The 115,343-nt window shown below is 46.1% G+C and carries 113 protein-coding genes, 2 tRNA genes and 1 pseudogene (1 of these 116 running past the window's edge); 67 read left to right on the plus strand and 49 right to left on the minus strand.

Going from position 1 to position 115,343, the window contains the following annotated elements; translation table 11 throughout:
* Nucleotides 1–66 precede the first annotated feature (66 nt).
* From AC1YY3_RS02790 to AC1YY3_RS02845, 12 genes are all read right to left on the minus strand, one after another.
* Nucleotides 67–143, minus strand: a tRNA-Met gene (locus AC1YY3_RS02790).
* 54 nt (nucleotides 144–197) lie between these two features.
* Nucleotides 198–1,289 (minus strand): redox-regulated ATPase YchF, encoded by a 1,092-nt coding sequence (ychF, locus tag AC1YY3_RS02795; RefSeq protein WP_481825007.1) that lies wholly within the window; start codon nucleotides 1,287–1,289, stop codon nucleotides 198–200.
* 188 nt (nucleotides 1,290–1,477) lie between these two features.
* Complete coding sequence (locus AC1YY3_RS02800) at nucleotides 1,478–1,888, minus strand: protein YgfX (RefSeq protein ID WP_481825008.1); 411 nt, start codon at nucleotides 1,886–1,888, stop codon at nucleotides 1,478–1,480.
* Nucleotides 1,889–1,951: 63 nt separating this feature from the next.
* Nucleotides 1,952–3,337: an ATP-dependent RNA helicase DbpA gene (gene dbpA, locus AC1YY3_RS02805; RefSeq protein WP_481825009.1), complete on the minus strand. Its 1,386-nt coding sequence runs from the start codon at nucleotides 3,335–3,337 to the stop codon at nucleotides 1,952–1,954.
* The gene (locus tag AC1YY3_RS02810) at nucleotides 3,288–3,509 is read right to left on the minus strand and encodes a hypothetical protein (protein WP_481825010.1); all 222 of its coding nucleotides are present in this window, start codon (nucleotides 3,507–3,509) and stop codon (nucleotides 3,288–3,290) included. The genes dbpA and AC1YY3_RS02810 overlap by 50 nt, the downstream gene beginning before the upstream one ends.
* A 31-nt stretch (nucleotides 3,510–3,540) precedes the next feature.
* Entirely contained in the window at nucleotides 3,541–3,663 is a 123-nt protein-coding gene (locus AC1YY3_RS02815; RefSeq protein ID WP_481825011.1) for a hypothetical protein, read from the minus strand.
* Between the two features lie 226 nt (nucleotides 3,664–3,889).
* Complete coding sequence (locus AC1YY3_RS02820) at nucleotides 3,890–4,165, minus strand: hypothetical protein (RefSeq protein WP_481825012.1); 276 nt, start codon at nucleotides 4,163–4,165, stop codon at nucleotides 3,890–3,892.
* Between the two features lie 83 nt (nucleotides 4,166–4,248).
* Nucleotides 4,249–4,455 carry a hypothetical protein gene (locus AC1YY3_RS02825; RefSeq protein WP_481825013.1) on the minus strand — a complete coding sequence of 69 codons (207 nt, stop codon included), beginning with the start codon at nucleotides 4,453–4,455 and terminating at the stop codon, nucleotides 4,249–4,251.
* Entirely contained in the window at nucleotides 4,452–4,694 is a 243-nt protein-coding gene (locus AC1YY3_RS02830; RefSeq protein ID WP_481825014.1) for a DUF2442 domain-containing protein, read from the minus strand. Before AC1YY3_RS02830 ends, AC1YY3_RS02825 begins: the two co-directional genes overlap by 4 nt.
* A gap of 5 nt (nucleotides 4,695–4,699) precedes the next feature.
* Nucleotides 4,700–4,954 (minus strand): DUF4160 domain-containing protein, encoded by a 255-nt coding sequence (locus AC1YY3_RS02835; RefSeq protein ID WP_481825015.1) that lies wholly within the window; start codon nucleotides 4,952–4,954, stop codon nucleotides 4,700–4,702.
* An 83-nt stretch (nucleotides 4,955–5,037) separates the two neighbouring features.
* A complete protein-coding gene (locus AC1YY3_RS02840) occupies nucleotides 5,038–6,444 on the minus strand; it encodes a restriction endonuclease subunit S (protein WP_482194298.1) in 1,407 nt (468 codons plus the stop codon).
* Nucleotides 6,431–8,608: a type I restriction-modification system subunit M gene (locus AC1YY3_RS02845; protein ID WP_481822949.1), complete on the minus strand. Its 2,178-nt coding sequence runs from the start codon at nucleotides 8,606–8,608 to the stop codon at nucleotides 6,431–6,433. Before AC1YY3_RS02845 ends, AC1YY3_RS02840 begins: the two co-directional genes overlap by 14 nt.
* A 422-nt stretch (nucleotides 8,609–9,030) precedes the next feature.
* Between AC1YY3_RS02845 and AC1YY3_RS02850 the strand changes: the two genes are divergently transcribed.
* The gene (locus tag AC1YY3_RS02850) at nucleotides 9,031–9,387 is read left to right on the plus strand and encodes a hypothetical protein (protein ID WP_481822950.1); all 357 of its coding nucleotides are present in this window, start codon (nucleotides 9,031–9,033) and stop codon (nucleotides 9,385–9,387) included.
* A 100-nt stretch (nucleotides 9,388–9,487) separates the two neighbouring features.
* On the opposite strand, the gene fae is transcribed toward AC1YY3_RS02850, so the two are convergent.
* The 4 genes from fae to AC1YY3_RS02870 all read right to left on the minus strand — a co-directional run bounded on the left by fae (nucleotide 9,488) and on the right by AC1YY3_RS02870 (nucleotide 12,813).
* Nucleotides 9,488–10,036: a formaldehyde-activating enzyme gene (fae, locus tag AC1YY3_RS02855; protein WP_481822951.1), complete on the minus strand. Its 549-nt coding sequence runs from the start codon at nucleotides 10,034–10,036 to the stop codon at nucleotides 9,488–9,490.
* 145 nt (nucleotides 10,037–10,181) lie between these two features.
* A complete protein-coding gene (locus tag AC1YY3_RS02860) occupies nucleotides 10,182–11,048 on the minus strand; it encodes a class I SAM-dependent methyltransferase (protein WP_482194299.1) in 867 nt (288 codons plus the stop codon).
* A 93-nt stretch (nucleotides 11,049–11,141) separates the two neighbouring features.
* Nucleotides 11,142–12,482: a TolC family outer membrane protein gene (locus AC1YY3_RS02865; protein WP_481822953.1), complete on the minus strand. Its 1,341-nt coding sequence runs from the start codon at nucleotides 12,480–12,482 to the stop codon at nucleotides 11,142–11,144.
* A gap of 91 nt (nucleotides 12,483–12,573) precedes the next feature.
* The gene (locus AC1YY3_RS02870) at nucleotides 12,574–12,813 is read right to left on the minus strand and encodes a hypothetical protein (protein WP_481823051.1); all 240 of its coding nucleotides are present in this window, start codon (nucleotides 12,811–12,813) and stop codon (nucleotides 12,574–12,576) included.
* Here AC1YY3_RS02870 and AC1YY3_RS02875 point away from each other — a divergent pair.
* A complete protein-coding gene (locus AC1YY3_RS02875) occupies nucleotides 12,734–13,975 on the plus strand; it encodes a hypothetical protein (protein ID WP_481822954.1) in 1,242 nt (413 codons plus the stop codon). The genes AC1YY3_RS02870 and AC1YY3_RS02875 overlap by 80 nt on opposite strands.
* Nucleotides 13,976–14,011: 36 nt before the next feature.
* Here AC1YY3_RS02875 and AC1YY3_RS02880 read toward each other — a convergent pair whose 3' ends face one another.
* Nucleotides 14,012–15,064, minus strand: a complete 1,053-nt coding sequence (locus AC1YY3_RS02880; protein WP_481822955.1) for an NAD(P)-dependent alcohol dehydrogenase — start codon at nucleotides 15,062–15,064, stop codon at nucleotides 14,012–14,014.
* A 175-nt stretch (nucleotides 15,065–15,239) separates the two neighbouring features.
* On the opposite strand from AC1YY3_RS02880, the gene AC1YY3_RS02885 reads away from it, so the two are divergent.
* The 7 genes from AC1YY3_RS02885 to dapE are packed head-to-tail and all read left to right on the plus strand — an operon-like array spanning nucleotide 15,240 to nucleotide 21,418.
* A complete protein-coding gene (locus AC1YY3_RS02885; protein WP_481822956.1) occupies nucleotides 15,240–16,022 on the plus strand; it encodes a M48 family metallopeptidase in 783 nt (260 codons plus the stop codon).
* 2 nt (nucleotides 16,023–16,024) lie between these two features.
* Entirely contained in the window at nucleotides 16,025–17,275 is a 1,251-nt protein-coding gene (dapC, locus tag AC1YY3_RS02890) for a succinyldiaminopimelate transaminase (protein WP_481822957.1), read from the plus strand.
* A gap of 11 nt (nucleotides 17,276–17,286) precedes the next feature.
* A complete protein-coding gene (dapD, locus tag AC1YY3_RS02895; protein ID WP_481822958.1) occupies nucleotides 17,287–18,105 on the plus strand; it encodes a 2,3,4,5-tetrahydropyridine-2,6-dicarboxylate N-succinyltransferase in 819 nt (272 codons plus the stop codon).
* A 57-nt stretch (nucleotides 18,106–18,162) separates the two neighbouring features.
* Entirely contained in the window at nucleotides 18,163–19,644 is a 1,482-nt protein-coding gene (locus AC1YY3_RS02900; RefSeq protein WP_481822959.1) for a Fic family protein, read from the plus strand.
* 57 nt (nucleotides 19,645–19,701) lie between these two features.
* Nucleotides 19,702–19,944, plus strand: coding sequence for a hypothetical protein (locus tag AC1YY3_RS02905; protein ID WP_481822960.1), 243 nt, complete (start codon nucleotides 19,702–19,704; stop codon nucleotides 19,942–19,944).
* 2 nt (nucleotides 19,945–19,946) lie between these two features.
* The gene (locus tag AC1YY3_RS02910) at nucleotides 19,947–20,291 is read left to right on the plus strand and encodes an ArsC family reductase (RefSeq protein ID WP_481822961.1); all 345 of its coding nucleotides are present in this window, start codon (nucleotides 19,947–19,949) and stop codon (nucleotides 20,289–20,291) included.
* On the plus strand, nucleotides 20,288–21,418 hold the full coding sequence (dapE, locus tag AC1YY3_RS02915; protein WP_481822962.1) for a succinyl-diaminopimelate desuccinylase: 1,131 nt from the start codon (nucleotides 20,288–20,290) through the stop codon (nucleotides 21,416–21,418). Before AC1YY3_RS02910 ends, dapE begins: the two co-directional genes overlap by 4 nt.
* A gap of 28 nt (nucleotides 21,419–21,446) precedes the next feature.
* Here dapE and AC1YY3_RS02920 read toward each other — a convergent pair whose 3' ends face one another.
* Nucleotides 21,447–22,097, minus strand: a complete 651-nt coding sequence (locus AC1YY3_RS02920) for a TetR/AcrR family transcriptional regulator (protein ID WP_481822963.1) — start codon at nucleotides 22,095–22,097, stop codon at nucleotides 21,447–21,449.
* A 230-nt stretch (nucleotides 22,098–22,327) separates the two neighbouring features.
* Here AC1YY3_RS02920 and AC1YY3_RS02925 point away from each other — a divergent pair, with 230 nt between their 5' ends.
* The 7 genes from AC1YY3_RS02925 (at nucleotide 22,328) to AC1YY3_RS02955 (ending at nucleotide 27,976) form a co-directional block, all read left to right on the plus strand.
* Nucleotides 22,328–23,998 carry an ATP-binding cassette domain-containing protein gene (locus AC1YY3_RS02925; RefSeq protein WP_481822964.1) on the plus strand — a complete coding sequence of 557 codons (1,671 nt, stop codon included), beginning with the start codon at nucleotides 22,328–22,330 and terminating at the stop codon, nucleotides 23,996–23,998.
* Nucleotides 23,995–25,371 (plus strand): HlyD family secretion protein, encoded by a 1,377-nt coding sequence (locus tag AC1YY3_RS02930; RefSeq protein WP_481822965.1) that lies wholly within the window; start codon nucleotides 23,995–23,997, stop codon nucleotides 25,369–25,371. Before AC1YY3_RS02925 ends, AC1YY3_RS02930 begins: the two co-directional genes overlap by 4 nt.
* Complete coding sequence (locus AC1YY3_RS02935; protein WP_481822966.1) at nucleotides 25,368–26,786, plus strand: TolC family protein; 1,419 nt, start codon at nucleotides 25,368–25,370, stop codon at nucleotides 26,784–26,786. The genes AC1YY3_RS02930 and AC1YY3_RS02935 overlap by 4 nt, the downstream gene beginning before the upstream one ends.
* Before the next feature lie 27 nt (nucleotides 26,787–26,813).
* Nucleotides 26,814–27,254, plus strand: coding sequence for a hypothetical protein (locus tag AC1YY3_RS02940; RefSeq protein WP_481822967.1), 441 nt, complete (start codon nucleotides 26,814–26,816; stop codon nucleotides 27,252–27,254).
* 72 nt (nucleotides 27,255–27,326) lie between these two features.
* Nucleotides 27,327–27,458, plus strand: a complete 132-nt coding sequence (locus AC1YY3_RS02945; protein WP_481822968.1) for a hypothetical protein — start codon at nucleotides 27,327–27,329, stop codon at nucleotides 27,456–27,458.
* Nucleotides 27,459–27,524: 66 nt separating this feature from the next.
* On the plus strand, nucleotides 27,525–27,866 hold the full coding sequence (locus tag AC1YY3_RS02950) for a carbonic anhydrase (RefSeq protein WP_481822969.1): 342 nt from the start codon (nucleotides 27,525–27,527) through the stop codon (nucleotides 27,864–27,866).
* Nucleotides 27,851–27,976, plus strand: a complete 126-nt coding sequence (locus AC1YY3_RS02955; RefSeq protein WP_481822970.1) for a hypothetical protein — start codon at nucleotides 27,851–27,853, stop codon at nucleotides 27,974–27,976. Before AC1YY3_RS02950 ends, AC1YY3_RS02955 begins: the two co-directional genes overlap by 16 nt.
* A gap of 273 nt (nucleotides 27,977–28,249) precedes the next feature.
* Here AC1YY3_RS02955 and AC1YY3_RS02960 read toward each other — a convergent pair.
* Nucleotides 28,250–28,325, minus strand: a tRNA-Lys gene (locus tag AC1YY3_RS02960).
* Nucleotides 28,326–28,863: 538 nt separating this feature from the next.
* Between AC1YY3_RS02960 and AC1YY3_RS02965 the strand changes: the two genes are divergently transcribed.
* A complete protein-coding gene (locus AC1YY3_RS02965; protein WP_481822971.1) occupies nucleotides 28,864–29,343 on the plus strand; it encodes an FKBP-type peptidyl-prolyl cis-trans isomerase in 480 nt (159 codons plus the stop codon).
* 41 nt (nucleotides 29,344–29,384) lie between these two features.
* Here AC1YY3_RS02965 and AC1YY3_RS02970 read toward each other — a convergent pair whose 3' ends face one another.
* Nucleotides 29,385–30,332, minus strand: a complete 948-nt coding sequence (locus AC1YY3_RS02970) for a hypothetical protein (protein ID WP_481822972.1) — start codon at nucleotides 30,330–30,332, stop codon at nucleotides 29,385–29,387.
* A gap of 336 nt (nucleotides 30,333–30,668) precedes the next feature.
* Between AC1YY3_RS02970 and AC1YY3_RS02975 the strand changes: the two genes are divergently transcribed.
* The 21 genes and pseudogenes from AC1YY3_RS02975 to AC1YY3_RS03075 all read left to right on the plus strand — a co-directional run bounded on the left by AC1YY3_RS02975 (nucleotide 30,669) and on the right by AC1YY3_RS03075 (nucleotide 52,539).
* Nucleotides 30,669–31,943: a formylmethanofuran dehydrogenase subunit B gene (locus tag AC1YY3_RS02975; protein WP_481822973.1), complete on the plus strand. Its 1,275-nt coding sequence runs from the start codon at nucleotides 30,669–30,671 to the stop codon at nucleotides 31,941–31,943.
* Nucleotides 31,940–33,616, plus strand: a complete 1,677-nt coding sequence (locus tag AC1YY3_RS02980) for a formylmethanofuran dehydrogenase subunit A (protein WP_481822974.1) — start codon at nucleotides 31,940–31,942, stop codon at nucleotides 33,614–33,616. The genes AC1YY3_RS02975 and AC1YY3_RS02980 overlap by 4 nt, the downstream gene beginning before the upstream one ends.
* A gap of 28 nt (nucleotides 33,617–33,644) precedes the next feature.
* Entirely contained in the window at nucleotides 33,645–33,935 is a 291-nt protein-coding gene (locus AC1YY3_RS02985) for a nucleotidyltransferase family protein (protein WP_481822975.1), read from the plus strand.
* A complete protein-coding gene (locus AC1YY3_RS02990; RefSeq protein ID WP_481822976.1) occupies nucleotides 33,928–34,287 on the plus strand; it encodes a HepT-like ribonuclease domain-containing protein in 360 nt (119 codons plus the stop codon). The genes AC1YY3_RS02985 and AC1YY3_RS02990 overlap by 8 nt, the downstream gene beginning before the upstream one ends.
* A gap of 32 nt (nucleotides 34,288–34,319) precedes the next feature.
* A pseudogene (gene fhcD / locus AC1YY3_RS02995) lies at nucleotides 34,320–35,198 on the plus strand (formylmethanofuran--tetrahydromethanopterin N-formyltransferase); the annotation flags it as partial.
* A gap of 93 nt (nucleotides 35,199–35,291) precedes the next feature.
* On the plus strand, nucleotides 35,292–36,095 hold the full coding sequence (locus tag AC1YY3_RS03000) for a formylmethanofuran dehydrogenase subunit C (protein WP_481823048.1): 804 nt from the start codon (nucleotides 35,292–35,294) through the stop codon (nucleotides 36,093–36,095).
* A gap of 129 nt (nucleotides 36,096–36,224) precedes the next feature.
* Nucleotides 36,225–37,580, plus strand: a complete 1,356-nt coding sequence (gene miaB / locus AC1YY3_RS03005; RefSeq protein WP_481822977.1) for a tRNA (N6-isopentenyl adenosine(37)-C2)-methylthiotransferase MiaB — start codon at nucleotides 36,225–36,227, stop codon at nucleotides 37,578–37,580.
* A gap of 3 nt (nucleotides 37,581–37,583) precedes the next feature.
* Nucleotides 37,584–38,558 carry a PhoH family protein gene (locus tag AC1YY3_RS03010; RefSeq protein WP_481822978.1) on the plus strand — a complete coding sequence of 325 codons (975 nt, stop codon included), beginning with the start codon at nucleotides 37,584–37,586 and terminating at the stop codon, nucleotides 38,556–38,558.
* Between the two features lie 10 nt (nucleotides 38,559–38,568).
* On the plus strand, nucleotides 38,569–39,030 hold the full coding sequence (gene ybeY / locus AC1YY3_RS03015) for an rRNA maturation RNase YbeY (protein ID WP_481822979.1): 462 nt from the start codon (nucleotides 38,569–38,571) through the stop codon (nucleotides 39,028–39,030).
* Nucleotides 39,027–39,869, plus strand: a complete 843-nt coding sequence (locus AC1YY3_RS03020; RefSeq protein WP_481822980.1) for an HlyC/CorC family transporter — start codon at nucleotides 39,027–39,029, stop codon at nucleotides 39,867–39,869. The genes ybeY and AC1YY3_RS03020 overlap by 4 nt, the downstream gene beginning before the upstream one ends.
* Before the next feature lie 6 nt (nucleotides 39,870–39,875).
* A complete protein-coding gene (gene galE, locus AC1YY3_RS03025; RefSeq protein WP_481822981.1) occupies nucleotides 39,876–40,928 on the plus strand; it encodes a UDP-glucose 4-epimerase GalE in 1,053 nt (350 codons plus the stop codon).
* A 327-nt stretch (nucleotides 40,929–41,255) separates the two neighbouring features.
* Complete coding sequence (dapA, locus tag AC1YY3_RS03030) at nucleotides 41,256–42,134, plus strand: 4-hydroxy-tetrahydrodipicolinate synthase (protein WP_481822982.1); 879 nt, start codon at nucleotides 41,256–41,258, stop codon at nucleotides 42,132–42,134.
* 4 nt (nucleotides 42,135–42,138) lie between these two features.
* Entirely contained in the window at nucleotides 42,139–42,900 is a 762-nt protein-coding gene (gene bamC / locus AC1YY3_RS03035) for an outer membrane protein assembly factor BamC (protein ID WP_481822983.1), read from the plus strand.
* Nucleotides 42,901–43,015: 115 nt separating this feature from the next.
* A complete protein-coding gene (gene purL / locus AC1YY3_RS03040) occupies nucleotides 43,016–46,909 on the plus strand; it encodes a phosphoribosylformylglycinamidine synthase (RefSeq protein WP_481822984.1) in 3,894 nt (1,297 codons plus the stop codon).
* 46 nt (nucleotides 46,910–46,955) lie between these two features.
* A complete protein-coding gene (locus AC1YY3_RS03045; RefSeq protein ID WP_481822985.1) occupies nucleotides 46,956–47,378 on the plus strand; it encodes a hypothetical protein in 423 nt (140 codons plus the stop codon).
* A 40-nt stretch (nucleotides 47,379–47,418) separates the two neighbouring features.
* Nucleotides 47,419–47,901, plus strand: coding sequence for a low molecular weight protein-tyrosine-phosphatase (locus AC1YY3_RS03050; RefSeq protein WP_481822986.1), 483 nt, complete (start codon nucleotides 47,419–47,421; stop codon nucleotides 47,899–47,901).
* Nucleotides 47,902–48,013: 112 nt separating this feature from the next.
* Nucleotides 48,014–48,484: a cupin domain-containing protein gene (locus AC1YY3_RS03055; protein WP_481822987.1), complete on the plus strand. Its 471-nt coding sequence runs from the start codon at nucleotides 48,014–48,016 to the stop codon at nucleotides 48,482–48,484.
* A 67-nt stretch (nucleotides 48,485–48,551) separates the two neighbouring features.
* Nucleotides 48,552–49,271 (plus strand): dienelactone hydrolase family protein, encoded by a 720-nt coding sequence (locus AC1YY3_RS03060; protein ID WP_481822988.1) that lies wholly within the window; start codon nucleotides 48,552–48,554, stop codon nucleotides 49,269–49,271.
* A gap of 41 nt (nucleotides 49,272–49,312) precedes the next feature.
* On the plus strand, nucleotides 49,313–50,662 hold the full coding sequence (locus AC1YY3_RS03065; RefSeq protein ID WP_481822989.1) for an ABC transporter permease: 1,350 nt from the start codon (nucleotides 49,313–49,315) through the stop codon (nucleotides 50,660–50,662).
* Entirely contained in the window at nucleotides 50,646–50,885 is a 240-nt protein-coding gene (locus AC1YY3_RS03070) for a TIGR02450 family Trp-rich protein (RefSeq protein WP_481822990.1), read from the plus strand. Before AC1YY3_RS03065 ends, AC1YY3_RS03070 begins: the two co-directional genes overlap by 17 nt.
* 16 nt (nucleotides 50,886–50,901) lie before the next feature.
* On the plus strand, nucleotides 50,902–52,539 hold the full coding sequence (locus AC1YY3_RS03075; RefSeq protein WP_481822991.1) for an ABC transporter ATP-binding protein: 1,638 nt from the start codon (nucleotides 50,902–50,904) through the stop codon (nucleotides 52,537–52,539).
* 89 nt (nucleotides 52,540–52,628) lie between these two features.
* Here AC1YY3_RS03075 and AC1YY3_RS03080 read toward each other — a convergent pair whose 3' ends face one another.
* From AC1YY3_RS03080 to amoA, 7 genes are all read right to left on the minus strand, one after another.
* Nucleotides 52,629–53,555: an ExeA family protein gene (locus AC1YY3_RS03080; protein ID WP_481822992.1), complete on the minus strand. Its 927-nt coding sequence runs from the start codon at nucleotides 53,553–53,555 to the stop codon at nucleotides 52,629–52,631.
* Nucleotides 53,556–53,970: 415 nt separating this feature from the next.
* The gene (locus AC1YY3_RS03085) at nucleotides 53,971–56,802 is read right to left on the minus strand and encodes an Hsp70 family protein (protein WP_481822993.1); all 2,832 of its coding nucleotides are present in this window, start codon (nucleotides 56,800–56,802) and stop codon (nucleotides 53,971–53,973) included.
* Between the two features lie 353 nt (nucleotides 56,803–57,155).
* Nucleotides 57,156–57,329, minus strand: a complete 174-nt coding sequence (locus tag AC1YY3_RS03090; protein ID WP_481822994.1) for a hypothetical protein — start codon at nucleotides 57,327–57,329, stop codon at nucleotides 57,156–57,158.
* Nucleotides 57,330–57,337: 8 nt separating this feature from the next.
* On the minus strand, nucleotides 57,338–57,568 hold the full coding sequence (locus AC1YY3_RS03095) for a hypothetical protein (protein WP_481822995.1): 231 nt from the start codon (nucleotides 57,566–57,568) through the stop codon (nucleotides 57,338–57,340).
* 241 nt (nucleotides 57,569–57,809) lie between these two features.
* Complete coding sequence (gene amoC / locus AC1YY3_RS03100) at nucleotides 57,810–58,583, minus strand: bacterial ammonia monooxygenase, subunit AmoC (protein ID WP_481822996.1); 774 nt, start codon at nucleotides 58,581–58,583, stop codon at nucleotides 57,810–57,812.
* A 25-nt stretch (nucleotides 58,584–58,608) separates the two neighbouring features.
* Nucleotides 58,609–59,877 carry a bacterial ammonia monooxygenase, subunit AmoB gene (amoB, locus tag AC1YY3_RS03105; protein WP_482194316.1) on the minus strand — a complete coding sequence of 423 codons (1,269 nt, stop codon included), beginning with the start codon at nucleotides 59,875–59,877 and terminating at the stop codon, nucleotides 58,609–58,611.
* Between the two features lie 158 nt (nucleotides 59,878–60,035).
* Nucleotides 60,036–60,788, minus strand: coding sequence for a bacterial ammonia monooxygenase, subunit AmoA (gene amoA, locus AC1YY3_RS03110; protein ID WP_481822997.1), 753 nt, complete (start codon nucleotides 60,786–60,788; stop codon nucleotides 60,036–60,038).
* Between the two features lie 192 nt (nucleotides 60,789–60,980).
* Here amoA and AC1YY3_RS03115 point away from each other — a divergent pair, with 192 nt between their 5' ends.
* Nucleotides 60,981–61,463: an SF0329 family protein gene (locus AC1YY3_RS03115; protein WP_481822998.1), complete on the plus strand. Its 483-nt coding sequence runs from the start codon at nucleotides 60,981–60,983 to the stop codon at nucleotides 61,461–61,463.
* Between the two features lie 94 nt (nucleotides 61,464–61,557).
* The gene (locus AC1YY3_RS03120) at nucleotides 61,558–62,484 is read left to right on the plus strand and encodes a LysR family transcriptional regulator (RefSeq protein ID WP_481822999.1); all 927 of its coding nucleotides are present in this window, start codon (nucleotides 61,558–61,560) and stop codon (nucleotides 62,482–62,484) included.
* Between the two features lie 133 nt (nucleotides 62,485–62,617).
* Here AC1YY3_RS03120 and AC1YY3_RS03125 read toward each other — a convergent pair whose 3' ends face one another.
* Nucleotides 62,618–63,736, minus strand: coding sequence for an L-dopachrome tautomerase-related protein (locus AC1YY3_RS03125; protein ID WP_482194300.1), 1,119 nt, complete (start codon nucleotides 63,734–63,736; stop codon nucleotides 62,618–62,620).
* A 230-nt stretch (nucleotides 63,737–63,966) separates the two neighbouring features.
* Between AC1YY3_RS03125 and AC1YY3_RS03130 the strand changes: the two genes are divergently transcribed.
* The 4 genes from AC1YY3_RS03130 to AC1YY3_RS03145 are packed head-to-tail and all read left to right on the plus strand — an operon-like array spanning nucleotide 63,967 to nucleotide 69,389.
* Nucleotides 63,967–65,895 (plus strand): LTA synthase family protein, encoded by a 1,929-nt coding sequence (locus AC1YY3_RS03130; RefSeq protein ID WP_481823001.1) that lies wholly within the window; start codon nucleotides 63,967–63,969, stop codon nucleotides 65,893–65,895.
* Nucleotides 65,896–65,922: 27 nt separating this feature from the next.
* Complete coding sequence (locus AC1YY3_RS03135) at nucleotides 65,923–67,023, plus strand: hypothetical protein (protein ID WP_481823002.1); 1,101 nt, start codon at nucleotides 65,923–65,925, stop codon at nucleotides 67,021–67,023.
* Nucleotides 67,024–67,073: 50 nt separating this feature from the next.
* Complete coding sequence (locus tag AC1YY3_RS03140; RefSeq protein ID WP_481823003.1) at nucleotides 67,074–67,664, plus strand: DUF4124 domain-containing protein; 591 nt, start codon at nucleotides 67,074–67,076, stop codon at nucleotides 67,662–67,664.
* A gap of 57 nt (nucleotides 67,665–67,721) precedes the next feature.
* Nucleotides 67,722–69,389, plus strand: coding sequence for an OFA family MFS transporter (locus AC1YY3_RS03145; RefSeq protein ID WP_482194301.1), 1,668 nt, complete (start codon nucleotides 67,722–67,724; stop codon nucleotides 69,387–69,389).
* A 35-nt stretch (nucleotides 69,390–69,424) separates the two neighbouring features.
* Here AC1YY3_RS03145 and AC1YY3_RS03150 read toward each other — a convergent pair whose 3' ends face one another.
* Nucleotides 69,425–70,198, minus strand: a complete 774-nt coding sequence (locus AC1YY3_RS03150) for a pentapeptide repeat-containing protein (RefSeq protein WP_481823005.1) — start codon at nucleotides 70,196–70,198, stop codon at nucleotides 69,425–69,427.
* A 284-nt stretch (nucleotides 70,199–70,482) separates the two neighbouring features.
* On the opposite strand from AC1YY3_RS03150, the gene AC1YY3_RS03155 reads away from it, so the two are divergent.
* Complete coding sequence (locus tag AC1YY3_RS03155; protein WP_481823006.1) at nucleotides 70,483–73,425, plus strand: EAL domain-containing protein; 2,943 nt, start codon at nucleotides 70,483–70,485, stop codon at nucleotides 73,423–73,425.
* Nucleotides 73,426–73,573: 148 nt separating this feature from the next.
* Complete coding sequence (locus tag AC1YY3_RS03160) at nucleotides 73,574–74,506, plus strand: alpha/beta hydrolase (RefSeq protein ID WP_481823007.1); 933 nt, start codon at nucleotides 73,574–73,576, stop codon at nucleotides 74,504–74,506.
* A 31-nt stretch (nucleotides 74,507–74,537) separates the two neighbouring features.
* Here the strand turns inward: AC1YY3_RS03160 and mtgA are convergent, their stop codons facing one another.
* The gene (mtgA, locus tag AC1YY3_RS03165) at nucleotides 74,538–75,269 is read right to left on the minus strand and encodes a monofunctional biosynthetic peptidoglycan transglycosylase (protein ID WP_481823008.1); all 732 of its coding nucleotides are present in this window, start codon (nucleotides 75,267–75,269) and stop codon (nucleotides 74,538–74,540) included.
* 201 nt (nucleotides 75,270–75,470) lie between these two features.
* The gene (locus tag AC1YY3_RS03170) at nucleotides 75,471–75,929 is read right to left on the minus strand and encodes a hypothetical protein (RefSeq protein WP_481823009.1); all 459 of its coding nucleotides are present in this window, start codon (nucleotides 75,927–75,929) and stop codon (nucleotides 75,471–75,473) included.
* Between the two features lie 337 nt (nucleotides 75,930–76,266).
* Between AC1YY3_RS03170 and AC1YY3_RS03175 the strand changes: the two genes are divergently transcribed.
* The 5 genes from AC1YY3_RS03175 (at nucleotide 76,267) to AC1YY3_RS03195 (ending at nucleotide 80,428) form a co-directional block, all read left to right on the plus strand.
* Nucleotides 76,267–76,563 carry a GIY-YIG nuclease family protein gene (locus AC1YY3_RS03175; protein ID WP_481823010.1) on the plus strand — a complete coding sequence of 99 codons (297 nt, stop codon included), beginning with the start codon at nucleotides 76,267–76,269 and terminating at the stop codon, nucleotides 76,561–76,563.
* 147 nt (nucleotides 76,564–76,710) lie between these two features.
* Nucleotides 76,711–76,944, plus strand: coding sequence for an exodeoxyribonuclease VII small subunit (xseB, locus tag AC1YY3_RS03180; protein WP_481823011.1), 234 nt, complete (start codon nucleotides 76,711–76,713; stop codon nucleotides 76,942–76,944).
* Complete coding sequence (gene ispA / locus AC1YY3_RS03185; protein ID WP_481823012.1) at nucleotides 76,937–77,833, plus strand: (2E,6E)-farnesyl diphosphate synthase; 897 nt, start codon at nucleotides 76,937–76,939, stop codon at nucleotides 77,831–77,833. Before xseB ends, ispA begins: the two co-directional genes overlap by 8 nt.
* A gap of 169 nt (nucleotides 77,834–78,002) precedes the next feature.
* On the plus strand, nucleotides 78,003–79,871 hold the full coding sequence (gene dxs / locus AC1YY3_RS03190; RefSeq protein WP_481823049.1) for a 1-deoxy-D-xylulose-5-phosphate synthase: 1,869 nt from the start codon (nucleotides 78,003–78,005) through the stop codon (nucleotides 79,869–79,871).
* Nucleotides 79,872–79,912: 41 nt separating this feature from the next.
* Entirely contained in the window at nucleotides 79,913–80,428 is a 516-nt protein-coding gene (locus AC1YY3_RS03195) for an adenine phosphoribosyltransferase (RefSeq protein ID WP_481823013.1), read from the plus strand.
* A gap of 15 nt (nucleotides 80,429–80,443) precedes the next feature.
* Here the strand turns inward: AC1YY3_RS03195 and AC1YY3_RS03200 are convergent, their stop codons facing one another.
* The 3 genes from AC1YY3_RS03200 to hpnH form a co-directional block, all read right to left on the minus strand.
* On the minus strand, nucleotides 80,444–81,448 hold the full coding sequence (locus tag AC1YY3_RS03200) for an MlaA family lipoprotein (RefSeq protein WP_482194302.1): 1,005 nt from the start codon (nucleotides 81,446–81,448) through the stop codon (nucleotides 80,444–80,446).
* Between the two features lie 28 nt (nucleotides 81,449–81,476).
* On the minus strand, nucleotides 81,477–82,049 hold the full coding sequence (locus AC1YY3_RS03205; RefSeq protein ID WP_481823050.1) for an ABC transporter substrate-binding protein: 573 nt from the start codon (nucleotides 82,047–82,049) through the stop codon (nucleotides 81,477–81,479).
* 94 nt (nucleotides 82,050–82,143) lie between these two features.
* On the minus strand, nucleotides 82,144–83,244 hold the full coding sequence (hpnH, locus tag AC1YY3_RS03210) for an adenosyl-hopene transferase HpnH (RefSeq protein WP_481823015.1): 1,101 nt from the start codon (nucleotides 83,242–83,244) through the stop codon (nucleotides 82,144–82,146).
* A gap of 469 nt (nucleotides 83,245–83,713) precedes the next feature.
* Here hpnH and AC1YY3_RS03215 point away from each other — a divergent pair, with 469 nt between their 5' ends.
* From AC1YY3_RS03215 to AC1YY3_RS03275, 13 genes are all read left to right on the plus strand, one after another.
* The gene (locus AC1YY3_RS03215; protein ID WP_481823016.1) at nucleotides 83,714–84,814 is read left to right on the plus strand and encodes a phytoene/squalene synthase family protein; all 1,101 of its coding nucleotides are present in this window, start codon (nucleotides 83,714–83,716) and stop codon (nucleotides 84,812–84,814) included.
* A 10-nt stretch (nucleotides 84,815–84,824) separates the two neighbouring features.
* Nucleotides 84,825–86,777, plus strand: a complete 1,953-nt coding sequence (gene shc / locus AC1YY3_RS03220) for a squalene--hopene cyclase (protein ID WP_481823017.1) — start codon at nucleotides 84,825–84,827, stop codon at nucleotides 86,775–86,777.
* Nucleotides 86,774–87,490, plus strand: a complete 717-nt coding sequence (locus AC1YY3_RS03225) for a phosphorylase family protein (protein WP_481823018.1) — start codon at nucleotides 86,774–86,776, stop codon at nucleotides 87,488–87,490. The genes shc and AC1YY3_RS03225 overlap by 4 nt, the downstream gene beginning before the upstream one ends.
* A 34-nt stretch (nucleotides 87,491–87,524) precedes the next feature.
* Entirely contained in the window at nucleotides 87,525–90,143 is a 2,619-nt protein-coding gene (locus tag AC1YY3_RS03230; RefSeq protein ID WP_481823019.1) for an MMPL family transporter, read from the plus strand.
* A gap of 45 nt (nucleotides 90,144–90,188) precedes the next feature.
* Complete coding sequence (locus tag AC1YY3_RS03235; protein ID WP_481823020.1) at nucleotides 90,189–91,577, plus strand: aspartate aminotransferase family protein; 1,389 nt, start codon at nucleotides 90,189–90,191, stop codon at nucleotides 91,575–91,577.
* Nucleotide 91,578: 1 nt separating this feature from the next.
* Entirely contained in the window at nucleotides 91,579–91,935 is a 357-nt protein-coding gene (locus AC1YY3_RS03240) for a copper resistance CopC family protein (protein ID WP_481823021.1), read from the plus strand.
* Nucleotides 91,936–91,951: 16 nt separating this feature from the next.
* A complete protein-coding gene (locus tag AC1YY3_RS03245; protein WP_481823022.1) occupies nucleotides 91,952–93,613 on the plus strand; it encodes a copper resistance D family protein in 1,662 nt (553 codons plus the stop codon).
* Nucleotide 93,614: 1 nt separating this feature from the next.
* Entirely contained in the window at nucleotides 93,615–95,474 is a 1,860-nt protein-coding gene (gene dxs, locus AC1YY3_RS03250) for a 1-deoxy-D-xylulose-5-phosphate synthase (RefSeq protein WP_481823023.1), read from the plus strand.
* Between the two features lie 32 nt (nucleotides 95,475–95,506).
* On the plus strand, nucleotides 95,507–95,890 hold the full coding sequence (locus AC1YY3_RS03255) for a cupin domain-containing protein (protein WP_481823024.1): 384 nt from the start codon (nucleotides 95,507–95,509) through the stop codon (nucleotides 95,888–95,890).
* A gap of 238 nt (nucleotides 95,891–96,128) precedes the next feature.
* Nucleotides 96,129–96,896, plus strand: coding sequence for a hydroxyacylglutathione hydrolase (gene gloB, locus AC1YY3_RS03260; protein ID WP_481823025.1), 768 nt, complete (start codon nucleotides 96,129–96,131; stop codon nucleotides 96,894–96,896).
* Nucleotides 96,897–97,694: 798 nt separating this feature from the next.
* A complete protein-coding gene (locus AC1YY3_RS03265; RefSeq protein ID WP_482194303.1) occupies nucleotides 97,695–97,949 on the plus strand; it encodes a type II toxin-antitoxin system Phd/YefM family antitoxin in 255 nt (84 codons plus the stop codon).
* A 159-nt stretch (nucleotides 97,950–98,108) separates the two neighbouring features.
* The gene (locus AC1YY3_RS03270; protein ID WP_482194304.1) at nucleotides 98,109–98,408 is read left to right on the plus strand and encodes an amidohydrolase family protein; all 300 of its coding nucleotides are present in this window, start codon (nucleotides 98,109–98,111) and stop codon (nucleotides 98,406–98,408) included.
* Nucleotides 98,409–98,564: 156 nt separating this feature from the next.
* Nucleotides 98,565–99,299: a MarC family protein gene (locus AC1YY3_RS03275; RefSeq protein ID WP_481823026.1), complete on the plus strand. Its 735-nt coding sequence runs from the start codon at nucleotides 98,565–98,567 to the stop codon at nucleotides 99,297–99,299.
* Nucleotides 99,300–99,477: 178 nt separating this feature from the next.
* On the opposite strand, the gene ureG is transcribed toward AC1YY3_RS03275, so the two are convergent.
* The 6 genes from ureG to ureA are packed head-to-tail and all read right to left on the minus strand — an operon-like array spanning nucleotide 99,478 to nucleotide 103,603.
* Nucleotides 99,478–100,089: an urease accessory protein UreG gene (gene ureG, locus AC1YY3_RS03280; RefSeq protein ID WP_481823027.1), complete on the minus strand. Its 612-nt coding sequence runs from the start codon at nucleotides 100,087–100,089 to the stop codon at nucleotides 99,478–99,480.
* A 7-nt stretch (nucleotides 100,090–100,096) separates the two neighbouring features.
* On the minus strand, nucleotides 100,097–100,771 hold the full coding sequence (locus tag AC1YY3_RS03285) for an urease accessory protein UreF (protein WP_481823028.1): 675 nt from the start codon (nucleotides 100,769–100,771) through the stop codon (nucleotides 100,097–100,099).
* Nucleotides 100,761–101,192 (minus strand): urease accessory protein UreE, encoded by a 432-nt coding sequence (ureE, locus tag AC1YY3_RS03290; protein ID WP_481823029.1) that lies wholly within the window; start codon nucleotides 101,190–101,192, stop codon nucleotides 100,761–100,763. The genes AC1YY3_RS03285 and ureE overlap by 11 nt, the downstream gene beginning before the upstream one ends.
* A gap of 2 nt (nucleotides 101,193–101,194) precedes the next feature.
* A complete protein-coding gene (gene ureC / locus AC1YY3_RS03295; protein ID WP_481823030.1) occupies nucleotides 101,195–102,976 on the minus strand; it encodes an urease subunit alpha in 1,782 nt (593 codons plus the stop codon).
* On the minus strand, nucleotides 102,973–103,290 hold the full coding sequence (locus tag AC1YY3_RS03300; protein ID WP_481823031.1) for an urease subunit beta: 318 nt from the start codon (nucleotides 103,288–103,290) through the stop codon (nucleotides 102,973–102,975). The genes ureC and AC1YY3_RS03300 overlap by 4 nt, the downstream gene beginning before the upstream one ends.
* A gap of 10 nt (nucleotides 103,291–103,300) precedes the next feature.
* A complete protein-coding gene (gene ureA / locus AC1YY3_RS03305) occupies nucleotides 103,301–103,603 on the minus strand; it encodes an urease subunit gamma (RefSeq protein WP_481823032.1) in 303 nt (100 codons plus the stop codon).
* A 55-nt stretch (nucleotides 103,604–103,658) separates the two neighbouring features.
* Here ureA and AC1YY3_RS03310 point away from each other — a divergent pair, with 55 nt between their 5' ends.
* Complete coding sequence (locus AC1YY3_RS03310) at nucleotides 103,659–103,880, plus strand: hypothetical protein (RefSeq protein WP_482194305.1); 222 nt, start codon at nucleotides 103,659–103,661, stop codon at nucleotides 103,878–103,880.
* Nucleotides 103,881–103,948: 68 nt separating this feature from the next.
* On the opposite strand, the gene AC1YY3_RS03315 is transcribed toward AC1YY3_RS03310, so the two are convergent.
* From AC1YY3_RS03315 to AC1YY3_RS03355, 9 genes are all read right to left on the minus strand, one after another.
* Entirely contained in the window at nucleotides 103,949–104,788 is an 840-nt protein-coding gene (locus tag AC1YY3_RS03315) for an urease accessory protein UreD (RefSeq protein WP_482194306.1), read from the minus strand.
* A complete protein-coding gene (locus AC1YY3_RS03320; protein ID WP_481823034.1) occupies nucleotides 104,788–105,372 on the minus strand; it encodes a HupE/UreJ family protein in 585 nt (194 codons plus the stop codon). The genes AC1YY3_RS03315 and AC1YY3_RS03320 overlap by 1 nt, the downstream gene beginning before the upstream one ends.
* A 10-nt stretch (nucleotides 105,373–105,382) precedes the next feature.
* Nucleotides 105,383–106,165: an ATP-binding cassette domain-containing protein gene (locus AC1YY3_RS03325; RefSeq protein ID WP_481823035.1), complete on the minus strand. Its 783-nt coding sequence runs from the start codon at nucleotides 106,163–106,165 to the stop codon at nucleotides 105,383–105,385.
* Nucleotides 106,165–106,953, minus strand: coding sequence for an urea ABC transporter ATP-binding protein UrtD (gene urtD, locus AC1YY3_RS03330; protein WP_481823036.1), 789 nt, complete (start codon nucleotides 106,951–106,953; stop codon nucleotides 106,165–106,167). Before urtD ends, AC1YY3_RS03325 begins: the two co-directional genes overlap by 1 nt.
* Entirely contained in the window at nucleotides 106,950–108,041 is a 1,092-nt protein-coding gene (gene urtC, locus AC1YY3_RS03335; protein WP_481823037.1) for an urea ABC transporter permease subunit UrtC, read from the minus strand. The genes urtD and urtC overlap by 4 nt, the downstream gene beginning before the upstream one ends.
* A gap of 3 nt (nucleotides 108,042–108,044) precedes the next feature.
* Nucleotides 108,045–109,691, minus strand: coding sequence for an urea ABC transporter permease subunit UrtB (gene urtB / locus AC1YY3_RS03340; protein WP_481823038.1), 1,647 nt, complete (start codon nucleotides 109,689–109,691; stop codon nucleotides 108,045–108,047).
* 166 nt (nucleotides 109,692–109,857) lie between these two features.
* Nucleotides 109,858–110,214 carry a cupin domain-containing protein gene (locus tag AC1YY3_RS03345; protein ID WP_481823039.1) on the minus strand — a complete coding sequence of 119 codons (357 nt, stop codon included), beginning with the start codon at nucleotides 110,212–110,214 and terminating at the stop codon, nucleotides 109,858–109,860.
* 51 nt (nucleotides 110,215–110,265) lie between these two features.
* Nucleotides 110,266–111,567 carry an urea ABC transporter substrate-binding protein gene (gene urtA, locus AC1YY3_RS03350; RefSeq protein WP_481823040.1) on the minus strand — a complete coding sequence of 434 codons (1,302 nt, stop codon included), beginning with the start codon at nucleotides 111,565–111,567 and terminating at the stop codon, nucleotides 110,266–110,268.
* A gap of 28 nt (nucleotides 111,568–111,595) precedes the next feature.
* Nucleotides 111,596–112,831 carry a hypothetical protein gene (locus AC1YY3_RS03355; protein ID WP_481823041.1) on the minus strand — a complete coding sequence of 412 codons (1,236 nt, stop codon included), beginning with the start codon at nucleotides 112,829–112,831 and terminating at the stop codon, nucleotides 111,596–111,598.
* Between the two features lie 201 nt (nucleotides 112,832–113,032).
* On the opposite strand from AC1YY3_RS03355, the gene AC1YY3_RS03360 reads away from it, so the two are divergent.
* Both AC1YY3_RS03360 and AC1YY3_RS03365 read left to right on the plus strand, forming a co-directional pair.
* Nucleotides 113,033–113,809, plus strand: a complete 777-nt coding sequence (locus AC1YY3_RS03360; protein WP_481823042.1) for a hypothetical protein — start codon at nucleotides 113,033–113,035, stop codon at nucleotides 113,807–113,809.
* 380 nt (nucleotides 113,810–114,189) lie between these two features.
* Nucleotides 114,190–115,343, plus strand: partial view of a circularly permuted type 2 ATP-grasp protein gene (locus AC1YY3_RS03365; RefSeq protein ID WP_482194307.1) — the 5' portion only. It continues 295 nt past the right edge of the window; 1,154 of the gene's 1,449 nt are visible here — the first part of the coding sequence; it begins with the start codon at nucleotides 114,190–114,192; its stop codon lies off the right edge, out of view.

Raw genomic sequence — 115,343 nt, forward strand, 5'->3', positions numbered from 1 at the left:
ACTATGTAACACTGACCGATAGGCAATAAAAAAGCCCTGCGATTTCTCGTAAGAGCTTGATTTTCTTGGTGGCGATAGGTGGATTTGAACCACCGACCCCGGGGTTATGAATCCCGTGCTCTAACCAACTGAGCTATATCGCCGAATGCAGGGGTTTGACAAAGAGCCGCGAATTATAGGTTTCACCCTCTATTTTGTCAAACGTTGAATCTGAAATGTACAACATCGCCGTCCTTAACGACATATTCCTTGCCTTCTAAGCGCCACTTACCGGCATCTTTTGCACCTTGTTCGCCCTTATAAGCAATAAAGTCTTGGTAGGAAATAACTTCGGCGCGGATAAAGCCTTTTTCAAAATCGGTGTGGATTACCCCTGCTGATTGAGGAGCAGTAGCACCGACAGGAATAGTCCATGCCCTGACTTCTTTAACCCCAGCGGTGAAGTAAGTGGCTAAGTTTAACAAGCTGTAACCCGCCCTTACGACGCGATTAAGACCAGGTTCTTCCAAGCCTAGATCATCAAGAAATTCCTTTTTTTCATCGTCTTCAAGCTGCGCTATTTCTGACTCTATAGCAGCACAGATTGCTACCACCGTTGCCCCTTCATTATCGGCAAATGCCTGTACCTTATCTAATAAGGGATTGTCGGTAAAGCCGTCATCCTGAACATTGGCTATGTACATGGTGGGTTTTAAGGTTAGCAAGCACAAATCTTTGATGAGGGCTATTTCCTCATCTTCTAAAGCTAATCCTCGTGCGGGCAGTCCGGCATCCAATTGCTGAAAGATGCGGTCTAAGACTTGTTTTTTCGCCAGATCATCTTTGTTGCCGGATTTGGACGCTTTACTTACACGTAGCAACGCTCGTTCCACGGAAGCCATATCGGCCAGCGCCAATTCGGTATTGATGACTTCAATATCTGAAAGCGGGTCGATTTTTCCGGCGACGTGGACGACATTGTCATCCTGGAAGCAGCGGACGACGTGGGCAATAGCATCAGTTTCACGGATATTTGCCAGGAATTGGTTGCCTAAGCCTTCGCCTTTGGATGCGCCAGCGACGAGTCCTGCAATATCGACAAACTCGATGGTAGTAGGAATAATGCGTTCTGGCTTGACAATTTCTGCCAGTTTATCCATCCTGGGGTCAGGTACGGGTACGACACCTACGTTGGGGTCTATAGTGCAAAACGGGTAATTCTCTGCCGCAATTTTTGCTTTGGTGAGTGCGTTAAACAAGGTTGATTTGCCCACATTGGGTAAACCAACAATTCCACAGTAAAGTGCCATAAGTTCTCTTGGAAATGGATAAGGTGTAAAGGTAAAGAATTGCGGATTCTGGTTGAGTCCTTAGCCAGGACTCTCCTGAGATCGTCGATGGACTCAGGATGAACGGTAACGTGTTCAGAGATTCCAGATAATAAGCGGCATTATACAAGTTTCAACAGTAATCTGGGCGATTAATGCAGTAGCTAAGACTAATGCACAGTCATTTTCAGCTTTACGATAAGCTGCCTGTAATCGTCTTCGCTTAGTGCATCATTGGCAATGAAGATGGTGGGTTTATTCTGCATTTGTAGAAATATAAAAGCCGTTGTGACGACAGTTGATTTTAATATTTCTACCGCTTCAAAATCACCGCCCTCGGAAATTTCCCAACTCAGCTTTTCGGTATACCGTATTTTACGTTGTTCAATCTTAAGCTGGGGGAAGTTGATCTTGAAATTTAAGCCGATGAGAGCAGCAAATCCAAGTTTCAGTATAAGTGGCAAGGCATTGGATACACTCGCACCCAACGCGATAAGATGAATAACGATGACTAATCTTTTTAACTTTATTGAAGGCTTGAGTTCGGCGACAAATGCTGCACCGTGTTTTTTTGCGATCAATTGGATGCCCTAAATCTTACGTTTTAAACAGTTCAGATGAATGTTGTCACAGTTTTATAAACATCACCATTGCGACTTGCGAACATTAAAACTACGCCCCTTTAGTTTGCCGTTTCTTAAGCAGGTGAGGCCAGCATTGACACTTTCCCGTTTTATCGCCACGTAAGCATGGTTATCAAAGATGTCGATTTTGCCGACTTCAGTGCCGGAAATCCCTGCATCGCCAGTTAAAGCGCCCAATATATCACCTGGACGTACCTTATCTTTGCGGCCGCCATCTATCCATAAGGTGACCATTGGTGGTTCAAACCTGTCTTCGTGGCTCATTTTAAAAGGCACTACTTCATCCCACTTAGCCGTGGTGTTTTGATACTCTTCAATGGCTTTAACCCTGGGTAGTTCTTGTTGCGTACATAAACTCAGTGCCAAGCCTTTATTTCCGGCGCGGCCTGTGCGCCCAATCCTATGGACGTAGATTTCAGGATCCCACGGCAGTTCATAGTTAACCACTGCCTGCAATTCTTTAATATCCAGGCCACGGGCGGCAACATCGGTCGCCACCAGAATCGAACAACTTTTATTGGAAAAACGCACCAACACCTGATCGCGGTCTTTTTGCTCCAGATCGCCATGCAAAGCTTGGACGGAAAAACCGCTATTTGCCAACTCATTGGCGACATCGTGACAATCTTTTTTGGTATTGCAGAATATGACCGTCGATTCTGGGCGATGATACGATAGCAGATAGCCTAGAGCATCAGTTCTCCGGTTTTTTTCTACTTCATAAAAAAGTTGCTCGATAACATCAGCGTGATGAGCTTCCTCAATGCTGACAGTAACCGGTTTATATTGAAACTTCTGGCTCAGTTCACGAATAGGGTCTGCAAACGTGGCGGAAAACAGCAGGGTTTGCCGATGCGTCGGCGCGTAGGAAATAACCTCGGTAACGGCTTCTTCAAAGCCCATATCCAGCATTCGGTCAGCCTCATCCAGCACCAGCATGTTCAGGTTGCTCAAGCGTAAACTGCGTTTACGCAGATGTTCCTGCAAACGTCCCGGCGTACCGACGACAATGTGAACGCCGTGGCGCAAGGAATCAACTTGTGGTCCGAAAGGCACGCCGCCGCATAAGGCTAAGATCTTGATGTTCTGTGTAAAACGCGCCAGCCTGCGGATTTCTTTGCAGACCTGATCGGCCAGTTCACGGGTAGGACACACCACCATCGCTTGAACCTTAAAACTGCTCAAATCCAAGCGTGATAACATCCCGATACCAAAACAGGCCGTTTTACCGCTGCCAGTTTTGGCTTGTGCAATCACGTCTTTGCCCTCAAGAATGTGCGGCAAACTTTCCGCCTGAATGGAGGTAAGTTGGGTATACCCCAAGGATTCTATATTTTCAAGCAGGGCGGGTTTTAACGGTAGCGACGAAAAGGCGGCAGACTTCACAATGGACTCTATGTATTAACGCGAATACCGACGAACTGTCTGCATTCAATGGCTTATGATACCAGATACTGATATTTTGAGGCGGATAAGGAAAAGCTGACCCAAATATCAGGGCTTCTTTAGGTTCAATAACTGTCAGATTGATGCGGCGCACGTAAATCTTCCGGAGCATCATCTCCAACGGCGCAAGGGGCATTCCCTAGCTATTGCACTGAATACTGTCCAAGGCGGCGTTTACGTTCCAGAGTTTTGTTGACGGCTTGCCGCAAGCAATCCAGCGTGGCTTGTGTGTCTGCGTTTGGTGTAGGGGTTGGCTTGGCATTCATGATTGAGCCTCCTGCTGTAATAGCGCAAAAAATTCGGGATGGAAAATAGTACGTGCAGTGCCTTCCTGCTGAAATACCAGTTCTGGGGCTGTATCGCTATTCATGTAACACTCTATTTGATTAACCTTTGAGGAAAAGACATGCAATAAATTATGTAGGTTGCGGGGAAAACGGCGTATTAACTCAGCTTCAGGGATATTATGTCCACCGTGGGCAACGCGCTCCGCTACCCGTAACCGCGCATTTCGGCACTGGGCAAGGCCAGATAAATTAACTCGACTCGCCAACCTGTAGTTTGTAATCGCTCTATCAGCGTAATATAACTTCGTCCGGCAAGCGTGGTTTCAAAAGCAAAATCCTGGCGAGTGTTAATGCAATCTTCAATCTCATGCAGGAACAAACGGCTGGCGGCCAGTAAATGCTGTTCTGGTGCTAAGGGCGACAAACCAGCAGCGATCAAATCGGCGTTAATAAAGCGACGGCAACCCGCTACTGTCGGCATATACTCCATTGCAAAGGTGGTTTCCTGCGCCGTTAGGGACTACAACTATCAAACAAGCGGGCATCTTACAACAACTCGACTACTCACAAAGCCACTCGTTTAGCGATTTCAATATCTTTGCGTAACAGATCGTTGACTAAAGACTGTAAGCTTTCCTGTTGTGCCAGACCTTTTTCATTTAAGCATTGAATTACATCCTTATCCAAATATATCGGTAATTGAATGTCTTCAGCAGGGATATAAAATTTACCTTGTCCAGCATTGGAAAAATCGTATTCGTCCCTTATCATGCCGCTTTTTCAAAGCTATTCGAAGTAGCAAACCTATATAAAGTTTTCGGTTCGATATCAGCATTGCCGTTTTTGAATTGAAGACATCCCCACTCAGGGTCGATGCAAGCGGAGGGTAAATCTTCAACGCCGACGTGTTTAGCAATCAAGTCAGTTAAATCAACGGCTTTGATTTCGCCGTTTACAAACTCTAATTTAAAGCGATAACCTTCAAGGTATTCAAATTTTTTAAGTTTCATGGTATTTACTCCAACGGGGCAATGGGATGGAAATTTTGGCTATCCCACATTTCCAGCAGTTCATCCTGGTGTAACTCCGCCCATTCCCGAACCAACTGGCGACATTTTTTAGGTACTACACCTTCGATAATATTGAGTTTTTCCAGTTCCATGACAGCTTCAAATTCGCCGTATTTTATATGAATATGGCGGGGTGGATGCTCCCAGTCAATCAAGTACATCCTAATAATAATGCCATAAAAACGGCAGATTTCGGGCATCAGTAATACTCCTTAATACATAGTTTTCATTATTGCCTGCTTTTTTGCAGGGGCGGTGGTGATAGTGGCATCTGTTCGTCTCCTCATTCACCCAAAATCATACGTTCCACTTCGGCCTTGGTATCGGCCAGGGTTTGCGCGGCTTCGGTTTGGAGTTGTTTAGCTTGATTGCGCATACTTGCAATATGGTTTGCTATTTCATTTTGTTTTTCAATGGGCGGCAGAGGAATATGTAGATTGATAATAGCAGTTTCGCTAATATTGGGTTGTGCTCCCCCAACTGAATTTTTGAGAATTAAATTTTGATAGAGGGCAGTATTTAACAAATTCATTAAATAATAAGTATTCATTTTATCTGAGCGTAATATTCCATTCCTTTGGTTTAAAAGAGCTTTAGTGTCTTGCTCAAAGATGCCAACCTTACCAATTGTTGCCCCCGTCATTGCAAAAACTAAATCGTTTTTTTCAATTTTAAATCTATTATATTCATCATAAAAATATGTAGGTAAGAATGTGGAATTTGATAAGTCTATTAGGTTTTTAGAAATATTTTTAATCGTGACTAAATAGCAGCCTAGACTTTCAATGTAATCATCAGAGCTAAAAGCGTATCCAGATAAGAAAGTACATTTTTCTTTTATTTTTAATAAATCATAAGACGAGCTATCAAGTGCAATTTTTACAGCTTTGTCTTGATAATAATTGGAGTCTAACCGACCACCTATCACGGTACTAAACGGCGCAGTAAACATGCGTTTTTCAAGGCTATTGTCCTGCTGCGGCAAAGTAATACCCAACTCCGCCAATAAATACGCATCAATCCCCGCCAAAAGTGATTGGGCTTGTTGTTCTTTTTGTTGCCGCTCGATTAAAGCGGCTTGGTAGATTTGAACGGTGCGCTGCTGTATTTCTAAAGGTGGAACTACAATAGGAACAGGCGACAACTGTTGATAATTGATATTTTTTTGCGCTGATTGTGGCGCTAAATCCTCTAAATAAGTCTTGATAAACTTAAAATACAAATTAATGTATTCAAGAGTTAGCTCATTGGTCTTTGGTGTCATGCCAATCAAGCTGTCGGGGAAACATGCTGGATAATCCAAAATTGTCGTATCCCCAATATTGGCAGCAATGGTGATGACCACGATAGGCTTGCTAAATAATCGGCTGGTTTTTAAACCCAGCTCGTTTAGGGTTTGCGAGTAAGTAATTTGTCCATTGCTTTGACTGGCTCGAACAATATCACCTGTTTGGATAAATGGATATTCACCGCCATAAAATCGGGGTTCATTTCTTGGGCGATGCCCAAAACGTCCCCGTTGCATTTCAATAACTTCTGACAATTTTTTAACTGGATAACGCGTATTATTGACGATGTTTAAGTTATTGACTGAAAAATAATACAGAGGATCAAGGCGACCATCAACATCTGAATGATTAATGAAAAAAATCTTTAAACCATCTTCACGGTTTAATTTAGATGGACTCACGATTTACCTCTTTTACAATAAACCGTGCTAACTCTGTGCTGATGATATCTAGTTCATTTTTCCCTGTTTGCTTACCTGTCGCGTCATAACCTATGTCTTCGGCAATTGCCATAAAAATGGGGTAGTCAGACAAGGCACTTTGTTTTTTGAGTATATAGGCTTCTTCCAAGCGCTCTTTCAGTTCGTTGATTTGCTCGGTGTATTCGGTGCTTTTCTCGGTTTTCCATGCTTTATAAGCATCGGTTTTTTTAAAGGCGGCTGTGTTGCCTTCATAGTTTGCGCCAATCGCTTGGTCAAGGATTGTTTTCTTTTCTTTCTCGATGCGGGCTACTTCTTGGCTGTAGCTGTTCTCAGTCAATAAGTCGGCTTGCAAGCTGAGTTTTTGCTGTTGCAAGGCGTGGGTTTTATCCGCGCTGTATTTACGCAAAAACAACACGCTGCTTTTTACTCCTGCACCCGTGGCAGTAAAAGCCGTTTGCGGCAAACTGACCACGGCGACAATGCGGCACCAGTCTTCAATTTGGTCACGTACGTATTGCAAACTGCTGTTGGTGAGTACGCCGTCGGGGATGACTATCGCCAGATAGCCGCCTGCGTTTAAGAATTGATGGCATTGTTCGATAAACAACACCTCTGTACTTTGGGTGTCACGGTTTTTAACGCCGCTGTTTTTAAGGTCTAACCAAGAGGTGTCTCTTTGCCCAAAAGTATAGGTATCTAAATAAGCTTTTTCGGTGAGTTTAACCGCGCTGCCAAACGGCGGATTGGTGATGATGAAGTCAAAACGCCCGTATTTAAAGCCGTTGTTTTTGGACAGTTCTTGCAGTTTGGTGTCTTTGAGTAAGCCGTCAGCACTAATAACGTTGGTATGTCCATCGTCATGAATAATCATATTCATCTTGGCTGCGCGGCTGATTTGTTCGTTGATTTCTATGCCGTATAAGCGTTTTTCGGCGAAGTCGTGCCAATGTTGCCAATGTTCTTTGCTTTCTGGGTCGTAAAATTCGTTGGCTTCGCGGCGGACTTTTTCCAGGGCGTGCAACAAAAATCCGCCACTGCCACAGGAGGTATCCAAGACCAGTGATTCATGGGTAATCGGCAACACATCAACAATGAATTTTACAATTGGGCGCGGGGTAAAATATTGCCCAAAGCTGCCGCGAAAGAATGAATCCATGAAGGTTTCAAACGCGCGGCCCTTGCTGTCTAAATCGGTTTTGTTCAGGTTGATGTCTTGCAGGTATTCAACAATGGTACGCACCCGTTCGTGGGTAAGGCGGATATTATCGCGGAACACTTCGGGGTCTTTTTTTCGGCCTTCTTCGTAGAGTGCATTAATGCGGATGAATAAGGCTTCGTTGGTTTTTCTTAACGCATCGCGTTGTTTTTCTTCCTCATTTGAACCCTTGCCTTCTTCTTGGATAACTTGAAAATCGTAGGCTTCGCCCTGTTTACGGGCTTTCCGTTCATCCCATATTTTACAAAAAATGAGCTTATCCAATTCATCAAAGGCTTCTGATGGGTTGAGTTGACCGCCAGCCCATAACGCATTGTGTGCTTGCTTAAAGCGGCGGGTCAGTTCGTCCTCAGCGACAACTTGTAAGTCGAAAAATTTTTGCTCACCTTCTTTATGTTTCAGTTTGTCCGCAGCTTTAACAAACTTATAAGGGGCCAATTTATCCACGCCGTAGGGCGGAATATCAGACTCCGGTTTACGGGTGTTTTTACTTTTATCAACTTGAAAATAATCGTTTTTAATCTTGGATGTTACCCAAACCCATTTGACATTATTGGGTAAGGCAAAAGCGTATGAATAGGCTTGATTAATTGATTGGGCGAATTCAGCTTCAGAAACTTCTTGTTGTTTACATTCCACCAAAATATGTGGTTCTAAACAGTCATCATCGTTATAAACGACAATATCTGCTTCTTTTTTACCCGACCCCATCGTCACCATAACAAAATTTTGTACACGGTGTTTGGGATAACCATATTCGAGGATTAAGCGGCAGTAAGCTTCGGACTGCACTTGTTCTTCTGGGTTACTGTATAAGCGGCTTTTCTTTTGCTCGACGTATTCGATACGCTTGCCGTCATCCAGGAGTTTAATTAATCCCTTTTCGATGCCTAGCTGGATGTAGTCAATGGCTTGGTTTTCGTTCATTTATTGTCTTGATGAGGTGTGCTGACACACCATTGCGTTGTTTTCGATTTTGAAATTTGATGTATCAACACTTTTATAGACACAAAGTTGTGTTGATTTTAGCAGTATTTCGCTGTCTATGAACCAATGGAGCGGACTCGATTGATTTATTCGTAGCAATCAACCCATTTATTATTTTAGTTCGATAGGATACGCTGAAAGAAGTGAAGCGCATCATTCGCGGTCGATGCGTCTCGTACCAGAGCCGATCAAACTGGCAAAGGTGGTTTTTTCAGGAAACTTTTGAAACATTTTTTTGGTTGTGTTTAGCGACCAAATCAAAGAACGGTTAAAATTATCAACCTTACCCTGACATTGATGAAGGCAAAAAATGAGTTTTAAAAGCAGTTTAGTAAAAAATTGCAATTAATTGGACACCCAAAATGATGGTCTTATGGGTGGCGAATATGGTGTTCAAGGGCATTGCAGCATTAACCGACTATAGTTTCGACCCCGACGAGCGCAAAGCTTACGTTCAAACGACGCTTTACGGTGAAGCAGAAGCCATTGAGGTTTGGCTGGATGGTTTTGCCATCATTAGCGATGGTGAATCAAACAAATTCATCATTCAACAAGTACAATCGAACAAACCCTGGTTGAATAATATATTCGCCCATATTGCCGGAAAAGCGTGGAAAATTCCTGTGATACCGCAGTTGACGGCTCATATTGAGCTAATCGCCGAGCTTCTAAAAGCCGAAAACCCAGCACAGGAAGATAAAGAACAGGAAGCTATTTAATTGAGGTTGTCCTGCTTAGGCTGAGTGTTTTCCGTCTGAATCTTTTAACCTAAAATTTGGCTAGGGCGAAAGCCCCACTAGTGGGGTTTTGCACTTGTATCTAAATTTTACCGTCCAGACCCATCTGGAAATATTTATGAGTAATCATATCCTGGTTTTCCAGTAGCCAATCGATATCTGGTTGGTTATTCATCGCTTTGTGGATGGCGGTTGCCATGGCTTTGCGGTGAATATCGAATAGGATTTTATGATCCAACGCATCGTCGGTCACTACGCTGGGGTTCAGCCACACAGAGACGATGATGCCTAAATCGTTGGCTTTGTCTTTGGGAATATCACCCGCACGTACTGCATCCAAAACGCCATTGGCGATAGCGGCTTGTACCGTACCCATTAAGATGTTGGTGTAACGGGTATTTTTGACGGTGACTTTACTGACCATCAACGTCACTGGCCTGACCTGGATGTCGGTGTTCAAAATGGCAAACACGCGGGTATGGCCTTGGACTTGTCCAGCGGTCATGCTGGCAATTGCTGTGCCGACAGGGCCGTCAAGTTCGCCGATAATGACTTCCGGTTCGGCTGCTGTGCCGGGCGGGCCGCCAGCGACTAAGGCTTCCCCAGTACGCATAATGATTCTTTCGCTCATGGTGTTTTCCTCTTAAAGGTAAAAATGGTCGGGATTAGTATGTAATGTCATTATGTAGGATATTAGGCTAGCAAGTAAAGCATGTGGTTTTGCCCACCATTTTCATTTCCTTGCTCCTGCCGTGTGGGAACGATGGAAAATAGTTTTACTTTATCGCCCGTAATAAATTTCCACAAAACAGTTCTTTATCGGTTTTAGTTTGCATCCAAAGTTGTTTTATGTGCATTTTATTATCAGGGAAATACGGTCCGGCAGACTTTGCCAAATCTGCCAACGTCACTTTAGGTGAATAGGTGTTAAGAATTAAAAAAGCTTTGGGATTCATCAGCCCGTGCGCGGTTTCTATCAAACTGGACAGATGGTTTTCTAATATCCATTTTTCGCCTTTAGCTCCCAAGCCCCAGGCGGGTGGATCCATGATGATGCCATCGTATTTGTTGCCGCGTTTCAATTCACGCTGGGCAAATTTTAACGCGTCTTCAAGCACCCATTTGATGTCGGAAAGCGAGCTGCGTTCCATATTGCTCTTAGCCCAGGTGAGCATTTGTTTGACCGAATCAACATGTACCACTTCCGCACCATTGGCACGTGCAACCAGCGATGCCGCACCGGTGTAAGCAAATAAATTTAATAGCTTTTGACCAGCATAAACCTGTTCTTGAATAAAACGCCAGTTGGCCTGTTGTTCCGGGAAAAGGCCGACATGTTTGAATTTGGTTAACTTCAAGCCGAAGTTTAATTTGCCATAAGCAATAATCCATTGCTCGGGAGAATGCGCTTTGATGTTTTTCCAGTTACCTTGCGTTGAGGATTGTTCCTCAAATTCCCAATGTGCCATTGCTTGCCATTGGGCGTAAGGCCATCCCGGTTTGTAGTGTGCTTGAAGGTCGGGGCGAATGGTAATGATCTTTCCCCACTGTTCCAGTTTCTTACCGTCGCCTGCATCAAGCAGCTCGTAGTCAGGCCAGGGTAAGCCGTATTCGTGTGATGGTGTTCCGGCAGATGTATTCATGCAGCCATGCTTTTCAGGTGATTGGGTACGAATCCCCAATGTCTATGCTTAGATGATTATTTTTGTTGGGGCTCGAATCTCACCCACAACCTATTATTTTAGCGGGGTAGAGCTAGTCACCAACAAGCCATTAATTAATTCAAGATCATTTTGAGTGAGGTCGCTGGTTGTTTGCTTTAGTTTGATGGTGTTAATCAGGTAATCATAACGGGCGCGGGACAAGTCGCGTTTGGCGCGGTAGACGTTACGTTGTTCGCCGAGTACATCAACCATGGTGCGTATGCCGACTTCAAATCCGGCTTCGGAGGCTTCCAAGGCACTGGACGCTGATGTTACCGTTGCATTGAGGGCTTCTATGCGGCTGATGTTGGTCATTATGCTGCGGTAGGTGTTATTGACTTGGCGTTTTACCGAGCGTTTGACAGCGGTCAAATTTTCTTTGGCGGCTTCATATTCAAAGCTGGCTTGCCGGGTCCTGGAATTGACTGCGCCGCCTTCAAATAAAGGCACATTCAATTGCACGCCTATACTTTGGTTATCACCGCGTGGCCCGAACGCAGAGCCATTTTCTGATACGCCGTAAGCGCCAACCAAGTCCAGTTTAGGTAAATGGCCGCTGCGTTGTATGTCGATGTCTTTGTGTGCTACTTCCATTTGGTTGAAGGCGGCAATAATGCTCAGGTTATTGGTTTCTGCGGTTTCGCCCCATTTTGACATATTGTCTGGCACAGGTTTTTTTAGGGGCAGGGTTTCACCTAGGGAACTTACCAATGCTTCACTGTCGCCGATAATCTCCCTTAAGGCTTCTTTTTGGTTGTCCAGGTTGTTGGCGGCTTCAAGTTCATTGGCAGTGGTCTGGTCGAAAGCGGCCTGTGCTTCGTAGACATCGGTGATGGGAATGATGCCTACTTCATAGCGTCCCTTGGCTTGTTCAAGCTGCTTTGCAATCGCCTGTTTTTCCGATACCGTGAATTGCAGGTTATCCTGGGCTGACAGCACATTAAAATAAGCTTCGGTCGTCCTCACCATCAGCTTCTGTAACTCGGCCTGATATTCTGCCTCAGCCTGGGCAATTTGATTATCGGACTGGCTTAATTGCACCCAATGATCCCAGTGGAACAGCGGTTGGGTTAAATTAACGCTGAAAGTATGGTTCCAATACTCCTGATTGGAAGGAAATAAATTGTTTAGATTTGATATTCTATTATGTCGCCATTCCCTGCCTGATGCCCCTGTGGCGGCTACAGTAGGAAAAAACCGTGCAAGTCCCTGGTTCCTGCTTTCCCGGGCAGTCGATTGTTTGGCTTCGGCTTGCTTGACAATCGGATCGTTTTGCAAGGCACGTTCGTAAATGTCCATTAAATTCTCCGCCCGTAGCAAGGCGGGAACGCTTATCAACAGCACGGCAATCAGGTTGGTTAATCTTTGTCTCATAAGATATTTGGTAGGTGTAAAGTTAAGGAATTTCTGAATAAGTTGATTGCGTTCATGGTTCGACAGGCCCACCACGAACGCAATCAACCCGTTACCGTTCGTCCTGAGCCTGTCGAAGGAAGCCTGTCGAAGGAAGCCTGTTGAAGAACTTAATCAGAAATTCCTTAATTTTACCAGCCTGTGCATTACTCATTTTCCCTTGTAAGTGGTAGTATTTTGCAGGTTTTTTCTCACGGCTTTCACTATAACGCATGAAACTTCTATTTAAAATTTTCTTTTTGTCATCCTTAACGATTTCCTTGAGTGCTTGTTCCAGTATGGGTAAGGGCATGGTTGAAGCCTTTTTTGAAAAACAGGATGCCGTGGACACCCGTGTTTGTGAAATTTGGGGCAAAGCCTTTGATGGGCTTGCGCCGTTTCTGGACAATAGGCATGGCAAGATGAAAGTCCTGATGGTGCATGGTGTGGGCGATCACCTGCCAGGATATTCTACGCAATTTGTCGAAAAGTTAGCCGCAGAACTGGATTTACCCGTGATGTCCGCCCTGAAAAAGAATATCCCTTTAACCAGTAATCACGATACTAGCAAAAACCTTGGTAATTTAAGCGTTGTCAGGTTGCTGAGTAAAGACAGAAGCAAGGAGCTGATGTTCTATGAATTAACGTGGTCTGCTATTACTGCTGAGAAGAAAGAAGTGTTAGCTTATGATAATTCAGGAGAATATGCTTTTCGCCGAGCAGAAATAAACAACCTGATGAAACAATTCTCCAATAGCACAGGGCCTGATCCGATCATTTATTTGGGGGAGAGCCGGGACGATATTTTAGTCTCTTTTGGGCAAGCATTTTGCTGGATGATTAAAAGCGATTGGCAAACTATTTCCGAGGGCAAAGCCCAAGTTTGTTCCTTTAATGATGATGGATTGATTAAAAATTTGGTTGTCGATCAGTACGCCTTTGTATCGCACAGCCTTGGGAGTCGCATTACTATCGACGGCTTACAGCGTATAGCGACGCGGATTGATAGGCGCGATGTTGATTTTAAGGAAGCTTTAAAGCATAAAAAACTGCCTATTTACATGATGTCCAATCAATTACCCCTATTGCAATTAGGCGAAAAAATGCCGGAAGTAAGTAATCAAAAGCCATCTTATTGTTTACCAGGCGGGGATAAATACGAACAGCGCATACTGGCAAATACCCCGATCATTGCTTTTAGCGATCCGAACGATCTATTAAGTTACGCTATCCCACAAGGATTCGTGGAGAAATACCTAGATTCCAGATTGTGTACTGAGGTGACCAATATCAACATCAACGTAGCAAAAATCATCAATGCCTTCAATTTTGGTAAGGTCGCAAATCCTTTGGAAGCGCATGTTGGTTATGGTACAGATGATCGCGTTATTGCTTTGATCGCCAAGGGAATTGGTAACATCAGAGCATCTAAAATGGTTAATGAACGCTGTCGTTGGGTGGAGACGATTGATTGAGACGATTGATCGAGAATCACGCTACTCTTAAATCTTTCATTTAGCTTCCAAGCTTGCCAGGTCGATAACAAACCGATACTTAACATCACTTTTCAATATGCGCTCGTAGGCTTGGTTTATCCTTTGTATTGGGATGATTTCTATATCTGAGACGATATTATGTTCGGCACAAAAATCCAGCATTTCCTGGGTTTCTTTTAGACCGCCGATTAGCGATCCGGCAATTTGGCGACGTTTAAAAATTAGGTTGCCGATTGCAGGGGAGGGGTGTGGTTGATCGGGTACACCGACCAAACATAAAGTGCCATCGCGTTTGAGCAGTTCAGTAAAGCTGTCTAAATTGTGGGCAGCAGCGACCGTATTCAAGATGAAATCAAAACTGAGCCGATGTTGTTGCATGGCTTCGGTATCTTTGGAAATGACGACTTCATGTGCGCCTAGCCTGATAGCATCGTCCACTTTGCTTGCCGAGGTGGTAAATAGCACAACATGCGCCCCCATTGCACGGGCGAATTTAACGCCCATGTGTCCAAGCCCACCTAAGCCCACAATGCCAACTTTATCGCCCTTGCCGACTTGCCAATGGTTTAACGGCGAGTAGGTGGTAATGCCCGCACATAACAGCGGCGCGGCTGCAGCGGCATCTAGCTTATCGGAAATATGCAGTACGAAATGTTGATTGACGACGATCTGGGAAGAATAGCCGCCGTAGGTATTGCCACCTGAGATATTATCGGCTGAGTTGTAGGTAAAGGTTGCCGAATTACAGAATTGTTCCAGATTATCGGCACAATCCGAACATACACCGCAGGAATCCACCAGACAGCCTATGCCGACCGTCTCGCCAACGCTAAATCCAGTAACTTGATTGCCTATTGCGGTTACTTTGCCAACTATCTCATGACCAGGAATCATAGGAAAATTGGCATTACCCCATTCATTTCGTACCTGATGAATATCAGAATGGCACACGCCGCAAAACAGGATTTCAATTTGAACGTCATTTGCACCTGGGTTTCTGCGCTCAAAACTGTATGGTACTAACGGTGAATGGTTGTTATGCGCGGCGTAACCGTGGGTCTTTAGCATGGGAAGCTCCTGTCGTGTTTTGGTAACTATATCAGCAATTTTTATTTTATATGATGGTTGTTCACTATCAGTAAAATGTAGCCTAAAGTTAATGTCTACGTGTAATTTTAATTACTTATACACTCTCAAATTACGTTAAAATGGCAATCCTTACTCGCTTTTATAGGTTTTGTGTATGTTTAGCAAACTATTTCCTATCGCATTAATTACGTGTTTACTAACCGCTTGTGCGACCAGTCCCACTGGCAGAAGTCAGTTCATCTTTATGCCTGACACGCAAATCAATCAGATGGGTTTGCAGGCCTTTGATACCTTAAAAAGAGATAAAAAACTCAGCTATAACAATCAGTACAATCAGGCAACGACCTGTATAGCTAACGCCATTACGCAGGTTGTGGGTGGTAACTGGGAAGTCGTGGTCTTTGAAGACAACAGCCCTAATGCGTTTGCACTGCCTGGCAATAAAATTGGCGTACATACCGGAATGCTACAATTAGTCGATAATCAGGAACAACTGGCTGCTGTTATTGGTCATGAGATTGGTCATGTTCAGGCTAAACACAGTAATGAACGGGCTTCGCAAGAAATGGCGATGAGCCAAGGCCTGAACGTATTGCAAGCGATGACCATGCCAACATCTGCCTTGGGTCAACTTGGCTTTGGATTATTGGGCGTTGGTGCAGAATACGGCGTTCTTAAACCGTATGGACGTACGCAGGAAAGCGAAGCCGATATTATTGGTGTGGATTTGATGGCGAAAGCGGGGTTTGATCCTAGGCAAAGCATCGGATTGTGGCAGAAGATGGAGCAAGCCACGCAAGGTAAACAGTCGGTCGAATTTATGTCTACCCACCCTTCCCATGCCACTCGCATTCAAAATCTGGAGCAGCACATGCCGCAAGCGATGGGTTTATTTCAACAAGCGCAAGCTATGGGCAAGCAACCGCGCTGTATTTGAGCATGAACCCAGGTTTAGCACTTTGCCATCCCTATCCTTTTGAAAAACTGGCGCAACTTAAGCAAGGTATTATTGCGCCAGAACACAAAGCGCATATCAGCTTATCCATTGGTGAGCCAACACATCCAATTCCAGCATTTATTCAGGATGCGCTCTTTGAACACATAAAAGGACTTGGTACTTACCCAACCACCAAAGGCATTCCCTTATTAAGGCAGGCGATTGCCGATTGGTTGAGTTTTCGTTTCAAAATCCCACATGAGGCGATTGATCCCGAATCCCAGGTTTTGCCCGTAAGTGGCACACGCGAAGCCTTGTTTTCGATAGCACAATGCATGGTTGATGTTTCAGCAAAGCCCATCGTCATCATGCCCAACCCCTTTTATCAGATTTATGAAGGTGCGGCTTTATTGGCAGGTGCGGAACCTTATTTCCTGAATACGGTAGAAGCAAATGGTTATCTGCCGGATTTTGATTCCGTACCCGAAGACGTATGGCAACGCTGCCAGTTGATTTATATTTGCTCGCCGGGCAATCCCAGTGGTGCGGTTATGCCTCAAGCCAGTCAGGAAAAACTGGTTCAGCTGGCTGAAAAATACGGTTTCATCATCGCCTCGGATGAATGCTACAGCGAACTTTATGATGACGAAGACAATCCGCCAGTCGGCTTGTTACAAACCGCTTACGAAATGGGCAATACGACATTTAATCGTTGCTTAGTTTTCCATAGCTTATCTAAACGCTCCAATGCACCGGGGTTACGTTCTGGCTTTGTTGCGGGCGATGCGAAAATTTTACAATCTTATTTTCAATACCGTACCTATCAAGGCTGTGCGATGCCTTTGCCAACTCAACACGCCAGTATTCATGCTTGGCAGGATGAGGCACATGTCATCGAAAATCGCCAATTGTACCGTGCCAAATTTGCCGCCTTTATCGACATACTTAGCAATGTCTGCGATGTTAGCAAACCTGAAGCTAGCTTTTATATATGGCTAAAAACAAACTTGTCTAACGACCTACAAGGTCAGGGAAAGTACAGTAAGTTGCCTGGAGCAACTGCCGATACCGAATTCGCCCAACAACTTTTTGCCAAAGAAAACATTACAGTTTTGCCCGGCAGTTACTTATCCCGCGAATTCGCTAATATTAACCCCGGTCAAAATTACGTTCGTATAGCATTAGTCCCGCCATTGGCTGACTGTATCGAAGCCGCACATCGAATCAAAAATTTCATAACCACCTTAAACTAAAAGTAATAACCATGACTGAACTAGAAAACACCATCAACAATGCCTTTGAACAACGCGCCGACATCACTCCAGCAAATGCCACAGCGGAAGTACGCAATGCCGTCAACGAAGCACTAAACTTGCTCGACACCGGCAAAGCCCGTGTTGCCGAAAAAATCAATGGCGACTGGGTGACGAACCAATGGCTGAAAAAAGCCGTGCTATTGTCCTTCCGCATCAACGAAAATCGCCTGATGGACGGGGGCAACACCCGTTATTACGATAAGGTCGAGTGTAAATTCTCCAACTATTCTGAAGAAGACTTCGCCAAGGCTGGCGTACGCGTCGTACCCAATGCTGTCGCACGTCGCGGCTCGTACATTGCACCGGGCGCAATCCTGATGCCATCTTACGTCAATATAGGTGCTTATGTAGACAGCGGCACGATGGTTGACACCTGGGTAACGGTGGGTTCTTGCGCCCAAATCGGTAAAAATGTCCATCTTTCCGGCGGCGTCGGTATCGGCGGTGTGCTAGAACCTTTACAAGCGGGCCCGACCATTATCGGCGACAATTGCTTCATCGGCGCACGTTCCGAAGTCGTAGAAGGTGTTATTGTTGAAGACGGCTGCGTTATCTCGATGGGCGTTTATATTGGTCAAAGCACTAAAATATACAACCGCATGACCGGCGAAGTCAGCTATGGACGCATCCCGGCCGGATCGGTTGTCGTCTCCGGCAACCTGCCTTCATCCGATGGCAAATACAGCCTGTATTGTGCGGTGATCATCAAGCAAGTCGATGAACGAACACGTAGCAAAACAGGCATTAATGAGTTGTTGCGGGATTAGAAAGCAATTGATGCTCTTTGCATTCTGTTAATCACGAGATTGTATTGGGAAATTGATATGGCAAGTTATATTTGGAAACCAATCGAACCTCTATCGGACGAAGATCGCGAAATTGATCTTGCCTCAATGCACTCACTCTATGATTCCTGGCGTGCATTTAAAAATCGCCTACAAGATTCAAGTGAAGGTAGTTTTCGTGACTTTAATCAGAGACTTGTCCGTAGATTGAGTGTGGAAACGGGAATCTTGGAAAGATTGTATGATCTTGATAGAGGTACTACAGAAGCATTGATAGCAACCGGATTTGTAGAAGAGATCGTTTCCCGTTCAAGCACAGACATAGAGCCATCAAGGCTAATTGATATTCTTCGAGATCAGGAAGCTGCTATTCAACTTGTTATAGATTGCATTGCTAAAAACCGTCCCCTTACAAAGTCCGTTATTCATGAATTACACGTCATTATCACGGGGCATCAAGAAACAACAATAGCAATTGATCAATTTGGAAAACAGTTTGAAATTTCGCTTTTAAAGGGTAAATTTAAAGAGCATCCAAATAATCCAAAACGTCCTGATGGAGCTACTCATGAATATTGTCCGCCAGTTCATGTCGAGTCAGAGATGGACAATTTACTCAACTGGCTCAATGAATATGGGTCAGAGGATCCGATTATTGTTTCCGCATGGTTTCATCACAGGTTTACACAAATCCACCCTTATCAAGACGGTAATGGCCGCTTGGCGAGAACACTTACTACTCTTGTTCTATTGCGAGCACAATTATTACCGTTAGTAATAGATAGAGACCTTCGCATCGAATACATTTCTGCTCTTGAACTTGCTGACGCAAACAATCTTTCTTCATTAGCTTCATTATTTGCACGTTTAGAGCGTTCTGCTATCTTACAAGCGTTAAGCATTGATGCAGATGCTGAGATTTACGAACAAAAAAATCTCACGTCAGCAGTAATAGCTGGTTTAGCGGACAAGTTCGGAAAACGTCGTTTAGCAAAATACACAGAGCTTCGAGAAGTCAATAATGTTGCAATAAAACTTCGATCAAAAGCGCGTTATTCGCTTCAAGAAGCGTTTACTGAGCTTAAGAATGTAATCTCTGGAATAGCTGAAGCCGACATATTTGTTGGTGAAGGCGGTCAAGATAAAGGAAATTCCCATTGGTATAAATATGAACTCATTGCTTCTGCTAATGAAACTGGAAAATTCATCAATTTCTCAGAAGATCACTATTTTGTAAAAGCAACTATTCGCGCTAATCGTGAACGACTTGTATTTATTACATCTTTTCATCACATTGGCCGAGAGCTATCTGGGATTATGGAAGTAACAGCCTTTGCAACATTGGAATCCTTTGAGGATTCTGACGACAGACAATCTGTGAAAGAAAACTTCTTTGTATGTTCGCTTGAACCATTTGTGATTACCAATAAGACAAATGCTGATGATGTTATAGCTGCCTTTACTCGCTGGGTAGATACAGCTCTAGCGGTGGCTGTAAAAGAATATGGCGATCGTTTGTAACAAAAGCAAGTGCAATAAGTATAACTAAATCTCTTTAACTTTAACCATGAGCATACCATGAGCGAAAACATATCCAACAATGCCATCATTTACGCGACCCTTGCCCTTAACAGCGAAATCGCTCTCCAACAAGAGTATTTAGAATCAAGCGAGGTTCCCGAAGATGAGCGGGAAAATGAGGAGGAAATTCTTGAAGACTTACAGCAAGCCTTTATGGAATTCGTCGATCTGTATAAAATCCGCTGCAAATCCGACAAAGAACTGCCTGATATTGATGAATTGCTGAACAGCCAGTTGTAATTATGCCTGTGCTTTATGGCATAAAAAACTGCGATACCGTTAAAAAAGCGCGGTTGTGGCTAGACAGCAACGGTATCGCATATCAGTTCTACGATTACCGTGTCGATGGATTAGCGTCGGAACAGCTTCAACATTTTGCTGCTGATTTGGGCTGGGAAACCATGCTTAACCGCAGCAGCACCAGTTGGCGGCAACTGAGTACCGAGCAACAAGCTAATCTCACGGAAGAAAAAGCTTTGCAGCTTATGTTGGACACCCCTACCTTGATTAAACGACCGATTTTAAATACCGGCAGTGAACTCTTGATCGGTTTTAAACCAGAAATCTACCAAGCCAAGTTAACATGAGCAACACCCTGGAACTCCTCAACGACCTTATCCGCCGTCCTTCCGTCACACCCAAGGATGAAGGCTGTCAAGATGTGCTGACAGATCGCCTCAAGCCATTAGGTTTTAGCGAAGAACGACTTGATTTTGTCGATACGCAAAATCTCTGGCTACGTAAAGGAACTGCAAAACCGTTGTTCGTATTTTTGGGACATACGGATGTTGTACCGACTGGCCCTTTGGATGCCTGGGTTTCGCCGCCGTTTGAACCAACTATCCGCGATGGCAAACTCTATGGGCGCGGTGCTGCCGACATGAAAGGCGGTATTGCAGCCTTCGTAACCGCTGTTGAACGCTTCGTTGCCAATCATCCTCATCATCAAGGATCAATTGCGGTAATGATGACCAGCGATGAAGAAGGCATAGCCACCAATGGCGTTGTTAAAGTCGTGGAAATTTTGGAAGCCCGACACGAAAAAATAGACTGGTGTTTAGTCGGTGAGCCGTCCAGTGACAAAAAAATCGGCGATGTAATTCGCGTAGGACGACGTGGTTCTCTATGTGCCAAACTAACGATCCAAGGCATTCAAGGTCATGTCGCTTATCCTGAACTTGCCAATAATCCCATCCATAATTTTGCTCCTGCGTTAAAGGAATTAACGGAAGAAGTTTGGGATCAAGGCAATCACAACTTCCCACCAACCAGCTTGCAAGTCTCCAATATTCATTCAGGTACGGGGGCGGAGAACATCATCCCCGGCAACGTGGAAGTACAATTTAATCTACGTTTTTCCACGGAATTAGATGAACACATCATCAAAAAACGCACTCACGCTATTCTGGATAAACACGGATTTAGCTATGATATGCAATGGCGCTTGTCCGGCAATCCCTTCCTTACTAAACGTGGCGAACTGATTGAAGCCGCCCATGCTGCTATCAAAACCATCAATGGCTATGAAACCAAAGACGACACGGGCGGCGGCACCTCAGACGGTCGCTTTATCGCACCAACTGGCGCACAAGTCATCGAGCTGGGGCCATTGAACGAAAGCATCCATAAAATCAACGAACATATAGCCGTGAATGATCTTGAAGTGCTGTCAGCTATCTACGAACAAATCCTGATTAATTTACTAGCTAACTAATAAAGCTAACACAATCAATAATCTAGAATTATACAGCTATAGTTTTAAATACCAAGTCATCAAGGAAAGCGATAATGCTGTTATCGTCTTTTCCTTGCCCGAAATCAGTTAAGGATGGCAGGTTGTTCATAAAAAAATTCTGGAAATGTGCCATTTCAATAATGGTGGAGGCTAATGATTTTGGATAGCAATAATTCGGATTGCACTCCTTAATAATGTTAGCGATATGGGCGCATAAGTCTTTGTAAGGCTTAAATAACTTGTCTTTATTGTCCTCCGACACCCGTTTCGTTAAATAAGTTTTGGAACCTTCGGTGATTATGATTTGATGCAACAGACCCTCATCGACATAACTGGTGCTGAGATCATCTTCCACTGTTGTAGCCAATAGCTTGATGATCATTTTAAGCTTAACGATGGGGTCGTTAATATTATTTGTTTGATACATGACTTGGTATTGCAGCCATGTCCAATACCAGGCGACAATATAAATCAGCAAACGGTGTTTGTTTTCAAAGTACCGATAAACACCCGCTTCGGTCGTCCCAATATCCTCGGCTAGCTTTCTGAAGGTAAAGGCTTCAAAGCCGCTTTTGTGTATTAGCTGGATGCTATGCATGATTATTTTCTTCCCCAGTTCAGATTGCTCCGGGTTCCTAAGAAATAACTTCTCATTCATCTTTATCTGCAATTCAATTACCATAATTTCTGTTTTGCTTTAATTAAATTAGTTACAGATTAATATCTTGGTTTTACAGAAACGGAATAAAAAACCGTTAGCGACAAGCCAAAATAATCTTTACAACCAATAATGATAGTATTACTATCTATAACAGTTGTTTGTTTATCATTTAAGATTGTAAAGTTGTTATAAGGAAAAGTAAATGATCTGTTCGGTACTAATTTCGTATGAATAACTCGCTCAGCCCCTTCCAGAGATTACAAAAGCTAATCACGCTAGAACGTGAAGACATCAAAATTCTAATCACTTACGGTGTTGGTATAGGCGTTCTGTCGTTAGCCACACCAGTTGCTGTCCAAGCGCTCGTCAACACCATTGCGTTCGGTGCCTTGTTTCAGCCATTGTTGGTGCTCACCTTGGTGCTGCTGGTCTTATTGGGTTTTAGTAACAGCTTGGTCGCCCTACAGTTTTATGTGGTCGAAATGTTGCAACGACGGGTATTTGTTCGCATGTTTGGGGAAACAGCTACCCGCTTACAGCAAGCCCGTTATGCTGAAAAAGACGAACACCATCTACCGGAATTAACCAACCGTTTTTTTGATGTGGTGACGTTACAGAAAACGGCTTCGGTGATGTTGCTGGAAACACTGGGCTATGTGTTGCAGACTTTAATCGGCATGATCTTGTTGGCGTTTTATCATCCGCTATTGCTGGCTTTTGACCTGTTCTTTGTTAGTGCCTTGGCCTTTATTTTGTTTGGGATGGGCAAAAATGGCTTGGCGTCTGCCATTGAGCAATCAAAGGCGAAATATAAGGCTGCGGCTTGGCTGGAGGATATAGCGGCGAATCCTATTTTAAGCAAATCGTCCGAAAACAAAGCTTATCTTAACGCCCAAACCGACCATATTGCGCAAGCCTATGTTGATGCTTGCTCGGTGCATTTCAAGGTGTTGTCCAGCCAAAATATTGGCGCGTTAATTCTGCACACGCTTGCCAATACCTTATTGTTGGGGATGGGTGGCTGGATGGTGATTTCCAACCAACTTAGCTTAGGGCAACTGATTGCAGCGGAATTGGTCGTTGGTGCAATGATCTACGGATTAACCCGCCTGGGTAAAACCTTGGAAAACTTTTACGACATGTTGGCGAGTGTCGATAAGCTTGGGTATCTATTGGATTTGCCGCAGGAAACAGACAAAGGCGGAGCGCCAGAACTTATAGAAGAACCCTATAAGGTAGCTATTGAAAACCTCTCATTACCTGGAGGGATACACTTAGATGCGCTTAATAATATCAGTTTACAGCTAGTCCCGGGCTCACGCCTAGTTATTACCGAAGGCATGGATAAAGGTAGCTTACTCGATGTTATCTATGGCCTACGCCAACCCAGTTCTGGTCAGGTTTGTTTGAACGGCCAAGACCTTCGCGACCTTAATCTTGGGCTGTTACGCAATACCGTCAGCCTAGTGAGGGACGCTGAGATCTTTGCTGGCACATTTCTGGATAACATTAGCATGGGGCGTGCGCTGACGTTAACGGAAGTCAGGCAAATATTGGATCATGTTGGTTTGGTCGGCACCATTGCAGAATTACCTGACAGCTTGGAAACCCAGTTATTACCGAATGGTTCGCCATTAACTCATGAACAATGCTTACGCTTAACCTTGGCACGGGCAATGATCGGGCGACCGCGGTTGCTGTTGTTGGACAAGGTGCTGGATCGAATTGATAACCGAGCATTACCAACGATTCTTGACCATTTGCTAGCCAAAAATACGCCGTGGACATTGATCGTGACTAGTCAATGCGCCGACATCATTGCTCGATTTGACCGCATAATCAAACTTGATAACGGCATGATATTGAATATGAATGAAGAGAATCAAGGTGGCTTATGAAACACATTGATGATTCAAGCCGACCTTTATTATCCGTCATTAATACCTTAAAAACGGTAGAGACAGCACCCGTTGCCAAACGTATTGCGCGGGGATTGCTCAAATTGTTCCTGCTCCTGTTTTTATTTTTAGGGTTTACTCCTTGGCAACAAAACGTGCGCGGCCTCGGACGAGTGGTTGCTTACACCCCTGCTGACCGTCAACAACTCATTAGTGCACAGGTGGATGGCCGAATTTCGCGTTGGCTGGTCAGGGAAGGCTCGCAGGTTAAGCAAGGCGACATATTGGCAGAATTACTGGATAACGACCCACAGTTACTGCAACGTCTGGAAAGCGAACAGAAAGCCGCATTGGCAAAGCAAGAAGCCACCGACAACCGCGTCAACACCTTCCGTGAACAATTGCGGATGACAGAACGCGCCCGTCCCCAGGCCATATCAGCGGCGCAATCCCGTGTGGATATGGCGAATGAACGGCGTAAAGCTGCCGACCAATCTGTACAAGCCGCTAAAGCAGCGAAACAGACCGCCACCCTAAACCTATCCCGGCAACAACAATTGCGATCGAAAGGGTTGGCTTCGCAGCGGACGCTGGAATTATCCCAACTTGAAATGGCTCAACGTGCCGCAGAAGTGGAAAGGACACAAGCGGCGTTAGAAGCCGCAAAAAGTGAAGTGGATGCCTTTACGTCGGATTGGCAAAAACTGGTGGCAGATGCATCGGCTAATGTTGAAAAATCCCGTGCCGACTTAAACAAGGCAATTGAAGACCAAAACAGTGTCCGTGCAGACATCCTAAAATTGCAAACCCGCTTGGCGCGACAACAAACCCAAACGGTTACCGCGCCTCGGGATGGGATTGTCCTGCGCTTATTGGCAAATCCATGGGCGGAAATGGTGAAGCCTGGACAGGCATTGGCTATTTTTGTCCCGGACACTAAAGAACGTGCGGTTGAATTATGGGTTGATGGGAATGATCTTCCTTTGATTGTGACGGGTAGCCGAGTCCGCTTGCAATTTGAAGGCTATCCCGCGATACAGTTTGGCGGTTGGCCTGAGTTTTCGGTAGGCTCCTTTGGTGGTCGGGTAGTCTTGATTGATGCAACCGATGACGGTAAAGGTCATTTTCGGGTAGTGGTCAGGCCAGATCTTGAAGACATTGAGTGGCCGAAAGTGCGTTTTTTACGTCAAGGTGTGCGCGTGAACGGTTGGGTACTGTTGGGACAAGTTACGCTGGGATATGAATTGTGGCGGATTTTCAATGGCTTTCCACCGTTGATACTGCCAGAGCCTTATTCTTCTGAAATTAACAAAGGTAATCCTGCAAAACAGGACGATTACAAGCCCAAAAACGATGAAGGTAAGGACGCATGATAAGGCTTGTTATTGTGGTACTTACCTTGCTGCCGGCCATTGGTCTGGGAGTGGAAAACCCAGAAAACAAGGCTTCGATATTGTCACTTGAGGACGTTTTGACTGCGGCAAAAAAATCTTTCCCCAGCTTGCTGGCTGCCGAACAACGCAAGCAAGTGGCCGCAGGTGAACTCACTGCGGCAGAGGGCGGCTTTGATACCTTATTAAAATCCCAAAACCGCTGGTCTGTTACAGGTTTGTATGAAAACCAAAACAATGACGTTAGCCTGGAGCAACCCACTAAGCTTTGGGGCACGACTTTTTTTGGTGGCTGGCGGCGTGGCATTGGCGATTATGCCGTTTATGAGGGCAAAAGCCAGACCACCGACAGTGGGGAAGCCCGCATCGGGGTGAATGTGCCCTTATGGCGCAATCGCGACATTGACCGCCGTAGAGCCAGTTTACAACAGGCGGAATTAGGCCAATTAATCGCTGGGCACGAGTATGAACAGGCCTTGATCGAGGCGACCCGGATTGCCTCCTACCGTTATTGGGATTGGGTGCTGGCAGGACAGCGATTGATGGTAGCCAAGCATTTGCTGCAGATTGCCGAACAGCGCGACCAAGGCATACGGGAACGGGTAGAAGCAGGCGATATACCCGAGTTTGAAGCCCTGGACAACCAACGGGCTATTATCGAACGACAAGAGCGGGTGGTTGCGGCACAACGCTTATTGGAACAAAGCGCCATCCAATTATCGCTGTATTGGCGAGATGATGCCGGCCAACCCCAGCTTCCCACCGATGAGCAACTGCCAGAACATTTTCCGAATCCTGATTCAATAAAAATCGTCAGCATGGACGAAGCCTTGCAAACATCGCTCAATCAACGGCCTGAATCTAAACGTCTGGAATTGCAAGCCAAACAAACACAGACAGAACTGGAATTGCAACAAAACCAACGTGCGCCGGGCATTGATTTTACCGTCACTGCAGCTAATGACATCGGCGGCGATAGCCGCGATAAGATTAACCGCAACGAATTGTATCTAGGCTTAAATATTGATATTCCCCTGCAACAACGCACCGCCACCGGACGCGCCCAGGTTGCTGCCGCTAATGTCCATCGTTTGAATCTTGATAAAAGGTTGCAAGATGACCGGATTTCAGCGGAAGTCAAAGACGTGTATTCGGCACTTTCTGCCGTGCGAAAACGTCTGAACTTAAGTGCCGAACAACTCAATGCCGCAGAACAACTGGAAGACGGCGAAAAAATCCGCTTTGAGTTAGGCGAAAGCACTTTATTGTTCGTGAACTTGCGGGAAATCGCCACGGGCGATGCTGCCTTGCTGTATGCCGAAGCGGACGCCAGCTTGTTCAGGAGTGTCGCAGATTACCACGCCGTTTTAGGTGTCGCGGCAATACGCAATGATTAACCGATTGAACTAAGAGGATCTCAACTGATGACAAACGAGATTTTTCAAAACAAAACCAAAGTATTAACCGTTATTAAATGGCTGCTGTGCATTACGGCCTTAATCTACTCGATTAAATTTCCTGATGTTATTGCCCATTCCATTGTTGTGGGAGTTCATACATTTTATGAAGCAACCTCTTTTTTGCTAGAAGAGCTGTTAACGCATAGTTTTGGTTTTGATAAGGCTTTGGCACAACTGATTGTGTTTTATTTGAGCATCGTCGTCGGTATCGGTACAACCGTGTTGTTATGGCGGCAATTGTTGACATTGCTACGAAGGCTTCGGGATTACCTCATCTTCAAACTGTACACCTACAAATATCAGACACTGTATGCTTGGCACAGCAAGCGCACAAACCAGAAAATCAAACTTATCCTTATTCACTCCGTCTGGATGAGCAGTGCGTTTATGTTCCTGTTGACGTGAAATGACAGCAGCTTGCGTACCCAACCCATTTACTTTAATCACTTTTACTTAAACTTAAAGCGGAGCAATCACATGAAAACACTCACGAAAGCAATGCAAGACAGCATCACTCCTGTTATGGCATTGGAATTGTTAAAAGAAGGCAACAAGCGGTTTGAGAATAACATAAAGGTCAGCCGTAACCTATTACAACAAGTCAACTAAACCTCCGATGCTCAACACCCGTTCGCCATCATCTTAAGCTGCATCGATTCCCGCACGTCCGCTGAATTGATATTCGATCAAGGTTTAGGTGATATTTTCAGCGTACGGATTGCAGGCAACATCATCAACGAAGACATCCTAGGCAGCATGGAATTTGCCTATAAAGATGCAGGCTTGAAATTCATTGTCGTGCTGGGTAATACCAAATGCGGTGCAGTCAAAGGTGCTTGCGACCATGTTGAAATGGGCAACCTTACTGCCTTATTGGCTAAACTGCAACCTGCTGTTTATGATGAAAAAACGGAGACAGAAAACCGCCATTCAGGTAACGATGATTTTGTGGAAAAAGTCTCGACTATCAATGTAAAACGCACGGTACACGCCATCTTAGAGTGCAGCCCAATTTAAAAGAAATGCTAGAGTATGGTTCTATCGGTATCGTGGGTGGCAGCCATGAAATTTCCACAGGCGAAGTGACTTTTTATGAAGATACGTCAGTCATCAACCAAGTTTCTTAGGGTCATTCAACCATCTGTACTGCTGGATATTGCATAAGTAGTTATGGAAAAGCCATGCTAAGGGGAGTGATCGAACAGCCGATCAAGCTTCACAAAAAATATCTTTGGCTCGTATCCTGCCATGGATGGTCTAGGAGATTTATTTTATGGTTTATTACGCCATCTGATTGAACAACTAAAACAGAAGCACGCCTAATTAACGACTTGCTACGGTTTTAATGCTTCAACTCGACGGGCAATCTTGCTTGAAATACTTACAATCAATATCTTTGGTGGTGGGTCGTGCGCGGCTCGAACGCGCGACAACCGCATTAAAAGTGCAGTGCTCTACCAGCTGAGCTAACGACCCAACAAAGACTTACAATTATAACAATCAGCCGAATATTTGCAAGATATTATTCTTGTAATCTGATTGATATTGCCTCGACCTCATTTCAGTACAGAGTTTTAACGTTCTTGCACAATAAATTTTTGAGCAGAATTTTCTGTACGATACTAAAAAGAAACACGGCGTTAAATCGAGGTTTTAGCAACGAAAGTGAGCTATCCAATCTGCATCGAAAAAATTGATTATGTTCGTCAGGAATTCTCGCAATCGTGCTATCAAGTTACATTTAGTTATTTTTGGCAACATTAGTGGTGTCGATTTAGATTGCCTCGCCGCAAAGTACAGTATGAGTTATATTTATGATTTAATAGGCAATTAGTAAAAATATACATGGCTATATACAAAGCACAGGTTAGTCAAACTAACCTGTAGAAATTTCAAAGTGTTGGCTGAAATAAATCCTGCACAACCTGCAACTTGTATATAGCCATGAAAATATAAGACAACAAATACACAAAACGGTATCATACCCGACATTTTTAAATAATAAGGTTTTACCATGCAAATTGCCAACAATACTGCCGTAACTATTCACTATACTTTGACCAACGATGCGGGGGAAGTACTTGACAGCACGGCTGGCGGTGAACCGATGGTTTACTTACATGGTAAGGGAAATATTATTTCTGGACTGGAAAAAGCACTGAATAATAAAAATACCGGCGATAAATTCGATGTGCGTATTGAGCCAGAAGACGCTTATGGCGAATTTAGTGAGGATATGATTCAAGTTGTGTCAAGGGAGATGTTTGATGGCATAGACGATTTGGAAGTCGGAATGCAATTTCACGCAGCAGTAAATTCCGGTTCAGGTATTGTCACCATCATGAAAATAGACGGTGATGACATAACAATTGATGGCAATCATCCCATGGCAGGTTTGGCTTTGAATTTTGCCATAGAAATTGTTGGTGTAAGATTAGCCACCAAGGATGAAAATTCACACGGACATATCCACGGTGCGGGATGTAATCACTAAATGATGTCTGTTAATTGAACCCATCGTGTAATTCTGTGGGTTCAATTTTTTGCCCGTCTGATTAAACTATCAAGTACATCGGGTACAAAACGTTCTGCAAATCCTGATATAAAACACAATATAAGGAGCTTTGCAGTTTGGGCAGAATCGTAAGGCGCACACAGAAATTTGCCGATAAAGTTTTGCGATGAGCTGACGTTACATTCTGCATTCTCATTCGGCTTAGGCAGTAAGTCCAAAATATTGACTAACTGGGATCGGGATAGCAAGTACACCAGCACCGAAAACACCGCGCCACTGACCACTAAGGAAATCATGTAGGAATTCGACATGCCCTGACCGATGTCTGACGAATTAATCGCAGAATCGGTAAAATTTGTTGTGGTGTTAGAGGCTTGCTCAAGCCGCTGCAATAAGCTAACAACCGCGCCAATCATCCCAAAATAAACGGTAAGTAATATTAGCTGCCAGCTTTGTCCGGTGCTTGTGTGGTTGGTAAGCGAAAATATGCCGATGCCCGCTATCAGTAACGCAAAAAATATAAAAATAGGGATTTCTTTTTTCTTATTAATGGCAAGGTTTCTTTGCATTCGATAATAATTCATCCGTTGCATTTGTCGGGTAATATTAACGGCATCCTCTTTCAAAACTAGGTAGCTGTTTGGGGTGACATCTAGCTTTAAGGTCTCGTTATTAATATGTTCAGGGAGACTTGTTAAGTAGTTGTCATAAACTGCATCACCCGCTTGAATGCGAAATTTTTCTCTAATTATCCACATTCTGCGTGATAATTCGTCCTTCGACAGGCTTTTAAGCATAAAAATCTCCATTGACCACAGTTGTGGCAAAGTTGGTACACTAAAATCTGGCTTGTTTGGGTCTAACCCGTACGCCGCCAGAAACGCGATTTTTCGATCACTATCGAGTAATAAAAAATCAGCTTCTATTGCTTTTTTAACTTCATCAGAATAAGAATTTGATACGTTCATAACTGTGCGACTCCGGGCTGACTTAAAGCAATTTAGTGAGCTAGTAAAATTCTTGCCGAAATTAGTTTAGTTTATAAAAGCATATTCAAAAACAACGAATTGTGATGCGTAAAATTAACAGCAAAATGCGGTAATATTTCACAGACAGGAGTATAAAATTGATCTACCGCGTTAGGTCGGATTTAACCATATATACTATATAGCCAGATGATTGCTGTTCGCGGCTGTATAGATATCGATAACTCGCCATCGCAGCCATATCCAAGACATAATCAGTTATTAGAGTTAAAATATAAGCATTAAATCGTAGCAAATAAACACAGCAGGGGAGTTTTAGTGACTGTAATAACCGAGGTACCTAGTCCGTTTTGCGGGGTCGGCACGGATGATCTGACAGTTCAGGTGGATGGCGTTGCTATAAAAGTGACCGCTAACGGTTGTGTTGTTAATACGCCTGCGTTTGAGCAAGCCTTGGGTGATGCTAACCCCAGAATCGCAGCCAAGGTCGTTAGCCTTCAAGAAGCCGTTAGTAAAGCAGCAAGCTTATTGGCACAAACCAAACAACCCGTTATTGGCGGCTGTGCAACGGATGTCAACGGAATGCGGGGCTTATTGTCTCTGGCCGACCATACTGGCGCAGTCGTCGACAACATGGGTTTCAACGCCGCGCGCAATAATTTCCTGACCCTGCAAGACTCCGGCTGGATGAACACGACCTTGGCGGAGGTCAAAAACCGTTGCGACCTGCTGGTGGTAGTTGGCACTGACTTGGAAACCTTGGTGCCGCGCTTTTTTGAGCGTTATCTCTGGAATGAGGCGATGTTCCTGGAAGACAGCAAGCAGCGGCAAGTCATCTATCTGGGCAAAGCGCCTTCGGGTAATGCTTCAACTTCCCCAGATGGGCAGAAAGCGCAAGTGCTGGCTAGCGATGACGGCGCACTGCCCGAAGTTGTTGGCGTGTTAAGGGCTTTGGTCAAAGGCCAGCCGATCCGCGCTGAACAAGCGGGCGGTATTGCGGTTGCCGATTTACAAAGCATTGCCGATAAGCTCTTAGCCGCCAAATACGGTGTTGTCACCTGGGGTGCGGGCGCATTGGGTATCAACAACCATGCCGAACTCATCGTGCAAACGGTTTCGGAGATGATTAAGGATATCAATGATAAAGGCACACGTTGTTCCGGCTTGCCGTTGGCAGGTAAGGACGGCGACCTGACTGCTAACCAAGTCTGCGGTTGGACGACGGGTTATCCGGCGCGGGTGCGGTTTAGCAAGGGTTATCCCGAATACGACCCTTATCTGTACGACACCGTAGCCATGATAAGCAACGGCGAAGCGGATGTGTTGCTGTGGGTGCAGGCATTCAACGTCAACGCCAAACCGCCCGTGTACGACATTCCGACGATTGTGGTAGGCCGTTGCGGCATGTTATTCGATAAGGAGCCGGATGTTTTCATCCCTGTCGGCACACCGGGTATCGACCATGTCGGACATGCTTATCGTACCGATAATGTCGTCGCCATCCGCCTAAAAAAACTGCGCGATGTTGGTTTGCCAAGCACGGCGGAAGTCCTAAGTGCCATTGAACTCGCATTGCAAGGAGCGTCGGCATGATTATCAAACTGACAGGCGGTAAAGTCTACGACCCGGCTAGCGGCATGGCAGGGATTATCCAAGACCTTTACATCAAAGACGGTAAGATTATCGCTGACCCGATAGACAGGGGCGGCGACCAGCCCGTCGATAAGGAATACGACTGCCGGGGCAAAGTCATCATGTCCGGTGCGATTGACATGCACACCCACATCGGCGGCGGCAAGGGCAATATCGCCAGGACGATGTTGCCGGAAGACCATCGCAAAGATCCCGTAGCTCGTACCGACATCACCCGTTCCGGCAATGGGCACGCCATGCCCAGCACGTATGTGACGGGCTATCGTTACGCCGAGATGGGTTATACCGCCGGTTTTGAACCTGCCGTGTTGCCGATCAATGCTCGTCAGGCGCACATGGAAATGGCGGACATCCCCATCCTGGACAAGGGCGGCTACGTCATGTTGGGCAGTGACGATTATTTCTTGCGAATGCTGACCGCCAAAAAAGACCAAAAAGCCATTAATGATTACGTCGCCTGGACGATACATTCCGCCAAAGCGATTGGTGTTAAGGTGGTTAACCCAGGCGGTATCAACGCATTCAAATTTAACCAGCGCAAACTGGATTTGGATGAACAAAATAGCCATTATGGCGTAACACCGCGCGAAATTTTGCGCGTATTGGCTACTGCTGTAAAAGAAATCGGCATTAAACATCCCTTACATGTGCATGGCTGTAACCTGGGCGTTCCAGGCAATATGCAAACTACGCTGGATACCATCCAAGGTATCGGTGGTTTGCCCATGCACTTAACCCATATCCAATTCCACAGTTATGGTACAGAAGGCGATCTCAAGTTTTCTTCTGGCGCGGCGCAAATTGCCGAGGCCGTTAACAAAAACAAAAATATTACGATAGATGTTGGGCAGATTTTATTTGGTCAGACCGTAACGGCATCGGGCGATAACATGCGCCAACATGCTAACCATAAGTATGCCAGCCCGAATAAATGGGTGTGCATGGATATTGAATGCGATGCTGGTTGCGGCGTTGTGCCATTCAAATACAAAGATCAAAACTTTGTTAATGCTCTGCAATGGGCGATTGGCCTGGAAACCTTTTTGTTGGTTGATGACCCTTGGCGCATTTTCCTGACCACCGACCACCCTAACGGTGCGCCGTTCACCAGTTATCCACATTTGATACGCCTGTTGATGGACAGGTCTTTCCGTAATGAAGTCTTGGCGACCATCCATCCCCAAGCGCAACTTATGACGACGTTAGGCTCAATCACTCGCGAATACACCCTGGATGAAATCGCCATTATGACCCGCGCTGGTGCGGCGAAACTCATCGGCCTGAAAGACCGTGGCGGCCTAGCCCCCGGTTACTTTGCCGACATCACCGTCTACACCGACAACGCCAACCGCGAAGCCATGTTCACCAAACCGGATTACGTGTTCAAAGACGGCGAATTGGTCGTGGTGGACGGCAAAGTTGTTCATACCAAGTGGGGTACGACGCACATTGCTAAACCCGACTACGACCCATCGGTAGAAAAAGACTTACAAGCCTATTTTGATAAGTATTTGACGATGAAATTGGGCAATTTCAAGATTAGCGATGACGAGATTACCGAGGATGGCAGGGGGAGTTTGTCGGTGCATCCATTGGCAGAAAAATCATCATAAATGTTGGTTATTTTCATATCATTTGCTTATGAAACGGGTTAAGGCACTCGATATCTTAAATAAAATTAAACCAGAGCTTGTAAAAAGTTATGGGGTTAGTCAATTAGCTTTATTTGGTTCGACTGCAAGGGATGAAGCAACTGAAGAAAGCGATGTTGACATATTGGTAAGTTTCGATGGTGTTGCGACTTCGTCGCGTTACTTTGGAGTCCAGTTTTATTTGGAAGATAACCTTGGTTGCACGGTTGATTTAGTCACCGACAAGGCAGTGCGACCGGAGTTGCGTCCGTATATCGAAAGGGAAGCGATTCGTGTCTAACTGCACTAGGGAAAGGGAATGGCATTTTTATGTGGATGATATGATCGGCTTTACCGAAAAAGTCATTGCTTACACAGACGGGTTAAATCAACAGGAATTTACCCAAAGCGGACTGAATTACGATGCGACTTTACGGAATTTGGAGTTAATCGGCGAGGCGGCAACGCATATTTCCGATGATGTCCGTAATAATTTTCCAAATATACCTTGGCGGCAAATTATTGCCACACGTAATCGGTTAATTCATGGTTATTTGGGAATCGATAATGACACTTTGTGGAGCATTATCGAAACTGATATTCCGTCTTTGTTGAAAGAATTGTTTGCCATGCAACAAGACATAAGGCGTTAACTATAAGTAATGTTAAATATGAGCAAAAAATTATGATTATCAATGGCGTAACCATCGACGCAACTTTTGCGGAAGCTTTCCCAATGAAGGCGACACGGGTGATTATCACCGCACACAATGAAAAATGGGCGTTGATTGCGGCACAATCCATGACGGGATTTGCGACATCAGTCATTATGTGCGGCTGTGAGGCAGGAATAGACCGAATCCTCGAGCCTTCGGAAACGCCTGACGGTCGACCCGGCGTGGCGGTCTTGATTTTTGCGATGGGTGGCAAAACCTTGGCAAAACAACTCGAAACCAGAGCAGGACAATGTGTACTGACAGCCCCGACTTCGGCGTTATTTGCTGGCATCGAAAGTGCCACCAAAATTCCCCTAGGCAAAAACCTGCGTTATTTTGGTGATGGTTTTCAGATTGGAAAAGTCATCGGCGGAAAGCGTTATTGGCGTATTCCGGTGATGGATGGCGAATTCCTGACCGAAGCCACCACTGGGCAGGTTGAAGCCATAGGTGGCGGCAACTTCTTAGTGTTGGGACAATCGCAAGCACAAGTGCTGGCAGCGTGTGAAGCGGCAATAGCAGCTATGAACAATGCCCCCAACGTCATCATGCCGTTCCCTGGCGGTGTGGTGCGCTCGGGTTCCAAAGTTGGTTCCAAATATGCGGCACTCAATGCCTCGACCAATGATGCCTTCGGTCCGACTTTAAAGGGCGCAACCAAGACCCAGCTTTCCGATGACATCGAATGCGTCATGGAAATAGTAATTGATGGTTTAAGCAAAAACGCTATTGATGAAGCCATGCGCGTAGGCATTCAAGCCGTTTGCGACTTAGGTGCAGCCAATGGCATAAAACGCATCAGCGCAGGAAATTACGGTGGTAAGCTAGGGCCGTTCCATTTTCATCTACAAAACATAATGGGTGACCAGAAGATCGCTGACAACGCATTAAAAGCTGAGGTTGTTAGCGTAGGTGTAGAACAAAAAACTCAAGCTAAAGCATTGACGCTTAACTTGAAAACCCAACCTAAGCAACGGGTTGATATGTCACTTTTAGTGCCCGCTAATTTGCTAAATAAGAGTGCCGAAGACATTGCGAGAATGACTTTACAATGCGGAAAGCAGCAAATACCGCTCAGTGATTTGTTCGATATTGCTGGGGAAGATTCTCAAAACATTATCATTAACAATAGCTTTGATAAGCTGGACTTTATCGGCAAGGAACTCGATGGTGGAAGCATTACTGTAAATGGTGATGTTGGCGCTTATTTAGGCATGGGCATGAACTCTGGCAACATCACAGTTAACGGCAATGTTGGCTTATATGCTGCTTGCGAAATGAAGAAAGGCATGCTGGAAATCAGCGGCAACACAGGCGATTTTCTCGGTGGTGCGTTGCCCGGCAACAAAATGGGTATGAAGGGTGGCACTATCCTCGTCAAAGGCAATGTCGGCGACCGTGCTGGCGACCACATGCGTCGTGGCACTATCCTTATCGAAGGCAATGCTGGCGATTATTGCGGATCACGCATGACCGCCGGAACCATAGCCGTCATGGGCAACACTGGACGTTACGTAGGCTATGCGATGCGCCGTGGCACTTTGTTGTTATGGAATCAACCGCAATTACCCGCCAGTTTTAATGATTGCGGAACACACACTTTGAGTTTTTTACCCCTGCTATTCGCGTCATTTAAGACCAGCAATTCCAAATTTTCCGACGCATCCGTCACATTCAACCGCGTTCAACGCTATGCCGGAGATATGTCGGAAATCGGGCGTGGTGAGGTGTTAGTAAAAGTATAATTTGTTATATGCAACATCCAGCCCGTACCGTCTATTTTCTGGTTATTTCGTATTCAGGTTATAATAGAACGTAAGACACTTATTTACGAACAACACCAAGGGCTACAAGAGGATAAAACTGAACACAATATGACGCAAAAATTATATATTCAGACGAACGGCTGTCAGATGAATGAGTACGATTCTGACAAAATGCGTGATGTCCTTCATGCCTCGCATGGTTTTGAATTGATTGATGACCCTAAGCAAGCCGATGTGCTGTTGCTCAATACTTGTTCCATAAGAGAGAAAGCACAGGAAAAAGTGTTTTCTGCGCTGGGAAAATGGCGTAAGATCAAAGCCTTACGTCCTGATGTTATCATTGGTGTCGGCGGTTGTGTTGCCAGTCAGGAAGGCTCGGCGATTCAAAAACGTGCGCCTTATGTCGATATTGTATTTGGTCCCCAAACTTTGCACCGTTTGCCGCAATTGCTGGATGAAGTTCGCAGTCAGAGCAAGCCCGTCGTTGATATATCTTTCCCCGAAATCGAAAAATTCGACAATCTACCTGAACCCAGAGCAGAAGGCCCGAAAGCCTTTGTGTCGGTGATGGAAGGGTGCAGCAAATATTGTACTTTCTGCGTGGTACCCTATACCCGTGGTGAAGAAATTAGCCGTCCTTTAAATGACGTGATTGCCGAGATTACTGCGTTGGCAAAGCAAGGTGTGAGGGAAATTAACCTGTTAGGGCAGAATGTCAACGCCTATCGCGGCGAAATGGAAGACGGTGATATTGCTGATTTCGCCTTGCTCATGCATTATGTGGCCGCCGTTAAAGGCATCGACCGGATTCGTTTTACCACCTCACATCCTATTGAATTTACAGACAATTTAATCGAAGCGTTTGCCGAAATCCCCCAATTAGTTGACCACCTGCATTTGCCTGTGCAAAGCGGCAGCGACCATATCCTTAAGATGATGAAGCGCGGACATACCCGTGCTGATTATATTGATAAGATTCGTAAGCTAAGACTAATCAGACCCAATATCAGTCTTTCCTCGGATTTCATTATCGGTTTTCCAGGCGAAACCGACCAGGAATTTGAGGAAACGATGGCGTTCATCAATGAAATTGGCTTTGATTTGTCGTTCAGCTTCATTTACAGCGCACGTCCTGGCACACCCGCCGCCGATTTGCCGGATGATATTCCTTTTGAAGTAAAAAAACACCGCTTGGAACGCTTCCAAAACCGCATTAACGAAATGGCGATGGCGATTTCACAAAGCATGATTGGAACCGTGCAAACCGTGTTAGTCGAGGGACAGTCCAAAAAGAATCCTTTGCAAATGCAGGGCAGGACTGAAAATAACCGTGTCGTCAACTTTATCGGGCATCCAAAATTAGCTGGGCAATTTGTCAATGTGCTGATTGCCGAAGCCTTGCCCAATTCATTACGGGGTCGCATGGTCGAAGCCCCAGTCAACAAGCAAACTGCTTATGCTTAATTCATGATATCCGAAGAAATTTCCCTGATTCCGGCAGATAATGCTAGATTGTCCAATTTTTGCGGACACTTAGATAACCACTTACGACAAATTGAAACTCGCCTTAAAGTCGAAATTGCCAATCGCGGCAACCGATTTAAGGTCACTGGTGTAGAAAACTCAGTCAAGGCGGCCTGTGCAGTGATGGAAAAATTGTTTGAAAGTACCGAGAAAGAAGAGTTGACTGCCGAACTTATTCATTTGGCGATGCAAGATGCTTCAATTGATGACCTATTAGATGGGCATGAGCAAATCGAGCAGCAGCCTGTTGCTATTAAAACAAAATTTGGGTTGATTAAGGGCAGGGGAGCTAATCAACAAGATTATCTGAAAAAAATTGTCACCCATGACATCAATTTTGGCGTAGGGCCTGCTGGAACAGGTAAAACTTTCTTGGCTGTTGCTTGTGCAATTGAAGCATTACAATCAGAAAAAGTCAGAAAAATCATCTTGGTACGCCCAGCGGTTGAAGCGGGTGAAAAACTGGGCTTTTTGCCGGGTGACATGGCGCAGAAAGTCGATCCTTACTTACGGCCTTTGTATGATGCCTTATACGATATGTTGGGTTTAGAGCTGGTTGAGAAAATGATTGACCGTGGCATTATCGAAGTCGCGCCATTAGCATTCATGCGTGGCAGGACGTTGAACGACGCGTTTATCATCCTGGATGAAGCGCAAAATACCACGGTTGAACAGATCAAAATGTTTCTAACCCGTGTGGGGTTTGGCTCAACGGCGGTAGTTACTGGTGATATTACCCAGATCGATTTGCCGTCGGAGAAAATGTCCGGCTTACGGCATGTGCTGGAGGTTTTGAAAGATGTGGAAGGCATTAGTTTTACTTTTTTTAATGCACGAGACGTGGTGAGACATCCTTTGGTACAGCGCATCGTACTTGCGTATGAAGCCTATGAGCTGAAAACCAAATCTGGGCTATAAATAAAATTCAATGAATCAAATTGAGGTACAGGTCGTTTTTTCTTCCCCAGGGCAACCTGATAAAACGCAAATCCAGCAATGGATTGATGCGGCATTGCAAGATTATGATAAGGATGCCGAAATTGTCGTGCGTATCGTAGATGTACACGAAAGTGCCCAACTGAATAAACAATATCGCCATAAACCAGGACCTACCAATATATTAAGTTTTCCGGCAGACATTCCAGAAGGCATTGGGCTGAATTTGCTGGGCGATTTGGTGGTCTGCGCCCCCGTTGTGGAACGGGAAGCATTAGAGCAACAAAAATTGCTAACGCATCATTGGGCGCATATTATTATCCACGGCGTACTGCATTTGCTCGGTTATGACCACATTGAAGAGGCCGAGGCTGAGGTGATGGAGAGCTTGGAAATCAAAATCTTACAGACACTTAATATCAGTAATCCTTATCTACAGGCACACGAACTATGAACGAAGACAAACCTCCCAGTAGTAGCTCTCAGCGAAGGCGTTGGGTAGATAGAATCAGCCAACTGTTTTCCGGTGAGCCGCAAGATCTGGAAGATTTGCTCGAAATACTACGAGAAGCCAAAATCAATCGTTTGCTTGATACTGATGCGTTGACTATGATCGAAGGGGTCTTGCAGGTAAACCAGATGCGGGTGCGAGATATAATGATTCCGCGTGTGCAGATGGTGGTCGTCCCCAACGATGCCGAGTTGGAAACCATTCTGCCGTTGGTGACTGAATTTAATCACTCCCGTTATCCCGTTATTGATGGTGACCGCAGTAAAGTCGTCGGTGTTTTGCTGGCTAAAGATTTGCTGGCGCATTTGTCACGCAGCAGTAATGTGCTAGTCAAAGACATCATGCGCCCTGCTTGTATGGTGCCAGAAAGTAAGCGCTTAAATGTCCTGCTAAAAGAATTGCGTACTAATGGCAATCACATGGCAATCGTCGTCGATGAATACGGGCAGACGGCAGGCTTGGTGTCTATTGAAGACGTGCTGGAACAAATCGTTGGCGAAATCGAAGATGAGCATGACGATCAGGAAGATGAAGGCTATATCTTTCGCCGGAATGACAACGAATACATGATTAAAGCCTTAACGCCGATGGAAGAGTTTGATGACTATTTCACCACCCAGTTGGCGACCGATGAGTACGATACCGTCGGTGGTTTCATCGTCAGCCAGTTGGAACACATGCCTAAGAAAGGCGAGACCCTTGAGGTTGATAAAATGCGTTTTGAGGTCATTCGGGCAGATACACGCAGAGTGCATCTGATCAAATTGAAGATTATTGATTAGCAAGCAATGAATAGCGCAAAGTCCGTATTGGTAACAGGTGGTGCAGGTTATATCGGTAGCCACGCTTGTGTGGAATTGTTGCAAGCGGGTTATCGTGTGGTTGTGGTCGATAATCTGGAAAACAGCAAGTTTGAAGCGTTAAAACGGGTGCAGGAAATTACCGATAAACCGCTGACTTTCTATCAAGTCGATATTCGTGACCACGCTTCCCTGGCTGACGTTTTTGCCAAAGAAGCCATCACTTCCGTCATGCACTTTGCAGGTCTGAAAGCAGTGGGCGAATCCTGTGAACTTCCGCTTAAGTATTATCACAACAACGTCTACGGCACGATAGTGCTGCTCCAGGTGATGGCAGAAGCTAACGTCAAACAACTGGTGTTCAGTTCCTCGGCGACGGTTTACGGTACCAATCCACAAGTCCAATATACCGAGGATTTGCCGATAGGCGCAGTCAATCCTTATGGTCGAACCAAGGCGATGATCGAGGATATGCTCAGGGATTTATCCGCAGCGGATGCCATAAAGCCAAGCCAATCGCCCTGGAAAATAGCCTTATTGCGCTATTTTAACCCCATCGGTGCCCACGAAAGCGGCAGGATAGGCGAAGACCCCAACGGCATACCGAATAACCTCATGCCTTATGTCACCCAAGTTGCTATTGGCAAATTGGCGCAACTGTCTGTTTTTGGTGATGATTACCCCACGCCTGATGGCACGGGTGTTCGGGATTACATCCATGTCGTCGATCTGGTCAAAGGCCACATCAAGGCCATCCAAGCCTTGCAAACCGAAAAATTCGCTGCTGGTGGATGCAAAGCCTACAACTTAGGGGCGGGGAAGGGCTGTAGTGTGCTGGAGATTATCGGCACGTTTGAAAAAATTACGGGTCGAAAGGTCAATTACAGCTTTGCGCCTAGAAGGGCAGGGGATTTGCCTGAATATTACGCCAATCCAGCCTTAGCATTGCAAGAATTGGGCTGGCAAGTGGAAAAAACCTTGGAAGATATGGTTGCAGATACTTGGCTGTGGCAGGTCAACAATCCGCAAGGTTATAACTGATCGAGCCTAGAACAAATCCAGCACGAGTATGGATCAGTAAGGGTGCAACATACTACCCGATGTCGATAAATTAAGGATGAAACCCCCCTCTCCTGCTGGATTCCTACATGGATGTAGGTTAGTAGGGCAATGCAGGAGCAGCGTAGCGGTGTGCCGAGAAGGTTGGGGTGAGGAGATTAAAACAAGTCCTACCTCTTCCTAACCTTCTCAGCAACTGCCTCGGCGGTGTTCTACACAACCCCAGCACAACACTTACCATACCTTTTTTAACCATTTGCTTGTTATAATGGCTGCGTTTAAATAGAGCCATTCTGATTGAGAGAATAAATGATTCAAGGTAGTATCGTCGCTTTAGTCACACCCATGGATGAAAGTGGTGCAGTGGATTGGGCAAGTTTACAGAAATTAGTCGAATTTCACATAGCGCAGGACACTGATGCAATCGTCGCGGTAGGCACAACGGGCGAATCTGCGACGTTGGATGAAGATGAGCATTGCGATGTAGTCAAGGCGGTTGTGAATTATGCCCAAGGGCGCGTTCCTGTGATTGCTGGGACAGGCTCAAATTCAACGACTGAAGCCATTACCTTGACCCGCCGAGCTAAAGAAGTAGGCGCGGATGCTTGCCTGATTGTAACGCCTTACTACAATAAGCCGACTCAAGAAGGCTTGTACCTGCATTATAAGGCTATAAGCGAAGCTATTGATATTAAACAGATTTTATATAACGTCCCAGGGCGTACAGCATGTGATATGTTGCCGGAAACTGTGGGGCGGCTTTCACATTTAGATAATATCGTAGGTGTTAAGGAAGCAACAGGCGATTTGACCAGGATAACAACCATCCGAGATTTAGCTGGTTCTGACTTTGCCATCTATAGCGGTGATGATGCTACCAGCCGTGAAGCGTGTTTAATGGGAGCAAATGGTAGCATTACAGTTACTGGTAATGTCGCGCCCAAATTGGCGCATGAAATGCTTTTAGCGGCAATCAAGGGTGATGTTGAAACGGCGTTAGCACTCGATAATAAATTAATAGGTTTACATAAGCAATTGTTTATCCAAGCTAATCCCATCCCCGTAAAATGGGCGGTGGCAGAAATGGGTTTGATGGCTAAAGGAATTCGCTTGCCATTAACTTGGCTGACGGAAGACTGTTATGATGCTGTTCGACTAGCCATGCAGCAAGCTGACATTATCGTGTGACTTTATGAAAAATAGAATTGGGATTATCTTCATCGGTATTGCCGCTACCGTCTTGGCAGGGTGTACTTATCTGCAAAGTTATTTTCCTGATAAAGAAAGGGATTACCAATACACCACTGAAATCCCCTTGATTAATTATCCCGCTGAGTTAAGGAAGAACCAGTCTACAAGCAGTGCAGCAGTAGTCACCTCACCTACTGATAATCTTGTGGGAAGAGAGACTGGGACGACTACAGATGATGCAGATCAACCACCTGCGAATAATACTTCAGCAGAAAATACCTCAGAAGCAGCACCCGCAACTACTCCAGAAACAACCAGCACACCCGTAACACCAGCGACAGAATCCGATGACCAGGATACAGTTTTGTCCGTCGAAATAATCAAATACGATGATGGTGAAAGCCGCTTGCGCTTAGGTGCAGGGCATTCGAAATCCTGGCGTGTGATCAATAAAGCCTTGAGCCGTAATACCATCGAAGTTACCGAACGAAATTCTGAACAGGCACAAATTGTTGTCCAATATGATCCAGACGAGAAAAAAGCGCAAGACGAAGGGTTTATGGATGAAGTTATGTTTATATTTCATGGCATTAACATGAATGAAAAGGAATATGTCCTCAAGCTGGAACAACACGACCAACAAACTGATGTGATTGTGCTGAATGAAGAGCATCTACCTTTGCTTAATGATGATGCCGCTTTGCGCTTGCTGAAAGTGATGGCGGACACCATTAAAGCTGATTTGACTGAAAAGGCTAAGTGAGGAAGACATGTTTTTTAGTGAGTGATGCAAGTATCGCATGTCGTCCAACGCATCATCTTGAATACCTAAGCATCCTAAAGGATGCTAATCCACCTATCTATTTGTTATCGCCCACATGCTTAAACTCCTTGGTTCATCTGCCTTATCAGATTTTCGTATCCGTCCACTGAATTTTCAGTTACGAGATATAGAGGGTGGTGTCACCTTGCTAAACGCACGATTTATTCATTTTGTTGATGTTGGCGGAGGTTTGAAAGACCAGGAATTGGCGATATTAAGCCAATTGCTTTCTTATGGAACAGATGTCGTCAAACAAGAACCTGTTAATAAATCAAAACTTGAAGAAAAATGGCTGGTCGTGCCTCGGGCTGGGACGATTTCGCCCTGGTCTACTAAAGCTACTGAAATTGCCCAACGTTGCGGCTTAAATTCCGTCAGGCGTATCGAACGGGGAATTGAATATACGATCATAATAAATGCCGTTTTGTCTAATGATAGTAAAAAACGCTTATCGGCATTGCTACACGACCGCATGACCCAATCCGTCTGTTTTGGCGATATTCCAACCGATTTCTTTGCGGCGCATAAGCCAAAACCATTGCAGTCAGTCGATATTTTAGGTCAAGGCCGTGGTGCGTTGGTATTAGCCAACACGCAATTGGGCATGGCGTTATCTGAGGATGAGATTGACTACCTGACTGCCAGTTTTACCACGCTGGGGAGGAATCCGACCGACGTGGAATTGATGATGTTTGCCCAGGCCAATTCCGAACATTGTCGCCATAAAATATTTAATGCCGATTGGACGATAGACGGCATTGAGCAAGCACAGTCCTTGTTCGCCATGATCCGCAATACGTCGGCAAAAAGCCCTAAAGGAATTTTAACGGCTTATAGCGACAACTCCTCCGTTGTTGAAGGCGCACATACACAGGTTTTTATCCGCAATCCCATGACGGGGGAATACGGTTATATCGAAGAAGCAGCGCATTTGTTGATGAAAGTTGAGACGCACAATCACCCTACAGCCATCTCGCCTTTTCCCGGTGCGGCAACGGGTTCGGGTGGGGAAATTCGGGATGAGGGCGCGACAGGTCGGGGTTCTGCAACTAAAGCGGGGCTGACCGGATTCTCGGTATCGCATTTGAAAATCCCGAGTTTCCAGCAACCCTGGGAACAGGATAACGGCAAGCCTGAGCGCATTGCCTCGGCCTTGCAGATTATGTTGGAAGGCCCGTTAGGTGGTGCGGCATTCAACAATGAATTTGGCCGTCCTAACCTGGCGGGATATTTCCGCAGTTTTGAGCAAGCCGTGCCTGGCAAGGGCAATGAATATAAGGGTTACCACAAACCGATCATGATCGCTGGTGGCATGGGCGCAATTCGTCCTATGTTGGTGAACAAGCAGCCGATTCCGGCGGGTTCTTTAATTATTATCCTGGGCGGTCCTGCCATGTTAATCGGTTTGGGCGGCGGCGCGGCATCATCCCAAGCATCGGGTTCGGGTGCAGAAGACCTGGACTTTGCTTCCGTCCAGCGTGAAAACCCCGAAATGCAGCGGCGTTGCCAGGAAGTCATCAACCATTGCAATGCCTTGGGCGATGAGTCGCCGATTATTTCCATCCATGATCTTGGCGCAGGTGGCTTATCTAATGCCGTACCGGAAATCATCCATGATTGCGGACGTGGCGGTCAGTTTGAATTACGCAATGTCCAAAATGCCGATCTCGGCATGTCGCCCATGCAAATCTGGTGCAATGAAGCGCAGGAGCGGTTTGTGCTCGCTATTAAACCAGAAGCACTGGAATTGTTTACTGCATTTTGTGAGCGTGAACATTGCCTGTATGCCGTTATTGGCAAGGCGACTGAGGAAGAACATTTACAACTAAACGATGAACTATTAGGAAACCAGCCCGTCGATCTACCCATGTCGGTGCTATTCGGCAAACCACCTAAAATGCACCGCAAAGTTGAACGTAGCATACCACCCAAAACCAAATTGGATTTTGCTGGTATCGAATTAAAAGAAGCCATCAAACGGGTCTTATCATTCCCTGCCGTCGCTGATAAAAGTTTTTTGATCCACATCGGTGACCGTTCCGTTACGGGATTAGTCGCAAGGGACCAAATGGTCGGTTCTTGGCAAGTTCCCGTTGCCGATGTTGCTGTCACCGCGTCCGGTTTTCAGGCGCTTACGGGTGAAGCAATGGCAATGGGTGAGCGCACGCCCGTTGCCGTTATCGACGCACCCGCATCAGGCCGGATGGCGGTAGCTGAGGCGATCACCAATATTGCCGCCGCCAGTATAAAGGCATTGGGGGACATCAAACTGTCCGCAAACTGGATGGCAGCGGCAGGTTATCAAGGCGAAGACGCGGCTTTGTACGATACCGTGAAGGCGATTGGATTGGAATTATGTCCTGAACTGGGTATTGCGATTCCGGTCGGCAAGGATTCCTTATCGATGAAGACCGTCTGGCAGGACGAGCAAGGCGAAAAAACAATGACTGCGCCGTTGTCATTGATTATTACTGCTTTTGCCCCCGTGGTTGATGTTAGCTTAACGCTCACGCCGCAATTACAAGATGTTGCCGATAGCGTGTTAATCCTGGTCGATCTGGGTTTAGGAAAGAATCGTTTGGGCGGTTCAGTATTAGCCCAAGTTTATCAACAAATGGGTGACGTAAGCCCTGACCTTGATGATGCCGCTTTACTGAAAGGCTTCTTCCATGTCATCCAAACCTTAAATAAGCAGAACAAAATTTTGGCTTATCATGACCGCTCGGATGGCGGTTTGTTAGCAACCGTTGCAGAAATGCATTTTGCCAGTCGCTTGGGTGTTGATTTACGTATCGATAATCTTGGCGACGATATGTTGGCAGCCTTATTCAATGAAGAATTGGGTGCCGTTATCCAAGTTAAAAGCCAGGATGCAGATGAAGTCATCGGTTTATTTAAACAAGCCGGGTTTTCTGGCGGAGTTCATATCATTGGCGGATTAGCCAACAAAGGCCAGCAGTTGTCGATTTATCAGGCGGATAAGCTAATCTACTCGTCTTCCCGCGCTGATTTGCAATCTATCTGGTCTGAAGTTAGTTATAAGATGCAAGCATTGCGCGACAATCCCGATTGCGCTCTCCAACAATATGAACGTATTAAAGATAATGGCGATAAAGGCTTACACGCGAACTTGACCTTCGATGTCAACGACGACATTACCGCACCGTACATCAATACGGCAAAGCCAAAGATCGCCATTTTGCGTGAACAAGGCGTAAACGGCCATGTCGAAATGGCGGCGGCATTTGAACGTGCCGGATTTACCAGTGTCGATGTCCATATAAGCGACATCATTTACGGGCGGGTGAGTTTGGCTGGGTTTGCCGGACTAGCCGCTTGTGGCGGTTTTTCTTATGGTGACGTGCTGGGTGCAGGTGGCGGTTGGGCTAAGTCAATTTTATTCAATCCCCGCGCCAAGGACGAATTTACGGCATTTTTTGCACGACAAGACAGTTTCGGTTTGGGCGTGTGCAATGGTTGCCAAATGATGTCGGGTTTGACTGAGATCATCCCAGGGTCAGGACATTGGCCGCGTTTTGTGCGTAACACCTCAGAACAATTCGAGGCCAGGGTGGTCATGGTGGAGGTGCAACCATCACCGTCTATCTTGTTTGCTGGCATGGCAGGTTCCCGTTTGCCCGTAGTGGTGGCACATGGTGAAGGCCACGCCATCTTTGAAGGTGAACCTTCAACGGCTGTCAACGCCAATAAAGTTGCATTGAGTTATGTCGATAATTACGGCAACATAACCGAAGCATTTCCTGCAAATCCCAATGGATCGCCCTTAGGCATCACCGGATTGACGACTAGCGATGGACGTTTTACCATCATGATGCCGCATCCTGAACGGTGTTTCAGGGCAGTACAAAATTCATGGCATCCCCAGGACTGGAAAGAATATGGCGGCTGGATGCGCTTGTTCAGGAATGCCAGGGCTTGGGTAAGTTAACAAAGTACTTATTACCCCTAATGTACCATTGATAATCGGATTGCGTATGGATAGGAAAATATATCAAAAACTGTTCTTCCACCTTAGCGTGTTCGGCGTTGTGGTCAGTGTTTTGGTAGGTTTCTATGATGTGATATTTGGTTCGGTATTCGAGTTCTTCCATCTAATTATTGAAGTCGTTGAGATTGCACTGGATCGATTGATTGAGATTATTTTTCATACCAATCCACGGCAGACGGAATTGATCGTTTTTTATATTCTGCTGACCATAGGCGGCGTATTAATTTATTTGACCTGGAAAGCGTCAGTGCAATTGTGTGGTGGGCTTTGCGACACGCTAAAAAAGGATTGGGTTGAACTAAAAAATACCGTCATTGGGGATTGGCAATCCATGTCTGTCATGAATCGTTTGATATGGGTAAGTGTGTTTTTGCTCGTCAACTATTTGGCTTCATTTTTGCTGTTCTAAGACAGATCCTAATTTAGGCTATTAACAAAATCGACATAACATGGAAAAAATCAAAGTGCTTTTTGTCTGCATGGGCAACATCTGCCGATCCCCTACAGCCGAAGGCGTATTTATCAAACTGATTGCCGAGAAAAAGTTAACATCAAGGTTTACCGTCGATTCAGCCGGAACTCACGCTTATCATGTCGGTAATCCACCTGATGCCCGCGCCCAACAAGCAGCGCTTAAACGGGGCGTAGAATTACAGCAATTACGTGCCAGAAAAGTCCACAGCAGCGATTACGAGTATTTTGACTATGTGTTGGCGATGGATGACGATAATTATTCGATACTCATTCATGAATGTCCCGATGAATATAAAGACAAGGTCAAATATTTTCTGGATTATGCGCCGCAATTAGGAGTCCGTGAAGTCCCTGATCCTTACTACGGTGAAAAGTTCGGCTTTGAGCGGGTGTTGGACATGGTGGAAGATGCCTCTTTGGGGTTTTTAGAAACCCTCAAAAAAGCCGGTCTTAAATGATTTCTGCGTGTTGGTGGGATGTGCTGCACATGCTATTCTAGCATTTCGTCTTTATAAATTAGTTGCTCGGACAACGCTCCACGCAACACTAAAAAATGAGGAGAAAAGAACTATGTTTAAACAAAATTTTATAAGCCGTGCCTTGTTGGCTGCATTAATGTTTTTGCCAGTTGTCTCCAGTTCGCTCGCGCAAACGTCCACGCAAGAGCCAGCACTGGATCGTACGGTACAAGATACGCAACTTAAGTGGAATCCCTGTCCAGCATTTATGCCGAAAGGTTGTGTGATTGCCTTGCTGCATGGCGACCTTGCAAAAGAGAACGCTGACGTATTCTTCAAAATGCCCGCCCACTCCACTATTCCCACCCATAGTCACACGTCGGCGGAGCGCATCGTGGTGATTGCGGGAGAGCTTCATGTAACTTACGAAGGGCAGCAGACATCAGTGATAAAGCCGGGGACTTATGCGTACGGCCCAGCAAAACGACCACATAAGGTTTTTTGCGCCAGTGCTGAAGATTGTGTGCTGTTCATCGCTTTTGAATCGCCGGTTGATGCAATACCGAGCAAAGACGCACAATAATTCCAGCTAACGCTTATTTTATTAATGCAGATTTAATAGTTAAGCACCTAATATTAAAAGCATAATTATGGCAATCACCGAAAATACTGTGGTATACATGGATGGAGACGTAGTTTTGGAGGCGTTCTTCGCTTTTGATGATGCTTTTACAGAACGAAGACCCGCTGTTTTGATTAGCCATACTTGGTGTGGCAGAGACACCTTTGTTGCGGATAAGGCAAGAAAATTGGCGGCATTGGGTTATGTTGGTTTTGCACTGGATATGTACGGCAAAGGTATTTTAGGTGCTAATGTCGAGGAAAATGCAAGGTTGATGCAGCCTTTTATGGAAGATCGGGCTAAGTTGCAACAACGCATGAAAGCCGCCCTTAATACCGTCAAGTTGCTGCCTTGGGTGGATGACAGTAAAATCGCCGCTATGGGCTTTTGTTTTGGTGGTTTATGCGTTCTTGATTTGGCTCGCTCTGGCGCTGACATTAAGGGTGTGGTGAGTTTTCATGGCTTACTTTTCCCACCAGAAAATATCCAAGGTAATAAAATCAAAGCTAAAATCCTGGCATTACATGGTCGTGACGACCCAATGGGATTGCCTGAGCAAGTGCTTGCCTTTCAGGAGGAAATGACACAAGCTGATGTCGATTGGCAATTTGTTTCCTATGGACATACCGTCCATGCCTTCACTAATCCTGTCGCCAACAATCCCGATTTCGGTACGGTTTATCAAGCTGATGCGGACAGACGAGCATGGTTATCTATGCAGAATTTCTTCACTGAAATATTCGCGTAAGCTGTTAGGCTACTTTTGCAACGCAATGTGAACCTCCTGTCATGACCTTATTGTGGACCGATGCACTGATATTGCTGCTTTTGCTGTCTTCGGTAAGTATTGCGTTTTACCTGCACGATAAGGAACATATCCAGCGTCCGCTCAATAAAATTGCGCGTAGTAAAGTTGGGATGGTGTCTTTAGTCGTATTACTGTTTTTTCTGTTGGTTGGTCTGCTCGATTCCATTCATTTCAACGCTAATCAAGAAAAAAATAACGAAATCATTAGTTTGTTGGATTATTTCGCCACGCCGCTACGGGAACATACTGAGAAAACCTACTCAGCGCCGTTTGCGACGACCTTATACAGCAAGGAGATGATTGCAAATGTTGGTACGATACAATGGGATTATCCGCGACTGGTTTATGGTGGGAAACATCTGGTAAATCCAGAAAAAGAGCAGTTACCTGATGTTTTGTTAAAAGCTGGGTTTGGGTTTTTAATGGGTTTAGCTTTATTCACAGCATGGATGCTTTTATCTGCTGGAGTCAGTTACCTAAAACAAGGTTCAGCACCCAAGTTTTTTGCCATGCGTCCAGTGATGTCAACCTTATTTATTATAATAGTCATAAGCACGGTGCTTGGTTACCTGTCACTTTATTATCATGTTTTAGGCACAGACAAAGTCGGCGAAGACGTGTTTTACCAAGCCATCAAAAGCATTCGTACTGGTCTGGTCATCGGTACGTTGACCACACTCATCATGCTGCCAATGGCAATACTATTTGGTATCCTCGCAGGATTTTTTCGTGGCTGGGTTGATGATGTCATCCAATACCTGTACACCACACTCAATTCCATCCCCAGCGTATTGCTGATCGCGGCATCGGTGTTGATGGTGCAAGTGTACATGGCAAACCATGAGTCCGAGTTTACCAGCGTGATCGTCCGTGCCGATATACGGTTGCTGTTCCTATGTATGATACTAGGCGTGACCAGTTGGACAGGCTTATGTCGGTTGCTTAGGGCAGAAACCCTAAAGCTCAGGGAAATGGAATATGTGCAAGCGGCGCAGGCGTTAGGTGTCAAACAACATGCTATTTTGCTGCGCCATATTTTGCCGAATGTGATGCACATCGTGCTGATTTCCGTCGTATTGGATTTCAGTTCCCTGGTATTGGCAGAGGCGGTATTGTCTTATATCAACATCGGCGTTGACCCGACGACCTATAGCTGGGGCAATATGATTAACGGCGCACGCCTGGAAATGGCGCGTGAACCCATCGTGTGGTGGTCGTTATCAGCCGCTTTTGTATTCATGTTTGCCCTGGTGCTGGCAGCCAATCTGTTTGCCGATGTCGTGCAGGATGCGTTTGATCCGAGGAGCGCGGGTAATGAAAGCGTTGGATAAATTAACGGACAATCAAATTAATCCAGCCAAATTATTATTGAGCAAATGGACAGCGGTAGTGCCACAAAATAAGGAAAAACATTTTTTAGTCACTTGTGTTAACGAAGATGAGCAAGGCGTTGTTAGCACTTGCATTGTCGAAGCAGTGCTTACGCATGGCGAGTATGAAATGACTTGGCAAGAATTGAAAGACAACACACGTTGGCTAACGGGTTGGCGCTGAATACTAAACATAACATATGACTGAGCCATTGTTGTCCGTCGAAAATCTAAGCGTCAATTTCAATCGAAACCATGTGGTAGTCGATAACATCAGCTTTGTTATTTACCCAGGCGAAACTTTCGCTTTAGTGGGCGAGTCGGGTTCGGGGAAATCGATCACTGCATTATCTGTGCTACGGTTATTACCTAATAATGCTTCGCTGACTGCTTCTTCTATTAGCTTACATGGCGATAATCTATTAAAAAACTCCGAATTGGATCTGTGCAAAATCCGTGGACGGCGTATTAGCTTGATTTTCCAGGATCCAATGTCGTCGCTGAACCCAGTTATGACGATAGGGGAACAAGTTGCAGAAGCCATCCAGCAACACTATCCGTTATCCAAAAGTGATACCCAACAACGCGTACTGGAATTATTGCAGCAAGTTGAACTGCCGGAACCGCAAGAAAGGATTAAGAGCTATCCTCATCAATTGTCTGGCGGTCAGCGGCAACGGGTAATGATAGCGATTGCCTTGGCAGGCAAGCCGGATTTGCTGATTGCCGATGAGCCGACGACCTCGTTGGACGTGACGATCCAGGCGCAAATATTGGTCTTATTGAAAAGCATCCAGCAAAGTACCGGCATGGCGTTGTGGCTGATTAGCCATGATCTCGCATTGGTTTCCACGATGGCGGATCGGGTCGCCGTAATGCAGCACGGCAAAATTGTGGAAACCGCGCAATCGGCAGAACTGTTTAGTAGTGCCAAGCATCCTTATACCCAGAAGTTACTCAATGCCCTGCCATCCATGCAAAGCTGCCTCGACCATTGCGCCGAAGATAAACCACCTTTGTTGCAAGTGGATAATTTTCATTGCTATTATCCGATACGTAAAGGCTTATTCAAGCGCATCGTCGGTTATGTACGGGCTGTGGACGGTGTCAGTTTTTCCATTCAGAAAGGCAAAACCTTAGCGTTAGTGGGTGAATCGGGTTGCGGAAAAACGACTTTGGGTAAAAGCTTGCTTAATTTGATTCCAAGCACTTCTGGATCAGTAAAAATTGACGGCGTTGCTTTGGATGGCCTGGAAGGTGAGCAATTACGAAAACAACGCACCAATATGCAGATCGTCTTCCAAGACCCGTTCTCGTCGATGAATCCCAGGATGCTGGTAGGCGATATTGTTGCAGAAGGCATTGTTGCACTGCATCCAGACGTTAATGCCGTCGAGCGCAAGGAGCGTGTACGGAAATTGCTGCAACAAGTCGGTTTGCCGGAAGCTGCTGCATTGCGTTATCCCCATGAATTTTCCGGTGGGCAACGGCAGCGGATATGTATCGCCCGTGCCTTGGCAGTGCAACCTAAACTGATCGTGTGCGACGAGCCGACGAGTGCCTTGGATGTATCGGTACAAGCGCAGATAATCCAGCTTTTAAAGGACTTGCAGAAAGAACAAGGGATCAGCTATTTGTTTATTACCCATGATCTCGCCGTTGTTGCTGAGATTGCTGACGAAGTGGCGGTGATGTATCAGGGGAAAATAATAGAGCAGGGCAGTGTTGAGCAAGTACTTTTCAAGCCACAACATGCGTATACGAAAAAACTGATTAGTGCTGTACCCGTGCTAAAGTACAGCAATGACAGCCAGCTAAAAACTGGCGTTGTCCTGTAATATTCGCCGCTCAGAATTTCCATTTAACACGAAGAATGCGAATGAAAAACAAGGCTTTGCAGCCTTCGTGCTGTAAAAATAGGTCAAACTTAAAGCGATTTTGAAATATCGACCTTGGTCTTGTCCAAGATAGCCCGTCGTAGCCGCTCTGCTTCTGTTGCTCTGTCCATCAAACTAGGTTCAGTCGTAACCGTCCCTTTAAAGCGTTTTATGCCACCAGTTTTTCTTTCATTTACCACTTCAACAATGTCTTTCCAGCTTATTGTTTTGGTTTCCGACGCAAAGGCAAAAACCATCGCCAGATCACATATATTGTTGATCAGACGTGGCACGCCTTCGGTGTAATAAAAAACCGCCGCCATAGCCGCTTCATTAAAGACAGTAGGATCGCCACCAGCAACCTGTAAGCGATGAACGATGTAGTTTTGGGTTTCTTCAAAATTCAGCGGTTTAAGGTGGTATTCGATAGAGATACGTTGGGCAAACTGGATAAGTTCCGGTTTGTTGAGTTTATCGACTAACTCGGGTTGCCCTACCAATATCATCTGTAATTTGATGTGATCGGCAATATTGACGTTGGATAGCAGTCTTAACTCCTCCAACGTTTCTATATCCATGTTTTGCGCTTCATCAACAATCAAAATCACACGACGTTGCTTTTTGTGTTCTTCAGCCAGAAATTTAGTGAATATCTGGTAACGTTCCGCCTTATTCTTAGTTTCATGAGGAATATTGAACGCGGCTAATACCCAGGTCAAAAGATCGCCAAAAGCACTGTGGGTATTGGTAATCAGACCGACAGTACATTGATTTTCGACCTTTCCCAATACCGTCATAATCAGGGTGGTCTTGCCAGAACCAATATCACCGGTGATGACAGTGATACTGGCTTGACTCACCAAACCATATTTTAAGGTGGTCAGTGCTTTCTTGTGGATAGGGCTTAAATACAGAAAGCTAGGGTCAGGACTCAGCGAAAACGGCTTTTTTGTAAGGCCAAAAAAATGTGTATACATAGGTTTAGTTTGGCAAGCCAGTTAGTAAAGATAGGTTGAATAACGGCAATGTCGAAGTATAAGCTTTCAATTGGCTATCGTGCATTGTATTTCCATATAAAATTATCGTAAAAGGAATATCCACGGTACTGACGAGATCACAAAATTAGATATTTTATTCAATATGATACGTTACAAAATAGGTGGATCAATCAAAATTTAATCAGTACCAACAAAGAATGTGTTCAGAATTTGTATTTGTTAAGTATTTCAGGTGTCACTCATCAGGTAATAGGTTACGGGAAGCCTAAATGTTAAGCAATAGGTAGTATTACCTAGTTTTTCAACACCTTATTAGCCAAATAATACCCACACGTAATCAATAAAAAGTCTTTGGAGATAAGGTGTGTTTGTACAGATCCAGTTACTGTTAACGTTATTGAAGCTCAAATTGTGGGCGTAAAAGTTTTAATCCGGGCGGTAAAGCTTCACCAAAAACCTGATCCTCTTCTTTTTCGTCCAATTCCTTATAATGTTCAACCATCTCCAGCCAAGCATACGGTGTTTTGCTTAATTTAAACTTATCAATTAGTTGGATACGAAGTGATTCATCAATATCGCGTACTCTATCGCCACTTTTCCGACTGATTAATGTGGCAGCAAATGCAGCTTGCGGGTTCTTTTTCCAGTCTTCGCTCAAAAGAGCAGTTAGCCATTTTTCAGCAATATCGGCGGAAATGACATTATGACTGCTGCCATAAAAAGGGTGACGTGCCCCCACACGACCTAACGCCCACCAGGTTTGCTTAGACTCGCTGGATTTTTGCAAGCGTTTGATTAACCATTCACCCGTTTGTGTTTTGCTGGTGATTGGCAACCTTTCCAATACAGCGGCAAGCCGCACCATATCATCATAACTGCGTTGTTTGGCTTGCTTGGCAACAGTGGGTTGCCTACTAGCAGCGGGATTGATGTAGTTGGCAATATCCTTATAAATCAACTCTTGAGCGGCGGCATCCAAGCCACCCGCAATGCGTCGCCACAACGTCCACCATTCGCTCCAGTTCTGGATTTCATTAGTGAATTGTATGCCTTGCGGATAGAGATTCCACAATTGCTCTACGCGCCAGTCATCCAGTGGGCAACCAAAACCTGGGCGCAGACAAAAACCAGTCAAACTGAGCCAAACTCGTTCATGATGTTCCGAACGACGGCGGTATTTTTGCCCTTCCAACAGTACCGCAAACAACGCCCTGAGCAAGGAAGAATCCCATTCAGTACGTGTACCTAAGCGTTTTTCGAGATCAGCACGCAGGTTTTTGACTGCGTTTGGATTGATTTCTTTCGATTTTGGCCCGAAAACCGCCTGTATCAGCTCGCAAACGGCATTAAATTGCGGATGTAATTCAGTATTTGCCTGGACTCTGATGTTGCCCTGCTTCCTGATCTGGAACTCCACGTCCCAGCGTTGTTGCTGGTTGTTGCCAGATTTTTGCTTGCTTGTCGCCGATTGATTTACCCCATCATTCGCCGCAATACATTGAATTTTAAGCGTACCTAGGTCGGTTTGAGTAACGCCAAGTTGCACAACGGTTTCGTTGTCTTTATCGCTAGATTCATCACCAAATGCCACAACTAACGGCGGCAAGGCATGAAAATCATCGGTAATTTCGGTAAGATCGCCCACTTTCAAGAGCTGATCGCCGGAATAAGAAGCCAGATCAAAACGCACTGGCATACCCGTACGCAAAGCAAAGCGGCGATCATGGAGGACAATTTCCTTGCCTTCTTCGCTGCCTTTGGGTAACACACAAATGCCGTATTGTGCTGTTGTTGGCTTTGCATCGGAAGCGGTTTCGACTAACAAAAAATAACTCCGCGCCGCGCCGCCACCAATTTTTAATTGCTTGTCATGTCTGGCGATGGCATAGCTGACTGCACCATAAGCGACTGAAAACTCAGGATGGTTGTTCTCAAGCAACGTTAATGGCTTCGGACTCCAACTATTGCACAAGTCGAGGATTCTTTGAGTAATCTGTACACTGCGAAACAATCCGCCATTCAGCAAGATTGCATCAGGTACATGCCCTGCGTCTTGCAATGCTTGTTGTGCAGCGGTTTTGTGCAGGTTTAAAAATGCTGCGATATGCTTGCTGACGGCAGGTTCTGCCGTGTACGGCAAACCGAATTCTACCACGCCGCTGCGTTTTCTGTCGGGTAAGTCGTTTAAGTGGGTGAGCGGAAAGAAGCCGTCTAGGGCGATTCGCCTGACATCTTCATGCGTTAAGAAAGTAGAACGTGATCCGCCAATTAACTTGGATCCACCGCCCAATAAGGTAATCGGCAATTGTTCTGGTGCATCATCCGCCAGCAAGCGCTCTTTAGCAGCACGGCATTGTTCGATAAGCAGCGAAAAATCGGCAGCCGAAAAGCGCGATTGCCCCGATTGCCCAGATTGCAAACGGCTTTCGACGAGATGGGCTAGCGCCAAATCAATGTTATCGCCACCTAATAGGATGTGGTCGCCGACGGCGATACGGGTCAACTTGGGTTCTGCCTGACTATGTTCAACCTTTATTAGTGTCAGGTCAGTCGTGCCACCGCCCACATCACAAATCAACAACAAACGTACGTTTTTTAGTGCGTTATGAATATCCCCAGCATTAAGTCGCAACCAGTCGTAACACACTGCTTGAGGTTCTTCGAGCAGTCTGACATTACTGAGTCCAGCCCGTTTTGCCGCCTCCAAGGTAAGTGACCGAGCGGCTTCATCAAAAGAAGCGGGTACGGTAATCACAATATCCTGATTTTCCAACGGCGCACCAGGGTTTTGATGCCCCCAAACCGTGCGGATGTGCCTGAGATAGCTGGCACTGGCATCGACTGGGGAGACCTTCTCAACACCTTCCTCACTGCCCCAAGGTAAGATGTCCGCATTTTGGTCAACGGTAGTATGCGACAACCAGCTTTTGGCACTGGTCACCAATCGGCCTTTAGACTTTGCACCCAATAACCGAGCGGCTTCACCAATAACGGCGTTTGTGCCGTGCTGGGAAAACGGCAGGTCGTCTTTCGACAGTTCATTTTCAGCCGGATGATACCTAACGGACGGCAATAAAGGCTTGGCGGCAACTTGCCCAGGTGCAATCAATTGCTTAATCTGGAATAGCTGAATATCATGCTTTTGGTCGTTTTTGGCGTATGCAACAACGGTATGCGTTGTGCCTAGGTCTATGCCAACGTGGAATTGGGGGGATTTTATTTGCACTGGTGTAATGATATTTAGATGTTTGTTTGCAAATCAATAATGTGATGCGATTTATGAGAAGTCTTAAGCTAAACTGGCTAGCCATAGTCATCACGAAACCCCGTGGTTTAAGATTTTGATTTGTAGAGAAAGCGGGTTGTTTTGAGGATGATAAGGTTTTCAAATCTTTCAAAGGTTCGCTAGTGTAACTTTTAAGACCGCCTTATTACAAACGTCATAAAAAAGATTAATAATCGCTCTGGATTAAGCCAATTTCATTGGCATGATACTTCTAACGTCCACAAAGGCATCAAAGCCGTCGCCATTGGTTGATTTCCGGTGGATGCGGTGAGGTACGAACGGCATCGTTCGCGTTATTCCCCTGCCGTAATGTCCGGCAATTCGATTTCATTGCCCCAGTTCTCTGGATAAATCCCTTGTGCCACATAGCCATGAAACCGCGTACGGCGCATGGATTGCACCTGCCTACCGTCCCACACACCCCTGCGCCAACTAAAGTACGCCCATATTCCACCGGAGTTTGCCATATCCTGCATTAGCTATTTGGGATCTTAAAAATTTGGTCATGCTGCACAAATTGCGGTTGATCGGGTGGCGGTTCGGCTTTAATGAGTTTAATCAAGTCTCGTTTGGCAAACAGGTTAAGTGCCAACAAGCGGATGATTTGTTGCAACGAAGCTTCGACTTGATTGCAAAATTTGAGGTAGGCTAGCAGTAAATAGACGCACACGGCAAAACCCAAATTTGGGTCATACCCAAAGGGCATAAATCACCGCATTTTGGCTGATTCCTAGTTAACGATTTGATCTTGAGGTTTTGCTTGATCCATTTGAAGAACAACTCGTCGTTGCCAACGTTGCTTGTAGATGTCTGCGACAGTCTGCGCCGACAGCTTGAAATGGTTGGTGATGAAAGTGCATTCCTTTTTTGTCCCAGCATCGAAATAGACCACTTGCCTAACATCGGGCAGTTTCCTTTGATTCGGAATGATAAAAGCAACACCAATCTTACGGTGCGTCTTCAATCTCATCCAGCAATTCTATCATACGAGTTGTACCCTGCAATAGAATGCCGCCGACCCCCAACGCAAACCAAACCCCAATCACAAATCCCCAATGGATCGGCGCGGCAAAAAATTCTTCCCTAAACCAGAACGTATGCCCCCATTCATTGAAGCCGACACTGACCAGGATCATGAATGGCCCGAATACTGCCAGTGTTAATGGCAGTGAAATACCCTTGGCATACAGCGGTAGCCTTGTCCTGGCATATAACCAGGCGCAACCGCCTAATATAATATAGAGCGGAAAATTGAAATAAAACTCGATGATGTGATTGGCGGTGAACGGCGTATCGCGGATGGCGACCTGATGCCAGGAATTGTCCTGCTCGGCGAAATAACTGCCCGCCCAATAGACGGCAAAGGTGTAGATGCTGATCCACATGGTCAGGGTAAAATATCGGCGGATTTCCTCCTTCGGTTCAAGCGTGTCCAGATTCTTATCCCTGGAAAACCATAAATATCCCCAAAATCCACTTGCGATGAGTACATCAAGCACTAATTCAATGTAAAACAGCCGCATCCAGTAGATTTCAAATACCGGTTCGGTGGAATCCAGGCCTGTTGAAACGGCAAATGCGCCTTGGTAGATACGTAGTCCCATATAGATGACGGTTAGAACCGCGAAGCCTGCCAAATACCGGGGTAAATCTTTCAAATACCAGGGCGGCATTTTCTTGTCTTCTACTAATACTGCCGTGTGTTCGCGTGTTGTAGCCATGATATTATCCTCTTGAGATTGTGAGCTAATTGAATTTGGGGATCACTGCGGCAGTCAGGCTTGAGATATAACGCTCACCTGTACCGTCGTAGAAAAACAGCAAGCCACCAATTCGGCTGTCGGCATCGTTAATCAGCCCGTCCAGTCGTTCGGATTCCCATAACGCATCTTTGGCGGCAATCGTCATAGTGCGCTGTTCGCCAGGTTGGATAGGGGCGGCATTGTCCACGCTTAAACCTTCAGAAGAGGTCATGCTTTCTGAACTGCCTAGCTCCGGTTTTGGCACATCCTTGTTGAAAAAACGTACATTTCCGGTAGCAAACTCGCCTATTTGTATCGGCTTGTCACTGCCATTCTTGATTTTTAGGGTAAAAGTCATGGTTCGCTCCGGTACACGGTATTCGGCCTTTACTGTTTCGACATTAACTACTCCGGCATTTACCTGGGCAGGGAGCGGCAGAATTTGGTCTAGCGAAGCCTGCAAAGGAATCGCTTTCGGATATTTGCTGGCTGTCATTGAATAAGCTGCAAACACCAGTAAAGGCACACCGATCAGCATAGCTTTACCGATTTTTCTGTCGAATGGGGTAATCAGCTCATCTTCCATTCCTGCTTGCAGCATTCGATAACGGGCAATAAATAAAGGCCGACGTACCCACCAGAGCAGCCAAGCCGTTGCTAGTACAGCCCAGAAACTGTGCCAAAATATGCCGTTGCCTAGGCCATAAGTTTCCATATTGACCATCTCGCCGTTGATGGTTTGGATGTCATTGGTAAAATCCGCTGCATCTCCGGCAATATCCAGCCATACACCAGGCCCCATCACTTGACCCGTATCTTTCAGGTTAAAGAAGGGGTGGATGTGGTAATGACCCGGCAGGCGTCCTTTCAGTACGACCTTGAAGTTGTAATCGCCGCCTGGTTGCAACGCCACCGAATTCATGTAGGGTTTATCGTTCAAATAGCGTTCAGTTCGAATCAGGACTGGGCCAGGTGTGGATATATTCAAAAACGCCGCTTCAGGTTTGGGTACGCTGGCAGGCCAATCTTCAGCCACATGAAATTTTCCGCTGACGTTGATTTCTTCGTTGACATTAAATTTTTGCTTTGACCATTGCACGTCGTACCATTGGATCGTACGCATTCGGATGAATGGCTCCAAGGCTTTTTCCCCATGTGCCATTACGGGTTGCATTGTAAGCATGTACACCGAGAAGATTAAGCCTAGAAGTATTATGCACTTTAGGGGAGTCTGGTGATGTCCTTCGACAGGCTCAGGACGAACGGTAGTAATATTATTCCTTCCGTAATAATCCTTTTGACCGTTCTCAGGAGAGCCTAGTTGAATCCGTTCGTACCCTCTGGGGCATAAATGGTGAGCTAGTCGAACCATGGACGGATTCAACTTGTAATGAGATCCCTTTATTAATGTTTTCATAATTCAGCCCTCCTTTAAATGTTGCTAAGGTAACGTGTTGTTGCAAACCACTTGCCGATATACCACCACAAGGTATACATCAGCGTGCATAACAAGGCGGAGCAGAATGCCGATAATGGCGTTGCAATTTGGCCGTAAGTCCGTAATGTCCCGCGCTCGATAATCCTTAGATATTCTGGCATCCCAGTACGAATGTATTGGAAGCCGAACAAGTCCGCCAAAGTCAACTGACCATTGCCAGCTTCGACAGGCACATGAAACATGGCGAAGATCGGCCAGTTAGCAGGGTAGAACAGCAGTGCAAACATGGAACCCCCGAATATTGCGGTAATCGTCAAGCTGTTGCTTAACATCAGGATAGCATCCAGGACTAGCGCACTCGGCAGCATGGTAGAAGGCAGCACCATATTGATGGGAAAATAATTCCAATAGTGATAAGCGAAGATTCGGGCTATCCAAGTGCCTATCGACAAGGCGGCGACACACAAGGTAGCACCCAGTGGCAGACGAAATTTCCCCCATAAGACGGCCTGCACTGCCGCCGGAAACGTAATACCCATCAACGGCGTAACCAACGGCCACCATTGCCTGTCCTTCCAGTCCACCCAGAAATCCCAATCGCCGACCGTAAGGGCAAAATGCAGATGGAAGGAACCGATAAACAGGAATAGCGCCAATACCAGGATAAGATAATCATAAGCGCGGCTGATCCGGGCTTTTTCTCCGGTATAAGGTTTAAACGTTTGAGTTGAAAGATTTGCTGACATATTGTTTCTCCCAAAGATAACATTGAATAAGTGGGGTATTCTTATCCAGAATAGTGAGTGTCTATGACACGCTTGAGCGATACAATAGGTCGAAATAGAGGTTTTGTTAAATGTATAAGTTTCATGTAGCCATTGACGCAATTCATAGTCAATAAAGCCATAGCTAGTTACTTTAGTGTTAGGATAAAAAATATGCGGTGGAGCAAACTCAAAAAAACTGTTGAGGACACTTTCGCGGAAAGTGTTCGAGGTCGAATCCATGTATTTAGTACACGCTATCAATGTTCATGCGGAAGAGCATGGATTACGGTAAATGGTAAAGAGTTGGTCGATCTCTCAACGATGCTTTCGCGTCTTATATATCGTTGTTATTATCATGAAGCAACAAATACGAATTGCCTCACTCACCCCGCAGTCAAAGACGAAGATCGAACACCAGGCAATCTTGTTGAACGTGGTGAATTCTCAAGATTTGATTTTCATGAGGCGTGTTGGAATTATATTCATTCGAACCTAAATGAATCCCTTAGTAGCAATAATCCTCTCATCGTCGCTCTTGCTGTACTGAATGGCAAAGTTGGGAAACAAAAATTGAACAAAATGCTGGCTGGTGATTTGCACCCATTGCCAAAAAAACTAATTGAAATTCGGATAGATGCAGAAAAGATTGATTAGGATTATGTGGTGTTTGGTAGGTTCTTAGCCAAGTCGAACCCAGTTTGCTTTCCGTAAAATCGCTTACTTCTAACTAAAATTAAGCAATTCTCTGATGTCCAATCTAAGAACCTTCGATTTGAACCTGCTGGTGGCATTTGACGTGCTGATGCGGGAATTGAACGTGACCCGCGCTGCGGAACAGATGTTCGTCACGCAATCGGCGATGAGCCATATCCTGCATCGGTTGCGGCAACAACTGGATGATCCGTTGCTGGTGAAAACCCCGACTGGCATGAAGCCGACAGAACGGGCGCTGGCTTTGATTGAGCCAGTCAGGGCATTATTGACAGAGATGGAGCAACTCATTCAGCCGCCTTTGGAATTTGAAGCCAGCACCAGCCAGCGGCGTTTTGTCTTAGCTGCCACTGATTATCTGGAATTCTTGCTAATACCCGCATTGACGGGGGCTATCGACCAGATCGCGCCCAGCATTGATCTTCATGTCAAGCGCACCGAAGCCGCATTTCCGGTCACGCAATTGGAAAACGGTAGCCTTGATGTCGTATTGGGTTTCGGGTCGGTTTTGAATCCTCCCACCCATTTGCGCTGCCAAACCTTATTTGATGACGAAATGGTGTGTGTCGTCAGGCAAAATCATCCCCTCATTCGCACCGCACCCTCACTGGAAGACTACATCGCCGTCCCGCACATGCTGATCTCCTGGAAAGGCACTCCGGCGGGGATCATCGACCAACACTTGCAGGAGATGGGGCTGGAGCGGCGGATCAAGCTGATCGTCCCCAACTTCCTGTCCGCACCGTTGATCGTCGCCCAAACGGATATGGTTTTGTCCTTGCCATATAAACTGGCTAAACGGTTTACGAAATTCGTGCCGCTGGAAATATTTCCCGTACCTATCCAACTTCCGGCTTACGATTTGGTCATGATCTGGCATCCTTTACATGACAAAGACCCCGCCCATCAGTGGCTACGAGATAAAATTGTGGCGATAGGGCAAGATATTGATGGCATTTATTGATTCGACCTTTTAATGTTTAAACCGTTCGTACTGAGCTTGTCGAAGCACATACGCCTTTCGACTGGCTTTTATGCCCTTTGGGTACAAGGCGAACGGGAGTTAAGACTTGGCAAGGCCGAATCTATAAGGTTTGTTAACGCCCAGTCAACCCCGCCGCCAAGGCTTTTACCTGTATCAAATAAAACGGCGGCTTTGCTTTCAACACCCCACCATTCAGCGTAGCTGACTGGTGCAGCCGGTTGACCACAGCATACAACTGTCCAGCAGCACCAAAACAAAATGAATCCACCCAAGACAAATCAGTGCTTTGCACTAATCGCTTATATTTTCTATCTGCTGAAATAACGCCAATCGCGTTTTCTGCCAATTCGCCCAGATAGATATTGTTATCCTTGTCGATAGTTATGCCATCTGAAATCGGCTTATCACTGTAGCGTTCAACACGGCTTGCCAAAGCCTTGGCATTCAGTTTTTCGTCTGTCAGATCGTCCGCTTTTATCCGGTAAAGGCTGAGTCCGTGCATAGGGCCGAAGTAAACCCATTCATTATTCAAGTCTTCGGTAATCGGGTTGACCCCTATATGTGGGCGAATCAGTTTCCCAGATTTATCTTTAACCTGAACTGGAACCTTATCAATCACCAAATCGACATTTTCAGGTATAACACTGGCATGTCCTTCCAGAATACGTCGCGCCTTTCCTGTAGCGAGATTAACGACAATCAAAGCTGCATTTGTGCCACCTGCCGGATCGCTGATGAAAATATAGTTGTGGCGGGTATCGACCGCAAAATCATTGACAAACGCATCCTTGGGCGCAATAGGTGTAGGCAACAATATGACCTGATGCAGCTTATTCGCCTTGGTATCCCATCCCACCAGCTTTGGCATTACCCCGCTACGCATCCCGTTATCCAGCATCCAGACGATGCCATTGGCAGACCTTATGCCCAGCACAGAATCGAGTTTCAAAGCCGCTTTGGAGTCCACATCCGCTAATTCCTTATTCGGAAACGGCACCAACACCTTATCCTTATACTCAACCACGGTGTATTTCGGTTGGTAAAACTGGTGCAAACTCATGATGATCCGCCCGTTATCGGTAACGGTAACATTTCCAGGTCCATTATCGAGATTGGCTACGATGTCGAAGTTTACTTCTGCATACGCCGTAATATTCACTGAAAACAGCAAAAAAACGGCTGTAAATTTTGCCAGGACTTTCATAAATGACTCCCCGTTAAAACGATTCATTGAAAACTTTACCCCATCGAATCAGCACTGTTAAATGATCTTTATTCATGGCGGTATTTATGAATTTTGTGAGGTGGATATGTCAAGTTCACAAATACATTCGGCTGTCCAGCGCGTACAACTTGCGATAATTAAGCGAAACACGGGATTATGCTAATATGTGGTTTTCGTTCACTTCACATTCATCTTGGTCGGTGTAGCCTTAATCCAAAATCATGACTTTCAAAACCATGCCTACAAAACTGATACCCCTGATTTCTACCGCGCTGTTTTATCTGGTGTTCAATTTGATAGGCGCGTTGAAATTTGATGTGATGATAAAAGCCCAGGCTATAACGATTGGTTTTATAAGCAATATTGTGCTGGATTTTATTGTTAATTTAGCGGTCGCTTATGTATTGTTTGCGTTATCAAGGCGGGTATCAATATTTTTGGTGCTACAAGCGCTGATTATGGGGGTGTTGTACATCGGCAATGCCATCAAAATTTCGTTTTTTGGTGGCCCCATCATGCCAGACGATGTGTTTGCCCTGCGTTCGATGTTGTTAATCTTGGAAGGCTGGCAATTTTTTGCGGCGGCCTTAACGGTTGCGGGTATCGCAAGTCTTTTGCTGTTCAATTTCACGATGCGGCACTGGAGTGCGTATTTGGCGATGCTGGCGGCGATTATGTTGGGCTTAACGGTCGTGTACAAACCGGCAATGCTGGTTGAACCGCTGGACAAGTACACCGGCAGTTCAGTTTGGGATCAACGCTCAAATTATTTATGGCATGGCGGGATGCTGTATAGCTTACAAGAGGGTTCGCGTCATTTTTTGATGGCGGAAGCCCCACCGGATGTCGATAATGCCCAGCAATCGGCAGAGCGTTTAATCGCCACTCAGCCTGCACAACCGAAGGTAGGAGATAAAGCCTTCACGCCGCGTAATATCCATATCATATTATTGGAATCGTTCTGGGATCCAAATCGCCTGAAAAAAGCTGGCTACAATAAAAACCCCTTAGCGCCAGAATTCCGTAAATTATGGAAAAGCGTGGATTATTCAACTGCCATGCCGCCTGTATTTGGTGGATATACGGCAAACTCCGAATTTGAGATATTGTGCGGGTTTCCGGTGGTCAGAAACAGCGTCAAATTTGAACGCCAGTTGTTAAATTCCACGCCCTGTTTGCCGCATATTCTGGCTGATAAGGGCTATCGCACGGTTGTTTCGCATCCCAATGTGCCGGTATTTTGGAATCGGGTTAACGCCTATCGCTATATTGGCTTTCAAACTTACTGGTCAATTAAAGATTTTGTGCAAGACGATATGAACAAGGAATTCATGTCCGATGCCACTTTATATCGTCAGGTAATAGAAAAAATCACCCCGTCGTTGGAAAAGAAAGAACCCGTTCTGGATTACATCGTCACCATCTTCGGTCATTGGAATTACCCGCTGAGCGCGTCAAGACCGAGCAAAATCACTTCGCGTTCTAAAGTGGAGGAGGTCTCTACTTACGCCAATATTGCCTATTATAAGTCACTGGAATTAATGGGTTTTATCAATGAAATGCGTAAGAAAGACCCAGACGGTATTATCGTGGCATTCGGCGATCATTTGCCATTTATGGGCGGCAATTACGCCGGTTATGTCGATTCCGGTGTGCTTGCCGCACATAACACCGAATTTACCCCGGAGATGCTCAAGTTTTACGTGACCACACCCATGATTATTATCGACGGCAAAAACGGGCCGGTGAAATTTGGCAGCCTTCCACTTTATCAAGTGCCGAAATTGCTGCTGGATTTATTGAACCACGAGGAACCCACCATTCTCAATTACGCCCATCCCTTGCCGGATATGCGTATCCGGCCTTTGCCCGGCTTGCATTTTAATGTGCTGAAAAATGGCAAAATTGATGTCTGCAAAGAACCGCCCTTTACGGAATCTTGTCAAAAGTCTACGAGTTGGCTGGATGATGTGATTACGGTGAGCAACGATTTGTTTATTGGACAGCAATTTACGCGAATTAAACATCCGGTCGCTAAGGACTTGAATAATGTCGCCTTGCCAGACCAACCTACAGCTTCGGACGTAATAACTGAAACGACAGAGAATAAATATAAGAAAGATGAAAAGGATATACAAAAACCAAATGCCAAAACTAAGCATTGATTAGGTATCAAATTGAGGAGCAACAACATGGTTAATTTTTTTAAGTTATTGGCGATAAGCGTTTTTATAGCCTTTGCAAAAACAGGGGTGGCTGACCCTTATAACATTCCTATCCAACTGGATTACGGCTTAATCAAGAAAGCGGTGGTCAGCCAGCTATTTAAAGGCGAGAACGGTGCGGCGGACGTTTGGAATGACAAGCACAAATGCAGTTTTCTCAGGCTGTATAACCCCAGAATTTCCGGTGAAAACGGGCAATTCAAGCTGCTGAATGACGTGCAAGCACAATTTGGTAAGGCTTTTAGTGGACAATGTATTCCTTTTATTGCCTGGGATGGTGCGCTGGAAACCCTTCAAAAGCCCACAATCAGTGCAGATCAGTCCGTCCTGAGCTTACCCGTCACGAAAGCCAATGCGTATGATAAGCAAGGCCGCCAATTGGAAATCGGTCAATTGCAAGACTTGATAAGAAAAGTCGCCGAACCCAAATTGGCGCAAGTTAAAGTCGATTTGAATGAATCCCGTGGTGATATAGAGCGCACTTTGACGGGCTTTCTGCCCAAGGAAAATGCGGGTGAAATCAAACAAATACTGTCCACCTTAAAATTTGGTGGCGCAGAAGCCAATGATGACGGCATCAAAGTTAATCTGGCTTTTGATGCGCCCTTAAAGAAAGTCGCGCCAAAACCCGAAGCACCTTTTACTGAAGCTGAACAGAAACAGTGGCAAGCAAGCTGGCAGGAATGGGATGGTTTTTTAAGCAAAGCCATCAACCAAGCATCAAGTGAAACGCAATCGCCAGAACTGCGTGATACCTTGACGGAAATCTTGTTGGAATCACGCAGTGCATTTCAAGCCGGATTGAAGGCGCAAAGCCCAGAAAGCGGCGATCCTGTACGGGTATTTTTTACCCAAACTTGGCAAAAACTGTCGCCGCACCTGCGTACTTTGGCAAAACAACTGCCGGAAGTCGAAGCGTTGCGTTATCTGACGTTTATTGCCGCCACTGATGTGATGTACGAGCTGGAAAACATCGGCGCACCCTTTGGGCTGGAAATGTCGTCGGATGGTTTGCGGCGCTTGGCGCGGATGTTGATGGCTAGCAAACAACAGGCTGAGGCGAAATAACCGAAAATATTTTGTCTATCTTTCGCTATGAAAAGATGAGGAATTCAATCATGAAATACCCGAATTATATTTTAATAGCATTGTCGGTGTTGTCTTTATCAGCCAATGCCGAAGTCTTTAAATGCAAGAATGTGGTCGGAAAAATTGTCTACCAATCCCAGCCTTGTGCATCAGGTGCGACAACGCAAGGTGTCATCAAAGTGAAAGAAATAACACCCGAACAAGCAGAGCTTGCAAGAGCAAAATTAGAAGCCTGGAAGCAGCAGCAAGCTATTGATGATACCGTAAAGCAGGAAGTCGTGAAACAACGGCAAGCAGCGTTAGAAAGACAAGAAAGCCTCGAATTGCAAAGACGTAGTGTAATCGCACAAGAGCAACAAGCGAATTCAGAACAACAGCGTCAAAATCAAGGCAGCGGGATTTACAATCAACCCTATGGTTATAATGGGCGATATTGGAACAATCAGTATTATCCGCCGGGTACATGGAATCCAAATATGCCACACCCACAGCGTAATGCTCCGTGGACTGATACCCCAGCCGGTCAAGCACCTGTAACAACGAGACCACCAGCAGGACAAGCACCTGCACCCATGTATCCGCAGCCCGGCCAAGCTCCGATTCGTATGATTCCTCACTAAAGCCCTAATGAATGTAGGGCTTGAGTGCTTAAATTTACCTACCTTTCATGTGGTGACATGAAACAACATCGACAACTCACAATGACCAACGCAAGCCCAGGATTTTTGTCCAAAGAACGCATCATCGCAGGGTCCGGTTTCAATCGTTGGCTCGTGCCACCCGCCGCACTCGCCATTCATCTGTGCATCGGTATGGCGTATGGCTTTTCGGTATTCTGGCTGCCGTTATCAAAAGCGATAGGTATCAAAGAATCAATCGTTTGTGGTTCTGAAATTGGCTTCTTGCAGGAATTGACCGTCACCCATTGCGATTGGAAAATTTCTACCTTGGGCTGGATGTATACGCTGTTCTTTGTCTTTCTGGGTTCGTCGGCTGCATTATGGGGTGGCTGGCTGGAACATGTCGGCCCACGTAAAGCGGCGGTTGTCAGCACTTTTTGCTGGTGCGGTGGTATGTTATTTTCTGCAATGGGCATTTATTACCACCAGTTTTGGATGATGTTATTGGGTTCTGGCGTTATTGGCGGCATCGGTTTGGGTTTGGGTTATATTTCGCCTGTATCTACTTTAATCAAATGGTTTCCAGACCGCCGAGGCATGGCGACGGGCATGGCGATCATGGGTTTTGGCGGTGGTGCGATGATAGGCTCGCCCTTGGCAGCAGAACTGATTAAGCATTTTGCGACTGAGTCGGATGTCGGCGTTATGCCCACGCTTATTGTGATGGCATCGGTTTATTTTGTGTTTATGATGGCAGGAGCATTAGGTTATCGCGTACCTGCATCCGATTGGAAACCCGCTAATTGGCAGCCGCCAGAATCCACAAAAACCAACAAGATGATTACCCAAAGGCACGTACACGTAAAAAAAGTATTCAAGATTAAGCAATTTTGGCTGTTATGGGGCGTGTTGTGCATGAACGTGAGTGCAGGTATCGGCATCATCGGCATGTCGTCGCCCATGTTACAGGAGGTATTTGGCGGTCAACTGATCGGTGTTAATAAGCTTTATGCGGCCTTGGATAAAGACCAATTGGCAGCGATTGCTGCGGTTGCCGCCGGATTTACGGCGTTATTGAGCTTATTCAATATCGGTGGACGATTTTTCTGGGCAAGTCTTTCAGATAAATTAGGTCGCAAAACCACCTACTTGGTGTTCTTTTTGCTAGGTAGCTTGTTGTACCTCAGCATTCCTGAAAGTGCTGAAACCGGAAATATTCTGCTGTTTGTCGGCGCATTCTGCATCATCTTGAGTATGTACGGCGGCGGTTTTTCCACCGTACCGGCTTATCTGGCGGACTTGTTTGGTACGCAAATGGTCGGTGCAATTCACGGGCGTTTATTGACTGCTTGGGCAACGGCAGGAATTCTAGGGCCAGTTATCGTCAATTACATGCGCGAATACCAACTTGCTCTAGGTATCCCGCGTGAGCAGGTGTATAACCAAACCATGTTGATCCTGGCTGGAATGTTGATAATTGGTTTGCTGTGCAATCTACTGATTCGACCTGTGGCAGATAAATGGTTTATGACCGAAAGTGAATTGGCGGAAGAAAAACGGCTCGCGCATGAAACAGTGCATCTCAGCAATACAGAAAATGAAATCAGTGCCGAAAAAGCAACAGGGTTTATCTGGGTGTTATTGGCGTGGCTTGCTGTTTTGTTGCCGTTAGGATGGGGGATTTATAAGACCTTGCTTAACGTGAGCAAGTTTTTTTCAGAATGAGGAATATTGGTTCTGCTATTTTCCAGTTGTATAAATCAATCAAAAATCGCAGAATCCAGATTTTTGCTGGCATCCAAGCCTTTCAGCAGGGATTTATCTTTAACGCCGGAAAACCGTGTTCCTGCCAAATTGCTGCCCGTAAAATCGACATCGGTCAGATTGCAGCCAGATAAATCTGCACCCGATAAGTCTGCATTTGAAAAATCGGATCCTGAGAGATCGGCACTAAATAGAATGGTATTGCGTAATATGCTGTTGTTCAGATTGGCATGGCGTAGCAATGCCCGATTCAGATTGGCATTGGTTAAATTTGCACCGCTCAAATCGACATTATTTAGGCTAACCCGCATCAAGCCCATCGGTTGGTTTTTCATATCGACACCCCAATTCGCATCGCTAAGATTGGCATGACTCAGGTTGGAGCGATCCAGGTTGGCAATAAAACGGCTGTGGCTAAGATTAGCGTTGCTGAGGTTCGCGCCGATCATGCTAACCCCAAAAATGCTGGTGTTGGACAAGTTTGCGCCGGACAGGTTGATTTTGGTCATCACCGTCAAATCAAGCACCAAGCCGGATAAATTGCTTTTGCTCAAGTTTGACCTACGCAGATCAGAACCCCATAAATCAGCGTGGGTAAAGTCGAGTCCTGACAAATCCAGATCGGTTAAATCTTTGCGACGCAGGTCGGCAACCTGGTTGCTGCTAGCCCTAGCAAGAATAGCTTCAACAGAAGCACGGTTAAGATCCGCCGCACTGCTGGAAATGCACCATAATAAGGCTAAACTACTCAAAAAATAGTGAATTTTCATAACTGTATGCACCTTATGTTTTGTGATCAGATCTTTATTTCAGGGTTTTCTTATGGGTAAGCAGACGAGATGGGTTAATTTTATCCTATATGGTGAGGCTAGTTTGAGAACAATATCGGATGATCAGTTTTGTAATAGATTAGTAAAACCCTTAAGGCTGTTTTTTCTCACAATACGCATGACTAACATCATTAAACAGACTTTCTTTTTTGCTAACTGGTTTACAATGTCCACGTTGATTAATTGTTAAAATAACCCATTTCCTTCAGCCTTTCGTTAAAGTAATGTCTTATTTAATTGCAATCCTACTGGTGATTCTTTCACAATCCGCCGTTCATGCAAATGAATTTAAAGAAGTACTTCCTGTGCAGAATCATGCTTCCGAATCAATTTTGCAATTAACATCGAATGAAAAAAAATGGTTAACCGAGCATAAAACCATACGTGTTGCCTATGATGGTAGCTTACCACCTTATAGCTTTGTGAATGACCAAGGTAAAATCGACGGAATTGCCGTTGAAATAATGGCGATTTTGAGCGAACGGCTGGGCATTAATTTTACGATCTACCCCGATTCTAATTGGAGCAGTTTGTACAAAGCGGCGGCTAGACGAAAAGCGGACATGGTTGCCACGATGGTTAACCGACCTGATCGAGCCGAATGGTTCAGTTTTACTCAACCCTACCTGACTAAATCCTTAGTCATCGTGACCAAGCAAGGCAGTAACACAATCAATAATCGCAACGATCTTAGCGATAAAAAAATTGCGGTGGTCAAGGGCTATCAATATGGGGAACAAATCACTAACGAATTCCCCACTGCCAAACGCGTTAAAGTCAAAACCATGTTGGATAGCCTAACAGAAGTGGATAAGGGGCAGGTTGATGCCACTGTCATTTTTTTGGGTACGGCGAATTATCTGCAAGCCAAGCATCAACTCAATAATCTGAGAATCGCCGCATTTTATGACCGTAACAGTGCGAATGAAAGCATTGCTGTACGTAAGGATTGGCCGTTATTGGTTGGGATTTTACAGAAAGGTCTGGATTCTCTCACTGAAGATGAGGTTCAAAAAGTATTTGCCAAGTGGGTTGTCGGGGGCGGAATACCTTCAACTGAAGAAGTACCTAAACCAGCACAAGTACAAACGCAACCGGAAACACCACCCATCGAGCCTGTTGCTACACCAGTAACCAAGCCTCCTGTTGTTGAAATTGAGCAACAACCCGCGACTTTCAGTCTTCCAAAAGCGCTGGCTGAACCCACGGCAGAAACCCTGGAAATCGGCAAAATGCTGGTCATTTCCCTGCTAGTATTAGCACTTTTCTTAATATGGTTGTTCTTCATACGAAAACAAAAAATGCTGCATTTGAAAGCGAAGAATGAAATGATGAATTCGGTCAGAAATTTGCAATCGACGCATAATGATGTTATGCATTTGACGATAGCACCGCCTATCGAAATAAATCTCGAAGAGTTCAAAGATGATTTTAAATCCGAAGTGCAAGTACCAGAGCTACCAGAACAATCAAGCAACGAATACATTTACTATCAACACGATAGTGAAGGGAAGTTCAGCTATGTCAGCCCCTCTGTCACTAGCTTGCTGGGCTATTCCGAGGTCGATTTTATGGCAAATTACCGGCGTTATTTGACCGATAATCCCGTCAATCGCCACATAGATGATTATATTGATGCCTGTATACAAGGTCAGCCTAATAAACCCTATGAGATAGAAATTTATGATGCAGGGCAGGGCACACACTGGTTAGAAGTCACGGATACGCCCGTGTACGATGGGCAAGGACATTGCACTGGTGTTGAAGGTGTCATGCACGATATTACTGAGCAAAGGCTTTTTGACAAGGTGGTCGATCCGGAAACGCTCGAAACCCAAAGCCCTCCTCCTCAGTCATTACTGGAACACCTTAAACTAGCCATTAAAACAGCGAACAAAAATCATAGATCTTTTGCCCTGATTTACTTAGAAATCGCGCGACTAAGATTGCTAGATGGCAGTTCGATCAGTTTGCCTCAAGATGACATACTCAATGAGGCCAGCAAACGGTTGTACGCCACTTTGCGCGAAACCGATATTGTGGTTCAGATTGACGCTGAACGGTTTGCGCTGGTATTACCTGAAACCGATGCCAATATGATTATGCTGATTATTGAAAAAATCAGAAAAATTCTACAAGTTCCCTACCTTGTGGGGATGCGGTCTATGGTGCTTGATGCGAATTTAGGTAGTGCCGTGTACCCTGGTGAACATAATGATCCTGCGGCTTTATTCAATGAAGCGCAACAGTTGTTTACTGCTGATATACCTACAAACGAAATAGCTGTTGCTACGGAAGACCAGCTAAAAGAGGAGGAAAGCTTACAGTTACAGCAAGATCTAGTTGCAGTACTTGATGAATGCAAAGTTTCGTTACGAGCGACGAGTCCCCATAATATCAAGGTCTTGAACCGACATAGCCAATTTTCGATTTACTATCAAAGCCGTCACGACTTAAGCGATTACAATATTGCAGGCTTCGAGGCATTGATTCGATGGCAACATCCACAATTGAACCAGTTGTTACCAATTAATTTTTTATATCTGATAGAAGATATTGGCTTACTTGATGTATTGACGTATTGGATTATCCAACAAGTTAGTTTTCAAGCGGTGGCTTGGGAAAAGCAAGGGATACGCCCCAAACAAATGATTGTTAACCTAGGTGAGCTGTCAACGAAACAGGCAGTTGAGGTCAGCAAAATTATTGCCATTATCAATGAAGCAGGTGCTAACCCTGAATGGCTAGTGCTTTCGATAGCAGAAAGTGAGATCGCTAAAAATCCGGATTTGGTTATTCCAATAATTAAGCAGTTAGTAGCGGCAGGGCTGGGGGTAGCTATAGATAATTTCGGTTCTGACAGTTCTGTACTTAGCCTGTTAAAGGCCATACCTGCACAAATCATAGAGTTTGATCCGGCTTTCATCCGCGCCCTCCCTAATAATACCGAGGATGCTGAAATTGTTACTTTTAGTATTGCCATGTTGCATGATCTGGGTAAGACGGTAATTGCGAAGGAAGTCGAAACGGAACAACAACTGGAATTTCTTAAAGCAAGTGGATGTGATGTGATTCAAGGACACTTATTAAGCAGACCTATGCCAGCAAAAGAAGCAAAAGAACTCATTGAGAATTTACCCGACTTTGCGTGGTATTTACGGCAATAGTGATTGATTTTGGCGTAAATCTGCGATTTATCAGGTCATTGTAAATAACGCGGATTACCTGATTTATGTTCAATGTCTTGAAATGAAAGCCTTGTACAAAAAGCTCTTTTTCCTCCTGTTGTTCTGCATCCTCACTGCTTGCATGCCCATGATTGAGCCACCTGGCATAAACAAAAATACCGTGCATCTTAGCGATAATCTGTATAGCACTGAGGATGGCGCGAGTCTGCCGCTACGCCAGTGGCTACCCAACACAGAACTCAAGGCAGTGCTGATTGCGTTGCATGGGTTTAACGACTACAGTAATTTCTTCGATAGTCCAGGTGCTTATTTCAGTAATCAAGGCATTGCCTGTTTTGCTTATGATCAGCGCGGTTTTGGGGCAGCACCTAAACGTGGTTCATGGGCGGGAATATCGGCATATACCAATGATTTGCGTGGATTAATCCGATTAATAAAACAGCGTTACCCTCGTCAGCCACTATATTTACTAGGCGAAAGCATGGGTGGTGCTGTCATTATTGCCGCGATGGGTGAAGCTAATATGCCTGAAGTCGATGGAACCATTCTTGTTGCCCCTGCGTTGTGGGCGAGGCAAACTATGCCTTGGTATCAAACCAGCTTATTATGGGCTTTAGCCCACACCTTCCCTCGCTTAGCCTTATCTGGCGATGGTGTGAGGGTGCAAGCGTCAGACAATATCGAAATGCTCAGGGCGTTGGGTAGAGATCCTATGATAATCAAGAAAACCAGGGTAGAGACCATCTACGGACTGACTAATCTTATGGACGCAGCGTTTAAGGGCGCTCATCAGCTAAATGGTAATTCCTTGATTCTCTATGGCGAGAATGACGAGATTATTCCCAAAAAACCGACCTATGATTTTTTGCAACGCTTTCTTAGTAATAACGGAGACAGGAAAACCGTCGCATTTTATCAACAAGGCTATCACATGCTGTTGCGTGACTTACAAGCACCTATTCCCCTGAAAGATATACTGGCATGGATCAATCTGACTACTCATCAATTACCTTCTGGTGCTGACCATAGAGCAAGGGAAGTATTGAAACTATTGCCCTGAAACCCCTGCAAAGGCTATTTTTAGGTAATGGTTAAAACTTTGGCTCACCCAAGTTCGACATTTGCCGGAGTATCCAGTGCTGTCGTCTTAAAAGATAAGCAGAAGGTTTTGCGGCTCGTAACAATAATGGATTTGGCAGTGTTGCCGCTAAAAGTGCAGCCTGAGAGCGACTGATGCTACTTGCCGGAATGCCAAAATAACGCTGACTTGCTGCTTCTATACCAAATAGATGATCGCCGAATTCGGCTATGTTGAGGTAGACTTCCAGTATGCGTTCTTTACTCCACAACGCTTCGATAAGTAAGGTAAACCAGGCTTCTATACCCTTGCGTACAAAGCTTTTGGAGGGCGTTAAGAATAAATTCTTGGCGACTTGTTGGGATATAGTGCTGGCACCTCTTAATTTTCCGCCATCCACGTACACATCAATTGATGACTGGATGGAGTCCAAATCAAAGCCTGAATGCTCAGGAAAACGCTGATCTTCCGATGCCATAACGGCACTAGCGGCATTTGGCGAAATTTTATGTGCATTCACCCAGTGGTAGCGAATGGCTTTGTAAGTGCCGTTATCGATAAGATCTTCGTAATGACGATACAGCATAAAAGCTGATGTAGGTGGCGGTAACCAGCGTAGCAGCGTACACAGTCCGATAGACAACACCAAGAAAGAAATGAGTAAAGTACCTAGAAATTTTCGCAATTTAGCAAAAAATGATGAACGCCTGGATTTTTTAGGGTGTGTTTGAATGGTTATCGCCAAGCTAATTCACAAAAAAGCATGAATGTTTACTTTTTAGGTAGTTACTTGATTTGTAACAAGCAGTTCTCGGTATCTGATTGCTACGATGTTAAATTGAATAAGCTTAATAACAGCTAGCGGATGCCGCTTAGATTATCAACAGTACAGTGAAACCTGGATATTGAGACAGAAAGCGACACCGCTTAGGCTGTAATTAACGCTTTAATCGAGCTCAGTTTTTTCTACATTGCCCTTTTTATCGATCAGTACATTCCAGCCTTTACCCGCAGTTTCAAGAGCCACATCGTATTCTTCACCAGCACCGTTAGGATTAACGATTAGCACGGCTTGTTTTATTTTATAATCGTTAAAAGCGGCTTTTAATTTATCTTTGCTGTCAGAGAACATCATATCGTCGGCGGCGATAAGCAGCCCAGAAACAAAGAAATGACCATCAGGTCTGAAGTAATCGACGAATCTTTCTTCGCCTTCCTTATAAGAGATTTTCAGCAAATCTTGAGAAAAATGAATTTTTTTCTCTACTGTAAAATCCAATGCGTTGCCGTGTTTTTTATAAATTTGATCTATGATTGCAGGCGATATGCCTTCTTTCCCGATAACTTCAGCATTTACAGTAATGCTTAGAAAAATCAAACACAGACTTAATAATAACTTGTGCATTTTATGTACCTATAGTGTGGTTTTTGGTAATTCGGTAGCGCGTCGCTCTGCATTATAACCTTATAAGCCCTGTATCTGTGTCGCTAAAACAATGTAACTACCGGAAATGATAATTGTGTCGTTAGCAAAATAGTGTGGTCGAATAAGGTTACAACCTAATAAAAACAGCAAGTTTGTATTGAGTACACAAGTGCCTCATTCAGCTTAAGCCTACTATTTTCAAGGATGCTGATGATCGCAGCTACTATATAATCCCCGATAATGGATAAAAAGCAATAGTACTCCAAGCGTAGCCACTTTTGGTGGGTAGTTGGGTAATGGCTAAACAGAAATTTTAGTGAGCGTAGCGTTGACATCAGCTTTTAGCAATTGGACGGTGTACATCATTCTGTGTAGCGATAACTCGCTGTACACAGGCATAACCAACAATCTCCCCAGACGATTTAGTCAGCATTGCGGAACAAAAGGTGCAAAATATTTCCGTGGTCGGCAGCCCGTAAAAGTGGTTTATGCCGAAAATTCAGATAATCGTAGTACAGCAAGCAAACGGGAATTTGCCATTAAACAACTTAGTCATGCCGAAAAAGTGTTATTGATTCAGTCGGTCATAAACAACATCGAAAGTGTTTTGTAAGTCAAGAAACCTCCACAAAGTCAATAAGCCCTAGTTAACAACAAGCCACATTAACAATAAAGACGCTTTTCTTAGGTACTTGAAAGCAACCTCATATATAATGTTGTAGAAAATTAACAATCTGTCGCTTTATTGCATTTCAACAACATGCCGAAAAAGAAAGCTTCGCCATCATTCGAGGACACACTTGCCGAATTGGAACAATTGGTCAATCGGCTTGAACGTGGCGACATTTCTTTGGAAGATTCCTTACAGTGTTTTGAGCGCGGAGTAAACCTTACTCGTTCGTGCCAAAAAGCCCTGCAAGAGGCTGAACAAAAAGTTCAGATTTTGATCGACAAAAACGGCAGCCAAGCACTGGAGTCCTTCGCTGATGAGTAATGCGTTAAAAGAATATCTCTCGTTCTGCCAACATCGGGTTGAACAAGCGTTGGAAATAAGACTTCCTAGCGAAAACATACTGCCGCAAAAACTGCATCGTGCCATGCGATATTGCGTATTGGATGGCGGAAAGCGTATGCGCCCTATGCTGACATACTGCACCAGTAAGACGTTAGGCATGAATCCTGATGCAGTTGATGGCATCGCTTGTGCTGTTGAGTTCATCCATGTGTATTCATTAATCCACGATGACCTTCCAGCAATGGATGACGATGATCTCAGGCGAGGTAAACCGACCTGTCACATCGCGTTTGATGAAGCAACTGCCATTTTGACAGGCGATGCTTTGCAAGCAATGGCTTTTGAGATTTTGGCTCATGATGTCAGTATTTCAGCTTCTGCGGAAAATCGTCTAAAAATGATTACTACCTTAGCCAAAGCCAGCGGTTCTCAAGGGATGGTTGGTGGACAGGCAATTGATTTGGAGTCTGTTGGCACACGGTTAAATCTACCTGAACTGGAAAATATGCACATCCATAAAACGGGGGCATTGATTCGAGCAAGCGTGACGATGGCAACGCTTGCAAAAGCCGATATTAACCCGATCACAGCAACAAAATTGGATCATTACGCTAAGTGTATCGGTCTGTCTTTCCAGGTTAAAGATGACATTTTGGACGAAGAAAGTGACACCGCGACCTTGGGTAAAACTCAAGGTAAAGATAAAGAAAATGATAAACCGACTTACCCAGCCCTATTAGGTATGGTAGGAGCCAAGCAAAAAGCACAAGAGCTGCATGAAAAAGCAATCGACAGTTTAAGCGTGTTCGGTGCGGAAGCGGATTTACTGCGTGACTTATCGCTTTATATTATTCAACGTGACCATTGATTTGAGTTAATGTCGATGTCGCTTATTGAGCTTTCACCTTATTTGAGAAAATCTTATGAAACAATCACCTAAACGTAGAGAAACGGATACTGTTGTGGCCGCTGAAGTGATTGCCAAAATAAAGATCCCGACGTTAAAGACAATACCTCTGCAAGAAATGGGTACCATCATGAATGGCTCTGAAAGTTTTCCACTATTAAATGCCATCACCTATCCGTCCGACGTAAAAAAACTCAAAAAGACCAAACTAAAAGCCCTATCCAAAGAGTTACGTGAATTCCTGACGCAATCGGTAAGCGTCTCCGGCGGCCACTTTTCGGCGGGCCTTGGCACGGTCGAGCTGACCGTCGCCCTGCACTACGTGTTCGACACCCCCAACGACCAACTCGTTTGGGATGTCGGCCACCAGGCCTACCCGCACAAGATATTGACTGGGCGCAAAGACAAAATGACCACCATCCGTACCCGTGATGGTGTCTGTGCCTTTCCTAATCGTGCCGAGAGCGAATACGACGCGTTTGGCGTAGGTCACTCCAGCACCTCCATCAGTGCCGCGTTGGGTATGGCGATAGCCTCACAGATCAAGGGTGAACACAAACACAGCGTCGCCATCATCGGTGACGGCAGCATCACCGGCGGCATGGCGTTTGAGGCCATGAACCATGCTGGGGCAATAGATGCCAACCTCTTGGTCATCCTCAACGACAACGACATGTCCATCTCCCCCAACGTCGGCGCGATGAACAACTACTTAACTAAAATATTATCGAGCAGGCTGTACTCCTCCGTCCGCCAAGAAAGCAAAAAGGTATTAAGCAAAATGCCCACCGTCTGGGAACTGGCACGGCGTACCGAAGAACACATGAAAGGCATGATCGTCCCCGGCACCTTATTTGAAGAACTCGGTTTTAACTACATAGGCCCCATTGATGGCCATGATGTCGATATGCTGGTGGAAACCCTGGAAAGCCTGAAACACATTAATGGCCCACGGTTCCTGCACATCGTCACCAAAAAAGGCAAAGGCTATGCCCCCGCCGAAAACGACCCCCTGGCTTATCATGGCGTACCCGCCTTCGACCCCACTCAAGACCGCCTGCCCAAAGGCAAACCTTCGCCGCACCCGACTTATACCGAAGTATTCGGCAACTGGCTGTGCGACATGGCAGCGCAAGACGAACGGTTGCTTGGCATCACCCCCGCCATGCGCGAAGGCTCAGGGCTGGTCAAATTCTCCGAACAATACCCCAAACGCTACTTCGACGTGGCGATAGCCGAACAACACGCCGTCACCCTGGCAGCAGGCCAAGCCTGCCAAGGTGCCAAACCCGTCGTCGCCATCTACTCCACCTTCCTGCAACGCGGCTACGACCAGCTTATCCACGATGTCGCCATCCAAAACCTTGATGTCCTATTCGCCTTAGATAGGGCAGGGCTGGTCGGCCCCGACGGCCCCACCCACGCTGGCAGTTTTGATTACAGCTATCTAGCTTGCATCCCTAATATGCTAATAATGGCGCCTGCTGACGAGGACGAATGCCGGAAGATGCTCACCACCGGCTTTAACCACCCAGGTCCCGCATCCGTGCGCTACCCACGCGGCAAAGGTCCTGGCACAACCGTACAACAAGAACTCACCAACCTACCCATCGGCAAAGGCGAAATCAGGCAACAAGGCGAAAAGATCGCCATACTTGCCTGGGGCAGCATGGTAGCACCTGCACTCGAAGCCGGAACACAGCTCAACGCCACTGTCATCAACATGCGCTTTATCAAGCCATTAGATGAAGCACTTATCCTGCAACTGGCGAAAGACCACGACATTATCGTCACTATCGAAGAAAACGTCATCTCAGGCGGTGCCGGTAGCGCCGTCAACAACCTCCTGCACAAGCACAAAATACTCAAGCACACCCTCAACATCGGACTACCTGATGCCTTTATCGAACAAGGTACACGGGAGGAACTGCTAAGCCTTTGTGGGCTGGATGGACAGGGGGTTTTGAAACAAATTCAGGGGTTTATAGGTAATTCTTGATAGGTTGCTTAATTTATTAGCTACATCTGTAATTTTAACTAATGGACAGACTAAGAAGTAAGATCCGCGACATCCCTGATTTCCCAAAACCAGGGATTATCTTTAAAGACATCACCCCGCTGGTAAAAGACCCATCTGCGTTAAGGTTGTCTGTCCATCAGTTGCTACAGCCATTTTTGGGTAGGGAAATCACCGCCGTCGCTGGTATGGAAGCGCGTGGGTTTATTTTTGGGTCACTGGTTGCGTGGGAGCTTGGCTTGCCTTTTGTGCCTTTGCGGAAACCAGGAAAACTGCCTTACGATGTCCAAAGTGTCGCTTATGACCTAGAATACGGCTCGGCATCGCTAGAGGTACACATCGACGCTTTTGATGTGAATGATAGGGTATTATTGATTGACGATTTACTTGCGACAGGTGGTACGGCGAAAGCGAGTTGTGAATTGGTCGAAAAGACAGGTGCAACAGTCGAAGCTTGTGCTTTTGTCGTGGAGTTGGATTTTCTAAAGGGCAGGGATAAGCTAAGTGCTTACGAAATCCATAGTTTGATACACTTTTAGAAGCAAAGAAGTAATTTATTTTTTTACAGGATTGGTCGTTTTATTTTTTACTGCGCCTACATTTTTGATTGTATCGCCAGTTGATTTGTTTTCCACATTAGAGGTATCTGGCGGAAGAATTTGCAACTTATTTGTATTCGATGGTACGGTGGTCGGAGTGTTCTTTGGTGTGGCAATATTGGTGTTAGAAGATAAAGGTTCTTTTATTCCGCTAGCAGTGTTGGTATTTGTATTCGCCTTTTTATCAATACTTTGGTCGTCACTTAGTAACTCAGCATCAATATTATCCAAATCTGACGATGCGTCGGTTTTGCCGTCAGTAGCTAAATGGGTGCGCCATTGTAAAAACGATTCTCTTGTAAAAACGTAGGGGTCTAGCGAAGCCTCATCAATAAATTGTAACGCGCCTTCTGCATTGGCTCTGGTATTAATCAATGAGATCACCTGTATAGGTACGCCTATGTAGGTAGCAGGGTTTGCAGCCGCATCAAATACCGCGCCTGGAACACCACGGGTAGTGATCGGTCCCAACAGGGGTAATACTAAGTAGGAGCCTTGAGGAACACCCCAGACGGCAAGGGTTTGCTCTAAATCTTCGTCATTCTGCTCAAGACCAACTGTTTTCGCAATATCAAACAGTCCGCCCAAACCAAGAGTTGAATTCATTATAAAGCGTCCAGTATCGCGGCCACTTTGTTCAAACTTTGCTTGTAATACGTCGTTAAGTACAACGTTAATATTTTTCAGGTTGTTGAAAAAATTCGATACACCTGTTTCCATAAAGTCAGGCGTTATAGTTTTGTAGGCATCTGCAATAGGTTTTGCGACATAGCCATCTACACTGTCATTGAAGCCGTATACTTTCCTGTTAAAATTTTCGTAAGGGTCAGCTTTATTGGTAGCTTCTGGTGATCCAGAAGAGCTTTTAGTTGTTGCACAGCCACTAATAAGCCCCAGCATTAAGCATAATAAAAAAATTTTAGCCGAGTTGGTTTGTAAATTATTATGAACGCTGCGCATGTACAAAAAACCTTAATATTTAATCTTTTTACTGTTTGGAATAGTTATCAATTTTCTCGTTGATTTTGGCTATTAAAGCATCAAATCCTTCGCGCTGCAAAATGCTCGTGTACTCCGATCTTTTCAAAGCCAGATCACTAACACCGTTGGCGATAATATTAATAATCCGCCAGCTATTACCATTTTCTTTCAGCATATAGTCGAATTTGACCGGTTTATCATCAGGAATCGTCAAGTGGGTATGTATGACTAGCCCGCCACGTGTGGTTTCTTCCTCGTTATCGAAGGTGAAAGATTCCCCAGAGTAGTCTTTAAAATTATGGGCATAAGAAGCGATACTCAAGCGGCTAAACACATCAACGAGTTGTTGTTGCTGAGGTTCAGTCAATTTTTCCCATTCTTTACCGACCACAATGCGGGCAATTTTTGGCAAGTCGTGACTGTTGGTGACTGAGTCTTTCAGCCTGTCGTAGCGTCCTGAATAACCTAATTTTTTACCATTTTTCATGACATCTATCAGTTCTTCCTGAAATTTATCAACGATTTTCCCTGCCGTTGATTTGCTTTGCTCTGCTGCATAGGCAGGATTTATTCCCGCCATGCACAGACAAGCTAAAATGACCAGATGTAGGATTTTTTTGCCCATCGACTTAGACCTCGTGATTTCAGTGTTTACTGTGTTGGCGAAAACGGTGTTATTCAACGTGGATTGGAATGCCCGACAGGGTTGGTCGCGTTTTGGCTTGAACATATTGAGGTACGGGTTCTGGTACCATATCGCCCTCAGTTTTTGGGCCTCTAATTGCAGTCAGCAAACCTTTTAATGGGTGTTTCAACATGTCTTCAACGGCAGTTGCCTCATAACCACAATGCGCCATGCAGCTAGCACATTTTGGATTGTTACTGGTGCCATATTTTTCCCAGGCAGTCGTATCGATAAGTTCTTGAAAACTTGCAGCATAACCTTCGTCAGATAACAAATAGCAAGGTTTTTGCCAGCCGAATACGTTACGGGTAGGGTTGCCCCAAGGTGTGCAGTCGTAACTTTGATTACCCGCCAAAAAATCAAGGTATAAAGAGGAGTGGTTGAGCTTCCAGTTGCGGTTTTTACCAATCTTAAAGATGCCTCGGAATAATTCCTTAATATCAGTACCTTTAATGAAAACATCCTGCTGTGGCGCATGTTCATAGCTAAAGCCAGGCGCGATGGTTACGCCTTCTACACCCAATTCCATACAATAATCCAGGAATTCTGCCACTTCATGGTCTTTTTCGCCTTGGAACAGGGTACAGTTGACGGTGACTCTAAAGCCTTTTGCCAGTGCTAATTTAATGGCTTCGACCGCTCTATCAAATACACCATCTTGACAGACAGAGGTGTCGTGTCTTTCTTGCATTCCATCCAGGTGGATCGAGAAAGTCAAATAAGGCGATGGTGTGTAATCGTCTATCCTTTTCTTAAGGAGTAGCGCATTGGTGCATAGATAGACATATTTTTTGCGTGCTATTATGCCAGCTATAATTTGCGGCATTTCTTTGTGGATTAAAGGTTCGCCGCCTGGAATTGATACCATCGGTGCGCCGCATTCATCGACTGCTTGCATACATTCATCGAAAGACAAGCGTTTGTCGAGGATTTCATCGGGGTAGTCAATCTTACCACAACCTGCACAGGCTAGATTGCACCGAAACAAAGGTTCGAGCATGAGAACCAGAGGATATTTTTTAACACCCTTCAGTTTTTGCTTTATTAGGTAACTGGCTACAGTTAGCTGTTGACGTAAAGGAACTCCCATACATGTATCTCCAAAATGTTCAAAATTACGAAATCTTGCAATGACCGGACTTTTTGTGGCACGGAACGTTGCAGGAAAAATGTTAGCTGTCGTTCAAAAGCAACAATCTGACTAAAGCGTAAAAACTTAGTTCAAGGTGTTAGTCGTTTTGGCTGTAAAACAAACCAATCATGCAACCAAAATTACCTCAAGAAATGTTGTCGAATACACTGTTTATATGAGACTTTTTTTCAGTAAGCCATGAATCAGCAAGTCAATACATTCTTTGCCATCAGTGCATTCGCAAAGCGGTTGAAAAATGATCGCGACAGCGGTGTTTGCGATTATCAGCTATTAATGGGTTAATTATACCACACTTTAATAGCAATATTGGCAACAAAACAACATTATTTTGCAAATTACCAACAAACAAGCTACTATGAGACATTCTTGGTAAACACCTAAGCTCATAGCAGCAAGACAAAACTTCATGCGCGGAACTCAATTATCTCTGGAAAATAAGCTGTCGCTGGGAGCCATGACTGATGATGATTTTCAGATGGCGTTGCTAGAGGGCGTGTCTAGGACGTTTGCGCTGACGATTCCGCAGTTGCCGGAAAGCCTTTGCTGGGCAGTGGCTAATGCCTATTTGCTGTGTCGCATTGTCGATACGATAGAAGATGAAGTATCGCTTACGCCGGAGCAAAAAAAACATTTTTGCCACGGCTTTATTGCTGTCGTCAAAACGGGCAATGCTTCCGAAGCGTTTGCCACGGAACTTGCGCCGTTGTTGTCCAGCAACACTCTTCCGGCTGAACACGTTTTAATTCATGTCATTCCCAGAGTAATCCGCATCACGCACCAGTTTGATAAGCAACAGATAGCCGCATTATCTACCTGCGTGGAAGTGATGGCGGAAGGTATGCCTATCTTCCAGGACGATAACATGCACGGTGGCTTACCCACGTTAACTGACATGGATCGTTATTGTTACTATGTGGCGGGTTGTGTGGGTGAGATGTTGACCAAGCTGTTTTGTCATTACTCACCGCAAATTGCAAAACACCATGATGAAATGCTGACCTTAGCAGTCTCATTTGGTCAGGGCTTACAAATGACCAATATATTGAAGGATATTTGGGATGATGCCGAGCGCGGTGTGTGCTGGTTACCGCAAGATATTTTTTTAGAAACGGGTTTCGATTTAAAAAGCCTGAGTTCAAAGACTAATGACGCTAATTTCAAGAAGGGGTTGGAGCATTTAATCAGCATTGCCCATAACCATCTGCACAACGCTTTAAAATTTACCCAGTTAATTCCCAGTCATGAAACAGGCATAAGAAATTTCTGCCTGTGGGCGTTAGGTATGGCGGTATTGACCTTAAAAAAGATCAAACAGAATTTAGGGTTTACTCGCTCAGATGAAGTCAAAATCACCCGAAATAGCGTTAAATCGACGATTTTAGCGACTAAATTGATAGGTCGAAGCAACTATTTTCTCGACCTTCTGTTCAATGTAAGCAGTCAAGGCATGCACGACCCTAACTGGACTTACTCGCCAAATATTACTAAAGCACCGTTAGATATTTAGAGGATTAATAATGTTTACCGACGCAAACTCAACGACACAAGCGCAGAATACCCAAAGCACCGCTACGCCGATTGTTTTCAAAGATGACCAGCTCAATTTAGCCATAAAACGGGCGCAGGAGAAACTCTTGAGCCTTCAGGATAAAAAAGGCTATTGGGTATTCGATCTGGAAGCAGATTGCTCCATTCCGTCCGAATACATCATGATGATGCACTATTTGGGTGACATCGACGAGCCGTTGCAAGCCAAAATCGCCAATTTTTTGCGTTCCAAACAAGCTGAGGATGGCAGCTATCCGCTCTTTACCCACGGCCCAGGCGACATCAGTTGCAGCGTCAAAGTGTATTACGCCTTAAAAATGGTGGGAGATTCTATTGATACCCCCCACATGGTTCGATTAAGAACCTACATTCTAGGTCAAGGCGGTGCTGCAAAAGCCAATGTTTTCACTCGCATTGCCTTAGCCATCTTCAAACAATTGCCTTGGCGGGGTGTGCCGTTTATTCCGCCCGAAATCATGCTGTTTCCCAAATGGTTTCCGTTTCATCTGGACAAGGTTTCATACTGGTCTAGGACTGTTATGGTGCCGTTATTTGTTTTATGCACTTTAAAAGCGATTGCAAAAAATCCAAATAAGGTCGATATTTTGGAGCTTTTTGTTACCCATCCCGACTTAGAACAACATTATTTTCCTGAGCGGACTTTTTTAAATAAAGTTTTTCTAGGGTTAGATAAGTTTGGTCGATGGGCTGAACCTTTTATCCCTAAAAAAATTCATGACCATGCTATCGAAAAAGCCAAAGATTGGACTATCGAACGCTTGAATGGCGAAAATGGCTTGGGTTGTATTTTCCCTGCGATGGTTCATTCTTATGAAATGCTATTGTTATTGGGCTTTCCAAAAGATCATGAATACGTTGTAACCGCCCGTAAGGCGATAGATAAGTTACTGGTTATTAGTGAAAATGAAGCTTTTTGCCAACCTTGTGTTTCGCCAGTTTGGGACACCGCACTGACCGCACTGGCTTTGCAAGAATCCGATAAGCTGGGTAATGCAAAAAGCTTAACCAGAGCCTACGACTGGCTTAAAAGCGTACAGTTATCCGATGAACCTGGCGATTGGCGTGTTTCCAAACCGGATTTGGCAGGCGGCGGCTGGGCATTCCAATATGCTAATCCGCATTATCCTGATGTCGATGACACCGCTGTGGTTGGCTTTGCTATGGCAGACTCAAACTTGCCTGATCTCGATGAATCCATTCACAGGGCAACGCGCTGGATAGAAGGGATGCAGTCCAAAAACGGCGGTTACGGCGCATTTGATGTCGATAACACCTGTTATTATTTGAATGAAATTCCCTTTGCCGACCACGGCGCATTACTTGACCCTCCCACAGCGGATGTCAGCGCACGTTGTGCGATGCTGATGGCAAAAGCAGGAAAAGACCAAGGGCAATATCAACTCGCCTTAGAACGCACCATCAACTATTTGCGTAAAGAGCAGGAAGCGGATGGTTCATGGTTTGGCCGTTGGGGAACTAATTATATCTACGGCACATGGTCAGTATTGCTAGGCTTGGAACAAACTAGGGTGCCAAAAAATGACCCTATGTATTTGAATGCCGTTAGCTATTTAAAAGGCAAACAACGCCAAGATGGCGGCTGGGGCGAAGATAACTACAGCTTTCACGATGTCAGTTACAGCGGCAAATACCATTTCAGCACCGCTTTCCAAACGGCTTGGGCGGTTTTGGGTTTGATGGCGGCTGGCGAGGCGCGTAGCCCAGAAGTCAAAAAAGGCATTGATTTCATTTTACGCAAGCAACAAGCAGACGGCGTTTGGAATGACCCTTGTTTTACTGCCCCTGGGTTTCCTAGGGTGTTTTATTTGAAATACCACGGCTATGACAAGTTTTTCCCGCTCTGGACACTCGCCAGATACCGCAACGAACTTAAGCAGTGATTACAGGGATTGTTGTTGCCTTACCTGAAGAACTTAACACCCTCACATCAAATAGACTTGAGAAAGGGCAGGTCGGGCATCTTGCCGTAAAAATACGGGTGGTCTGTTCGGGTGCAGGCCCTGAGAATGCGCGTACTGCATCTGAATTATTGATTACACAAGGTGTAAATCAGCTTATTAGCTGGGGTTGTGCGGCAGCTTTGGATGCTTCATTTAGGCCTGGGGATTTGGTATTGGCTAATAGTTGCGTAGATGCCGGTCATGTGATGTTTGATCTCAACAACGAAGATTGGCTGGTTCATGCAAAATCCTGCCTTGCCGAATACTTGACCGTGCGTACCTACACGGGCAAGCTGGCGGAAAGCAAAAGCATTGTCGCATCTAGCCATGATAAGGCACAGCTTGCACAGGCGACTGGCGCGATAGCATTGGATATGGAAAGCGTTGCTATTGCTAGGGTGGCGCAAAGCCACGGCTTGTCGTTCCTATCCATACGGGCAATTGCCGATCCACTCACGATGGATTTGCCCAAAGCCGTCAGCCATGCACTAAACGATCAAGGTGATGTCGTGCTAGGTAAACTATTAACTTATCTATTGCGCCATCCAGCCGAATTACCGGGCTTGGTCAGGCTGGGCTTATATTTTCATGCCGCGAAAAAAACCTTAAAGCAAATTGCCAAACAGCTAGATGTTGTAACAACGCTCCCTTAAAGCACACACAAATCCAACCCAACAATAACTACGCATGACCAAGCAACACACTACATTCGTTGACACAATTCTGCACTGGTGCGAGCAACAAATCATCCGTTTTCCATGGACGTTGTTAGTGGTGTCTTTTTTGCTGTGTGGTGGTGTTTCTTACCATGTTTACAACCATCTTGGCATTAACACCAATACAGCTGAAATGCTTGACCCCAACCTACCGTTTCAGCAAAATCAGCGGCGGATTGACAAGGCTTTTCCGCAAGATGCGGCAACTTTAATATTGATCGTGGAAGCAAGATCTCCCGAAGAAACCACGTTAGCCGCCAATAAGCTGCAAGACAAACTAAGCGTACAGACAGACCACTTTGACTCGGTTTATATCCCAACTGATAATGCTTTTTTCAGGCAACAGGCCTTGCTGTATCTGGAACCAACCGACCTAGATGCGCTGGCTAAAAAACTGACCGACGCGCAACCGTTTATCGGGCATCTGGCGCAAAACTATCATCTGGATGGTTTGTTTGAAATCATCAGCCTTGCCTTAAACAAGCGTGATGAAAACCTGCCGATGGACTTGAATCCTTTGCTGGTTGCGATTGATGACAACATCAACCATCAGCTTACGGGCAAACCACAACACTTATCCTGGCAGAACTTATTGGCAGAAGACCAACTCAATACCGATGCCAATCGCACTCTGGTTATTGCCAAACCGAAACTGAATTTCAGCGAAATGCTGCCTGCGGATGTCGCACAAACTTCTGCGCGGGAAGCGGTACGCGCCATTATGACCGAAAACCCATCCGTTAAAATCCGCATCACGGGCGAAACCGCCCTGGAACATGAAGAACTGGAAAGCGTCACTAAAGGTGCTCAACTCGCAGGTATAGTCTCATTGGTTTTAGTATTTGTCGTGCAATGGATAGGTTTGCGTTCTCTGAAATTATTGAGCATTACTTACATCGTGCTGTTGATGGGCTTAATAATGACTGCCGGATTTGCTGCCATCACCGTCGGTCATTTGAACGTCATTTCTATCGCTTTTGCGACTTTATACATCGGTTTGGGAGTGGATTATGCTGTACATATCTGCCTCTATTACCGAGAGCGCAGGGTGCGCGGTTACACGAACCACCAAGCCATCCATCACAGCATGAAGGGCGTAGGTTCATCTTTGTTTTTATGCGCCTTGACCACAGCACTGGGATTTTTGTCGTTTATCCCTACGGCATACGCAGGGGTATCCGAGTTAGGTATTATTTCCGGGGGTGGCATTTTCATCGGGCTGATTATCTCAGTAACGGTATTGCCGGCCTTGTTTTGCGTGCTGCCCGTTAATAGCCCTAAGCCAATACATTCCGCGTTTGCGCCGAAGTTTCTTGTGACCTTCCCGTTTCGTTATTCAACCGCTATCCGTATTGTCTCTATCCTATTGGGGATTGGTGCTTGCGTGGTGTTGACCAAACTGTCCTTTGATTCCAATCCGGTTAATTTGCGCGATCCCAACAGCGAATCGGTATCCTCCTTTAAAGAATTGCTAAAATCCAAAAATGATTCGCCGTTTGCCTTAATAACATTGGCAAACAACCTGGATGAAGCCAAAACGATTGCTGCCAAAATGGGGCAATTACCGACGGTACACGAAACTATTACACTTGCTGATTTTGTAGCGAAAGATCAGGACGAAAAACTCACAACGATTGAAGACCTGAGCCTGATTTTGGGCAACCAGTTGGAAAACTTTGGCAAAACCTTGCCGGAAAACAGCAATCAGAAAGCGGCACTCGTCAAATTCAATGAGGAACTGAAAAAAGCCATTGCCGAAAACTCACCCAATGCACCACAAGCTACTTTACAGCAACTGCAACAACGTTTAGAAGCCTTTATCAAACAAGCTGAAAGTTCTGCCAACCCTTCGGCGAGTTATAGCCTAATTGAAAGCAACATATTGGGATTATTGCCATACACGCTTGACCGACTGAAAACCAGCCTGACCGCGACCGAATTCGGTTTTGACGATATACCGGATTACATCCGTTCACATTGGCTCAGCACAAACGGGCTTTACAAAATACTTATTACGCCCAAACAAGATCTCAACGACCCTGAAAACCAGCGTCTATTTGTCGCTGATGCCCAAAAGGTTGATAACAAAGTTTCCGGCTTGCCCGTTGCAAATATGGCCAGCGGCGATGCGGTGGTTAAAGCCTTCGTCCAGGCTTTTGGAAGTGCTTTTATTGCGATTGTTTTGGTACTGCTGGTGATTTATAGAAGTTTCAAACAGACTGCGTTAGTCATCCTGCCCTTGGTACTTGCCGCATTGCTGACTGGTGCGACGAATGTGTTGCTTAACAACCCGTTCAATTTCGCTAATATCATTGCCCTACCATTGCTGCTAGGGCTAGGGATTGATAGTAGCATCCTGATTATGCACCGACTGCATTTTAACCTGCAAGAAAACGAGAACCTACTGCAAAGCAGCACCACGCGCGGCATTATTTTCAGTTCGATAACAACTTTATGCAGTTTTTCGAGTCTTTCGTTCACTGCCCATCAAGGCATGTCTAGCATGGGCTTATTGTTGTCTATCGGCCTGTTTTTTACAGTGGTTTGTTCGCTAATTGTATTGCCTGCCTTTAGTGGGAAACGGGTTTAATTTTTATACAGACGATTTTTACTGACTCAAGTTTTGAGGTAACCAATGGCTATCAGCATCGCCGAACTTTTTACGAAATATAACCCAGACAAATTCGACCTGTACGAACACCATCTGAATAATCAAATGGTCAGGGTATTGAAGACCATCGGTTATGACCGCCATTACAAGAGTGCGGTCGGGCAATATCTTTATGACCAGGATGGTACTGAGTATTTGGATTTACTCAGCGGTTTTGGCGTTTTTGCACTCGGACGTAACCATCCTACGGTTGTCAACGCCTTGAAAGAAACCTTGTCGCTGGATTTGCCCAATCTGGTGCAACTGGATGTGTCGGTACTCAGCGGCTTGCTAGCACAAGAATTGTTGAAGACCACGCCTGATAACATCACCAAAATGTTCTTCTGTAATTCGGGTACAGAAGCTGTAGAAGCTGCCATCAAATTCGCTCGTTACACAACCAAACGCGAAAAAATCGTATTCTGCGATCACGGTTATCACGGATTGACGATGGGCGCTTTATCATTAAATGGGGAAACCATCTTTCGTGAAGGCTTCGGCCCATTGCTTCCAGGCTGTAGTTCGGTGCCATTTAATGATCTTGCCGCATTGGAACAGGCATTAAGCAATAAAGATGTCGCGGCCTTCATTGTTGAACCTATACAAGGCAAAGGCGTTAACTTACCTGATGATAATTACTTACCTGAAGTCGAACGGCTGTGTAAAAAATACGGCACGTTGCTCGTTGCCGATGAAGTGCAAACCGGATTAGGCCGTACCGGCAAATTTTGGGCTATCGACCATTGGGGCATCAAGCCGGACATGGTCTGTATGGCGAAAGCCTTATCAGGTGGATTTGTGCCAGTCGGCGCTGTCGCCATGACCCAAAAAATCATGGACACCGTTTATAACCGCATGGACAGGGCGGTGGTGCATGGTTCGACTTTTGCCAAAAACAATCTGGCAATGGCGGCGGGACTGGCAACCTTGCATGTAATGGAAGAGGAAAAACTGGTCGAAAATAGTGCTGTTATAGGAACAGACATCATCACAGCGCTGAATGCCCTATCCAGCCAATATGAGTTCCTGAAAGAAGCCAGAGGTAAAGGCATGATGATTGCGATTGAGTTCCAATCGCCCAAAAGCCTCAAATTGAAAGCCGCCTGGGCAATGTTGGAAGCCGCAAATAAAGGCTTGTTCTGCCAAATGATTACCATCCCTTTATTTAAAGAACACCACATACTGACCCAAGTAGCAGGTCATGGCATGAATGTGGTCAAGCTGCTGCCACCGTTAATGCTTAACCAAAAAGACCGTGACCACATTGTCGGTTCATTTGATAAGGTGATTGCAGAAACCCACCAAATCCCCGGCTCCATCTGGGATTTAGGTAAAAACCTCGCTGGTCATGCTTTGAAAGGGAAAAGCAAGTAACATGAAACAGTTGCTGCAAATCAATTTATTGCTCCTGACTTTAGGTTCTGTCGGTAACTTGTATGCCCATGCGGTTGTCACCGACCATTCATTAAAAATAGAACAGCCTAAAGCCAACCAGGCTAAAAAAGTGGAACTGACGTTTAACTCAAAAATCGAGCTAGGCTTATCACAGGTCTATTTGGTCAGTAAAGGCGACAAGCACATCTTATTAACTATTAGCAAAGGCGTTAAGCAAGGCAATGTTGTGGTGGACGTACCACCTTTATCTCTGGGTGAGTACGCCCTTAGGTACAAAATATTTGCAGCCGACGGTCATTTGACCGAAGACCTTATCCATTTTTCCGTAACTCCATAGGCGTAGTTTTTTTATTATGGCGGGTATTGCTGATTTTCTTGATTCCTTGATCGGTGGTTTTGACCTGATTTGTTTTTGTTTGGCAATCGGTGGCCTGTTTTGGGGGGCATTTATTTTGCGCCCGTGGCATCAGCAGAATGGATACAACGCCGAGTTGCTGAAAAGTACCATTACCCTGATCTACAAAGGCGGTTTTTTGCTGGCAGCCGCACAGCTCTTCAAGATTATCCTTAAAATATGGCTCATGACAGCCTTGCTGAATAAATGGCCGTTTCCAGAGTTTGCCGAAACCACTCAGTTTATCGGCGGTATAGTGCGGACTTTGTTGACATTAGTGTTGGCGGGATACTGCTACCACTCCCTTCGTAATAACCTCAATTCCAAGCAGCATTGGCTTACTGCCAATTTGGTTGCCTTGCCCATGATTATATCTGGTGCGTGGTTAGTTCATGGTGCTGGTCGATTCGAAAATCAATTGTTTCTGATGTCGCTAACTGTGCTGCATCAAGTGGCAGCAGCCATCTGGATTGGCAGCGTATTCCAACTCGTCAACCTATGGTTTTTACGTTACCGCCAAAAAGTACCAGATACGCTGTGGCCGCAGTTATTAAACAAGTTTTCGCCGTATGGCATTGCGTCTGTTTTCGCTATTCTGCTATCTGGATTACCTATTGCCCTGCAATACATAGATACCTGGAACGGACTGATTGGCACGGGCTACGGCAACCTGTTAACCGTGAAAGTCGTCTTGCTTAGTATTGCCTTGGGTTACGCTTGGTTAAACCGTGCAGCAGTTTTAAGTTATGGCTCTACCGGAAACGGGTATGCCTTAACCAAGCGCGTACCTTACTACATCGAAGCAGAAACCTTTGTTTTGATTACCTTATTATTCACTGCCGCCAGCCTTGCATCGCAACCGCCAGCAATAGACATACCCAGTTTGACAGCCCGTTGGCAAGAAGTGTTAAGCACATTTACACCGCAAATCCCTTTGACTGATTCCCCAACCCACACGGCTTTGATTGCAGGAGAAGCAGGTAGGGTTGCCATAGTAGGGAAAGTGCCGTCCGTTGCAGCGACAGAATGGTCTAACTACAACCATAATATTTCCGGTATTTTCCTGACCGTGATGACCTTCTTCGCCATGCTTTCTTATGTACGGCATTTGCCAGCATTGCAAACAGCAAGGAATTTACTGACTTTTACTCAATACTGGCCTATCGGCTTTGTGGGATTAGGTATCTTCCTATTTTTTCGCAGTGATGCCGAAACTTGGCCTCTCGGCCCTATCGGGTTTTGGGAAAGCACGTTCAATAACGGTGAGGTGCTGCAACATCGGATTGCTACCTTATTGGTGTTTACTCTGGGTGTTATTGAATTGATCGCCCGTTTCAGCCGGAATCCTCGTCCAGGTTTGGTTTTCGCTTTTCCGATACTGTCTGCCTTTGGCGGACTGATGCTACTCACCCATTCGCACATCGGTTTTGAACCCAAAAGTGCCTTTCTTATCCAGGTTGGGCACACTACGATGGGCGTATTTTCATTGATTCTGGCTTGCGGTCGATGGTTGGAATTAAAATTGGACAGACCAGGCAAAGACATTGCAGGATTTGTTTCTGTTGCTGCGCTGTTTATTATTGGCCTTATCCTGATGTTCTACCGTGAGCCACTTTACTGAAATGAATACATCAACCAAACCTTCACTATTAAGCGCCATCGACTATCCTTCGGATATCAGAAAGCTAAAAAAATCACAACTTAAAGCCCTAGCGAAGGAGTTACGTGAATTCCTGACCCAAACGGTCAGCGTCTCCGGCGGCCACTTTTCGGCGGGCCTTGGCACGGTCGAGCTGACCGTCGCCCTGCACTACGTGTTCGACACCCCGGGCGACCAGCTGGTCTGGGATGTCGGCCACCAGGCCTACCCGCACAAGATATTGACGGGGCGCAAGGACAGGATGACCACGATCCGCACCCGCGACGGCGTGTGCGCCTTCCCAAACCGGTCTGAAAGCGAATACGATGCCTTCGGCGTGGGGCATTCCAGCACGTCCATCAGTGCCGCACTGGGAATGGCGATAGCGTCTGAACTCAAGGGTGAGCACAAGCACATGGTCGCCATCATCGGCGACGGCAGCATCACCGGCGGCATGGCGTTTGAGGCCATGAACCATGCCGGCGCAATTGATGCCAACTTGTTGGTCATTTTGAATGACAACGACATGTCGATATCGCCCAATGTCGGCGCGATGAACAATTACCTGACCAAGATCCTGTCCAGCAGGCTGTATTCTTCCGTCCGCGAGGAAAGCAAGAAAGCCCTGAGCAAGATGCCCAGCGTCTGGGAACTTGCCCGTCGCACTGAAGAGCACATGAAGGGCATGATTGTCCCTGGCACGCTGTTTGAGGAACTGGGCTTCAACTACATCGGCCCCATTGATGGCCATGATGTCGATATGCTGGTGGAAACCCTGGAAAGCCTGAAGCACATCAATGGCCCGCGGTTCTTGCACATCGTCACCAAAAAAGGCAAAGGCTATGCCCCCGCCGAAAACGACCCCCTGGCGTATCATGGCGTCCCGGCCTTCGACCCGACCCAAGACAGCCTGCCCAAAGGCAAGCCTTCGCCGCACCCCACTTATACCGAGGTGTTCGGCAATTGGTTGTGCGACATGGCAAAGCAGGATGAGCGCCTGTTGGGCATCACCCCTGCCATGCGCGAAGGTTCAGGCTTGGTCAAGTTCTCAGAGCAATACCCTAAACGCTACTTTGATGTCGCCATCGCCGAGCAACATGCCGTCACCTTGGCGGCGGGGCAAGCCTGCCAGGGCGCAAAGCCCGTGGTGGCGATCTATTCCACGTTCCTGCAACGCGGTTATGACCAATTGATACACGATGTCGCCATCCAGGGCCTGGATGTCCTGTTTGCATTGGACAGGGCTGGCCTGGTCGGGCCTGACGGCCCCACCCACGCCGGCAGTTTCGACCACAGCTACCTGGGCTGCATCCCGAACATGGTCGTCATGGCACCAGCGGATGAAAACGAATGCCGACAGATGCTCACCACGGGCTTCCTGCACGAAGGCCCGGCCTCGGTCAGGTACCCACGGGGCAAGGGCCCAGGCGTTGCCGTACAAGCAGAACTCACCACATTGCCCATCGGCAAAGGCGAAATAAAGCACCAGGGTGAAAAAATCGCCATCCTGGCCTGGGGCAGCATGGTCGCCCCGGCGCTCGAAGCAGGAAAGCAACTCAATGCCACTGTCGCCAACATGCGCTTTGTAAAGCCGATTGACGAGGAACTGATCTTACAACTGGCAAAAGACCACGAGATAATCGTGACGCTAGAAGAGAACGTCATCTCCGGCGGCGCGGGCAGTGCGGTCAACAGCTTCCTGCACAGCAAGAAGATCCTCAGGCACACCCTCAACATCGGACTACCTGATGCCTTTATCGAACAAGGTACACGGGAGGAACTACTAAGCCTTTGTGGGTTGGACAAGGGCGGGATTATTAAGCAAATTCAGGCTTTTTTGTAACCGAATTGGATTATTCGCTAGGATTGTAGTCTATGGATGCGGCCATTCTTACGTTCAACGGGAAAGCAGAATATTACACGGACGAATTGTGCTATATCAATGAGCTTTCCAATTCGCCAAATGACCCTGATGTTTCTATTGCCCACGCCAGAGTCCAAGCGGGTATAACGACAAGATTGCATCGATTGCGAGGTATAACCGAACGCTATGTGATTCTTGAAGGGCAAGGGCTTGTCGAAGTTGGCGAACTCGCACCACAGGTGATCAAGTGCGGTGATGTGATTCTGATACCTCCAGAATGTAAGCAACGCATTACAAACATTGGTACTGGCGACCTTGTTTTTCTGGCAATCTGTTCACCTCAATTCCAACAAAACGCTTATGAAGACATCGAAGACGAAGTGAACGTCAAGTAACCCATAAAATATTTTGGGATTTCCTGTTCAATTGAGTTTACCATTCCAAAAGATTGCTTTTATAGCAAGTGCCACATTATGGATTCGGCCTTTTGATATTTAAACCGTTCGTGCTGAGCTTGTCGAAGCACTCGCGCCTTTCGACAGACTCAAGGCGAACGGGAGTTAAGACTTCACAAGGCCGAACCTATAGATTGATTGGCTAAATGGCAAACCAAAAATAGGGTGGTATTGCGCAATGTTAGAAATCGTTACCTTACCCGTACTGACCGATAATTACATTTACCTTATCCATGATCCTGTTTCACTAGAAACAGCGGTAATAGACCCCGCACTTGCCCAACCTGTTTTAGATGTCTTGCAAGAAAAGGGTTGGCAACTAACTTATATTTTTAACACCCATCACCACTCAGACCATATAGGTGGCAATCTCCGGATCAAGCAACAAACAGGCTGTAAAATCATAGCAGCACAAGCCGATAGTGCCAGGATTCCCAGCATTGATGTCGGTGTCAATGAGGGTGATGTCATCCTATTAGGGCAACATAAAGCCACGGTTATTGCCACGCCCGGACATACTAGTGCGCATATTGTTTACCATTTTGTAGAAGATAATATCCTGATTTGCGGGGATACTTTGTTTGTGATGGGGTGCGGGCGTTTGTTTGAAGGCACTGCCGAGCAGCTATGGCATTCCCTGCAAAAGTTGAAAGCCCTGCCGAAAGCAACTAAGGTTTACTGCACCCATGAATACACCCAGATTAATGGTCGGTTTGCCTTGACAGTAGAGCCGCAAAATCTCGAATTACAGCAGCGGATGACTCAAATTAACCTCCTTCGCAGTAAAAATCAGCCAACCATACCCACGACCATTGCCGAGGAACTGGCAACCAACCCATTCTTCAGGGAAGACAGCGAGAATTTGCAAAAGACAATTGCTATGATTAACCGAAAACCAGTGGATGTTTTTGCTAAGATTAGGCTATTAAAAGATCATTATTCATAAAAATCATACTTACAGAGACCTTTGCACGGACAGCAGAAACTCCGGCTGATCGGTCAAAAACCGATTTTTTTGAATAGGCATTGGCCTTAATGGGCAATATTCGGCAGAAACCCGTAACGTGCGCTAGTGTAGGATGCGGTGAGGCACGAACCGCATCGTTCGCGTTGTCCGGGCAAACCCCCGCCAAGTTACATAATGCTTCGGATTATGCGAACAAACAAAGTGGGTTCGCCTTCCGCTTCGCCCCTTTTGTTCGCATAATTTGCACTATATAAAATGTCACTTGTTTTGCTGGGGTGCACCTCGTTTTAAATCTAAGGGATCAGGATAACTGAGCGTCTGCTTCGTAGGATTTAATAATTGTATGTCCAATTACAGCTCAGGCTCGATAGCGCCTGTTCACTAATTTTCAGTGCTAATTGAGAAAACACTGGACTACAAATCAGAATTTGTCCATTTATATTAAAATATAATGGACACAAGAGTAAATCCTAAGTTATTGAAATTGTAATAAAATAACGAGTCCATTTTTTAAAAACTTTTCCATACCATATTCGAATTAAGGAGTCCGCCAGAATTTGATTCTAAAAGTCCGCTTTCAGGAAAATTACAATATAGTACTAATCGTCGGGTAAGGGTCGGACTGTCCCTTCGGTAAAGGCCAAAAAATGAGATTGATGAATGGCGGGTATGGAGAAATAACATTGAAACATTAATGGGTTATATACCGAGAGGATCATCCTATAGAACCCAAAATAATTTTTGTGCAAAAGCGAGTGATAGTTTAGTATCACGCTTATGAAAACAGAACTTGTTACCACCTTAAAGTGCCAGACCACCAAAATCCTTGCCGAGCTGCATGAATCTAAAGAGCCTGTGCTAATCACCGAACACGGCCAGCCGTCGGCATACCTCATTGATGTTGATGATTACGAGCTTATGCAATCCAGGATGGGCATCCTTGAAGGCATAGCCAGGGGCGAAAAGGCAATTTTTGAAAATCGTACCTATAGCCAAGCGGAAGCCATGGAAAAAATGGCTCACATAATCTAGACAGAACCCGCTCTTTTTGACTTAAATGAAATTGCTGAATACATAGCGTTCGATAAGGTCGAGGCTGCTCGTCGCTAGGTCGATCAAGTTTTCAAAAGTGCGGGACAACTTGAACGGTTCTCTGAATTAGGGCGAAAACCGCCAGAATCGGACTGCCCGATGGCGGCTGCGGAACCATTGCTGTTGGTTTGGGTGGCCGTTAACCGCATTAGCAGCGATGGTGATGTGCTGTGCCCTGAAGAGCGCGTTTCCCTGCATCAAGCCTTGCGCTCCATTACGATTGACGCGGCTTTCATCTTGGGAGTCGAGTCAGAAAGTGGCAGCATAGTATCCGGCAAGACCGCCGACTTCACGGTGCTGGAGCAAGATCCTTACGAGGTTGCACCGGAGAAAATCAAGGATATTCCGATTTGGGGTACCGTCTTCGAGGGTCAACCATTCCCGCTCAAATCGATCTGATTGGCTATCGATGACAATTGCATAGAATACGGATGACATTGACACATCGGACTTAAACGATTTTATTTCTTTTATCCGCGCTTATCAGTCAAATCCGTGTCATCCGTGTTCTATTAGCCTAATAGCTGAATAGTTACAAAAACGAGGACATCAAATATGAAACCTAATCGAATGCTTATCAATATTTTTACAATCGCGTTAGCGGCTTTTGCTTTGACTGCCATCGCACAGGAAGGAATAAGCCCTGTGCCTGCCCCACAACTTCCTCAAAATGCGTTGACAACGATGACACTGGGAAAGATGTTCACCTACTTTATGGTGATGCTTGGGCCGATTAAGCTACTTGGTCCTTTTGTAAAAATTTCGCGCGGGATGGACGCTCCAGCATCCCGAATGCTTGCCGTAAAGGGTTTTGGGATAGCTTGTCTTGCTGGCGTAATAGCCGCCGTTTTAGGCAAGAATATCCTGGCAAATTGGGGCGTGTCGCTGCCTGCCTTACTGCTTGCCGCCGGGTTGGTTTTGCTGCTCGTCGCATTGAAATCCGTCCTATCACAATATGAACAACCGTCCGCCCCAACGACAGAAACGCAACCTCCAGCTAGATTCCTTGCCTTATCGCCATTAGCATTTCCAAATATCATCACGCCCTACGGCATTGCTGCGTTGATTTTGTTGGATGCTGCTACCCCACCTGAGCAAACCCTCTCCATATTGGGTGTGTTTTTGGCAGTGATGGTTTTGAACCTGATAGCCATGTTTTTTGCCAAGCCCATCATTAAATATTGTGCTGACATACTAACTATTTTAGGTGCAGTGTTGGGCGTACTCCAAGTAGCTTTAGCCATTCAGATGCTATTGTTGGCGTTCCGTATGTTGGGGATTGTTCCATAGCTTATCCGCTAGTAGCGGTCAAATAGGATTTCATGGTGGGTGGATTTAGTGCTGCGTTATTGCGCTTATTGATTTCAGCCGTTCTATTGGTACGGTAAATTTAGATTTAAGGATAAGATAATTGCATTAAGTTGGTGCAGGCTGGTACTGATTTGGACGTATCTGTATCGATTTTAATTTAACCCAACATACCCTGCTCAACAATAAAATCACTAATGTCCTTAAGGCCAACACCTGTTTTAAGGTTAGAGAACACGAACGGCCGCTTGCCGCGCATTTTTTTGGCATCTCGATCCATAACTTCTAACGAGGCACCGACATAAGGCGCAAGGTCGATTTTGTTGATGACCAACAGGTCGGAACGGGTAATGCCGGGGCCGCCCTTGCGGGGGATTTTGTCGCCTGCCGATACGTCGATGACGTAAATGGTCAGGTCGGCGAGTTCTGGGCTGAAGGTGGCACTGAGGTTATCGCCACCGCTTTCGACCATGATAAAGTCCAGGTCTTCAAAGCGCTGGCTTAACTCATCGACTGCCGCAAGATTCATGGACGCATCTTCCCGGATGGCGGTGTGCGGGCAACCGCCGGTTTCCACGCCTAGAATGCGTTCTTCCGGCAGGGCTTGGCTGCGGATTAAAAACTGTTGGTCTTCGCGGGTGTAGATGTCGTTGGTGACGACCGCGATTTCAAAATCACCACGCATCTGCTTGCATAAGGCATCCACCAATGCGGTTTTTCCCGAACCCACTGGGCCGCCGATGCCGACCCGTAATATGTGTTTGTTATTCATCTTACCCTCACGAACGAAATAATCTTGAATATTGCATTTCATGCCGACTGCTGGCTAAGGCCAAACCAAATGCGCTGCCACCGATTTCGGCATCTGTAAGCTGTAAAGCCTTATCAACCAAACCCGGTATTTTTGCGGCTAAATCCATTAATACGCGTTGCCCAGCCACTTGCCCCAATGGCACTAATTTGACGGCACATAAGACCTGGTTTTCCAGCCAACTCCATAAATAACCCAACATGGCTTGATGCTTAGAAACCCCCCACATTACTGCTGCGTAACTGAATATCGTGGCAAGCGTGGTTTCTGGCTTACGTATCCAGGCCTGCATTGTTGGCAATTCCATCTCAGTAAGCAACCGCGCCAAGGCTTGTCCGGTTTGCCGATCTTCCGCCCTGAGTTCGGCGGTTTCTCGGCAGGCGATTAACGTCCTGCTCCAATAGAAGACACTCTCTTCATTATGGTTATTCCATGCCACATAGAGCCTTGCCAATATTGGCAAATCGATACACGTTAAGCAACTTTCCATAATGCCACTGATCCATTCCTCTGCTTCGGATGAAGTGCGTATCCAGCCATCATCGACTGCGCGTTCCATGCCCTGGGAATAACTGTACATCCCGATGGGCAAGCCCGGACTGACCAATTGCAGCAAGCGCATCAACGCCAAATCAGTGGCCATGACCGTGATAAGCCCCTTGCTCCGGCTCAAAGGGCAGTGATTCATGGGTCACGGTTAATCCAAGTCCAGCCAGCATTTGGTCCAGGACGTGATCGGTCAAAAACCGTAGCTCGCCGGGTAGAATTTGTAAGGCAATATGACGATTACCCAGGTGGTAACAAGCGCGGGCAAATTGCAATGGATTATCGGTGCGGACTACAGACAATAACTCTGCTGCCGCATTCACCCGAACGCGATAATCATCATGACCCTTCAACACCAAGCCGTGACTTAACATTTGACCGCGTGGCAAAAAGATTCCAATCTTGGCACCACTATCGGTCTGGCTTAAGAGGCGGCTTTTTTGGCGGGTTTCATACGGCAAAGTCACCACATCATCAGTGCTTGCCGAGTCAGCCGTTAATTCAGTTAATTTCAACATAATCAAAATAAAAAATAGCGTTGGGCGAACGGTAATAGTGTCGCTGGTTCGCAGGTTAAAAGCTGGCCATCAGCACGAACTTGATAGGTTTGTGGATCAACTTCAATGTTCGGTTGGTAGTTATTGTGGATTAAATCTTTCTTGCCGATGGTGCGAGTGCCTTTTACTACGCCTATTTGTTTATTGAGTTTTAACGTTTTTGCAACGTCTGACTCGACAGCAACCCTGGGCAAAAAGAATAGTGATGTTGCCGATGCAGCCCTGCCAAACCCTCCAAACATCTGCCGATAATGCACCGGTTGCGGGGTAGGAATAGACGCATTCGGATCACCCATGGGGGCAGCGGCAATAAAGCCGCCTTTTAAAATAAGGCTAGGCTTGGTGGCAAAAAAAGCTGGATGCCACAGCACCAAATCTGCCAGTTTACCCGCTTCAATCGAACCCACTTCATGGGCAATCCCATGCGTAATGGCGGGATTAATGGTGTATTTGGCGATATAGCGTTTGATGCGGAAATTGTCATTTTGATGCCCCTCACCCCCAGCCCCTCTCGGCAACTGTTCCCGACGTTGCCCTACCTCCTGCATCCTTGCAGTCGTCCCAGAGGGCGAGGGGGGCGATAGGTGCCCACGCTGCATTTTCATCTTATGCGCGGTTTGCCAGGTGCGGATAACGACTTCGCCTACCCGCCCCATTGCTTGGGAATCCGAAGAAATCATCGAGAATGCACCCAAGTCGTGCAGTATGTCTTCGGCAGCGATGGTCTCGCGGCGAATGCGTGATTCAGCGAAGGCAACATCTTCGGCAATACCGGGGTCAAGGTGATGGCAGACCATCAGCATATCCAGATGTTCGTCTACCGTATTGACTGTATAAGGCCGAGTGGGATTGGTGGAAGAGGGCAGCACATTGGGTTCGCCACACGCTTTAATAATATCTGGGGCATGACCGCCACCCGCGCCTTCGGTATGATAGGTGTGGATGGTACGGCCTTTGAAGGCGGCGAACGTGTCTTCGACAAAACCGGATTCGTTTAAGGTGTCGGTATGGATGGCGACTTGTATATCATACTGTTCTGCCACATACAGGCAACAATCAATGGCTGCTGGCGTAGTCCCCCAATCTTCATGCAATTTCAGTCCCATTGCGCCAGCGCAGACTTGTTCTTCCAAGGCAGAGGGCAGGCTGGCGTTGCCTTTGCCCAGCAAACCGAAATTCATCGGGAAGTCATCCAAGGCCATCAGCATGTGACGGATATTCCAAGGCCCAGGCGTACAGGTCGTCGCATTCGTGCCCGTAGCGGGCCCTGTGCCGCCTCCGATCATGGTCGTCACGCCCGACATCAAGGCTTCTTCGATTTGTTGGGGGCAAATAAAATGGATATGCGCGTCGATGCCGCCCGCCGTCAATATCTGGCCTTCACCTGCAATTATTTCCGTGCCGGGGCCGATGACAATATCAACGCCAGCTTGAGTGTCGGGATTGCCGGCCTTGCCAATTCCGGCAATACGTCCGTTTTTGATACCAACATCGGCTTTGATTATGCCCCAGTAATCGACGATAAGTGCATTGGTGATAACTAAATCCACTGCTGTGAGGGAATCAAGCTGGCTTTGCCCCATGCCGTCGCGGATGACTTTACCGCCACCGAATTTGACTTCGTCACCGTAAACGGTGCGGTCTGCTTCAACTTCAAGAAACAGGCCGCTATCACCCAGACGTACCTTATCGCCTGTCGTAGGGCCGAACATATCGGCGTAAGCTTGCCTGCTAATTCGGCTCATCTATCTAACTCCAATGCACCCATCACAGCTTGGCGAAACCCGTAAATCCGACGTAATCCAGCGAATGCCACCAATTGCACTTCACGCTGTTGACCCGGCTCAAAGCGCACCGCTGTTCCCGCCGGAATATCCAAGCGAAAGCCACGGCTTGCTGCTCGATCAAAATGCAAGGCTGGATTGGTTTCAAAAAAATGATAATGCGATCCGACTTGGATAGGCCGGTCTCCGCTGTTGGCTACCAGTACATTAATTACCTCGCGTCCCACATTCAACTCTAGCTCGCCGTCAGCGGTAATGATTTCGCCTGGAATCATGGTGTTATTCCTATTCGATGGGGTTATGGACAGTCACCAGCTTGGTGCCGTCAGGGAAGGTGGCTTCAACCTGCACATCTGGCAGCATTTCCGCCACACCTTCCATGACATCATTCCGGAATAATAAGGTGCGGCCAAATTCCATTAACTCAGCAACCGTGCGGCCGTCGCGCGCACCTTCCATGATAGCTGCACTGATATAAGCTACGGCTTCTGGATAATTCAGTTTCAGCCCCCTGGCTTTGCGCCGTTCGGCTAACAGACCAGCGGTGAATATCAGCAATTTGTCTTTTTCACGGGGGGTTAATTGCATTGTTTCGAACCTATTTAAAATATTTTATGTCGCGGAGGTAGAGTTGAACTCCCGTATGCCGCGCCGAGCACTGTCGTTTTTGTCGGGAATAGCCCGAAGGGGCGCGGCAGGGAAGCCGCGCTTTGCCAGAGGGACAGGAAGTCCCTTCTGGCAAACCCCGACAAAAACGACGGAGCGCAGGAAGCAAGCGGCATCTGGGTCGCCTTTCTTTTGGATACTTTTCTTTGGCGAAGCAAAGAAAAGTATCTCGCCTGCCAGTGCGAGAACTGGTTTCTAAATAAACGTCGCGCTAGCGACACATTAGAAATTAGATGCCACATGAAAATGACGATTCATATTAGTTACTTAAGTCGCCCATATTCGCGGCGAACAAGCCTTACGTTGCACTGTATCAGGCCTTACTATCGCCCAAACCTGTTCAAAAAAACTTCGCAACTGGTCACTCCTAATGTCCAACGCGCGACAAATTAGCAGGTTATCAATGCGCGTAACGCCACGGCCTTTGGTATCGCCAATTAAATCTTGCACCGCCGCAAAACTTTCCGCACTGGCTGGCGTGGCAAATAAAGTCCCACATGACGAATTTCCTTGCAATCCCCACCGCCCGCTAAATGCCTTGGCATCGAGATAGAGGCGCTCCAATAGCATGGGGCGATCTTCGCAATAAATCTGCCAACTCAAATCTGCCAAGCCATAATTAAAATTCTCGGCACAGGCAGGTCTGCCCATAGACAGGATTTCCCAACCGACAAAACGGGCATCGGCGGCAAGATTAACCTTAACCGAAGACTTCAACTGCGCACCTTCGTAAATGATAGTTTCTTGCGGCAACCATTCTAAAGCTGCACTTTCTCCAACAGTGATCCCTACATTCTGTTTGGCTTGCGCCCCAGAGCTACGATAAAATTTTCCCGCTGCGGGCGTGGTAATCAGGGCATGGCTGTGGGCTGCGGCATTAGCGCAAATTGTCAGTTGGTCGCCACCAACTATGCCGCCAGGCGGATGCAGGATATACACGTGGCATACGCCGCCTTCAGGATAAAATGGCCGCTGTACGGTTAATGGCCCGACATGGTCACGCTTAACCAGTGCAGTCTTATCTGTCGTAGCAGCAAAGGTTAAATTTAATGCAGCCCGCCAACCGTTTGGCTCAACCTTAACCGATTCCTGGCAATTCGATACCATTAGTTTGCCAGCGATAGCACGGCGACTGTGCTGGAAACTAAGCCAAAACTCAGCCTAAAAACATAAGCCCGCATTACATCTAGTAAACTAACGGCTATACCAAGGCTAATCAAAATGGTGGTGGCTACCAAAAAGCCCGACACATAATTAAGATGTCCTATACCTATTTCGGTTTCCGCAGCATGGACATAACCATGACTCAAGGCAAACACCGCCACCAATCCCATCGCCCAATAGCCAGAGAAAGACCAGTTACACCATATAATCAAGCCAACGGCCAGCACCGACAAAGAGACCCATAGCTCGGCGTAGTGCATCGGAAACCCGACGAAGTGTAGTCCTGCACCTGTCGCCATCAGGACTAAGAATATGACAGGTAGCTGCCAAAGCATTTTGCCCGACTGCACACTCGCCCATAAGCCAATGGCGAACATCACTAGCAGATGATCTAGTCCTTGGAAAGGATGGACAAAACCCGCCATAAAGCCATGTGTGATGCCAATGCCAGTATGCGCCCATGCGGGCGTTACAAAACCCAACAACATAACAAATAAAACCACAACTTTATTACCATACGTTTTCATAAACACCTCTCTATACAGTCAAATATCGCTTAACCATGTCTTCATTCAATTCCGCCATGTTTCCGGTAGCGACCCCGCGCCCCCTATCCATAATGTAAAACTGGTCGGCCACTTTTCGCGCGAAAGGCAGTTTTTGTTCCACCAACAATATCGTCACGCCCAGTTCATTCTTGATTTTGACGATGCCTTCACGAATTTCATCTTTCGCTTCATCTCCGACCTTGAGCAACTGGGTCGGCAAGCCTTTGGTGCGGTTGAGTCGAATAATCACATCGCCGATCTCGCTGACGATATTGGGTTGGATGCCTTCGGTCGGTTCATCCAGTATCAGCAACTTTGGATTCAGCACCAACGCCCTGCCGATAGCTAATTGTTGTTGCTGACCGCCGGACAAGTCGCCGCCCCGCCGTTTTAACATTTGTTTCAAGACCGGAAAAATTTCATAAATATGTTCTGGGACTGCTTTAATGCCTTGTTTACGCACGGCACGTAAGCCGATTTTCAGGTTTTCTTCCACGGTCAATAAGGGAAATATCTCCCGCCCTTGCGGCACGTAGCCAATGCCCAATTCAGCGCGTAATTCCGGTTTGGCAAGATTCAATACTGCGCCGTTGTAGTTGATGTTGCCATCACGCACAGCAATCAGCCCCATGATGCACTTCAATAAGGTGGTTTTACCGACCCCATTTCGTCCCATTAAGCAAACACAAGAGCCAGCGGGAATGTCAAAATTGACATCCCATAAGGTGTGGCTACCACCATAAAATTGATTTAACCCTGCTATATTTAGCATCAATCCCCCAGATAGACTTGGATGACACGCGGATCGTTCTGCACTTCATCCATTGTGCCTTCGGTCAGCACCGAACCTTCATGCAACACCGTCACCCGATGCTGTGCAATCGAGCGTACGAACTCCATATCATGTTCAACGACAATAATTGAGCACTCACTCTGCAATGACAATAACAACTGCGCGGTACGCTCGACTTCCTGATGGGTCATTCCAGCCACTGGCTCATCTACCAGCATTACCTTAGGTTCCTGCATCAGTAACATACCGATTTCCAACCATTGCTTCTGTCCGTGCGACAAGATACCAGCCAAATGTGACCGATGCTCGGTAAGCCCGATAGTTTCCAGCACCTGCTCGATCCGATCACGTTGCGTCTCGTTCAATTTTGCAAATAAGGTTGTCCATACGCCTTTATTGGTCGCCAAGGCCAGTTCCAAGTTCTCGAATACAGTCAGGGTTTCAAAGACACTGGGCTTTTGGAATTTACGGCAAATCCCCGCTTTGGAAATGGCGGGTTCATCCATTTGCAACAGGTCTATGGTCTGCCCAAAAAATACCGAGCCGCTGTCAGGGTGGGTTTTTCCAGTAATCACATCCATCAAGGTGGTTTTGCCTGCGCCATTCGGGCCAATCAAACACCTTAATTCACCGGCATCAATGTACATGGATAAGTTATTTAAAGCCTTGAAACCATCAAAGCTCACGCTGACGGCTTCCAGGTACAAGATCGGCCCGTGGCTGGTATCCAATTCCCCTGTTTTGGGTTTGTGCGCTAATTCGGTCATGACTTTTGTGCCTGAAAATGACGTTGCCAGAAACCCACCAATCCATCAGGTAAAAATACAGTTACCAGAATAAATGCAGCGCCCAAGAAAAATAACCAGATTTCCGGTGCCCAACCCGTCAACAAGGTTTTGGCGTAATTCACTAAGACCGCACCAACAATTGCGCCATATAGAGTCCCGCGACCACCGATAGCGACCCAGATCACGATTTCCAATGAGTTTATGGGCGAAAATTCACTGGGGTTGATGATGCCGACTTGCGGCACATACAACGCCCCGGCGATGCCAGCAAGCATGGCGGAAAAAACAAAAATCCACAACTTGAAGTGTTCTACGCGATAGCCTAAAAATCGTACACGGCTTTCCTGGTCGCGCACTGCCGTCACCACTCGGCCTAATTTACTTGACATGATCCAACGGCTAACCACAAAAGCCAGGATGAGCATAAAGCCGGAAATCAATAGCAGGCTTGCCCTGACGGCTTCGGACTGGATGTTAAAGCCCAGAATATCCTTAAAATCCGTTAAGCCGTTATTGCCGCCAAAACCCATTTCATTGCGGAAAAATGCCAGCAACAGGGCATAAGTCAACGCTTGGGTAATGATGGACAAATACACGCCCGTCACCCGTGAGCGGAAGGCCAGCCAACCGAACACAAACGCCAACAGCCCTGGCACTAACATGACCATCAATGCCGCAAACCAGAATTGTTCGAAGCCGTACCAATACCAGGGCAATTCCTGCCAATTCAGGAAGACCATAAAGTCGGGCAAAAGCGGATTGCCGTAGACGCTGCGGTTACCGATCTGACGCATCAAATACATGCCCATCGCATAGCCGCCCAAAGCAAAAAATGCGCCTTGCCCTAAAGCCAGGATACCGCAATAACCCCAAACCAAATCCAGCGATAATCCAAGTAAGGCAAAGCACAGGTATTTGCCCATGATCGAAACGCTGTAGGCCGAAAAATGCAGTGCTGATTCGACAGGGAAAATGAAATTGAACAATGGGACAAGCACTGAAAGTAGGGCGATGCTGCCCAATAACCAGCTTGCTGTTTTATCTTTCTTATACAAACTCGATAGCATGGTTTAGTTCTCCGCTGCGCGGCCTTTTTGCGGGAACAATCCGCGCGGGCGCTTTTGGATAAACAAGATGATGAACACCAAAACGAGTATCTTAGCGAGGACGGCACCCGCCACAGGTTCGAGCAGCTTATTGGCTATCCCCAAGGTAAAACCTGCCACCAGCGTACCCCAAAGATTGCCTACCCCACCGAACACCACCACCATGAAAGAATCGACGATATAGGACTGTCCCAAATTCGGGCCGACATTGGTAATCTGGCTCAAGGCCACGCCAGCTACACCAGCGATGCCAGAACCCAAGCCAAAGGTTAAGGCATCAACCCGCGCAGTAGGGACACCCATTGCTTTTGCCATATTGCGATTTTGGGCAACCGCGCGGACTTCCAGCCCTAAACGGGTAGATTTAAGGATTTGCAGCAATAAGGCGAACACCATCAAGCAAAACACCAAGATGTACAAGCGATTCCAGGTTAGCGAGAGAAAATCGTTGATTTGCAAAGTGCCGCTCATCCATTCCGGTGCGGCGACACTGCGGTTCAAAGGTGAAAAAATTGACCGCACCGTTTGCTGTAAAAACAAGCTGACCCCAAAGGTTGCCAGCAAAGTTTCCAGAGGACGACCATAAAGGAATCGGATAATACCGCGCTCAATCGCAATACCTACCAAAGCGGAAATCATAAACGCAGCGGGAATAGACAATATCAATGACCACCCCAGGGAATTCGGCATAAGCTGCTGCATGACGTAGGTGGTGTATGCACCCAGCATCATCAATTCGCCATGTGCCATATTGATAACACCCATGACCCCAAAGGTAATCGCCAAGCCTATAGCAGCCAAGACCAACACAGCGCCCAGGCTTAAACCGAAAAATAAGGTTTCAACGCCAGCATAGAGTTTCAATCGGGAATTAATCGTAACTAAGGCCGCTTTGGCCTGATTGCGAACATCCGTATCCGCTTCCACATAATTGCCATCGGCATCTTTCTCGACCAGCGCATTCAAGCGATTCACTACGTCTTGCGTAGCATGGTTTTTGAGCAGATCTATCGCGCTTAACCGTGCGGTCTTGTCCGTGCTGTTTAAGTCTTCCAAGCCAAGAACCCGTTTAATTTCATCTTGAACGCTTGAGTCCGGTTCAATGGTTAGGCGGTCACGCAATAAGCCTAGCCCTTCTTCATCTATCGCTTTGGCGATGGCATGGACGGCAGCTATCCTTACCTTGGCATCGTTGGCCTTAAGTTCCAGGCGACCGATGGTTTTCCGCAACGACGTTCTAAGGCTGTTATTGACCGTGATCTTTTGCGTGGCATCACGGTCAACCCTACCTAAATCTTGTCCGGTTTTAGCATCATTGACCTGATAACCCGTGCCGTTGTCTGTACCGATAACCAGTTTGCCGTCGTTCTTTAGCTTTAACAAATGCCCATCCAATAAGGCTTGCAAAATGACAATCGCCTTGGGTTCTTGCACGGCAGCCAGTTGCTCGACCGCCGCACTGCGTTCCTGCATGGATGCGGCAGTAAGCTTCGTCAATGCTTCATTAAAGACATCAATCTGCACTGTTTCTTCACCAAGCGTAAAACTTGGCATTAGCAGCATTAACAGTGCCATTGAAAGGAAGCAGCGTTTGAAAAAAAAAGTTTTCATTCTATGTGTTATGGATTGCATTTTTCCCACGCTCCGGCGTGGGAATGCTGTTTGTGACGCTCCAGCGTCCAGCAACACTAGAACGTTGCTGGATGAGTTCCCACGTCGGAACGTGGGAACTATTTATTAGGTAGACTCGGCTTACTAAGCGCATCCGAATTCGTTCTTATTGTTCTGCCAAAGCGTATCCCGCACCACCAGGGGCAACCACCGAGACAAATATAAAAGGTGAGTTGCCGACTGTCCTTGCACCATGCACTTGGTTGGGTTTCGCCACAGCAATATCGTTAGTTTTAATACGGCTGACTATTCCGTCGCCTTGAAAATAGTCAGCCGTACCGGATAATACTGTCCAAGTGTCTTGCCCATGCGGATGGACATGGGCGGCAATCTCTTGCCCTGGATTGACATACCAAACGACAATCACGGACTCTGGTGTTTCGAGTACCACTGAGCGTATAGGCAGGCCTTCCGAGGGCTGGATAAAGTCTGCAACTCGGAATAATCTTGTTTCGGATGCCACAAACTTTTTATTACCTTATCCGTTAAGAAAACCTGCCTGCCCAAACCAGGATTACTTATAGTTTTGCCCAGAACACTTTTTGGTTTTGGTGTTGTAATTACCGCAACTAATCGGTGCTGTCCAATCGGCAATAATAGGCTTGCTTTCGGGTAAGAAATCCGACCACGCGTCGCCATCGACGACCTTATTGGTTTGCCACACGGTAGCAAATTGGCCGTCATCCTGGATTTCACCGATTAACACGGGTTTGCTGATATGGTGGTTGGGCAACATTTTGGCCGTGCCGCCGGTCAGGTTAGGAAATTCCACGCCGATAATGGCATCTTGCACCTTGGCGGGGTCAGTAGAACCTGCTTTTTCAACGGCTTTTACCCACATGTTGAAGCCGATGTAGTGCGCTTCCATCGGGTCGTTAGTCACCCGCTTTGGATTCTTGATGTAATCCTGCCATTGCTTGATAAACGCGGCATTTTTGGTGGTGTCGACGCTCATGAAATAGTTCCATGCGGCAAGATGCCCGACCAGCGGCTTGGTGTCTATGCCGGACAATTCTTCTTCGCCAACCGAAAACGCAACAACCGGAATGTCTTCCGCTTTAATGCCCTGGTTGCCCAGTTCTTTGTAGAAAGGCACGTTGGCATCGCCATTGATCGTCGAAACCACCGCCGTTTTCTTGCCCGCCGACCCGAACTTCTTGATGTCGGCAACTATGCTTTGCCAATCGGAATGACCAAACGGCGTGTAGTTAATCATGATGTCTTTTTTAGCCACGCCTTTTGCCTTAAGGTAAGCCTCAAGGATTTTGTTGGTCGTGCGGGGGTACACGTAATCGGTTCCCGCCAACACCCAGCGTTTCACTTTCAGGTCGTTCATCAAATAATCGACCGCAGGAATCGCTTGCTGGTTCGGCGCAGCTCCGGTGTAGAAGACGTTTTTAGACGATTCTTCGCCTTCGTATTGCACGGGGTAAAACAAGACCCCGTTCAATTCTTCAATAACAGGCAAGACCGATTTACGCGACACCGATGTCCAGCAACCGAAAATGGCCGCCACCTTGTCTTTGGTCAATAATTCACGGGCTTTTTCGGCAAACAACGGCCAGTTGGAAGCGGGATCAACCACAACAGCCTCCAGCTTTTTGCCTAGCAAACCGCCTTTCTTGTTTTGCTCGTCGATTAACATCAGCATGGTGTCTTTCAGTGTGGTTTCGCTAATCGCCATCGTGCCGGATAAGGAATGTAATACGCCGACTTTGATGGTGTCTTCGGCTTGGGCATAACCTGCGCCCAAGCTTAGTGCGGCAACTGTCATAGCAGCCGCTAAGTTACGCAATTTTTGTGAAAACTTCTTCATAACAGTAGTCCTGATTAAATGGTGGAAATTAGATTTGTAATTGGAACCCGAGTTTGATGGCATTAATGCTGTCGCCGGAGGCGGTCGAGCTATAATCCAAGCCTTTCGTGAGCAAGTCGCCATACGTCCAGCTTAACGATACCCGTGCGTTATGAGCATCGATGACATAGTTAACACCGCCCTCGTATGCATCACGATCAGAACTGGTGCTGGGCATCACACTGGTGTAACGGAAATACGGTTGAAACTGTCCGATCCAGACTTTATCGGGGATTAAGTACATGCCGCTTACGTCATAAGCATTGCCTTCAAACATGGTAAAGCCACCGCCGGCATCGCGTGAAGCCTGGCTGTAACCATTGCCAATGCCATAGTTTTTGTATTCGCCATTGAAGGTAATCACACCGTTGTTGGGCAGCACTTTTTCCAGCAAAATATCTGCTGTTGTTCCACGGAATGTGCCAGGATCATCCGATGTACCAGCGCCGTCTTCCTGATATTGGTTAGTAACCCCGACCGTCAGAATATCGCCGCCTTTACCGTAGTATGTGCCGGAGGTGTAGTAGCCTGGATTTTTCTCGACATCCCAGAAATTATAGGCAACACGTTGGGCATAAAGGATATTGTCGTCCACGTTTGCGCCGCCCCGTAAGCCACGGAAAAATCCGGCTGCGTATTGCAAACGTCCACCAAAAGCTGCCCCCCAGAAAGTCGCGCCGTCATCACGGCCAAAAGAACCCGCCGACGTGCCATCGGATTTGATGGTCAGGTTGAAGTCTGCCGGTTCAAAGGGAGTACCCGATGCAAAGACGTTGTAAATCGGGCTGTAGAATGGCCCGTTCATTTCCCTACGTTCAGCTGGCACCAACATCCGACCTATCCAAAGGTTGATGTACGGGTTGTATTCAAACTTGCCGATAGCATCCAAAATCCGCATTTCGCCGCCGTTGCCACAAGTCTGGCAATCGGTATTGAATTCGAGCTTGATGTATTCATGGATTTGCGCGTTCAAATATAAGCGGATGTTATCCAGCGCAAAATCATTGCTCCATTGGCTATTGCCGGGCGTACCTGCTGAATCTTCTGCTGCGGTAAAGCTGGTGCGTAAACCCGCACCTACGCTAACCCATTTCGTGTCATCAATTTTGAAGGTAGCACCCGCCTGGGTTGCAGGTGAATGCATCGCCGCCAACATCAATAAAGTCATAGCTGGGAGTAGCGGCTTGCTTCTTATCCCAGCCCTTATTTGTTTCGTAATTCCCATGACAGATCCCCTAAGTTTTAAATGTGATTGGTTTACGCATCTGGCAAGTCCAAATGCAGCCAATAGTTCAGGCTGGGAGGGATTATTTGATTTAGGGGGAATTTGTACAATACGTCATCTGACTCATCAGTTAAATGACGTATATCCAATTGTCTGGCTCTGGCATACTGTTATACAACTCAACCAACCGTATGAAATTTTATGAAACAGCCATTAAGCCGGGTTACCGAATGTGTTTACTTATTTGCGTTGTGCGGCTTGATTGGCTGTACACCAGACGTGGTAAAAAAACAGCAACCGTTTGATTTCAATCATCCTGGGCAAATTGAATTGCAGCTAGAAGGTATTGATTCTTCCGTATCATCAGCCGACATAGGTCAGCAAGTCGTCAATAATCTTGCCGAGTGGGGGTATCCGATTGGGGCAAAAGACAACCAACCGTTCAGCCATGTTTTGAAAGCGACCGTTGGCAAGATAGAACATGCCAACACGCCTACTGGCTTTTCGTTTTCAGCAGGCAACTCAGATCCGAGGGCTATAGATTTCCAAAAAGCCGATGTCCTGCCCATTCGTTGCGAGCTGTCTACCATTGATCACCCTGAGCAATCCGGAGAACTCAATATGGACTTGATGGCGAGCGAAGCGGACAAACTGGCACTGGTATCCGGCAAATTGGCTGACCACATCAGCACGGTCTGTTTCAATTTGCTGCGCGAACTGAAATGGCCTGAGCCACATAAAACCAATGGGCAAAACAGCGTTGCACCCAGTTGGATGCCGGAAATCCGCATTGAAACCAAAGAAGCCCCAACCAATCCCGGCACTAAATCTGCACCTTCTGATCCTGCTGATAAGGCGGAAGTGGAGGTCGAAGAATCAGCCAATGAAGAACCAGCCAATAAGAATGCCAGGAAGCAAATCGTCATCCATAACCAAGGTTCGCCCGTGATTTTCCAGTTTGGGCATGAACGGAAATAGTGGTAAGCGCCAACCCTACATAAGTAAATTGAATAGACGCACCGATTATGTGCGTCTGTTGTTGATTTCGCACCAGAAACGGCTGTGATTTGGATGATCACATCTCTTATGCGCAATAATGGTTTTCCGAAATTGGTGCATAAGGTAACTAACCCTTATATTTCATAAGGATTAATCACCCAGATAACGGGCAGGATAAAAATTTTATTAAATTGGCACGTATCATGCTTTATTTTAATGAAGTTAATAAAGTTGTCCTCATCGTGTGTTGTACCTTCTCAAGGCACTGTTCTTGTCAAAGAATGAGTGCCTTTTTTTTGCAACACTGAAGGGAAAATAAACCGTCCTTATTTCTTCGCATCTATAAGAGGGTACGCACTATGGCCTCACTATGGGATCACTACACGGTCACTGATGCTTACGATGAAATGCGTGGCTCTGCAAACCAGGCCAGGCCATCTAGCCATCGCTTGAGCAATTATTTGGATAGCCTTGACCATGAGACATTGGATGTCCGAAGGACTGCGGCTGATATAGCAATCATGGAAATGGGCATCACCTTTACGGTCTACAGCGACGAAGGCAATATCGACAGGGCATGGCCGTTCGACATTATTCCCCGCATTATCGAAAACAAAGAATGGCGGCGCGTGGAAGTCGGCCTGGAACAACGGCTTAAAGCCTTAAATTGTTTTATCAACGACACTTATAACGAACAATCGTTTATCAAGGAGGGCTTGATACCGGAACATATCATTGCCAGTTCAGCCAATTTCCTCAAGGAATGCGTTGGGATGCAGCCCAAGTTCGGGGTATGGGCAAATATTTGTGGCAGTGATTTGGTCAGGGACAAGGACGGAACTATTTATGTGCTGGAAGATAATTTGCGCGTCCCGTCCGGCGTGTCGTACATGATCGAAAACCGGGTGATTACCAAAAAGGTATTCCCGGAATTATTGCAAGACTTGGATGTGCAACCCGTTGACGATTATCCGGCGCATTTACTTGAAATGCTGGTGTCCATAGCATCCGTGGATGTCAAAAATCCACGGATTGCGGTTCTAACCCCGGGGATTTACAACTCGGCGTATTTCGAACATGCTTTTTTGGCGCAACAAATTGGTGCGGAGTTGGTCGAAGGTGCCGATCTAATCGTGCAAGAAGACGACTGCGTTTATATGCGCACCATCAACGGATTGGAAAAAGTGGATGTCATTTATCGGCGTATCGACGATCAGTTCCTTGATCCTGATGTATTCCGTAAAGATTCCATGTTGGGCGTACGGGGTCTGATAAGGGCTTGGAAGGCTGGCAATGTCGCATTGGCGAATGCACCGGGTAGTGGAGTTGCCGATGATAAGGTGGTCTATTCCTACGTACCGCAAATGATCCGTTATTACCTCAATGAAGAACCCATCCTGCCGAATGTGCCGACTTATTTATGCAGCGACCCTGGGCAGCTTTCTTATGTGTTGGCACACCTTGAGGAACTGGTGGTAAAACCAGCTAATGAATCAGGCGGTTATGGGATGCT

The sequence above is a fragment of the Methyloglobulus sp. genome (genome assembly GCF_964779595.1).

What these genes read in the sequence shown, in the direction of transcription:
- ychF (WP_481825007.1), bottom strand. Translation starts at nt 1,289, where the DNA reads ATGGCACTTTACTGTGGAATTGTTGGTTTACCCAATGTGGGCAAATCA.
- AC1YY3_RS02810 (WP_481825010.1), bottom strand. Translation starts at nt 3,509, where the DNA reads ATGCTCCGGAAGATTTACGTGCGCCGCATCAATCTGACAGTTATTGAA.
- AC1YY3_RS02815 (WP_481825011.1), bottom strand. Translation starts at nt 3,663, where the DNA reads ATGAATGCCAAGCCAACCCCTACACCAAACGCAGACACACAAGCCACG.
- AC1YY3_RS02820 (WP_481825012.1), bottom strand. Translation starts at nt 4,165, where the DNA reads ATGCCGACAGTAGCGGGTTGCCGTCGCTTTATTAACGCCGATTTGATC.
- AC1YY3_RS02825 (WP_481825013.1), bottom strand. Translation starts at nt 4,455, where the DNA reads ATGATAAGGGACGAATACGATTTTTCCAATGCTGGACAAGGTAAATTT.
- AC1YY3_RS02830 (WP_481825014.1), bottom strand. Translation starts at nt 4,694, where the DNA reads ATGAAACTTAAAAAATTTGAATACCTTGAAGGTTATCGCTTTAAATTA.
- AC1YY3_RS02835 (WP_481825015.1), bottom strand. Translation starts at nt 4,954, where the DNA reads ATGCCCGAAATCTGCCGTTTTTATGGCATTATTATTAGGATGTACTTG.
- AC1YY3_RS02845 (WP_481822949.1), bottom strand. Translation starts at nt 8,608, where the DNA reads ATGAACGAAAACCAAGCCATTGACTACATCCAGCTAGGCATCGAAAAG.
- AC1YY3_RS02850 (WP_481822950.1), top strand. Translation starts at nt 9,031, where the DNA reads ATGATGGTCTTATGGGTGGCGAATATGGTGTTCAAGGGCATTGCAGCA.
- fae (WP_481822951.1), bottom strand. Translation starts at nt 10,036, where the DNA reads ATGAGCGAAAGAATCATTATGCGTACTGGGGAAGCCTTAGTCGCTGGC.
- AC1YY3_RS02860 (WP_482194299.1), bottom strand. Translation starts at nt 11,048, where the DNA reads ATGAATACATCTGCCGGAACACCATCACACGAATACGGCTTACCCTGG.
- AC1YY3_RS02865 (WP_481822953.1), bottom strand. Translation starts at nt 12,482, where the DNA reads ATGAGACAAAGATTAACCAACCTGATTGCCGTGCTGTTGATAAGCGTT.
- AC1YY3_RS02875 (WP_481822954.1), top strand. Translation starts at nt 12,734, where the DNA reads ATGAAACTTCTATTTAAAATTTTCTTTTTGTCATCCTTAACGATTTCC.
- AC1YY3_RS02870 (WP_481823051.1), bottom strand. Translation starts at nt 12,813, where the DNA reads ATGCCCTTACCCATACTGGAACAAGCACTCAAGGAAATCGTTAAGGAT.
- AC1YY3_RS02880 (WP_481822955.1), bottom strand. Translation starts at nt 15,064, where the DNA reads ATGCTAAAGACCCACGGTTACGCCGCGCATAACAACCATTCACCGTTA.
- AC1YY3_RS02885 (WP_481822956.1), top strand. Translation starts at nt 15,240, where the DNA reads ATGTTTAGCAAACTATTTCCTATCGCATTAATTACGTGTTTACTAACC.
- dapC (WP_481822957.1), top strand. Translation starts at nt 16,025, where the DNA reads ATGAACCCAGGTTTAGCACTTTGCCATCCCTATCCTTTTGAAAAACTG.
- dapD (WP_481822958.1), top strand. Translation starts at nt 17,287, where the DNA reads ATGACTGAACTAGAAAACACCATCAACAATGCCTTTGAACAACGCGCC.
- AC1YY3_RS02900 (WP_481822959.1), top strand. Translation starts at nt 18,163, where the DNA reads ATGGCAAGTTATATTTGGAAACCAATCGAACCTCTATCGGACGAAGAT.
- AC1YY3_RS02905 (WP_481822960.1), top strand. Translation starts at nt 19,702, where the DNA reads ATGAGCGAAAACATATCCAACAATGCCATCATTTACGCGACCCTTGCC.
- AC1YY3_RS02910 (WP_481822961.1), top strand. Translation starts at nt 19,947, where the DNA reads ATGCCTGTGCTTTATGGCATAAAAAACTGCGATACCGTTAAAAAAGCG.
- dapE (WP_481822962.1), top strand. Translation starts at nt 20,288, where the DNA reads ATGAGCAACACCCTGGAACTCCTCAACGACCTTATCCGCCGTCCTTCC.
- AC1YY3_RS02920 (WP_481822963.1), bottom strand. Translation starts at nt 22,097, where the DNA reads ATGAATGAGAAGTTATTTCTTAGGAACCCGGAGCAATCTGAACTGGGG.
- AC1YY3_RS02925 (WP_481822964.1), top strand. Translation starts at nt 22,328, where the DNA reads ATGAATAACTCGCTCAGCCCCTTCCAGAGATTACAAAAGCTAATCACG.
- AC1YY3_RS02930 (WP_481822965.1), top strand. Translation starts at nt 23,995, where the DNA reads ATGAAACACATTGATGATTCAAGCCGACCTTTATTATCCGTCATTAAT.
- AC1YY3_RS02935 (WP_481822966.1), top strand. Translation starts at nt 25,368, where the DNA reads ATGATAAGGCTTGTTATTGTGGTACTTACCTTGCTGCCGGCCATTGGT.
- AC1YY3_RS02940 (WP_481822967.1), top strand. Translation starts at nt 26,814, where the DNA reads ATGACAAACGAGATTTTTCAAAACAAAACCAAAGTATTAACCGTTATT.
- AC1YY3_RS02945 (WP_481822968.1), top strand. Translation starts at nt 27,327, where the DNA reads ATGAAAACACTCACGAAAGCAATGCAAGACAGCATCACTCCTGTTATG.
- AC1YY3_RS02965 (WP_481822971.1), top strand. Translation starts at nt 28,864, where the DNA reads ATGCAAATTGCCAACAATACTGCCGTAACTATTCACTATACTTTGACC.
- AC1YY3_RS02970 (WP_481822972.1), bottom strand. Translation starts at nt 30,332, where the DNA reads ATGAACGTATCAAATTCTTATTCTGATGAAGTTAAAAAAGCAATAGAA.
- AC1YY3_RS02980 (WP_481822974.1), top strand. Translation starts at nt 31,940, where the DNA reads ATGATTATCAAACTGACAGGCGGTAAAGTCTACGACCCGGCTAGCGGC.
- AC1YY3_RS02985 (WP_481822975.1), top strand. Translation starts at nt 33,645, where the DNA reads ATGAAACGGGTTAAGGCACTCGATATCTTAAATAAAATTAAACCAGAG.
- miaB (WP_481822977.1), top strand. Translation starts at nt 36,225, where the DNA reads ATGACGCAAAAATTATATATTCAGACGAACGGCTGTCAGATGAATGAG.
- AC1YY3_RS03010 (WP_481822978.1), top strand. Translation starts at nt 37,584, where the DNA reads ATGATATCCGAAGAAATTTCCCTGATTCCGGCAGATAATGCTAGATTG.
- ybeY (WP_481822979.1), top strand. Translation starts at nt 38,569, where the DNA reads ATGAATCAAATTGAGGTACAGGTCGTTTTTTCTTCCCCAGGGCAACCT.
- AC1YY3_RS03020 (WP_481822980.1), top strand. Translation starts at nt 39,027, where the DNA reads ATGAACGAAGACAAACCTCCCAGTAGTAGCTCTCAGCGAAGGCGTTGG.
- galE (WP_481822981.1), top strand. Translation starts at nt 39,876, where the DNA reads ATGAATAGCGCAAAGTCCGTATTGGTAACAGGTGGTGCAGGTTATATC.
- dapA (WP_481822982.1), top strand. Translation starts at nt 41,256, where the DNA reads ATGATTCAAGGTAGTATCGTCGCTTTAGTCACACCCATGGATGAAAGT.
- bamC (WP_481822983.1), top strand. Translation starts at nt 42,139, where the DNA reads ATGAAAAATAGAATTGGGATTATCTTCATCGGTATTGCCGCTACCGTC.
- purL (WP_481822984.1), top strand. Translation starts at nt 43,016, where the DNA reads ATGCTTAAACTCCTTGGTTCATCTGCCTTATCAGATTTTCGTATCCGT.
- AC1YY3_RS03045 (WP_481822985.1), top strand. Translation starts at nt 46,956, where the DNA reads ATGGATAGGAAAATATATCAAAAACTGTTCTTCCACCTTAGCGTGTTC.
- AC1YY3_RS03050 (WP_481822986.1), top strand. Translation starts at nt 47,419, where the DNA reads ATGGAAAAAATCAAAGTGCTTTTTGTCTGCATGGGCAACATCTGCCGA.
- AC1YY3_RS03055 (WP_481822987.1), top strand. Translation starts at nt 48,014, where the DNA reads ATGTTTAAACAAAATTTTATAAGCCGTGCCTTGTTGGCTGCATTAATG.
- AC1YY3_RS03060 (WP_481822988.1), top strand. Translation starts at nt 48,552, where the DNA reads ATGGCAATCACCGAAAATACTGTGGTATACATGGATGGAGACGTAGTT.
- AC1YY3_RS03065 (WP_481822989.1), top strand. Translation starts at nt 49,313, where the DNA reads ATGACCTTATTGTGGACCGATGCACTGATATTGCTGCTTTTGCTGTCT.
- AC1YY3_RS03070 (WP_481822990.1), top strand. Translation starts at nt 50,646, where the DNA reads ATGAAAGCGTTGGATAAATTAACGGACAATCAAATTAATCCAGCCAAA.
- AC1YY3_RS03075 (WP_481822991.1), top strand. Translation starts at nt 50,902, where the DNA reads ATGACTGAGCCATTGTTGTCCGTCGAAAATCTAAGCGTCAATTTCAAT.
- AC1YY3_RS03080 (WP_481822992.1), bottom strand. Translation starts at nt 53,555, where the DNA reads ATGTATACACATTTTTTTGGCCTTACAAAAAAGCCGTTTTCGCTGAGT.
- AC1YY3_RS03090 (WP_481822994.1), bottom strand. Translation starts at nt 57,329, where the DNA reads ATGGCAAACTCCGGTGGAATATGGGCGTACTTTAGTTGGCGCAGGGGT.
- AC1YY3_RS03095 (WP_481822995.1), bottom strand. Translation starts at nt 57,568, where the DNA reads ATGCCCTTTGGGTATGACCCAAATTTGGGTTTTGCCGTGTGCGTCTAT.
- amoC (WP_481822996.1), bottom strand. Translation starts at nt 58,583, where the DNA reads ATGGCTACAACACGCGAACACACGGCAGTATTAGTAGAAGACAAGAAA.
- amoA (WP_481822997.1), bottom strand. Translation starts at nt 60,788, where the DNA reads ATGTCAGCAAATCTTTCAACTCAAACGTTTAAACCTTATACCGGAGAA.
- AC1YY3_RS03115 (WP_481822998.1), top strand. Translation starts at nt 60,981, where the DNA reads ATGCGGTGGAGCAAACTCAAAAAAACTGTTGAGGACACTTTCGCGGAA.
- AC1YY3_RS03120 (WP_481822999.1), top strand. Translation starts at nt 61,558, where the DNA reads ATGTCCAATCTAAGAACCTTCGATTTGAACCTGCTGGTGGCATTTGAC.
- AC1YY3_RS03125 (WP_482194300.1), bottom strand. Translation starts at nt 63,736, where the DNA reads ATGAATCGTTTTAACGGGGAGTCATTTATGAAAGTCCTGGCAAAATTT.
- AC1YY3_RS03130 (WP_481823001.1), top strand. Translation starts at nt 63,967, where the DNA reads ATGCCTACAAAACTGATACCCCTGATTTCTACCGCGCTGTTTTATCTG.
- AC1YY3_RS03135 (WP_481823002.1), top strand. Translation starts at nt 65,923, where the DNA reads ATGGTTAATTTTTTTAAGTTATTGGCGATAAGCGTTTTTATAGCCTTT.
- AC1YY3_RS03140 (WP_481823003.1), top strand. Translation starts at nt 67,074, where the DNA reads ATGAAATACCCGAATTATATTTTAATAGCATTGTCGGTGTTGTCTTTA.
- AC1YY3_RS03145 (WP_482194301.1), top strand. Translation starts at nt 67,722, where the DNA reads ATGAAACAACATCGACAACTCACAATGACCAACGCAAGCCCAGGATTT.
- AC1YY3_RS03150 (WP_481823005.1), bottom strand. Translation starts at nt 70,198, where the DNA reads ATGAAAATTCACTATTTTTTGAGTAGTTTAGCCTTATTATGGTGCATT.
- AC1YY3_RS03155 (WP_481823006.1), top strand. Translation starts at nt 70,483, where the DNA reads ATGTCTTATTTAATTGCAATCCTACTGGTGATTCTTTCACAATCCGCC.
- AC1YY3_RS03160 (WP_481823007.1), top strand. Translation starts at nt 73,574, where the DNA reads ATGATTGAGCCACCTGGCATAAACAAAAATACCGTGCATCTTAGCGAT.
- AC1YY3_RS03170 (WP_481823009.1), bottom strand. Translation starts at nt 75,929, where the DNA reads ATGCACAAGTTATTATTAAGTCTGTGTTTGATTTTTCTAAGCATTACT.
- xseB (WP_481823011.1), top strand. Translation starts at nt 76,711, where the DNA reads ATGCCGAAAAAGAAAGCTTCGCCATCATTCGAGGACACACTTGCCGAA.
- ispA (WP_481823012.1), top strand. Translation starts at nt 76,937, where the DNA reads ATGAGTAATGCGTTAAAAGAATATCTCTCGTTCTGCCAACATCGGGTT.
- dxs (WP_481823049.1), top strand. Translation starts at nt 78,003, where the DNA reads ATGAATGGCTCTGAAAGTTTTCCACTATTAAATGCCATCACCTATCCG.
- AC1YY3_RS03195 (WP_481823013.1), top strand. Translation starts at nt 79,913, where the DNA reads ATGGACAGACTAAGAAGTAAGATCCGCGACATCCCTGATTTCCCAAAA.
- AC1YY3_RS03200 (WP_482194302.1), bottom strand. Translation starts at nt 81,448, where the DNA reads ATGCGCAGCGTTCATAATAATTTACAAACCAACTCGGCTAAAATTTTT.
- AC1YY3_RS03205 (WP_481823050.1), bottom strand. Translation starts at nt 82,049, where the DNA reads ATGGCGGGAATAAATCCTGCCTATGCAGCAGAGCAAAGCAAATCAACG.
- hpnH (WP_481823015.1), bottom strand. Translation starts at nt 83,244, where the DNA reads ATGGGAGTTCCTTTACGTCAACAGCTAACTGTAGCCAGTTACCTAATA.
- AC1YY3_RS03215 (WP_481823016.1), top strand. Translation starts at nt 83,714, where the DNA reads ATGCGCGGAACTCAATTATCTCTGGAAAATAAGCTGTCGCTGGGAGCC.
- shc (WP_481823017.1), top strand. Translation starts at nt 84,825, where the DNA reads ATGTTTACCGACGCAAACTCAACGACACAAGCGCAGAATACCCAAAGC.
- AC1YY3_RS03230 (WP_481823019.1), top strand. Translation starts at nt 87,525, where the DNA reads ATGACCAAGCAACACACTACATTCGTTGACACAATTCTGCACTGGTGC.
- AC1YY3_RS03235 (WP_481823020.1), top strand. Translation starts at nt 90,189, where the DNA reads ATGGCTATCAGCATCGCCGAACTTTTTACGAAATATAACCCAGACAAA.
- AC1YY3_RS03240 (WP_481823021.1), top strand. Translation starts at nt 91,579, where the DNA reads ATGAAACAGTTGCTGCAAATCAATTTATTGCTCCTGACTTTAGGTTCT.
- AC1YY3_RS03245 (WP_481823022.1), top strand. Translation starts at nt 91,952, where the DNA reads ATGGCGGGTATTGCTGATTTTCTTGATTCCTTGATCGGTGGTTTTGAC.
- dxs (WP_481823023.1), top strand. Translation starts at nt 93,615, where the DNA reads ATGAATACATCAACCAAACCTTCACTATTAAGCGCCATCGACTATCCT.
- AC1YY3_RS03255 (WP_481823024.1), top strand. Translation starts at nt 95,507, where the DNA reads ATGGATGCGGCCATTCTTACGTTCAACGGGAAAGCAGAATATTACACG.
- gloB (WP_481823025.1), top strand. Translation starts at nt 96,129, where the DNA reads ATGTTAGAAATCGTTACCTTACCCGTACTGACCGATAATTACATTTAC.
- AC1YY3_RS03265 (WP_482194303.1), top strand. Translation starts at nt 97,695, where the DNA reads ATGAAAACAGAACTTGTTACCACCTTAAAGTGCCAGACCACCAAAATC.
- AC1YY3_RS03270 (WP_482194304.1), top strand. Translation starts at nt 98,109, where the DNA reads ATGGCGGCTGCGGAACCATTGCTGTTGGTTTGGGTGGCCGTTAACCGC.
- AC1YY3_RS03275 (WP_481823026.1), top strand. Translation starts at nt 98,565, where the DNA reads ATGAAACCTAATCGAATGCTTATCAATATTTTTACAATCGCGTTAGCG.
- ureG (WP_481823027.1), bottom strand. Translation starts at nt 100,089, where the DNA reads ATGAATAACAAACACATATTACGGGTCGGCATCGGCGGCCCAGTGGGT.
- AC1YY3_RS03285 (WP_481823028.1), bottom strand. Translation starts at nt 100,771, where the DNA reads ATGGCCACTGATTTGGCGTTGATGCGCTTGCTGCAATTGGTCAGTCCG.
- ureE (WP_481823029.1), bottom strand. Translation starts at nt 101,192, where the DNA reads ATGTTGAAATTAACTGAATTAACGGCTGACTCGGCAAGCACTGATGAT.
- ureC (WP_481823030.1), bottom strand. Translation starts at nt 102,976, where the DNA reads ATGAGCCGAATTAGCAGGCAAGCTTACGCCGATATGTTCGGCCCTACG.
- AC1YY3_RS03300 (WP_481823031.1), bottom strand. Translation starts at nt 103,290, where the DNA reads ATGATTCCAGGCGAAATCATTACCGCTGACGGCGAGCTAGAGTTGAAT.
- ureA (WP_481823032.1), bottom strand. Translation starts at nt 103,603, where the DNA reads ATGCAATTAACCCCCCGTGAAAAAGACAAATTGCTGATATTCACCGCT.
- AC1YY3_RS03310 (WP_482194305.1), top strand. Translation starts at nt 103,659, where the DNA reads ATGCCGCGCCGAGCACTGTCGTTTTTGTCGGGAATAGCCCGAAGGGGC.
- AC1YY3_RS03315 (WP_482194306.1), bottom strand. Translation starts at nt 104,788, where the DNA reads ATGGTATCGAATTGCCAGGAATCGGTTAAGGTTGAGCCAAACGGTTGG.
- AC1YY3_RS03320 (WP_481823034.1), bottom strand. Translation starts at nt 105,372, where the DNA reads ATGAAAACGTATGGTAATAAAGTTGTGGTTTTATTTGTTATGTTGTTG.
- AC1YY3_RS03325 (WP_481823035.1), bottom strand. Translation starts at nt 106,165, where the DNA reads ATGCTAAATATAGCAGGGTTAAATCAATTTTATGGTGGTAGCCACACC.
- urtD (WP_481823036.1), bottom strand. Translation starts at nt 106,953, where the DNA reads ATGACCGAATTAGCGCACAAACCCAAAACAGGGGAATTGGATACCAGC.
- urtC (WP_481823037.1), bottom strand. Translation starts at nt 108,041, where the DNA reads ATGCTATCGAGTTTGTATAAGAAAGATAAAACAGCAAGCTGGTTATTG.
- urtB (WP_481823038.1), bottom strand. Translation starts at nt 109,691, where the DNA reads ATGAAAACTTTTTTTTTCAAACGCTGCTTCCTTTCAATGGCACTGTTA.
- urtA (WP_481823040.1), bottom strand. Translation starts at nt 111,567, where the DNA reads ATGAAGAAGTTTTCACAAAAATTGCGTAACTTAGCGGCTGCTATGACA.
- AC1YY3_RS03355 (WP_481823041.1), bottom strand. Translation starts at nt 112,831, where the DNA reads ATGGGAATTACGAAACAAATAAGGGCTGGGATAAGAAGCAAGCCGCTA.
- AC1YY3_RS03360 (WP_481823042.1), top strand. Translation starts at nt 113,033, where the DNA reads ATGAAACAGCCATTAAGCCGGGTTACCGAATGTGTTTACTTATTTGCG.